General features: G+C 74.9%; 105 protein-coding genes and 1 pseudogene. 63 read left to right on the top strand and 43 right to left on the bottom strand.

What is annotated here, in order from left to right:
- Window positions 1-48: 48 nt before the first annotated feature.
- The gene (locus tag ACYVHQ_RS12385; RefSeq protein WP_460513479.1) at window positions 49-465 is read left to right on the top strand and encodes a DUF1304 domain-containing protein; all 417 of its coding nucleotides are present in this window, start codon (window positions 49-51) and stop codon (window positions 463-465) included.
- Window positions 466-557: 92 nt separating this feature from the next.
- On the opposite strand, the gene ACYVHQ_RS12380 is transcribed toward ACYVHQ_RS12385, so the two are convergent.
- Window positions 558-878, bottom strand: coding sequence for a Dabb family protein (locus ACYVHQ_RS12380; RefSeq protein WP_460513477.1), 321 nt, complete (start codon window positions 876-878; stop codon window positions 558-560).
- 256 nt (window positions 879-1,134) lie between these two features.
- Here ACYVHQ_RS12380 and nadE point away from each other — a divergent pair, with 256 nt between their 5' ends.
- Window positions 1,135-1,956 (top strand): ammonia-dependent NAD(+) synthetase, encoded by an 822-nt coding sequence (nadE, locus tag ACYVHQ_RS12375; RefSeq protein WP_460513475.1) that lies wholly within the window; start codon window positions 1,135-1,137, stop codon window positions 1,954-1,956.
- A 103-nt stretch (window positions 1,957-2,059) separates the two neighbouring features.
- On the opposite strand, the gene ACYVHQ_RS12370 is transcribed toward nadE, so the two are convergent.
- Window positions 2,060-2,608 (bottom strand): MOSC domain-containing protein, encoded by a 549-nt coding sequence (locus ACYVHQ_RS12370; RefSeq protein WP_460513473.1) that lies wholly within the window; start codon window positions 2,606-2,608, stop codon window positions 2,060-2,062.
- 78 nt (window positions 2,609-2,686) lie between these two features.
- Here ACYVHQ_RS12370 and ACYVHQ_RS12365 point away from each other — a divergent pair, with 78 nt between their 5' ends.
- Together ACYVHQ_RS12365 and ACYVHQ_RS12360 are read left to right on the top strand one after the other, a co-directional pair.
- Window positions 2,687-3,505, top strand: coding sequence for a hypothetical protein (locus ACYVHQ_RS12365; RefSeq protein WP_460513471.1), 819 nt, complete (start codon window positions 2,687-2,689; stop codon window positions 3,503-3,505).
- Window positions 3,506-3,629: 124 nt separating this feature from the next.
- On the top strand, window positions 3,630-3,776 hold the full coding sequence (locus ACYVHQ_RS12360) for a hypothetical protein (RefSeq protein WP_460513469.1): 147 nt from the start codon (window positions 3,630-3,632) through the stop codon (window positions 3,774-3,776).
- Between the two features lie 97 nt (window positions 3,777-3,873).
- Here ACYVHQ_RS12360 and ACYVHQ_RS12355 read toward each other — a convergent pair whose 3' ends face one another.
- The gene (locus ACYVHQ_RS12355; RefSeq protein ID WP_460513467.1) at window positions 3,874-4,881 is read right to left on the bottom strand and encodes a LacI family DNA-binding transcriptional regulator; all 1,008 of its coding nucleotides are present in this window, start codon (window positions 4,879-4,881) and stop codon (window positions 3,874-3,876) included.
- Window positions 4,882-5,036: 155 nt separating this feature from the next.
- Between ACYVHQ_RS12355 and ACYVHQ_RS12350 the strand changes: the two genes are divergently transcribed.
- The 5 genes from ACYVHQ_RS12350 to ACYVHQ_RS12330 all read left to right on the top strand — a co-directional run bounded on the left by ACYVHQ_RS12350 (window position 5,037) and on the right by ACYVHQ_RS12330 (window position 12,293).
- Entirely contained in the window at window positions 5,037-6,332 is a 1,296-nt protein-coding gene (locus ACYVHQ_RS12350) for an ABC transporter substrate-binding protein (RefSeq protein WP_460513466.1), read from the top strand.
- Between the two features lie 50 nt (window positions 6,333-6,382).
- Window positions 6,383-7,357, top strand: a complete 975-nt coding sequence (locus tag ACYVHQ_RS12345) for a carbohydrate ABC transporter permease (protein ID WP_460513588.1) — start codon at window positions 6,383-6,385, stop codon at window positions 7,355-7,357.
- A complete protein-coding gene (locus ACYVHQ_RS12340) occupies window positions 7,354-8,253 on the top strand; it encodes a carbohydrate ABC transporter permease (protein WP_460513464.1) in 900 nt (299 codons plus the stop codon). The genes ACYVHQ_RS12345 and ACYVHQ_RS12340 overlap by 4 nt, the downstream gene beginning before the upstream one ends.
- 67 nt (window positions 8,254-8,320) lie before the next feature.
- Window positions 8,321-10,687, top strand: coding sequence for a beta-xylosidase/alpha-l-arabinosidase (locus tag ACYVHQ_RS12335; RefSeq protein WP_460513462.1), 2,367 nt, complete (start codon window positions 8,321-8,323; stop codon window positions 10,685-10,687).
- Window positions 10,688-10,874: 187 nt separating this feature from the next.
- Window positions 10,875-12,293, top strand: coding sequence for an ice-binding family protein (locus ACYVHQ_RS12330; protein WP_460513460.1), 1,419 nt, complete (start codon window positions 10,875-10,877; stop codon window positions 12,291-12,293).
- A gap of 183 nt (window positions 12,294-12,476) precedes the next feature.
- Here ACYVHQ_RS12330 and ACYVHQ_RS12325 read toward each other — a convergent pair whose 3' ends face one another.
- Both ACYVHQ_RS12325 and ACYVHQ_RS12320 read right to left on the bottom strand, forming a co-directional pair.
- Entirely contained in the window at window positions 12,477-12,845 is a 369-nt protein-coding gene (locus ACYVHQ_RS12325) for a GntR family transcriptional regulator (protein WP_460513458.1), read from the bottom strand.
- 57 nt (window positions 12,846-12,902) lie between these two features.
- A pseudogene (locus ACYVHQ_RS12320) lies at window positions 12,903-14,165 on the bottom strand (MFS transporter); the annotation flags it as partial.
- A 322-nt stretch (window positions 14,166-14,487) separates the two neighbouring features.
- Here ACYVHQ_RS12320 and ACYVHQ_RS12315 point away from each other — a divergent pair.
- Together ACYVHQ_RS12315 and ACYVHQ_RS12310 are read left to right on the top strand one after the other, a co-directional pair.
- On the top strand, window positions 14,488-14,940 hold the full coding sequence (locus tag ACYVHQ_RS12315) for a hypothetical protein (RefSeq protein ID WP_460513456.1): 453 nt from the start codon (window positions 14,488-14,490) through the stop codon (window positions 14,938-14,940).
- Window positions 14,941-15,047: 107 nt separating this feature from the next.
- A complete protein-coding gene (locus ACYVHQ_RS12310; protein WP_460513454.1) occupies window positions 15,048-16,007 on the top strand; it encodes an AraC family transcriptional regulator in 960 nt (319 codons plus the stop codon).
- A gap of 64 nt (window positions 16,008-16,071) precedes the next feature.
- On the opposite strand, the gene ACYVHQ_RS12305 is transcribed toward ACYVHQ_RS12310, so the two are convergent.
- On the bottom strand, window positions 16,072-17,136 hold the full coding sequence (locus ACYVHQ_RS12305; protein ID WP_460513452.1) for a magnesium and cobalt transport protein CorA: 1,065 nt from the start codon (window positions 17,134-17,136) through the stop codon (window positions 16,072-16,074).
- Between the two features lie 241 nt (window positions 17,137-17,377).
- On the opposite strand from ACYVHQ_RS12305, the gene ACYVHQ_RS12300 reads away from it, so the two are divergent.
- The 9 genes from ACYVHQ_RS12300 to ACYVHQ_RS12260 all read left to right on the top strand — a co-directional run bounded on the left by ACYVHQ_RS12300 (window position 17,378) and on the right by ACYVHQ_RS12260 (window position 24,322).
- Window positions 17,378-17,827 carry an Asp23/Gls24 family envelope stress response protein gene (locus ACYVHQ_RS12300; protein ID WP_460513450.1) on the top strand — a complete coding sequence of 150 codons (450 nt, stop codon included), beginning with the start codon at window positions 17,378-17,380 and terminating at the stop codon, window positions 17,825-17,827.
- A complete protein-coding gene (locus ACYVHQ_RS12295; RefSeq protein WP_460513449.1) occupies window positions 17,824-18,012 on the top strand; it encodes a DUF2273 domain-containing protein in 189 nt (62 codons plus the stop codon). The genes ACYVHQ_RS12300 and ACYVHQ_RS12295 overlap by 4 nt, the downstream gene beginning before the upstream one ends.
- A gap of 71 nt (window positions 18,013-18,083) precedes the next feature.
- Window positions 18,084-18,359 (top strand): hypothetical protein, encoded by a 276-nt coding sequence (locus ACYVHQ_RS12290; protein ID WP_460513447.1) that lies wholly within the window; start codon window positions 18,084-18,086, stop codon window positions 18,357-18,359.
- Window positions 18,356-18,937 (top strand): DUF6286 domain-containing protein, encoded by a 582-nt coding sequence (locus ACYVHQ_RS12285; RefSeq protein ID WP_460513445.1) that lies wholly within the window; start codon window positions 18,356-18,358, stop codon window positions 18,935-18,937. The genes ACYVHQ_RS12290 and ACYVHQ_RS12285 overlap by 4 nt, the downstream gene beginning before the upstream one ends.
- The gene (locus ACYVHQ_RS12280; protein ID WP_460513444.1) at window positions 18,934-19,530 is read left to right on the top strand and encodes a hypothetical protein; all 597 of its coding nucleotides are present in this window, start codon (window positions 18,934-18,936) and stop codon (window positions 19,528-19,530) included. Before ACYVHQ_RS12285 ends, ACYVHQ_RS12280 begins: the two co-directional genes overlap by 4 nt.
- Window positions 19,531-19,647: 117 nt before the next feature.
- A complete protein-coding gene (locus tag ACYVHQ_RS12275; RefSeq protein ID WP_460513442.1) occupies window positions 19,648-20,625 on the top strand; it encodes an Asp23/Gls24 family envelope stress response protein in 978 nt (325 codons plus the stop codon).
- 163 nt (window positions 20,626-20,788) lie between these two features.
- On the top strand, window positions 20,789-22,168 hold the full coding sequence (locus ACYVHQ_RS12270) for a hemolysin family protein (RefSeq protein WP_460513440.1): 1,380 nt from the start codon (window positions 20,789-20,791) through the stop codon (window positions 22,166-22,168).
- Entirely contained in the window at window positions 22,165-23,208 is a 1,044-nt protein-coding gene (locus tag ACYVHQ_RS12265; protein WP_460513438.1) for a hemolysin family protein, read from the top strand. The genes ACYVHQ_RS12270 and ACYVHQ_RS12265 overlap by 4 nt, the downstream gene beginning before the upstream one ends.
- A 67-nt stretch (window positions 23,209-23,275) precedes the next feature.
- On the top strand, window positions 23,276-24,322 hold the full coding sequence (locus ACYVHQ_RS12260; protein WP_460513436.1) for a TerC family protein: 1,047 nt from the start codon (window positions 23,276-23,278) through the stop codon (window positions 24,320-24,322).
- An 84-nt stretch (window positions 24,323-24,406) separates the two neighbouring features.
- Here the strand turns inward: ACYVHQ_RS12260 and ACYVHQ_RS12255 are convergent, their stop codons facing one another.
- From ACYVHQ_RS12255 to ACYVHQ_RS12240, 4 genes are all read right to left on the bottom strand, one after another.
- Window positions 24,407-25,249, bottom strand: coding sequence for an alpha/beta fold hydrolase (locus ACYVHQ_RS12255; protein WP_460513586.1), 843 nt, complete (start codon window positions 25,247-25,249; stop codon window positions 24,407-24,409).
- A 145-nt stretch (window positions 25,250-25,394) separates the two neighbouring features.
- Window positions 25,395-26,882: a LamG domain-containing protein gene (locus tag ACYVHQ_RS12250; protein ID WP_460513434.1), complete on the bottom strand. Its 1,488-nt coding sequence runs from the start codon at window positions 26,880-26,882 to the stop codon at window positions 25,395-25,397.
- Window positions 26,879-27,769, bottom strand: coding sequence for a S26 family signal peptidase (locus ACYVHQ_RS12245; RefSeq protein WP_460513433.1), 891 nt, complete (start codon window positions 27,767-27,769; stop codon window positions 26,879-26,881). Before ACYVHQ_RS12245 ends, ACYVHQ_RS12250 begins: the two co-directional genes overlap by 4 nt.
- Window positions 27,770-27,794: 25 nt before the next feature.
- Window positions 27,795-28,448: a hypothetical protein gene (locus tag ACYVHQ_RS12240; protein WP_460513431.1), complete on the bottom strand. Its 654-nt coding sequence runs from the start codon at window positions 28,446-28,448 to the stop codon at window positions 27,795-27,797.
- A 619-nt stretch (window positions 28,449-29,067) separates the two neighbouring features.
- On the opposite strand from ACYVHQ_RS12240, the gene ACYVHQ_RS12235 reads away from it, so the two are divergent.
- Window positions 29,068-30,660, top strand: a complete 1,593-nt coding sequence (locus tag ACYVHQ_RS12235) for a Mur ligase family protein (RefSeq protein WP_460513429.1) — start codon at window positions 29,068-29,070, stop codon at window positions 30,658-30,660.
- Here ACYVHQ_RS12235 and ACYVHQ_RS12230 read toward each other — a convergent pair.
- From ACYVHQ_RS12230 to ACYVHQ_RS12215, 4 genes are all read right to left on the bottom strand, one after another.
- Window positions 30,576-32,798, bottom strand: coding sequence for a bifunctional lysylphosphatidylglycerol flippase/synthetase MprF (locus ACYVHQ_RS12230; protein WP_460513426.1), 2,223 nt, complete (start codon window positions 32,796-32,798; stop codon window positions 30,576-30,578). The genes ACYVHQ_RS12235 and ACYVHQ_RS12230 overlap by 85 nt on opposite strands.
- 84 nt (window positions 32,799-32,882) lie before the next feature.
- The gene (locus tag ACYVHQ_RS12225; RefSeq protein ID WP_460513425.1) at window positions 32,883-33,701 is read right to left on the bottom strand and encodes a LuxR C-terminal-related transcriptional regulator; all 819 of its coding nucleotides are present in this window, start codon (window positions 33,699-33,701) and stop codon (window positions 32,883-32,885) included.
- Window positions 33,702-33,785: 84 nt separating this feature from the next.
- Window positions 33,786-34,478 carry a potassium channel family protein gene (locus tag ACYVHQ_RS12220; RefSeq protein WP_460513423.1) on the bottom strand — a complete coding sequence of 231 codons (693 nt, stop codon included), beginning with the start codon at window positions 34,476-34,478 and terminating at the stop codon, window positions 33,786-33,788.
- Complete coding sequence (locus tag ACYVHQ_RS12215; protein WP_460513421.1) at window positions 34,471-35,823, bottom strand: TrkH family potassium uptake protein; 1,353 nt, start codon at window positions 35,821-35,823, stop codon at window positions 34,471-34,473. The genes ACYVHQ_RS12220 and ACYVHQ_RS12215 overlap by 8 nt, the downstream gene beginning before the upstream one ends.
- 182 nt (window positions 35,824-36,005) lie before the next feature.
- On the opposite strand from ACYVHQ_RS12215, the gene hxlB reads away from it, so the two are divergent.
- The 3 genes from hxlB (at window position 36,006) to ACYVHQ_RS12200 (ending at window position 37,821) form a co-directional block, all read left to right on the top strand.
- On the top strand, window positions 36,006-36,599 hold the full coding sequence (gene hxlB, locus ACYVHQ_RS12210; RefSeq protein ID WP_460513419.1) for a 6-phospho-3-hexuloisomerase: 594 nt from the start codon (window positions 36,006-36,008) through the stop codon (window positions 36,597-36,599).
- 94 nt (window positions 36,600-36,693) lie between these two features.
- A complete protein-coding gene (hxlA, locus tag ACYVHQ_RS12205) occupies window positions 36,694-37,317 on the top strand; it encodes a 3-hexulose-6-phosphate synthase (protein WP_460513417.1) in 624 nt (207 codons plus the stop codon).
- A 129-nt stretch (window positions 37,318-37,446) separates the two neighbouring features.
- Window positions 37,447-37,821: a hypothetical protein gene (locus ACYVHQ_RS12200; RefSeq protein ID WP_460513415.1), complete on the top strand. Its 375-nt coding sequence runs from the start codon at window positions 37,447-37,449 to the stop codon at window positions 37,819-37,821.
- A 149-nt stretch (window positions 37,822-37,970) separates the two neighbouring features.
- Here ACYVHQ_RS12200 and ACYVHQ_RS12195 read toward each other — a convergent pair whose 3' ends face one another.
- Window positions 37,971-39,422 carry a DHA2 family efflux MFS transporter permease subunit gene (locus ACYVHQ_RS12195; protein WP_460513413.1) on the bottom strand — a complete coding sequence of 484 codons (1,452 nt, stop codon included), beginning with the start codon at window positions 39,420-39,422 and terminating at the stop codon, window positions 37,971-37,973.
- 53 nt (window positions 39,423-39,475) lie between these two features.
- Here ACYVHQ_RS12195 and ACYVHQ_RS12190 point away from each other — a divergent pair, with 53 nt between their 5' ends.
- The gene (locus ACYVHQ_RS12190) at window positions 39,476-40,057 is read left to right on the top strand and encodes a TetR family transcriptional regulator (protein WP_460513411.1); all 582 of its coding nucleotides are present in this window, start codon (window positions 39,476-39,478) and stop codon (window positions 40,055-40,057) included.
- A gap of 162 nt (window positions 40,058-40,219) precedes the next feature.
- On the opposite strand, the gene ykgO is transcribed toward ACYVHQ_RS12190, so the two are convergent.
- The gene (gene ykgO / locus ACYVHQ_RS12185; RefSeq protein WP_460513585.1) at window positions 40,220-40,342 is read right to left on the bottom strand and encodes a type B 50S ribosomal protein L36; all 123 of its coding nucleotides are present in this window, start codon (window positions 40,340-40,342) and stop codon (window positions 40,220-40,222) included.
- Window positions 40,343-40,411: 69 nt separating this feature from the next.
- Between ykgO and ACYVHQ_RS12180 the strand changes: the two genes are divergently transcribed.
- A complete protein-coding gene (locus ACYVHQ_RS12180; protein ID WP_460513410.1) occupies window positions 40,412-41,551 on the top strand; it encodes a GTP-binding protein in 1,140 nt (379 codons plus the stop codon).
- A 100-nt stretch (window positions 41,552-41,651) separates the two neighbouring features.
- On the opposite strand, the gene ACYVHQ_RS12175 is transcribed toward ACYVHQ_RS12180, so the two are convergent.
- From ACYVHQ_RS12175 to ACYVHQ_RS12165, 3 genes are all read right to left on the bottom strand, one after another.
- Window positions 41,652-41,840 carry a hypothetical protein gene (locus ACYVHQ_RS12175; protein ID WP_460513408.1) on the bottom strand — a complete coding sequence of 63 codons (189 nt, stop codon included), beginning with the start codon at window positions 41,838-41,840 and terminating at the stop codon, window positions 41,652-41,654.
- A 314-nt stretch (window positions 41,841-42,154) separates the two neighbouring features.
- Window positions 42,155-43,912, bottom strand: a complete 1,758-nt coding sequence (locus ACYVHQ_RS12170) for an MDR family MFS transporter (protein ID WP_460513406.1) — start codon at window positions 43,910-43,912, stop codon at window positions 42,155-42,157.
- Entirely contained in the window at window positions 43,909-44,682 is a 774-nt protein-coding gene (locus tag ACYVHQ_RS12165) for a TetR/AcrR family transcriptional regulator (RefSeq protein ID WP_460513404.1), read from the bottom strand. Before ACYVHQ_RS12165 ends, ACYVHQ_RS12170 begins: the two co-directional genes overlap by 4 nt.
- Before the next feature lie 365 nt (window positions 44,683-45,047).
- Between ACYVHQ_RS12165 and ACYVHQ_RS12160 the strand changes: the two genes are divergently transcribed.
- From ACYVHQ_RS12160 to ACYVHQ_RS12145, 4 genes are read left to right on the top strand one after another with little or no spacing between them, the layout of a single operon-like run.
- The gene (locus tag ACYVHQ_RS12160) at window positions 45,048-45,929 is read left to right on the top strand and encodes a hypothetical protein (protein ID WP_460513402.1); all 882 of its coding nucleotides are present in this window, start codon (window positions 45,048-45,050) and stop codon (window positions 45,927-45,929) included.
- The gene (locus ACYVHQ_RS12155; protein ID WP_460513400.1) at window positions 45,926-46,369 is read left to right on the top strand and encodes a phage holin family protein; all 444 of its coding nucleotides are present in this window, start codon (window positions 45,926-45,928) and stop codon (window positions 46,367-46,369) included. The genes ACYVHQ_RS12160 and ACYVHQ_RS12155 overlap by 4 nt, the downstream gene beginning before the upstream one ends.
- Window positions 46,366-46,983 (top strand): DUF3618 domain-containing protein, encoded by a 618-nt coding sequence (locus ACYVHQ_RS12150; protein ID WP_460513398.1) that lies wholly within the window; start codon window positions 46,366-46,368, stop codon window positions 46,981-46,983. Before ACYVHQ_RS12155 ends, ACYVHQ_RS12150 begins: the two co-directional genes overlap by 4 nt.
- 3 nt (window positions 46,984-46,986) lie before the next feature.
- Window positions 46,987-47,868, top strand: coding sequence for a manganese catalase (locus ACYVHQ_RS12145; RefSeq protein ID WP_460513396.1), 882 nt, complete (start codon window positions 46,987-46,989; stop codon window positions 47,866-47,868).
- Window positions 47,869-47,980: 112 nt separating this feature from the next.
- Here ACYVHQ_RS12145 and ACYVHQ_RS12140 read toward each other — a convergent pair whose 3' ends face one another.
- Window positions 47,981-49,171, bottom strand: a complete 1,191-nt coding sequence (locus ACYVHQ_RS12140) for a mannosyltransferase family protein (protein WP_460513394.1) — start codon at window positions 49,169-49,171, stop codon at window positions 47,981-47,983.
- Between the two features lie 83 nt (window positions 49,172-49,254).
- Between ACYVHQ_RS12140 and ACYVHQ_RS12135 the strand changes: the two genes are divergently transcribed.
- A complete protein-coding gene (locus tag ACYVHQ_RS12135) occupies window positions 49,255-50,034 on the top strand; it encodes a glycosyltransferase family 2 protein (protein ID WP_460513393.1) in 780 nt (259 codons plus the stop codon).
- A gap of 631 nt (window positions 50,035-50,665) precedes the next feature.
- Window positions 50,666-51,595: a hypothetical protein gene (locus ACYVHQ_RS12130; RefSeq protein ID WP_460513391.1), complete on the top strand. Its 930-nt coding sequence runs from the start codon at window positions 50,666-50,668 to the stop codon at window positions 51,593-51,595.
- Between the two features lie 94 nt (window positions 51,596-51,689).
- Here ACYVHQ_RS12130 and ACYVHQ_RS12125 read toward each other — a convergent pair whose 3' ends face one another.
- On the bottom strand, window positions 51,690-52,475 hold the full coding sequence (locus tag ACYVHQ_RS12125) for a hypothetical protein (RefSeq protein ID WP_460513389.1): 786 nt from the start codon (window positions 52,473-52,475) through the stop codon (window positions 51,690-51,692).
- A 224-nt stretch (window positions 52,476-52,699) separates the two neighbouring features.
- Here ACYVHQ_RS12125 and ACYVHQ_RS12120 point away from each other — a divergent pair, with 224 nt between their 5' ends.
- Complete coding sequence (locus tag ACYVHQ_RS12120; protein WP_460513387.1) at window positions 52,700-52,969, top strand: hypothetical protein; 270 nt, start codon at window positions 52,700-52,702, stop codon at window positions 52,967-52,969.
- A gap of 187 nt (window positions 52,970-53,156) precedes the next feature.
- Here ACYVHQ_RS12120 and ACYVHQ_RS12115 read toward each other — a convergent pair whose 3' ends face one another.
- Window positions 53,157-55,667, bottom strand: a complete 2,511-nt coding sequence (locus tag ACYVHQ_RS12115) for a glycoside hydrolase family 65 protein (RefSeq protein ID WP_460513385.1) — start codon at window positions 55,665-55,667, stop codon at window positions 53,157-53,159.
- Entirely contained in the window at window positions 55,664-56,419 is a 756-nt protein-coding gene (locus tag ACYVHQ_RS12110; protein WP_460513383.1) for an HAD family hydrolase, read from the bottom strand. The genes ACYVHQ_RS12115 and ACYVHQ_RS12110 overlap by 4 nt, the downstream gene beginning before the upstream one ends.
- Window positions 56,420-56,576: 157 nt before the next feature.
- Here ACYVHQ_RS12110 and ACYVHQ_RS12105 point away from each other — a divergent pair, with 157 nt between their 5' ends.
- Window positions 56,577-57,521, top strand: coding sequence for a VOC family protein (locus ACYVHQ_RS12105; RefSeq protein WP_460513381.1), 945 nt, complete (start codon window positions 56,577-56,579; stop codon window positions 57,519-57,521).
- Window positions 57,522-57,644: 123 nt separating this feature from the next.
- On the opposite strand, the gene ACYVHQ_RS12100 is transcribed toward ACYVHQ_RS12105, so the two are convergent.
- Entirely contained in the window at window positions 57,645-58,136 is a 492-nt protein-coding gene (locus ACYVHQ_RS12100) for a glutathione peroxidase (RefSeq protein ID WP_460513379.1), read from the bottom strand.
- Window positions 58,137-58,332: 196 nt separating this feature from the next.
- Complete coding sequence (locus ACYVHQ_RS12095; RefSeq protein ID WP_460513377.1) at window positions 58,333-60,084, bottom strand: glycerol-3-phosphate dehydrogenase/oxidase; 1,752 nt, start codon at window positions 60,082-60,084, stop codon at window positions 58,333-58,335.
- A 112-nt stretch (window positions 60,085-60,196) separates the two neighbouring features.
- On the opposite strand from ACYVHQ_RS12095, the gene ACYVHQ_RS12090 reads away from it, so the two are divergent.
- The 3 genes from ACYVHQ_RS12090 to ACYVHQ_RS12080 all read left to right on the top strand — a co-directional run bounded on the left by ACYVHQ_RS12090 (window position 60,197) and on the right by ACYVHQ_RS12080 (window position 64,415).
- Window positions 60,197-61,165 (top strand): sugar-binding transcriptional regulator, encoded by a 969-nt coding sequence (locus ACYVHQ_RS12090; RefSeq protein ID WP_460513376.1) that lies wholly within the window; start codon window positions 60,197-60,199, stop codon window positions 61,163-61,165.
- A gap of 238 nt (window positions 61,166-61,403) precedes the next feature.
- A complete protein-coding gene (locus ACYVHQ_RS12085; RefSeq protein WP_460513374.1) occupies window positions 61,404-62,366 on the top strand; it encodes a hypothetical protein in 963 nt (320 codons plus the stop codon).
- A gap of 114 nt (window positions 62,367-62,480) precedes the next feature.
- Window positions 62,481-64,415, top strand: a complete 1,935-nt coding sequence (locus ACYVHQ_RS12080) for a gamma-glutamyltransferase family protein (RefSeq protein ID WP_460513372.1) — start codon at window positions 62,481-62,483, stop codon at window positions 64,413-64,415.
- Window positions 64,416-64,577: 162 nt separating this feature from the next.
- Here ACYVHQ_RS12080 and ACYVHQ_RS12075 read toward each other — a convergent pair whose 3' ends face one another.
- Window positions 64,578-65,441, bottom strand: coding sequence for an endo alpha-1,4 polygalactosaminidase (locus ACYVHQ_RS12075; RefSeq protein WP_460513370.1), 864 nt, complete (start codon window positions 65,439-65,441; stop codon window positions 64,578-64,580).
- A 208-nt stretch (window positions 65,442-65,649) separates the two neighbouring features.
- On the opposite strand from ACYVHQ_RS12075, the gene ACYVHQ_RS12070 reads away from it, so the two are divergent.
- Window positions 65,650-66,303, top strand: a complete 654-nt coding sequence (locus ACYVHQ_RS12070; protein ID WP_460513368.1) for a hypothetical protein — start codon at window positions 65,650-65,652, stop codon at window positions 66,301-66,303.
- A 48-nt stretch (window positions 66,304-66,351) separates the two neighbouring features.
- On the opposite strand, the gene ACYVHQ_RS12065 is transcribed toward ACYVHQ_RS12070, so the two are convergent.
- The gene (locus tag ACYVHQ_RS12065; protein WP_460513366.1) at window positions 66,352-67,713 is read right to left on the bottom strand and encodes a PP2C family protein-serine/threonine phosphatase; all 1,362 of its coding nucleotides are present in this window, start codon (window positions 67,711-67,713) and stop codon (window positions 66,352-66,354) included.
- Window positions 67,714-67,789: 76 nt separating this feature from the next.
- Entirely contained in the window at window positions 67,790-68,785 is a 996-nt protein-coding gene (locus ACYVHQ_RS12060) for an NAD(P)/FAD-dependent oxidoreductase (protein WP_460513364.1), read from the bottom strand.
- A 66-nt stretch (window positions 68,786-68,851) separates the two neighbouring features.
- Here ACYVHQ_RS12060 and ACYVHQ_RS12055 point away from each other — a divergent pair, with 66 nt between their 5' ends.
- Window positions 68,852-69,508, top strand: a complete 657-nt coding sequence (locus ACYVHQ_RS12055; protein WP_460513362.1) for a helix-turn-helix domain-containing protein — start codon at window positions 68,852-68,854, stop codon at window positions 69,506-69,508.
- Complete coding sequence (locus tag ACYVHQ_RS12050) at window positions 69,505-69,867, top strand: biopolymer transporter Tol (protein ID WP_460513360.1); 363 nt, start codon at window positions 69,505-69,507, stop codon at window positions 69,865-69,867. Before ACYVHQ_RS12055 ends, ACYVHQ_RS12050 begins: the two co-directional genes overlap by 4 nt.
- Window positions 69,868-69,886: 19 nt before the next feature.
- Here ACYVHQ_RS12050 and ACYVHQ_RS12045 read toward each other — a convergent pair whose 3' ends face one another.
- On the bottom strand, window positions 69,887-70,234 hold the full coding sequence (locus ACYVHQ_RS12045) for a LysR family transcriptional regulator (protein WP_460513358.1): 348 nt from the start codon (window positions 70,232-70,234) through the stop codon (window positions 69,887-69,889).
- Window positions 70,235-70,448: 214 nt separating this feature from the next.
- On the opposite strand from ACYVHQ_RS12045, the gene ald reads away from it, so the two are divergent.
- The 5 genes from ald (at window position 70,449) to ACYVHQ_RS12020 (ending at window position 76,062) form a co-directional block, all read left to right on the top strand.
- Window positions 70,449-71,567 (top strand): alanine dehydrogenase, encoded by a 1,119-nt coding sequence (gene ald / locus ACYVHQ_RS12040; protein WP_460513356.1) that lies wholly within the window; start codon window positions 70,449-70,451, stop codon window positions 71,565-71,567.
- 271 nt (window positions 71,568-71,838) lie between these two features.
- Complete coding sequence (locus tag ACYVHQ_RS12035) at window positions 71,839-73,170, top strand: aminotransferase class V-fold PLP-dependent enzyme (protein WP_460513583.1); 1,332 nt, start codon at window positions 71,839-71,841, stop codon at window positions 73,168-73,170.
- A complete protein-coding gene (sufU, locus tag ACYVHQ_RS12030; RefSeq protein WP_460513354.1) occupies window positions 73,167-73,619 on the top strand; it encodes a Fe-S cluster assembly sulfur transfer protein SufU in 453 nt (150 codons plus the stop codon). The genes ACYVHQ_RS12035 and sufU overlap by 4 nt, the downstream gene beginning before the upstream one ends.
- A 137-nt stretch (window positions 73,620-73,756) precedes the next feature.
- Window positions 73,757-75,043 (top strand): DUF4232 domain-containing protein, encoded by a 1,287-nt coding sequence (locus tag ACYVHQ_RS12025; protein WP_460513352.1) that lies wholly within the window; start codon window positions 73,757-73,759, stop codon window positions 75,041-75,043.
- 77 nt (window positions 75,044-75,120) lie between these two features.
- Complete coding sequence (locus ACYVHQ_RS12020; RefSeq protein ID WP_460513351.1) at window positions 75,121-76,062, top strand: hypothetical protein; 942 nt, start codon at window positions 75,121-75,123, stop codon at window positions 76,060-76,062.
- A 141-nt stretch (window positions 76,063-76,203) separates the two neighbouring features.
- Here the strand turns inward: ACYVHQ_RS12020 and ACYVHQ_RS12015 are convergent, their stop codons facing one another.
- The 3 genes from ACYVHQ_RS12015 to ACYVHQ_RS12005 are packed head-to-tail and all read right to left on the bottom strand — an operon-like array spanning window position 76,204 to window position 80,213.
- The gene (locus ACYVHQ_RS12015; RefSeq protein ID WP_460513349.1) at window positions 76,204-77,001 is read right to left on the bottom strand and encodes a ferritin family protein; all 798 of its coding nucleotides are present in this window, start codon (window positions 76,999-77,001) and stop codon (window positions 76,204-76,206) included.
- A 21-nt stretch (window positions 77,002-77,022) separates the two neighbouring features.
- Window positions 77,023-79,383, bottom strand: coding sequence for an SDR family oxidoreductase (locus tag ACYVHQ_RS12010; protein ID WP_460513347.1), 2,361 nt, complete (start codon window positions 79,381-79,383; stop codon window positions 77,023-77,025).
- Window positions 79,380-80,213 carry a hypothetical protein gene (locus ACYVHQ_RS12005; RefSeq protein WP_460513345.1) on the bottom strand — a complete coding sequence of 278 codons (834 nt, stop codon included), beginning with the start codon at window positions 80,211-80,213 and terminating at the stop codon, window positions 79,380-79,382. The genes ACYVHQ_RS12010 and ACYVHQ_RS12005 overlap by 4 nt, the downstream gene beginning before the upstream one ends.
- Window positions 80,214-80,329: 116 nt before the next feature.
- Here ACYVHQ_RS12005 and ACYVHQ_RS12000 point away from each other — a divergent pair, with 116 nt between their 5' ends.
- From ACYVHQ_RS12000 to ACYVHQ_RS11980, 5 genes are all read left to right on the top strand, one after another.
- Entirely contained in the window at window positions 80,330-81,094 is a 765-nt protein-coding gene (locus tag ACYVHQ_RS12000) for an SDR family NAD(P)-dependent oxidoreductase (protein ID WP_460513343.1), read from the top strand.
- Entirely contained in the window at window positions 81,091-82,050 is a 960-nt protein-coding gene (locus ACYVHQ_RS11995) for a lysophospholipid acyltransferase family protein (protein WP_460513341.1), read from the top strand. Before ACYVHQ_RS12000 ends, ACYVHQ_RS11995 begins: the two co-directional genes overlap by 4 nt.
- Window positions 82,047-83,750, top strand: coding sequence for an FAD-binding oxidoreductase (locus ACYVHQ_RS11990; protein ID WP_460513339.1), 1,704 nt, complete (start codon window positions 82,047-82,049; stop codon window positions 83,748-83,750). The genes ACYVHQ_RS11995 and ACYVHQ_RS11990 overlap by 4 nt, the downstream gene beginning before the upstream one ends.
- Before the next feature lie 96 nt (window positions 83,751-83,846).
- Complete coding sequence (locus ACYVHQ_RS11985; protein ID WP_460513337.1) at window positions 83,847-85,172, top strand: hemolysin family protein; 1,326 nt, start codon at window positions 83,847-83,849, stop codon at window positions 85,170-85,172.
- 90 nt (window positions 85,173-85,262) lie between these two features.
- Window positions 85,263-90,641, top strand: a complete 5,379-nt coding sequence (locus tag ACYVHQ_RS11980; protein WP_460513336.1) for a discoidin domain-containing protein — start codon at window positions 85,263-85,265, stop codon at window positions 90,639-90,641.
- A gap of 103 nt (window positions 90,642-90,744) precedes the next feature.
- Here ACYVHQ_RS11980 and ACYVHQ_RS11975 read toward each other — a convergent pair whose 3' ends face one another.
- Window positions 90,745-91,446 carry an ABC transporter permease gene (locus tag ACYVHQ_RS11975; RefSeq protein WP_460513334.1) on the bottom strand — a complete coding sequence of 234 codons (702 nt, stop codon included), beginning with the start codon at window positions 91,444-91,446 and terminating at the stop codon, window positions 90,745-90,747.
- Between the two features lie 88 nt (window positions 91,447-91,534).
- Complete coding sequence (locus ACYVHQ_RS11970) at window positions 91,535-92,488, bottom strand: ABC transporter ATP-binding protein (RefSeq protein WP_460513332.1); 954 nt, start codon at window positions 92,486-92,488, stop codon at window positions 91,535-91,537.
- A gap of 129 nt (window positions 92,489-92,617) precedes the next feature.
- Here ACYVHQ_RS11970 and ACYVHQ_RS11965 point away from each other — a divergent pair, with 129 nt between their 5' ends.
- From ACYVHQ_RS11965 to epsC, 5 genes are all read left to right on the top strand, one after another.
- Window positions 92,618-93,736, top strand: coding sequence for a sensor histidine kinase (locus tag ACYVHQ_RS11965; protein ID WP_460513330.1), 1,119 nt, complete (start codon window positions 92,618-92,620; stop codon window positions 93,734-93,736).
- Window positions 93,733-94,335, top strand: coding sequence for a response regulator transcription factor (locus ACYVHQ_RS11960; RefSeq protein WP_460513329.1), 603 nt, complete (start codon window positions 93,733-93,735; stop codon window positions 94,333-94,335). The genes ACYVHQ_RS11965 and ACYVHQ_RS11960 overlap by 4 nt, the downstream gene beginning before the upstream one ends.
- A 177-nt stretch (window positions 94,336-94,512) precedes the next feature.
- Window positions 94,513-94,884, top strand: coding sequence for a hypothetical protein (locus ACYVHQ_RS11955; RefSeq protein ID WP_460513327.1), 372 nt, complete (start codon window positions 94,513-94,515; stop codon window positions 94,882-94,884).
- A gap of 158 nt (window positions 94,885-95,042) precedes the next feature.
- Window positions 95,043-95,981, top strand: coding sequence for a cysteine synthase A (gene cysK / locus ACYVHQ_RS11950; protein WP_460513326.1), 939 nt, complete (start codon window positions 95,043-95,045; stop codon window positions 95,979-95,981).
- Window positions 95,978-96,544 (top strand): serine O-acetyltransferase EpsC, encoded by a 567-nt coding sequence (epsC, locus tag ACYVHQ_RS11945; RefSeq protein WP_460513324.1) that lies wholly within the window; start codon window positions 95,978-95,980, stop codon window positions 96,542-96,544. The genes cysK and epsC overlap by 4 nt, the downstream gene beginning before the upstream one ends.
- Before the next feature lie 352 nt (window positions 96,545-96,896).
- Here epsC and ACYVHQ_RS11940 read toward each other — a convergent pair whose 3' ends face one another.
- From ACYVHQ_RS11940 to ACYVHQ_RS11930, 3 genes are all read right to left on the bottom strand, one after another.
- A complete protein-coding gene (locus ACYVHQ_RS11940; protein ID WP_460513322.1) occupies window positions 96,897-97,253 on the bottom strand; it encodes an MmcQ/YjbR family DNA-binding protein in 357 nt (118 codons plus the stop codon).
- A gap of 231 nt (window positions 97,254-97,484) precedes the next feature.
- Window positions 97,485-98,306, bottom strand: coding sequence for a sulfite exporter TauE/SafE family protein (locus ACYVHQ_RS11935; RefSeq protein WP_460513321.1), 822 nt, complete (start codon window positions 98,304-98,306; stop codon window positions 97,485-97,487).
- 3 nt (window positions 98,307-98,309) lie between these two features.
- Window positions 98,310-99,557: an acyltransferase family protein gene (locus ACYVHQ_RS11930; RefSeq protein ID WP_460513319.1), complete on the bottom strand. Its 1,248-nt coding sequence runs from the start codon at window positions 99,555-99,557 to the stop codon at window positions 98,310-98,312.
- A 147-nt stretch (window positions 99,558-99,704) separates the two neighbouring features.
- Here ACYVHQ_RS11930 and ACYVHQ_RS11925 point away from each other — a divergent pair, with 147 nt between their 5' ends.
- Both ACYVHQ_RS11925 and ACYVHQ_RS11920 read left to right on the top strand, forming a co-directional pair.
- The gene (locus tag ACYVHQ_RS11925) at window positions 99,705-100,541 is read left to right on the top strand and encodes an alpha/beta fold hydrolase (protein WP_460513317.1); all 837 of its coding nucleotides are present in this window, start codon (window positions 99,705-99,707) and stop codon (window positions 100,539-100,541) included.
- On the top strand, window positions 100,534-101,103 hold the full coding sequence (locus tag ACYVHQ_RS11920) for a TetR/AcrR family transcriptional regulator (RefSeq protein WP_460513315.1): 570 nt from the start codon (window positions 100,534-100,536) through the stop codon (window positions 101,101-101,103). Before ACYVHQ_RS11925 ends, ACYVHQ_RS11920 begins: the two co-directional genes overlap by 8 nt.
- 67 nt (window positions 101,104-101,170) lie before the next feature.
- Here ACYVHQ_RS11920 and ACYVHQ_RS11915 read toward each other — a convergent pair whose 3' ends face one another.
- Entirely contained in the window at window positions 101,171-101,851 is a 681-nt protein-coding gene (locus tag ACYVHQ_RS11915; RefSeq protein WP_460513313.1) for an SDR family NAD(P)-dependent oxidoreductase, read from the bottom strand.
- A 130-nt stretch (window positions 101,852-101,981) separates the two neighbouring features.
- Between ACYVHQ_RS11915 and ACYVHQ_RS11910 the strand changes: the two genes are divergently transcribed.
- Complete coding sequence (locus ACYVHQ_RS11910; RefSeq protein WP_460513311.1) at window positions 101,982-102,191, top strand: hypothetical protein; 210 nt, start codon at window positions 101,982-101,984, stop codon at window positions 102,189-102,191.
- A gap of 19 nt (window positions 102,192-102,210) precedes the next feature.
- Here ACYVHQ_RS11910 and ACYVHQ_RS11905 read toward each other — a convergent pair whose 3' ends face one another.
- Window positions 102,211-103,743, bottom strand: coding sequence for an MFS transporter (locus tag ACYVHQ_RS11905; RefSeq protein WP_460513310.1), 1,533 nt, complete (start codon window positions 103,741-103,743; stop codon window positions 102,211-102,213).
- 255 nt (window positions 103,744-103,998) lie between these two features.
- Here ACYVHQ_RS11905 and ACYVHQ_RS11900 point away from each other — a divergent pair, with 255 nt between their 5' ends.
- From ACYVHQ_RS11900 to ACYVHQ_RS11885, 4 genes are all read left to right on the top strand, one after another.
- Window positions 103,999-104,649 carry a TetR/AcrR family transcriptional regulator gene (locus ACYVHQ_RS11900; RefSeq protein WP_460513308.1) on the top strand — a complete coding sequence of 217 codons (651 nt, stop codon included), beginning with the start codon at window positions 103,999-104,001 and terminating at the stop codon, window positions 104,647-104,649.
- A gap of 123 nt (window positions 104,650-104,772) precedes the next feature.
- Window positions 104,773-105,717, top strand: a complete 945-nt coding sequence (locus ACYVHQ_RS11895; RefSeq protein ID WP_460513307.1) for a glycosyltransferase family 2 protein — start codon at window positions 104,773-104,775, stop codon at window positions 105,715-105,717.
- Entirely contained in the window at window positions 105,714-107,360 is a 1,647-nt protein-coding gene (locus ACYVHQ_RS11890; RefSeq protein WP_460513305.1) for a DUF2142 domain-containing protein, read from the top strand. Before ACYVHQ_RS11895 ends, ACYVHQ_RS11890 begins: the two co-directional genes overlap by 4 nt.
- Window positions 107,357-108,295: an NAD-dependent epimerase/dehydratase family protein gene (locus ACYVHQ_RS11885; RefSeq protein WP_460513303.1), complete on the top strand. Its 939-nt coding sequence runs from the start codon at window positions 107,357-107,359 to the stop codon at window positions 108,293-108,295. Before ACYVHQ_RS11890 ends, ACYVHQ_RS11885 begins: the two co-directional genes overlap by 4 nt.
- A gap of 18 nt (window positions 108,296-108,313) precedes the next feature.
- Here ACYVHQ_RS11885 and ACYVHQ_RS11880 read toward each other — a convergent pair whose 3' ends face one another.
- On the bottom strand, window positions 108,314-109,492 hold the full coding sequence (locus ACYVHQ_RS11880; protein WP_460513301.1) for a glycosyltransferase: 1,179 nt from the start codon (window positions 109,490-109,492) through the stop codon (window positions 108,314-108,316).
- 165 nt (window positions 109,493-109,657) lie between these two features.
- Here ACYVHQ_RS11880 and ACYVHQ_RS11875 point away from each other — a divergent pair, with 165 nt between their 5' ends.
- Window positions 109,658-110,626 (top strand): lysylphosphatidylglycerol synthase domain-containing protein, encoded by a 969-nt coding sequence (locus tag ACYVHQ_RS11875; protein WP_460513299.1) that lies wholly within the window; start codon window positions 109,658-109,660, stop codon window positions 110,624-110,626.
- A gap of 565 nt (window positions 110,627-111,191) precedes the next feature.
- Here the strand turns inward: ACYVHQ_RS11875 and ACYVHQ_RS11870 are convergent.
- The 3 genes from ACYVHQ_RS11870 to ACYVHQ_RS11860 all read right to left on the bottom strand — a co-directional run bounded on the left by ACYVHQ_RS11870 (window position 111,192) and on the right by ACYVHQ_RS11860 (window position 113,018).
- Window positions 111,192-111,821, bottom strand: coding sequence for an MOSC domain-containing protein (locus tag ACYVHQ_RS11870; RefSeq protein WP_460513297.1), 630 nt, complete (start codon window positions 111,819-111,821; stop codon window positions 111,192-111,194).
- Between the two features lie 68 nt (window positions 111,822-111,889).
- On the bottom strand, window positions 111,890-112,642 hold the full coding sequence (locus ACYVHQ_RS11865) for a DUF2071 domain-containing protein (protein ID WP_460513295.1): 753 nt from the start codon (window positions 112,640-112,642) through the stop codon (window positions 111,890-111,892).
- A 7-nt stretch (window positions 112,643-112,649) separates the two neighbouring features.
- The gene (locus tag ACYVHQ_RS11860; protein ID WP_460513293.1) at window positions 112,650-113,018 is read right to left on the bottom strand and encodes a YrhK family protein; all 369 of its coding nucleotides are present in this window, start codon (window positions 113,016-113,018) and stop codon (window positions 112,650-112,652) included.

The following is a 113,018-nucleotide window of genomic DNA, read 5'->3' as shown; positions in this document are numbered from 1 at the left end:
CCGGGCGGTAGGGGCGGTCCGCCTTCCCCGGGGCCTAGGGTCGGGGGCATGCTCGCCGTCGCCCTCGTCGCCGCCGCCCTCGCGGCCCTCCTGCACGTGGCCATCTTCGTGATGGAGTCCGTGCTCTGGACCACGCCGCGCGTCCGCGCGACCTTCGGCATCACCGACGACGCCCAGGCCGAGCACACGAAGCCGCTGGCCTTCAACCAGGGGTTCTACAACCTGTTCCTCGCCGTCGTCACGATCGTCGGCATCGTCCTGGTCGCGGCGGGGGCAGGAGGCGCGGCCTCCGCCCACGACGCCTCCCCGGCGGGCAGCGCCCTCGTCGTCGCCGGCACGGGCTCCATGCTCGCCGCCGCGCTCGTGCTGCTGCTCTCGGACGGCACGAAGACCCGGCCCGCGCTCGTCCAGGGGGCGTTCCCCCTGGTCACGCTCGTCGCGCTGCTGGTCTGCGCCGCCTCCTGAGGGCGACTGCGGCAGCCTCCTGGAGGCCTGGCCGGGCCCAGCCCGCTGCCCGACGGAGGCCGTTCGGGCGGAGCCGGGGTGAGCCTCCTGCGCTACGCCTCGGCGTCGAAGACGACGACGCGCGCCGCGGAGGCGCCGATGTGGTCGGCGACGACCTGGTGGTCGGGGTGCGGCAGGTAGCCGTCGAGCGCGTCACGGTCGCGGAACCGCACGACGAGCATCCACTGGAACCCGCCCTCCTGGCCCTCGCCGCCGATGCTCGGCCCGCTGGTCGTCGAGAGCACGCCGTCGATGCGACCGAGGTGCTCGTCGACGAGGCGCGTCGCCTCGGTGCCCACCTCGGCGGCGGCCGTGTCGGCCCACTCCGCGAGGACGACGTGGACGATCTCGCGGGTTCCGGGTGCTGTCGTCATGGGGTTCTCCTCCGTCGGTCCGGCGGGGCACGGCGCGCCCCGGTCGGGTGGCCGAGCGTACGCGCGGGGGCTGGCGGCGCGGTCAGCCCCGGGCGAGCTCGCGCGGTCGCCCGACGGGCGGGTGCGTCGTCGCCGGGCGTGTGCGAGCGACCGCCGACGACGGACTCGCCCGTGCACCGACGGCGAGCGGCGGGCAGGCCGCCGCCGGGCCGCCGAGGGGATGCCCCACGGGCCGCGACGCGCCTAGCATCGGGGCATGAGACCGTTGCAGCAGACCGTCATCGCCGCGCTCGCCGTCCAGCCCGAGATCGACCCCGCCGCCGAGGTGGAGGCGCGCGTCGCGTTCCTCCGCGACTACCTGCGGGCCACCGGGGCGAAGGGCTTCGTCCTCGCCGTGAGCGGCGGCCAGGACAGCACCCTCGCCGGCCGCCTCTGCCAGCTCGCCGTCGAGGCCGTGCAGGCCGACGGGGGCACGGCCGAGCTGGTCACCGTCCGCATGCCGTACAAGGTGCAGGCCGACGAGGAGGACGCGCAGCTCGCCCTCCGCTTCATCGCCGCCGCCCCCGGCGTCACGATCAACGTCGAGCACGGCGTCGACGGGATCGCCCGTGACGTCCACGAGGCGACGGGCGCCCCGCTCAGCGACTTCGCCAAGGGCAACGTCAAGGCCCGCACCCGCATGGTCGCGCAGTACGCCCTCGCCGGCGAGCGCGGCCTGCTCGTCGTCGGCACCGACCACGCCGCCGAGGCGCTCACCGGGTTCTTCACGAAGTACGGCGACGGCGGCGTCGACCTCACCCCGCTCACCGGCCTCAGCAAGGGCCAGGGCGAGCAGCTGCTGCGCCACCTCGGCGCGCCGGCCCGCCTCTACGAGAAGGACCCGACCGCCGACCTGCTCGACGACGCCCCCGGTCAGACCGACGAGGCGAACCTGGGCCTCACCTACGCCGACATCGACGCGTACCTCGAGGGGCGCGACGTGTCCGACGAGGTCGCCGGCGTCATCGAGGCGCGCTACCTCGCCACCGAGCACAAGCGCCGCGTGCCCGCCTCACCCACCGACTCCTGGTGGCGCTGAACTCGATCGTCGGACACCCGCGAGCGGCTCGGACGCCCCGCCTGAGCAGGGTGTCCGAGCCGCGCGCGGGTGTCGCGCGGGCAGGAGGCACGGCGCGGGCGGGTCAGACCGGCTGCAGCGCCGCGTGCGCCCCGGTGGGCAGCTCGACGGTGAGGTCGTCGCCGGGGCGGACCGCGCCTCCTGCGCGGACGACGCCCATGACGCCCGCCCGACGGACGAGCTCGCCGTCGGCGTCGCGGCCCACGACGAGCCGCAGCAGGCCGTGGTCGAAGCCGTCGATCTGCAGGCAGGGGTTCCGCAGCCCGGTCAGTTCGACGACGGCCGTCGTGCCCAGGTGCAGGAGGGTCCCGGTCGGCAGGGCGAGCAGGTCCACCCCGCGGGTGGTCACGTTCTCGCCCAGGTCGCCCGGCCGCACCTCGTGCCCGGCGACGGCGACCTCGTCGAACAGCTCGGCGTGCACCAGGTGCACCTGTCGGAGGTTCGGCTGCGTCGGGTCGCGCCGCACCCGGGAGCGGTGCTGCACCGTCTCGCCGGAGTGGGCGTCGCCCTCGACGCCGCGTCCCTCGACGAGCACGATCTCGTCGACGGCGGGCTTGCTGAACCGGTGGGCGTCGTCACGGCTGACCGAGACCACGCGGGGCGTCGCGTCCATGCGGGCAGCCTAGGGCTCACCCGGCCCCGGGGCCAGGGCCACCCGGGGGCGTGGGCAGCGGCTCGGTAGCGTCGGGGGATGACGACGACGCCCGGCCGCCCCGACCCCGTCGACGCGGGCGACGAGGGGCACCGCGACGCCCGGCCGCCCGTGCACGAACCGCAGGCGGTGCACGAGCCGGAGGCGCGGGAGGCGCGGGGCGAGTCCGATCCGTCCTGGCAGGCCGTCGGGGAGCGCCGGCGGCCGTCGCGGATCGCGCTCACGTCCTTCGTGCCGCTCGTGGCATCGATCGTCGTGGGTCAGGTGGTCGCCCGCGTGCTGGTCCACGGGACGGACGATCCGGACTGGCCGGCGCTCGCCGCCGCCGGCGGGCTGATGGTGGCGACGGTGCTGGTCGGGTACGCGCTCGTCGCGCTCGTGCTCCGCCTCGCCTACGGTCCGGCCCGGGTGGACCTCCGGCGGGGCCTCCTGCGCGCGGGGCGGCGGACCGTCCCGCTGGGGGACGTGACGTGGGCGAAGGTCGTCCTGCGGGACCCGGCGGGCCGCACGCCCGTGGCCGTGCTCACCTTCGGGGCCGAGGGCGGGCCGCGCGTGGCGGTGCCGGTGCGCGACGTCCGGGGTGCCGTGGCGACCGAGGAGGAGCGGGCCGTCGTCGCGGCGGCGCTCGCGCGCACCTCGATCACGGTGCCGCGCTCCGCCGCCGATCCGACCGGCCGCTTCGCGCGCTACAACTTCCCGGGCCGGGTCTCCAAGGACGACGCGATCGCGCTCGTCGAGCACCCGACCGGGCGCGACGACCTCCTGCCCGAGTCCGCGACGGCCGCCCTCGAGCAGGCGCGGTACCAGGAGGCGCAGCGCCGCGAGCGGAAGGGGCGCAGGGCCCCGCACGCCTCCTGACCCCCCAGCTGCTGCCACCGTCCACCTGACCGGCTCCGCCTCCGCCTCGCGCACGACGCCGCCGTGAGCAGGTGCCCCCTCCCGCCCGACGCGGTGGGGCCCGCCCTGCCGTCACCGTGGAGGGGTGCTGAAGCTCCGCCTCATCGTCCCCCTGCTGCACGCGCTGCTCGCCGTGCTCTCCCTCGCGGTCCTCCTGCGCCTCCTGGACCTGTCGGCCGCAGCCGCCCACCGCGGTGCCGACGATCCCGAGCGCACGCCGCTCACCGGGTGACGGGTGCGCGTCGCGCCACCGCGCACCAGTCACCTGACATGGCACCAGGCAGCTGCCTGGTTCCGCACCAGGTCGCTGGTTCGCGAGGGCCTGCCCGTCACCCCCGCGGCGGCGCCGTCGTCCCGCGCACGACGAGCCGCGTCGGCAGCTGGACGGTCCCGCCGGCCGGTTCGTCGCCGCGCAGCAGCGCGAGGAGCGTCTCGGTGGCCACGACGCCGAGCCGCTGGATCGGCTGCCGCACGGTCGTGAGCGCCGGCCGTGCCCGTGCGGCCTCGGGGATGTCGTCGAAGCCGACGACGCTGAGGTCGTCGGGCACGCTGACGCCGAGCTCGTCGGCGGTGCGCAGGAGGGCGATGGCCGAGAGGTCGTTGGCGGCGAACACGGCGGTCGGCGGCCGGTCGGCGGTGAGCAGCGAGTGCGCGGCGCGTCGGGCGGTCGAGAGCTCGAAGTCGCCGGCCCGGGTGAGCGTGGGGTCGTGGGGGAGCCCCGCGTCGGCGAGGGCGCGGCGGTAGCCGGCGGCGCGGAGGCTGGCGGAGCGGAGGTCCTCGCGACCGGCGAGGAACCCGATGCGCCGGTGCCCCAGCTCGACCAGGTGCTGCACGGCGAGCAGGGCGCCGCCGTAGCTGTCGCCCTCGACGCTGGGCAGGTCGCCGCGTCCGGTGTGCGGGTCGACGGCGACGACCGGGATCGAGGTGGCGGTGGTGAGCACGGTGGGGGTGACGAGGATCGCGCCGTCGACGAGCGTGCCGCTGAGGCGGCTCAGCGAGCGGCGCTCCCACCCGTCGTGCCGGCCCTGCCGGGAGCCGCTGTAGGCGAGCAGGTCGTAGGCGTCGCCCGCCGTGCGGAGCGCCGTGGAGACGCCCTTGAGGACCTCCGAGCTGAACGGCTCGAAGTCGGCGACGAGCACGCCGATGACCCCGGTGCGTCGGGAGCGCATGCTGCTGGCGACCAGGCTGGACTCGTAGCCGAGCCGCGCGACCTCGGCCATGACGCGCTCGACGGTGGCGGGGGCGATGCCGTAGCGGCCGTTGACGGCCTTCGACACGGTCGCCACCGAGACGCCGGCGGCGGCGGCGACGTCGTGGATGGTCGGGCGGGCACTCATGGGGGCCACTCTAGGACCGAAACCGCTTTCGAAAACGTTTGACGAACCTCCTGGGCCTCTCGACACTGAGAGCACGTCGCCCCGCACCGGGCGTCCGCGCACCCCCTACCCAGGCCGTCCCGATCGGCCGCTCAACGAAGAGAACAGGTGGAACCATGCCCAGATCACGAACCTTCCTCACGGGATCGGCCGCACTCCTGGTGGGGGCGCTCGCCCTCACCGGCTGCAGCGGCGGCTCCGGCTCGTCCGGCGAGGACGGCGGGGACGTCGCCATGACGCTCTGGCAGAACTCGACGACCGGCCCCGGCCAGGACTTCTGGACCGCCACGGCCGCCGACTTCGAGGCCGCCAACCCCGGCGTGACCATCGACGTCCAGACCGTGCAGAACGAGGACTTCGACTCGAAGCTCCAGACCGCGCTCAACTCGGGCGACGCGCCCGACGTGTTCCTGCAGCGCGGCGGCGGCAAGCTCGCCGCCATGGCCGGCGCCGGCCAGCTGAAGGACCTCACCGACGGCATCTCCGACGACGCCCGCGACCAGATCAGCGAGGGCACCTTCGCCGCCGGGGCGTTCGACGGCAAGGACTACACGATGCCCGTCGCCGTCCTGCCCGGGGGCATCTGGTACAGCCAGGACCTCTTCGACGCCGCCGGCATCTCGACGCCGCCGACGACGATGGACGAGCTCGACGACGCCGTCTCGTCGCTGAAGGACTCGGGCGTGCAGCCCGTGGCCCTCGGCGGCAAGGACGCCTGGCCCGCCGCCCACTGGTACTTCTTCTTCGCCCTCCGCGAGTGCAGCAGCGACACGCTCGAGAGCGCCGCGGCCGACCGCGACTTCAGCGACGAGTGCTGGGTCGCCGCGGCCGAGGACCTCGCGGACTTCCGCGACACCGAGCCCTTCAACGAGGGCTTCCTCACCACCGCCGCCCAGCAGGGCGCCGGCAGCTCGGCCGGCCTCCTCGCCAACAAGCAGGCCGGGATGGAGCTCATGGGCGCCTGGAACCCCGGCGTCATCGCCTCGCTCACGCCCGACGCGCAGCCGCTGCCCGACCTCGGCTGGTTCCCCTTCCCCGAGATCGAGGGCGGCGAGGGCGAGGCCGGCGCGATCATGGGCGGCGTCGACGGCTACTCCTGCGCGGCCGACGCCCCCGACGAGTGCGTCGACTTCTTGAACTACCTCGCCACCCCCGAGGTGCAGACCGCCTACTACGAGGGCTTCAACGCGCCGCCGGTGAACACCGTCGCCCAGGAGGCCGTCACCGAGCCCTACCTGCAGAGCGTCATCTCGGCCTACAACGAGGCGCCCTTCGTGTCGACCTGGCTCGACACGGTCTACGGCCTCAACGTGGGCAACGCGATGAACGTCGCCGTGGTCGACCTGCTCTCGGGCGACGGCACGCCCCAGGAGTTCGTGGACGCCGTCGACGCCGCGGCCAAGAAGGCCTGACGACCGTGACCCTCCGTGAACAGGAGCTCGGCTCCCCGTCCGGAGGCGCGGTGCACGTCACCGCCGGGGGCGACGCCGTCGCGTCGCCCCCGGCGGGGTCCCGCGCCGTGCGCCGGAACGCCGGGCGCGAGCGCCTCGAGATCGCCCTGCTGGTCGGCCCCGCCCTGATCGTGTTCCTCGCGTTCGTGGTGTTCCCGATCGTCATGGCCGCCTACTACGGCTTCTTCAGCTGGCAGGGCTTCGGTGCCCCGACGGACTTCGTCGGGTTCCGCAACTACGTCACGATCTTCCAGGACCCGACGTTCCTCGACGCGCTGCGCCACAACGCGACGATCGTCGTGCTGTCGCTCGTGCTGCAGGGCCCGGTCGCGATCGGCCTGGCGCTGCTGCTCAACCGCAAGCTGCGCGGCCAGTCGCTGATCCGCGTGCTCATCTTCGTGCCCTACGTCATCAGCGAGGTCGTCGTCGGCACCGGCTGGAGCCTCATGCTCCAGGGCAACGGCGCCGTGAACGACCTGCTCGCCGACCTCGGCCTCGGCGCGGTCGCGCAGGACTGGCTCGCCGACCCCGACGTCGCCATCTGGACCCTGCTGGTCATCATCACCTGGAAGTACGTCGGCTTCGCCGTGATCCTCTTCCTCGCCGGCCTGCAGGGCGTCCCGGAGGAGCTCTCCGAGGCGGCCGCGATCGACGGCGCCACCTGGTGGCAGATCCAGCGGAGCATCACGCTCCCGCTGCTCGGCCCGACGCTGCGCATCTGGGCGTTCCTGTCGATCATCGGCTCGCTGCAGCTGTTCGACCTCGTCTACATCATCTGGGGCCAGTACATCGCGGCCACGGCCGGCACCTCGACCATGGCGACCTACATGGTCGCCAACGGCCGCACCTCCGGCAGCTACGGCTACGGCAACGCGGTCGCGGTCGTGCTCTTCGTCATCTCGCTCGTCGTCGCCCTCGTGTACCAGCGCTACGTGCTGCGCCGCGACACGGCCGGCGCCGTCACCACCGCAGGAGGGGACCGATGACCGCCGTCACCGAGCGCGCCCGTCGGGGCGCCACGCCCGTCGCACCCGCAGCGTCACCGGGGCGCAGGAGGCGCGGGATCGCCGATCCCGGCCGCGGCGTCGCGTACGTGGTCGCCGCCGTCGTCATCGTGGCGATGCTCGCGCCGGTCGCGTTCATCGTGCTCGGCGGGTTCCGCACCAACGCCCAGATCACGACGGACCCCTCGGGGTTCCCGAGCCCGTGGCAGGTCGGCAACTACCTCGACGTGCTCGCCGGCGGCACCTTCTGGCGCCAGGTCGGCAACTCGTTGATCGCGGGGCTGGCGACCACGCTCGGCGTCGTCGTGCTGGGGCTCATGGCCAGCTACGTGCTGGCCCGGTACCGCTTCGCGGGGCGCGGCGTGCTCTACGCCGTCTTCGCGGCCGGCCTGATGTTCCCGATGACCGTGGCCATCACGCCGCTCTACCTCGTGATCCGCGACCTGGGGCTGACGAACAGCCTGGCCGGCGTGATCCTGCCGCAGATCGCCTTCGCCCTGCCGACGACGATCATCATCCTGGTGCCGTTCCTCCGGGCGATCCCGGACGAGCTGGAGGAGGCCGCGTTCCTCGACGGTTGCAGCCGGCTCGGGTTCTTCTTCCGGATGGTCGTCCGGCTCGCGATGCCGGGCGTGGTGACCGTGGGGATCCTCGCCTTCATCGCCAGCTGGAACTCGTACCTCCTGCCGCTGTTCATCCTCAACGACCCCGACACGTTCACGCTGCCGCTCGGCGTGCAGGCGTTCTCGTCGCAGTACTCCGTCGACACCGCCCGGGTGCTCGCCTTCACGGCCCTGTCGATGCTGCCCGCGCTGATCTTCTTCAGCCTGTTCGAGCGCCGCATCGTCGGCGGCCTCACCGGGGCGGTCAAGGGATGACGCTCGCGCCCGTCCCGCCGCACCCGGTGCCGTCGCCCGTGCACCCGTCCCCCGAGAGAGACCGATCATGACCCTCACCGATCCCCGGCGCGACGTCGCGCCACCGGAGGCCTCCTCCGCGCCCGTGCCCCCCGGGGGCGAGCGCGCCTCCGACCGGGTGCGCGCCCTCCTCGCCGACATGACCCTCGACGAGAAGCTCGCGCAGCTCGTCGGCTACTGGGTCGACCGTGGCACCGACGACGTCGCCCCGATGCAGGGCACCATGTCGCCCTCGGGCGAGTACGACGACGCCACCCGGCACGGCCTCGGCCAGTTGACCCGCGTCTACGGCACCCGCCCGGTCGACCCCGTGGAGCGCGCCTCCTGGCTGTGGGGCGAGCAGCGCCGCCTGCAGCGCGAGACCCGCCTGGGGATCCCCGCCCTCGTGCACGAGGAGTGCCTCACCGGGCTCGCCGCGTGGCAGGCCGCGACCTTCCCGACGCCGCTCGCCTGGGGCGCCTCGTTCGACCCCGACCTCGTCGAGGAGATGGCGACGCTCGTCGGCGGCTCGATGCGCGAGCTCGGCGTGCACCAGGGGCTCGCGCCCGTGCTCGACGTGATCCGCGACGCCCGCTGGGGCCGGGTCGACGAGTGCATCGCCGAGGACCCCTACGTCGTCGGCACGCTCGGCACCGCCTACGTCCGCGGGCTGCAGGCGGCCGGCGTGCACGCCACGCTCAAGCACTTCGTCGGGTACTCGGCGTCGAACGCGGGGCGCAACCACGCGCCGGCCGCGATCGGTCCGCGCCTGCTCGACGACGTCCTCCTGCCGCCCTTCGAGATGGCCGTCCTCGACGGCGGCGTGCGCAGCGTCATGAACTCGTACGCCGAGGTCGACGGCGTGCCGATCGCGGGCACGCCCGAGTACCTCACCGACCTGCTGCGCGGCCGCTGGGGCTTCGACGGCACCGTCGTCTCGGACTACTTCTCGGTGGCGTTCCTCGAGGTCATGCACGGCGTCGCCGCCGACCGGGGCGAGGCCGCGGCGCTGGCCCTCGAGGCCGGGGTCGACGTCGAGCTGCCCACGGGCGACGCCTACCTGGCGCCGCTGCGCGAGCGGATCGAGGCGGGCGACGCGGACGTCGCCACCGTCGACCGCGCGGTGCTGCGCGTGCTGCAGCAGAAGGAGGACCTCGGCCTGCTCGACGCGACCTTCGACGCACCGCCCACCGAGATCGACCTCGACTCGCCCGCGCACCGCGACGTGGCGCTCCGGCTGGCCGAGGAGGGCGTCGTGCTCCTCACGAACGACGGCGTGCTGCCGCTCGCCGGTGGCGCAGGAGGCCCGGGTCGCGTCGCGGTCCTCGGTCCGAACGCCGACAGCGCCGAGGGCCTGCTCGGCTGCTACTCCTTCGTGAACCACGTCCTCGCGCACCACCCCGGCGTGCCGCACGGCCTCACGCTGACGACCGTGCACGAGGCGCTCGGCGCCGAGCTGCCCGACGCGGAGCGCGTGCTCGTGGCCGGTTGCTCGGTCGAGGGCGAGGACCCGGAGGCCGACGCCGCCGGCATCGCCGACGCGGTCGCCGCGGCCCGTGACGCCGACGTGGCCGTGGTCGTCGTGGGCGACCGGGCCGGCCTGTTCGGCCGGGGCACGGTCGGCGAGGGCAACGACGCCGAGAGCCTGGAGCTGCCCGGGCGTCAGCGCGAGCTCGTCGAGGCCGTCGTCGCGACCGGCACGCCGGTCGTGCTCGTGCTGCTCACCGGTCGCCCGTACGCGATCGACTGGGCCGTGCGCGGGGCGTCGGCACCGGCCGCCGTCCTGCAGGCGTTCTTCCCGGGGGAGGAGGGCGGGACCGCGGTCGCGCGCGTCCTCAGCGGCCGCACCGCGCCCTCCGGTCGCCTGCCCGTGTCGATGCCGAGGTCGGCGGGCGCCCAGCCGTACTCGTACCTGCACCCGACGCTCGGCGGACCCAGCGACGTGACGAGCGCCGACAGCACCCCTGTGCTGCCCTTCGGGCACGGCCTCACCTACACGACCTTCCGGCGCGACCAGCTGACGGTCGCGGCGCCCACGATGGCGGCCGACGACGACCTCGTGGTCACCGTGCGCGTGTCGAACGAGGGCGAGCGCGAGGGCACCGACGTCGTGCAGCTCTACGGTCGCGACGTCGCCGCGACGGTCACCCGGCCGGTCGCGCAGCTGCTCGGCTACCGCCGCGTCACGCTGCGACCGGGCGAGCGCGCGACGGTGCGCTTCGCCGTCCCGAGCGGCCGGCTCGCGCTCACCGACCGGAAGCACCGTCGCATCGTCGAGCCGGGCCGGTTCGACCTCTGGGTCGGTGGTTCGGTGGCCGAGCAGGAGGCGACGGCGAGCATCGAGGTCACGGGGCCGGAGCACGTGGTCACCCCCGCCGACGCCCGCGTCGTCGCCACCGAGGTGCGCCCCGCCTAGGTGCGCGATCCCGCCCTCCCCGGGCCCGGACGCCCCCACTTCGGGGGCCTTCGGGCCCGTCCTGGCTGTGAAACGACCGGTCTTCCTCGACGGGTGCCTCGGCGGCACGTAGAACGAGGGGAACGGAGATCACCAGAGGTGTCCACACCTCTGTTCGAGTGCCTCTCCTCGACAGTCAGGTGCCGCCATGGCCCGAACCACGCCCGTCCCCCTCCTCCTCCGCTCCGGCCTCGCCCTCGGCGTCGTCGCAGCCCTCTCCCTCGGCGGCGCGAGCGCTGCCTCCGCCGCCAGCGTCGACGGCCCGGTCGACCTCGGCACGGCCGCGCCCTACGGCGTGCTCGCCGGCTCGACCGTCACGAACACCGGCGCGAGCGTCGTCGACGGCGACGTGGGCCTCGCCCCGGGCTCGGCCGTCACCGGCTTCGACGGCGGCCCCGGCGTCGTGAACGGCGTCGTCGACGTCGCGAACCCCCGTGCCGTCCAGGCGAAGGCCGACCTGGTCACCGCCTCCGGCGTCGCCGCGGGACTCACCCCGCAAGAGACGGGCCTCGTCGAGCTGGACGGCCGCTCCCTGTCGCCCGGCGTCTACTCCGGCGGTGCGGTGCAGCTCGCCGACACGGGTGCCCTGACCTTCGCCGGCTCGGCCGACTCGGTCTGGGTGATCCAGGCCGCCAGCACGCTCACCATCGGCGGGGCGACCACCATGGTCTTCACCGGCGGCGCGAGCGCCTGCAACGTCTTCTGGCAGGTGGGCAGCTCGGCCACCATCGGCAGCGGTGCGGCCTTCTCCGGCACGGTCCTCGCCGACCAGTCCATCTCCACGACCGCCGGAGCGACCGTCGTCGGACGCCTGCTCGCGCAGACGGGCGCGGTCACCCTCGACACGACGACCATCACGGTGCCCGAGGCCTGCCCGACCGTCGGGGTCGTCGCCGAGTCGCCGACCATCACCTCCGGCACGCCGGACGACGCGACCGTCGGCACCCCGTACGAGTTCACCGTCGTCGCGACCGGCACGCCGGCCCCGACCTTCAGTGTGACCGACGGCGACCTGCCGGCCGGGCTCGAGCTCGACGCCGCCACGGGCGTCGTCTCGGGCACGCCCACGACCCCCGGCGACGCCACCTTCACGGTGACCGCCGACAACGGTGAGGCCCCCGCCGACAGCGCGACCTACACGGTGACCGTCGCCGCCGAGGCCGTCGTGCCGCCGGTCGTGCCCCCGGTGACGCCCGTGCCGCCGGTCGTGCCCGTGCCGCCGGTCGTGCCCCCGGTCACGCCCGCACCGCCGGTCGCGCCCCCGGTCGTGCCGGTGCCGCCGGTCGACTCGACGCCGCCCGGCAGCGAGACGCCCCCTGGCTCCGTGACGCCTCCCGGGTCCGTGACGCCTCCTGGGTCCGTGACGCCTCCCGGCGACGTGCTCACCCCCACGCCGGTCACCGTCCTGGACCGCTCGGGCCGCCTCGTCGCCTCCGACCTGGCGTACACCGGGCAGGAGGCGGTACTGCCGACCGCGATCGGCGTCACGGTGCTGCTGGCCGGCCTGGGTCTCGTCACGGCCGCTGCGCTGGGGCGACGTCGCACGGCCGTGCGCGCCGACAGCTGACCGCCGCGCGGAGCGTCCCGACGCCCGCTCCGTCCGTGCACCGCACGGACGGGGCGGGCGTCGTCGTGGGCGGGCGCGGTGCGACTCGGGCTCGACCCGGGCACGACCCGTCGGTCGGTGCCCGGAGGGCCGCCGGGATCCTCTCCGGATGGACCGGGATCCTCTCCGGGATGATCCGCTCTCTCATAGCTGATCTTCCCCGAGCTCCGTCAGGACCAGGTCGCGCACCTGCGCGTCGTCGAGGCCGAGCTCCTTCACGGTCGCGACGAACGCCCGGGCCGCCGCCCGGGCGTGCTGCTCCGTCATGTCGGCCTGGGGGCGCACGAACGAGCCGGCTCGTCCTCGCGTCTCGATCGCGCCTCCTGCCTCGAGCTCGCGGTAGGCGCGGGCCACGGTGCCCGCCGCGAGGCCGAGGTCGTCCGCGAGCCGGCGCACCGGCGGGAGGCGGTCGCCGACCGCGAGCGCGCCGGAGCGGACGGCCTCGACGACTCCGGCACGCAGCTGCTCGTACGGGGGCACGGGGGAGGCGGGGTCGATCGAGACGAGGTCCACGCGGCGACCGTAGCAGCGGTCGCCCCGCGGCGGAGCGCCCCGGGGCGGCCGCCCGCGTCAGCGCTCGGACGGCTCCCGGTCGAGGAACGGCAGGCTGCCGAGGTCGAGGCGCGGGTCGGCGTCCTGCGAGGCGACGAGCTCCCGGGCCTCCTCCTCGGTGGCGACGCTGGGCATGGAGCCGGGGAGCGGGCGCTGCGCCGACTCCGGCATGAAGAAGACGGCGACGGCGCCGACGAGCGACGTGGCCATGAGGAAGTACGCCGGGACGAGCTCGTCGCCCGTGGCCTGCAGCAGGCCCTGGACGACGAGGGGCGTCGTGCCGCCGAACACCGCGATGGCGATGTCGTACGAGATGCCCATGCCGCCGTAGCGGCTCGCGGTCGGGAACAGCGCCGGCAGCGACGAGGCCTGGCTCGAGACCCAGAGGGCCACGCACACCGCGAGCAGCGACAGCCCGGCGAGCGTGGTCGCGACGCTGCCCACGCCGATGAGCAGGAACGCCGGCAGGCCGAGCAGCAGCACCGCGACGGCTCCGGCCCACATCACGGGACGGCGCCCGACGCGGTCCGAGAGCTTGCCGGCGAGGGGCAGCAGGAGGGCGAGCAGCACGAGCACGGGGATCGTCAGGAGGGTCCCGTGCAGGGGGTCGTAGCCGAGGGAGTCCGTGAGGTAGGTCGGCATGTAGCTCGTCAGCGCGTAGCCGACGGTGTTCGGCGCGGCCACGAGGCCCACGGCCACGAGCATGGGGCGCCAGTGCCGACGGACCAGCTCGAACGTGGTGCGGGGTCGCCCCTCGGCCTCCGCGATCTCGTCGGTCGCCTGCTCCTGGGCGTCCTGCACGGCCTGGAAGGCCGGCGACTCCTCGATCTTGAGCCGGAAGTAGATCGCGACCGTCCCGATGACGCCGGCGAGGAGGAACGGCAGGCGCCACGCCCAGTCGAGCATCTGCTGCTCGGTGGTGAGCAGCTGCACGACCGACACGACGGCCGCGCCGAGCGCGAAGCCCAGGTAGCTGCCGAGGTCGAGGATGCTCGCGAAGAACCCGCGACGCGCGTCCGGGGCGTACTCGCTGACGAAGGTGGTGGCGCCCGCGTACTCGCCGCCGGTCGAGAAGCCCTGCAGGAGCTTCAGCAGGACGAGCAGCACGGGGGCCGCGGCCCCGATGGTGCCGTAGTCGGGCGTGACGCCGATGAGGAACGTGGCAGCGGCCATGAGGACGAGCGTCGTGGCGAGGACCTTCTGGCGGCCGACGCGGTCGCCCAGGCGGCCGAAGACGATGCCGCCCAGGGGGCGCGCGACGTACGTCGACGCGATCTGTCCGGCGGCGCGCGTCGGTCCGACACGGCCGCCTCGGTGGTGGGGCGGGCGGCCTGGTGCGGCCTACCGGGGGATGCCCGGTCTGGGACGGTCGACGACGTCAGCGACCGGTCGGGCGCAGAACGGTCAGGGGATGCACAGCACGTCGTCCGATGGCCGTGCCGGCGGGGAGGAGTCCTGTCCTCCGTGCGAACACGACGCTCGCTCGGCTCGACGTCGAGGGCGAAAGGAGGTTTGCTAGACGGTGTAACGAGACCGTCTAGGGAGATCGGCCCGTTGCGACACGACATCGACGACAGCTGGGGTGAGGACGGAGGCACGGGGCATGAGCGACAGCTGGACCGACGACCTGGCCGGGGGGCCGACGGACCCCACCACGGGTCACCGACTGGGCCGCAGCGAGGCGGCGAAGATCACGCACCTCGGGGTGCGGCGGTTCGGCACGCCCCGTCTCGACGCCGCCCTCGTCTCCTTCGACGACCGACCCGCGCCCGACCTCGGCCTCGAGTTCGAGTGCTCCGTCGACGAGGGTGACCGCCGCGGCTGGATCGCCGTGCGGGACGGTGCCCTGACCGTGGGCACGGAGCCCGGGACCACAGGTCGGACCTTCCCGACGGGCGTGCGTGCCTGGTGGCTGGCCGACGCCTCCACGGACGGCAGCGAGGTCGAGCTCGTGGTCGACGGACCCCCGCTGTCGCGGACGCCCGTCGCCCGGATCGCCCGCCCGGGCCTGCGCCTGGCGCTCGTCAAGGCCCTGGGTCCGCCCCGTACGGCCTGATCGGACCAGGGCGCGCGTCCGCCGTTCCCCTGCCCGACCCCTCGCCGGATGTCCACTGAGCGCACGGATGACAGCCGACTGTCGGTCGTCGCTGACAGGCTCTCGGGGTGACCAACGACCTGCGCTCCGTCGCGCGCTCCGAAGTCGTCGGCAGGGACGTCGACGAGGCCCGAGCGCTCTACGAGGACGCCTACAACGGTCGCGACTTCCGCATCGAGCCCACCGACGGGCCCTTCGCCTATCGCTATACGACCTCCGGTGACGGCGAGGTCACCCTGCACGGCAACCTGTTCCTGGGCAGGGTCCGGGGTGAGATCCGCACGGAGGGCGAGTACGTCGTCACCTGGCTCACCTCGGGGCGGGGCACGCTCGACCTCGGCGGCGACGAGGTCGCGCTCGAGCGCGGGGTGCCCGCGATCTTCCCGACCGGCAAGGCCCAGCGCTTCGACGTGCAGGACCACAAGCAGAACCTCCTGCACGTGGACGCCGCCTTCCTCGAGCGCGTCGCCGCCGAGGAGGAGGGCGTCACGGGGCGGCTGCACTTCCACCACGGTGCCGGCCCGCGCCCCGAGGCCCTGCCCGGCTGGACCGCCGCGGTGGGCCAGGCGGCGCGGGCGATCCTCGCGCCTCCTGCTCCCGGTGACGAGCTCGCGCGCGCCGAGGCCGTCCGCGGCGTCGCGGTCGCGCTGCTGCGGACCTTCCCGCACGAGGCGTTCGACCTGCCCGAGGCCGTGCTCGCCCCGCGCAACGCACGCCTGCGCCAGGCGATCGAGCACATGCACGCGTCCGCGCACCTGCCCCTCGACACGACCGCGGTGGCGCAGGAGGTCGGGCTCACCGTCAGGGGCCTGCAGCAGGCGTTCACGCGCCACGTCGGCGTCACCCCCAGCGAGTACCTGCGCCGGTTGCGCCTCGACCGGGCCCGCGTCGAGCTGCTCCGCCTCGACCCATCGACGGCGACCGTCGCCGACGTGGCCCGCCGGTGGGGGTTCGGGCACCTGGGGCGCTTCGCCGGCTCGTACGCCGAGCGCTTCGGCGAGTACCCCAGCGAGACCCTCGCCCGCTGACCGCGCCCTCGCGGGGGCCGCGGCCCGGTCTCCCCCCCCCGGTCGGCCGGGGGCCGCGCCGCCGCTACAGCCAGTGCTTCTTCTTGAACACGACGAAGAGCACGAGCGCCAGCAGGAGCATCATGCCGATGGCCATCGGGTAACCGAAGGTCCAGTGCAGCTCGGGCATGTGGTCGAAGTTCATGCCGTAGATCGACGCGATGAGCGTCGGCGCGAAGAGGATCGCCGCCCACGACGAGATCGCCTTGACCTGCTCGCCCTGCTCGATCGAGGCACGGGCGAGCCGGCGGCTCTCCTCGCCCTGGGCGAGGCTCGCGCTCGTCATGCGGCGCATGGCGTCGTTCTGCTCCTGCGTCACCAGCGTGGAGTGCAGCGTCAGGGCGTTCTCGAGCAGCACCCGGAACGTATCGGCACGCTCCGTCACGCGCAGGGCGTGGTCGAGGACGTTGCGCAGCGAGTTCTGCACGTCGTCGTGCGCGCCGTACTTGCCCGCACCGCGCAGCAGCGCCTGCAGCATGTCGGGCAGGGGGCCGATGGCGCGCTGGAACCCGATGACCTCGCTGAGCAGCTGGTAGATGCGACGCGAGGAGGCGGGGTCGACCTGGCCGTCGAAGAGGTCGTCCTCGATCTCGTCGATGTCGTGCTGCAGCCCGGCGACGACGGGGGCGTACCCGTCGACGACCTCGTCGAGCACGGCGGCGAGCACCGCGTGCGGCCCCTGGGCGAGGTCGTCCGGGTCCGCCTCGAGGCCCCGGCGCAGGACGGCCAGGTCCGGGCGGGAGGCGTGCCGCACGGTGACGACGAAGTCGGGTCCCGTGAAGACGTGCAGCTCGCCGAACTCGACGCGCTCGTAGGCGTCGAGGTAGCGAGCGGGCCGCAGCACGACGAAGAGCGTGTCGCCGTAGCGCTCGAGCTTGGCGCGCTGGTGGCCCTTGCGGGCGTCCTCGACGGCGAGCTCGTGCAGGTCGAACGCCGAGGCGAGCGAGTCGAGCTCGGCCGCGGTGGGCTGGGCGAGGCCGATCCAGGCGAAGCCGCCCTGGGCGCGGAGGGCCTCCTGGGTCTCCTCGACGTCCGTCGGCGAGGCCGCACGGTGCCCGTCGCGGTAGATGCCGATGTCGATGAGAGCCATGTGTCGCCGCCTTCCTGGCCGTCGGAGAGCGTACACCGGCGGCTGCTCCGACAGGCCCGTGCTCGGGGGGAGGAGGAGGGCAAAGATGTCCCCTCCGCGAAGCCCGACGATCGCAACCTGGCAGCTCGCTGAACGACCGTGACCCAGGGCGTCCCCGTCGCGTCTTGATGATGTGACCCGCTCGTACGGGCACCGCGGCGGCCGATCGGACGCCGCCGAGACCACAGACCAAGGAGCAGCCATGACGAACGTCACCCCCGCCACCAGCAGCAGCAAGGACCTCGCGAACACCGACTCGTCGAGCAACGGCAAGAACACCATCGCCGAGGGCGTCGTCCAGAAGGTCGCCGGCATCGCCGCCCGCGAGGTCCGTGGCGTGCACGACCTCGGCAACGGCGCGGCCCGTGCCCTCGGCGCGATCCGCAACGCCGTCAACCAGCAGGACCGCGGCCAGGGCGTCAGCGTCGAGGTCGGCGAGAAGCAGGTCGCCGCCGACATCGTCATCGTCGCCGAGTACCCCGTCGAGCTGCAGCGCGTCGCCGACGACGTCCGCAAGAGCGTCACCGACGCCATCTCGCAGGTCGTGGGCATGGAGGTCACCGAGGTCAACGTGACGGTCTCCGACGTGCACATCCCCTCCGACGACGCCGACAAGGGCGACGCCGACAAGAACGAGGCGCGCGTCCAGTGACCGCCTCGCAGCAGGGCATGCTCATCGGCGCGGTCCTCGCGCTGACCGGTCTCGCCTTCGGCTTCTGGGGCCTCGTCCTCGTCGCCGTCGCGATCGCGATCGGCTGGGCCGTCGGCCGCGTCTCGAGCGGCCAGCTCGATCTCCGTGGCGTCGCCGACGCCCTGCGCGGGCGGCGGTCGTCGTGACCGCCCCGGTGGCGGCCGACCCGCACCTCCCGGGGCGGACGAAGATCACGGCTCGCGCGGTGCGTCGAGTGGTGACGGCCGTCACCGCCGACGCGATGGAGGTCCCGACCTCCTCCGTGTCCGTCGAGCTCGAGGACCTCGGTGGGGCCCTGAGCATCGTCGCGAAGTCGCCGGTGCGGCTCACGCCCCTCGGCCGTTCGACGGGCGGCAGCTCGCTCGTCGAGCGCCTGTCGTCGGCGCAGTCCACCATCAGCGAGCGCGTCCTCACCCTCACGGGGTCGGACGTGCGACGCGTCGACCTCCGCATCACGGGTGCGGAGCTCCAGCAGAGGAGGCGGGTCTCGTGACCGACACCACCAGCGTCTACCGGCGCATCGTCCGGCGCGAGACCCACTCGTCGCGCTCGGTCCTCGCGGTCGTCGTGGCGGTCCTCCTGATGCTCGCGCTCGCCTGGCTCGGCACGGAGGCGGTCCTGGCCGCCCTCGGGCAGCCCGCCCTCCTCGTGGCCCCGACCGACGCGGTCACGGCCGTGCTCGGCGCGGCAGGAGGCGCGACCGGCGCCGTCACGGCGATCGCCGTGGTCGTCGCACTGGTCGGGCTCGTGCTCGTGGTCCTCGCCGTCGCGCCGGGCCGCAAGGGCCGTCGCGGCAGCACCTCCGGGCGTTCCGCGGTGATCGTGGACGACCGGGTCATCGCCCGGCACCTGGCCCGCACGGCCGGCTACGCCGGCGAGGTCGACCCCGACGCCGTCCGCGTCACGGTCGGTGCCCGTCGCGCCGACGTCGAGGTGCAGACCGCCGCGGGCCGTCCCACGGACGCCCGTGCCATCGAGGCGGCGCTCCGCGACGAGCTGCAGGGCTACGACCTCCAGCCGCCTTTGACCGCGAAGGTCCGCCTGTCGAAGAAGGGGAAGGTCGGCGCATGAACGACACCAACCGTGCTCTGAACCGCGCGTTCGTCCTCGTCGTGGGCCTCGTGCTGCTCCTCGGCGGAGCGGTCGTCGCCGTCGGCGCCCTGCTGCCCGAGGTGCAGCGCCCCGTGGCCGACGCCGCGGAGTCCGTCACCGGGCCCACCACCGACGCGCTCGAGGCGCAGCCGTGGATCCTCTGGGTGGCCGCCGCCGTGGCTCTCGTCCTCGTGCTCCTGCTGCTCTGGTTCGTGCTCCACCGCGGTGGCGGGCGCACCGGCGAGCTGCTCGTCGTGCCCGTCGAGGGCGAGCGTCGCGGCTCCGGCAGCGTGGTCGTCTCGACCAAGGTCGCTGCCCAGGCCGTCGAGGAGGCCCTCTCCGAGGAGGAGTCCCTCGTCGCGGTCGACGTCGTCGCCTACGACGTGCAGGGCACCACGGTGCTCCGCGTCAAGGCCGACGCGCGGCGGGGATCCTCGCCGACCGACGTGCGGCGCACCGTCGAGTCCGTCGTCGAGCGGTGGGACGAGGCCCTCGGGCAGCAGACCCCGGTCGTCGTCGAGATCGCCGGGGGCCTGCGCACCAGCATGGCCTCGTCCACGCGACTGGCCTGACGCCCCTGGCACGAGGGGCGGACGCCGGAGGCCGGCGTCCGCCCCTCGTGCCGCACCGCGCCCGCACCGGGCGCCCCACCGCCGTACCCCGCACCCCGGACGAGATCGAGGACCACGATGAGCGACACCACCACCGGCACCCCCGCCGACCACCGCCCCGCCCCGCGCCGCGTCGACCTGTCGTCGGTCGTCGGCGACCGGACCGCCGACGGCTCCCCGGAGCCCGACGCCGCCTCCGTGGCGGGCGTCACCGCCCTCGGCGTCTCCGGGGTCCACTCCCTGGGCACGCCCGCGGGTCGCGCCGCGTCGGCCGCCGGTCGCGTCCTGCTGCGCGACTCCGGCGTGGCGGGCGTCCGCGTCGACGACAACGACCCGCAGCGCCTCGTCGTCGAGGTGACCGTCGTGGTCGAGTACCCCTCGCCCGTCCGCCGCGTCGCCGACCAGGTGCGCGAGCAGGTCCGCGACGCCCTCGCCCAGCTCGGTGGTGCCGCCGTGGCCGTCGACGTCGTCGTCGCCGACGTGCACACCCCCGCCGACGACGAGCCGTCGCCGGCCGCCGAGGCGGCGGGCCGGGTCGCCGACCGTGCGAAGGACGCCGCGGGCCGGGTCTCCGACACCGCCTCCGGTGCCGTCGACGCGGCGTCGGAGCGCGGCCGCGACCTCGCCGACCGGGCCCGCGACGCGGCCGGCACCGCCACCGAGCAGGTCCGCGACGCCTCCGAGCGCGTCCGCGACGCGGCCGGCGACGCGTCCGAGAAGGCCCAGGAGGCCCTGGACGCGGCCTCGCAGGACGCTTCCGAGAAGGCCTCCGACGCCGGGACGCGGGCGCGGGGCGCGCTTGCCGAGGCCTCCGACCGCCTCCGGGCCGCCGCCGACGCCGCCCGTGCGGGCGCCGACCGCGCCGAGGACGCCGGCGCCCCGGAGGAGCCGACGTCGCAGGCCGGCGAGGACGCGACCCCCGGGGACGCGGCCGACGAGGGCGCGACCGACGAGGACGCGCGCCGGGCGGACGCCCCCGTCGACGACCCGGACGTCGTGGTCGTCGTCGTGGAGGAGGCCTCGCAGCCCTCGGGCGAGCGCCGCACCGAGGGGTGAAGGCTGCGCGGTCTGCACGATGCAGGCGGTCCTTCAGCTTCCTGGAGGAACACGTCCAGGCTGCTCCCATATCTTCGTGCCTCATGGACGACCCCCCTTCTCACAGGCCTCCGCCCCGTGACCTCTCGACCGCACCGATCGACCGTGTCAGGGGGCGGACCTCGTGACCGACGTGCTCCTCCTGGGCGTCGGCCTCCTGCTGACCGTCGGCACCGGCGTCTTCGTGGCCAGCGAGTTCGCGCTCGTCAACCTCGACCGCAACGACCTCGAGGGTCGTCAGGCCCGCGGTGAGCGACGCCTGGGCCCGACCATCAAGGCCCTGCGCATCACGTCGACGCACCTGTCGAGCGCGCAGCTCGGCATCACGCTCACGACGCTCCTCACGGGCTACACCTTCGAGCCCGCGGTCAGCCGCCTGCTCGCCGGTCCGCTCGGCGACCTCGGGCTGCCCGCGGGCGCGGTGCCGGTCGTGGGCACGATCGTCGGCGTGGTGCTGGCGACCCTGTTCTCCATGATCATCGGCGAGCTCGTGCCCAAGAACTTCGCGCTCGCGCTGCCCCGGCAGACGGCGAAGCTGGTCGTGCCGCTGCAGGCGCTCTTCACGACGGTGTTCAAGCCCGTCGTCCTGCTGCTCAACGGCACCGCCAACCGCATCATCCGCTCGTTCGGCATCGAGCCGAAGGAGGAGCTCTCCGGGTCGCGCAGCGCCGAGGAGCTCTCGTACCTCATCAAGCACTCGGCCACGGCCGGGCTGCTCGAGGCCGACGACGCCACGCTCCTCACGCGCACCCTGCGGTTCGCCGAGCGCGACGCCGCGGGCGTCATGACGCCCCGCGTGCGGATGACGTCGGTCTCGGTCGACGACACCGCCGAGCAGATCGTCGCCGCCGCGCTCGCGACCGGCTTCTCGCGGTTCCCGGTCGTGGACGGCACCCCCGACGCCGTGACGGGCTTCGTGCACGTCAAGAGCGCCTTCCGGCTGCCCGTGGCCGAGCGCGGCGGGGTCACGGCCGTCGAGCTGCAGACCCCGGCACGCCACGTCCCGGAGTCGATGGACGCCGGCGACCTCCTCACGCTGCTCCGGGCGGAGCGGCACCAGATCGCCGTCGTCTCCGACGAGCACGGCGGCACCGCCGGCCTCGTCACCCTCGAGGACCTCGTGGAGGAGATCGTCGGCGAGCTGGAGGACGAGCACGACCGGCACCGCACGGGCATGCTCCGTCGCGGCCGGTCGGTCACCTTCGACGCCTCCTGGCGCCCCGACGAGCTGGCCGACCGCGCCGGCGTCGAGATCGACGACGACGGCGAGCACGACACCGTCGGCGGCGTGGTGACCGGCCTGCTCGGCCGGCTGCCCGAGCTCGGCGACGAGGTCCCGGTCGAGGCCGGCCGCCTCCGCGTCGAGCGCGTGGACGGCGCCCGGATCGTGCGCCTCCGCTACCTGCCCGACGACCCCGACACCGACCCCGCCACGCGCTCCGTCGCCCGCGCCGCCACGGCGCACGACGAGGCCGTGCTCGACCTCAGGGAGGCCGCACGATGAGCGAGTACCTGCCGGGCATCGCCTGGCTCGTCGTCCTGCTGATCGGCAACGCGTTCTTCGTGGGCGCCGAGTTCGCCGTCATCTCCGCCCGCCGCTCGCAGATCGAGCCCCGGGCCGCCGAGGGCAGCCGCGCCGCGAGGACCACCCTGTGGGCCATGGAGCACGCGACGCTCATGCTGGCGACCAGCCAGCTCGGCATCACCGTGTGCTCGCTGCTGATCCTCAACGTGTCCGAGCCCGCGATCCACCACCTGCTCGAGATCCCGCTGGGGCTCACGGCCCTGTCGCCCGCGGCGATCAGCGCGATCGCGTTCGCCGTGGCGCTCGTCCTCGTCACGTTCCTCCACGTGGTGTTCGGCGAGATGGTGCCCAAGAACCTCTCGTTCTCGGTGCCCGACCGGGCCGCCCTGCTGCTCGCGCCGCCGCTCGTGCTCGTCTCGAAGGTGTTCGCCCCCGTCATCTGGTCGCTCAACGGCATCGCGAACGGCGTGCTGCGGCTGTTCAAGGTCGAGCCGAAGGACGAGGCGAACAGCACGTACACGCTCGACGAGGTGGCCGGCATCGTCGAGCAGTCGCGCCGCGAGGGCGTCCTCGAGGACGCCTCCGGCGCCCTCGCCGGGGCGTTCGAGTTCACGGAGAAGCACGTGGCCGACGTCGACGTCCCGCTCGACGAGATGGTGCTCCTCCCCGAGCGGGCCACGCCCGCCGACGTGCACGCCGCCGTCTCCGAGCACGGCTTCTCGCGCTACGTCCTCGCCGACCCCGACGGGGAGCCGACGGCGTACGTCCACATGAAGGACGTCCTCGACCTCACCGACCCCGACGGGTTCCTCGCGCCGATCCCCGCGAAGCGCCTCAGGAGGCTCGAGGGCGTCCCGAGGGACGCCGACCTGGAGGACGCCCTCGCCGTGCTCCGCCGCCGCGGCGCGCACGTGGCGAAGTCGCTCGACGCCGAGGGCCGCACCGTCGGCCTGCTCTACCTCGAGGACGTCATCGAGATCCTGGTCGGCGAGATCGACGCCACCGTGCAGTCGACGTGACCTCCCGGCGCCCGCACCGCTGGCCCCCCTCAGCCCCCACCCCCTCTTCCCCTTCCCTGGAGCACCTGTGAACGTCAGCACCACCACCTGGTTGATCACGATCGGCGTGACGATCGCCTTCTTCGTGTACGAGTTCTTCGTCCACGTGCGCAAGCCGCACGAACCCACCATCGGCGAGTCGGCCCGCTGGTCCGCCTTCTACATCGGCCTCGCGCTGCTGTTCGGCGTCGGCATCGGCTTCGTCAGCGGCTGGGGCTACGGCGGCGAGTACTTCGCCGGCTACCTCACCGAGAAGGCGCTGTCGATCGACAACCTCTTCGTGTTCCTGCTGATCATGACCGCGTTCGCCGTGCCGCGGATGTACCAGCAGAAGGTCCTCATGATCGGCATCGTCATCGCCCTGGTCATGCGCGGCATCTTCATCGCCGTGGGCGCGGCCCTCATCGAGAACTTCTCGTGGGTCTTCTACATCTTCGGTGCGCTGCTGTTCGTGCTGGCCTACCAGCAGCTCAAGGGCAGCCACGGCGGCGACGCCGGCGACAACCTCGTCGTGAGGATCGCCCGGCGCGTCCTGCCCGTGCACGACGAGTTCGACGGCGACCGCTTCACGACGAAGATCGACGGCAAGCGCTTCGTCACGCCGCTGCTGCTCTGCGTCGTCGCGATCGGCTTCGTCGACCTCGTCTTCGCGCTCGACTCGATCCCGGCGATCTACGGCCTCACGAACGAGGCCTACATCGTGTTCACCGCGAACGCGTTCGCGCTGATGGGCCTGCGCCAGCTCTACTTCCTCATCGGCGGCCTGCTCGAGCGCCTCGTGTACCTCTCGCAGGGCCTCGCGGTGATCCTGGCCTTCATCGGCGTCAAGCTCGTCTTCCACGCCCTGCACGTCAACGAGCTGCCCTTCGTCAACGGTGGCGAGCCGCTGCTCTGGGTCCCCGAGATCCCGATCTGGTTCTCGCTGCTGTTCATCGGGGCGACGATCACCGTCGCGACGGTGCTCAGCCTGCTCAAGACCCGCGGCGACGCGGCGAAGGGCGACCGGGCCACGGTCGACCACGAGCCCGTCACGCGTGCGGTGGACGACCGCGACGAGCCCGGCGGCCGCCACTAGGTCGCACGGCCCCCGGCACCACGACGGCCGGCGTCCCCTCGGGGGCGCCGGCCGTCGTGGTGCTGTCAGGAGGTGCGGAGCCGCCTACTTGGCGAGGAACGCCAGCACGTGGCGGTTCCACTCCTCCTTGTGCGAAACGGTGACGCCGTGCGGTGCTCCCTCGATGAGGACGAGCTCGCTGCCGGCGATCGCCTCGTGGGTGCGCTTGCCGCTCACCTCGAAGGGCACGATCGCGTCGCTGTCGCCGTGGATCACCAGCGTCGGGACGGTGATCTTCGTGAGGTCGTCGCGGAAGTCCGTCGTCGCGAAGGCCACGGTGCAGTCGAGCGTGCCCTTCGGCGACGCCATCTCGGCGATCGAGAGCGCGTAGGCCTGCTGCGCGTCGCTGACCTTCGGCTTGTTGAGCAGCGAGGGCTTGCCCGCCGTGAAGAACATCGTGACGAACTCCTCGAGGAACGCCGGCCGGTCGCCGACGATGCCGTCGTGGAACCACGCGGCGAGGTCGTCGTCGACGCCTCCGTCGGGGTTGTCGTCGCTCTTGTAGAGGTACGGCGGCACGGCGCTCGCGAAGACGAGCTTCGCGATGCGGTCCTGGCCGTAGGTCGAGACGTAGCGCGCGAGCTCGCCGCCGCCCATCGAGAAGCCGATGAGGGTGACGTCGCGCAGGTCGAGCGTCTCGATCAGGGTGTTCAGGTCGGCCGCGAAGGTGTCGTAGTCGTAGCCGTCCCACGGCTGCGACGACTGGCCGAAGCCGCGGCGGTCGTACGTGATGACGCGGTGGCCGGCCTCCACGAGCGCGGGGACCTGGCCCTCCCACGAGCGGCCGCTGAGGGGCCAGCCGTGGACCAGGACGACGGGCTTGCCGGCGCCGGCGTCGGTGTAGTGCAGGGCGACGGGGGCCTCCGCCGTGGCGGGGACGGTGATCATGGGCACGAGGATCTCCTTCGTGGGCTGTCGGGGTGGTCTCTCGACCGTGCTCGCCGAGGCTGGGCGTGCCCTGGGACGGGCGCCGTCCGGCGGCCGTCGCTGCGCCCAGCGGACGACGACCACGGCCCGGGTCGCCCGGCGGGCCTCAGCGCCCGGACTCCCAGTGCCGTCGCACCTGCTCGTCGGTGAGCACGACCGAGTAGGCGCTCGCCCAGCGGACCTGTCCGGCGAGGGCCGAGCCGGCGACGCCGGGCCACCCGCCCGACCCGAGGTCGTCGTAGCCGACGCGCCAGTAGCCCGAGTAGGACCGCGCGGAGGTGACGCCGGGGTCGCTCGCCACCCGCACGCCGTCGACGTGCAGTCGCAGGCCCGTGCTGCGCGAGAACGTGCCGACGACGTGGTGCCACCGGTCGTCGTCGATCCGGCCCGGGCTCGTCACCGTCCGCACGTCCACCGAGCGCACGCCGAGGACGAGCCGCCCCGCCGCGTCGACGTAGAGGTGACGGTCGGTCGTCGTCGAGGGGCCGGAGGCCCGGTCGCCGAAGCCGATGAGGCGCCCGCTGTCGGCGGCGGTCCGGACCCACAGCTCGATGCTGAAGGTCTGCGGGTCCGACTGCTGGGTGGGCCACACGACGGCGCTCCCTGCGCCGTCGAGGACCGTCGCCCCGCCGCCGTCGCGCGGGCAGCCGCCACCGGTCACGGGCGGGCCGAGCACGTGCGAGCCGAGCCGCTGGCCGGTCGCCGAACGCCCCGAGACGTCGCGGGCACCGGCGTTCGAGGCGATCTGCTGCACGCCGAAGTCGTCGAGCAGCATGCCCTGGGTCGTCGAGACGTCGTAGGCACCGCGGGCGGGGTCGCCCATGGAGATGCCGACCCGTCCCGGACCGCCGATGCGGGAGTCGCTGAGCACGACCGCCTCGACGCCGTCGACGAGCAGCCGGAGGCGCGTCCCGGCCAGGTCGAGCGACAGGCGGGCGGTCCCGCCGTCGACGAGCCTGCCGGGTGCCGTGCCGAGGACGGTCCGGGTGCCGTCCACGACCGCGGCGAGGGCCCAGCGCCGCTCCGCCTGCTCGTAGCGGGCCGAGTAGTAGGTGCCCGAGGGCGACGACTCGTCCAGTCGGGCGACGATCCCGATGGTCTCGGCGGCCTGGGCGGTCTGCTGGTGCACGACGGCCGTCACCGTGTAGTCGGCCGACGGCGGCACGAGCGAGGAGCGGTACAGGGCCGTGTTGCCCTGGCTCGACGTGCCGCCCTTGCGCACGCGCCCGTCGCCGGACAGCGCGGCCTGCGTGAGGCCCGTCCCCGTCGGCAGCTTCGCCCAGGTCGTGCCCGTGTCGCCCGTGTGGTCCTCGAGCTTGCGGCTCGTCGGCCCCGTGAAGGAGTCGGCGGCCCGGCGGGCCTGCTCGGCGTCGTCGAGCGGCCACGTGAAGAGCGCCCCCGAGCGGTCCGCGCCCGTCGAGCCCGCGCAGCGGAAGGACTGCGCCGTGCCCGTCGTGCCGGACGGGTCGTCCACGGACGCCGTGAACCCGGCCCGGGTCGTCGGGGGACCGCCGCCGCCCGTGACGGCGACGGTGCCCGCGAGCAGCACGGCGGCCGCGACGAGCGCGACGCGACGGACGAGGCGGGCGGTCACCGCGCCTCCTGCGGGGCACGACCGGGCAGGCCGACGACGAGGACCCAGAGCAGTGGCAGCGCGCACACGAGCGCGAGCAGCACCGTCCCGGGGCCGTCGAGGTGCAGCGAGGTGACGAGCTCCGTGCGGGCGCCCGAGGGGGGCAGGGCGAGGGTGCCGACGGCGCCGCTGACGAGGTCGACCACATCGCCGTCGGGGGCCTGCACGGCCACGCGCACGGGCGCGAGGCCGGTGCCGACGACGACCGACGTGGGCGTGCCGTCGACCATGGTCGTCGAGAGCACCTCGGCTCCGACGAGCGGGCGGAGCGCGGCGACGGTCGCGGTGACGAGCACGGTGGCGCCCAGGAGGCGCAGGGACGCCCGGCGCGCACGGTCGCGCACGCGCGTGCCCAGGCCCCAGAGCGCGAGCCCGCCGAGCGCCAGCGCGGGCACCGCGCGCAGCAGCCAGCCGAGGCCCGGCGCCAGGACGACGGCGCGGCCGAGCAGGTCGGCGTCGGTGACGGCCCACGGGTCGACGGCGCCGGTCGAGTCGCCGCTGGTCCGCAGGCCGTCGGCCCCGACCGCCGTGACGCGGTGCGTGTAGACCGCGCCCGGCTCGAGCGCGGGGCGGAACGACACGACGTCGCCCGGTGCCGTGGTCGCGACGGTCGTGGGACGGGTCACGACGAGCGTGCCGACGGGGGCCGCCCGCCCCATGGAGGCGGTCTCGACGACGAACCACCGGCCCCCCGAGGCGTGCCAGGCGCCGGCTGCGATCGCGAGGCCGACGACGACGGCGAGCACGGCGAGGGCCGCGCCCGTCGACCACGGGTCGGCGCGGCGGCGTCGGGGAGCAGCGACCCCGCCCGCGGGAGGGTCGGCGACGGTCGTGGTGGAGGCGTCCACGGGGGCGGCCGGTCGGCGACGCCGGTCAGCTCGTGAAGCGCCAGGTGACCGGCATGGCCACCTGCAGGCCCTGGACGTCGTCCCCCGCGCCGCCGTCGATCCGCACGACGACCTCGATGCGCACGGACCCGCCCGGTCCGGGCGGGGGCGCCACGGGCAGCCCCGCGAGGTTCTGCACGTCGGTGAGCCTGCCCTCGAAGACGGCGCGCCCGCCCGTCGACACGGCGACGAGGACGTGGTCGCAGAGCTCGCCCGTCGACGTCGACGTCGCGCGGCCCGGCTGGGGGGTCGTGACGCAGTCGCCGAGGTCGACCGTGAAGCTGCCGGCGGGCGTGGTGCCGGTGTTGACGATGTCGATCGCCACGGTGGACGAGGGGCCGCCCGGCGTCATGCCGAGGTCGCCGCCGAGCAGGTCCACGCTGGTGCAGGCCGCGGACGACCCCGAGGTGCAGGTGGCCCCCACGGTCCCCGCGGTGCTGCGGTCCGACGACACGAGCCGCTGCTCCATGGCCAGCGTGCCCGTGCCCGCCGTGCCGGGGTCGTTCGTGATGCTGGCGGTGAAGCCGGAGAGCGTGCCGGTCAGGCTCAGCGCCAGCAGCGTGCTGCCGACGAGGCCCGTCGTGAGGGCGAGCGGGGTGGTGCGGGAGCGGCGCGGTCGCGCGGAGGCGTGGCTGGGCATGGCGGTCTCTCCTCGTCCTTGGGGCGAGCGCCCGTGCTCGGGTGCACGGGGGCGCCGGACCGTCGTGGTCCTCACCGGCGGTCGGGTCCGCTCGGCTGGTCCCGAAGGTAGACGGGGGACGCCCGCCGTGGGCAGGAAGGGGGACCCCCAGTCCGGGGGCGCCGCCTCAGCGCGCGGTCGGCGGCAGCGTCGCGGGGCGGCGGGTCACGCCGAGCGCCGCCTGCACGTGGCGGACGAGCAGCTCGTGCTGCAGGGTCGTGAGGTCCTCGACCGTCACGCGGCGTCCTGTGCGGCGATGAGGGCGAGCACGTCGAGCGGCTCGGTGAGGGTCGACGTGTACTCGAGGGTCGGGTTCTTCGGGGGCATGGTGGGCTCCAGGGGGAGGCGTCGCAGGCCTCGTCTCGACCGGTCGGGGCGCCTCCGCAGGACCACCGCGAGCGGGTGGCGGATCAAGGGGGAGGACGCCGGCGAGAAGGACCGGTAGGCCCGACACTACGGTCAGGAGGGTCGTGCACCGGGGTCCGGGGCACACGACAGCGCATTCTGGACGACCGTCCCGCCCGTCGCGGGTTGACTCGTCGGTGGCGCCCGCCCGACGGCGCCGTCAGGAGGGGCACGGATGCCGGAGTTCACGCTGCTGCGACCACGTCACGGGGCGGGTGCGACGCTGGCCGACCTCGCCGCGGTCGCGGGCCTCCTGCCCCCGACGGGCGACCCGTCAGGAGGCCCGCGAGTGACGAGCGTCTCGGTGGTCGACCGCGAGGTGGTCCCCGGGGCGCTCTTCGCGGCCGTGCCCGGGCGCCACGGGCACGGTGCCGACCACGTCGTCGCAGCGCGCGAGGCCGGGGCCGTGGCCGTGCTCACCGACCCCGACGGGGCGGACCGGGCCCGTGCCTCCTGCCTGCCCGTGCTCGTCGTCGACGACGTCCGCGCGGTGCTCGGACCCGTCGCCGCGCGCGTGCACGGCACCGACCGGGTGCGCCCCCTCACCTACGGCGTCACCGGCACGAACGGCAAGACCACCACCGTGCACGTGCTCGACGCCCTGCTGGGGCGGCTCGGGGTGCCGAGCGGCTACAGCTCCACCGCCGACCGCAGCAGCGGCGGCGTCGTCGTGCGCAGCCGGCTCACCTCGCCCGAGGCGCCCGAGCTGCACGCGCTGCTGGCGCGGATGGTCGAGGACGGCGTCCGCGAGGCGGCGCTCGAGGTCAGCGCCCAGGCGCTCTCCCGCCACCGCGTCGACGGCCTCGTGGTCGACGTCGCGGGCTTCACCAACCTCAGCCACGACCACCTCGACGAGTACGCCGACCTCGACGAGTACCTCGCCGCCAAGCTGCGGCTGTTCACGCCGGAGCACGCCCGGCGCGGCGTCGTGCTGCTCGACTCGCCCGCCGGTCGGCTCGTCGCCGCGCGCGCCACGGTGCCCGTCACCACGGTCATCTCGCGCGACGCCTCCGACGTGGTCGCCGCCGACCGGACCGCGGCCGACCGGACCGACGCCGACCACACCGACGCCGACTGGACCGTGGTCGTCGACGAGCTCAGCCCCGACGGCACCGCCCTCACCCTCACGGCCCGCGACGGCCGGAGCCTCTCCACGCGCGTGCCGCTCGTCGGACGGCACCTCGCGGCCGACGTCGCCCTCGCGATGGTGATGCTCCTCGAGGGCGGGCACGCGTCCGACGACCTCGCCCGGGCGATCGACGGCGGGTTCCCCGTGACGGTGCCCGGTCGCTCCCTGCTCGTCTCGGACGGGGCCGGGCCCCGCGTCTACACCGACTTCTCGCACACGCCCGACTCGGTCGCGAAGACCGTCGCCGCGCTCCGCGCCGTCACGCCGGGCCGCGTCATCGTCGTCCTCGGGGCCGACGGCGACCGCGACCCCTCGAAGCGCCCGCTCATGGGGCGGGCCGCCGCCGACGGGGCCGACCTCGTCGTCGTCACCGACCACCACCCGCGGTTCGAGGACCCGGCCCGGATCCGCCGCGGGCTGCTCGCCGGGGCCCGTGCCAGTGCCTCCGGCGGCACCGTGCTCGAGGTCGCCGACCCCGCCACGGCGGTGCGGCACGCCGTCGCCGCCGCCCGCGAGGGCGACACGATCCTCTGGGTCGGGCCGGGCGACACCGACTACCGCGTCGTGCGCGGCGTCGACGTGCCGTACTCGCCGCGGCGCGACGCCCGCGCGGCGCTCGACGCGGCGGGCTGGGCCTGAGCGCCCGCCGCCGGCCCGTCGCCGCCGCCCGCCGCCGGCTGGCCGTCCGTGGGCGTGGCGCTCGCCCGCGCCCGGCGGGCGGCGCGCTGCTCCTGCCCGGCCCGGCGCGCGAGGGCGGCCAGGGCCAGCACCTGCCGGAACCGCAGCGTCGGCGCGTAGGCCCGCACGAGGGCGCGGCCCACGACGGGCAGGTCGACGGGGGAGGGGCAGGCCATGAGCAGGGGGCGGTGCTCGGGCTGGAACTTGGACTTGAACCGGGCCAGCGACGTGAACCCGTAGGCGGGCTCGAGGGTGCGCCCGAGGGCGCCGCAGCCGCGGTCGACGAGGCGCCGGAGGCCCGTGGCCGGCGCCGGGCACGCACCCGTCGACCGCGCGAGCGGCGTCCCCGAGAGGCTCAGCAGCTCGAGGCCCTCGTCCGCCGCGTCGAGGCAGGCCCGGGTGATGAGGAACTCCATGACGCCGGGCATGGGGCGGCCGCCGCCCCGGCGCAGCACGTCCAGGGTGAGCCCGACGAGCTGGCCGTCCCGGTGCACGGGCAGCCAGCTGGTCACGCCGTGCAGGCGGCCGTCGCCGTCGACGGCGAGCAGGAGGCGCACGGCCGGGTCGTCCATCTCCGGCAGCCCGCCGAGCGTGAAGCCCATCTCGGGGAGCTCCTTCCGGGCCGCCCAGTCCCGCGAGAGGTCGACGAGCTGCGCGCGGAGCTCCGGGTCGAGCTCCGCGAACCGGGCCCAGGTCGCCGAGACGCCGTCGCGGGCGGCGCGGTTCACGGCCGTCCTGAGGTCGCCGCGCCGCCTGCCCGACAGGGTGAAGCCGTCGAGGGGCAGCACGGCCTCCTCCGCGATCTGGGCGACGGTCCAGCCGAGCCGCTCGAACGTGGGCCGGTGGTGCTCGTGCACGCTGTAGAACACGGGCGTCAGCGCCCGGCGCGAGCACTCGCGCGCGAAGCCGAGGATCGTCGCGGCGGCGTCCTCCGGGGCGCAGGCGGGGTCGGAGACGGTGAGGGCGGTGCCGTGGCACGCCCGGTAGGCGACGACGCCCTGGCCGTCGGGCGTGGACCACGTGCTCGTGCCCTCCCAGGTGCCCATCCAGCCCAGGGTGCCGGCGTCGCCGCGCTCGATGGCGGCGACGAGGCGGTCCTGCTCGCAGCGGGGGGCAGGGGCCGCGCCCGAGCCGACGAACGCTCGACGCTGCCGCACGAGCGCGACGAGGACCCCGAGGGGCACGAGCCAGAGCAGCAGGAGGCCGAGCCGCCACCCGAGGTGGTCGTGGGGCACGTCCGACCAGGTGATCCAGCCGTCGTGCACCGGTTCGACGGACAGCCGCCAGGCCGCGACGGCCGTGAGGCCCGCGAGCACGACGACCGCCAGGCCGAGGCCCGAGCGCCGCCCGCGCAGCACCCCTCCCGTCGCGACGACGAGGAGCGTCACCGCGACCGGCGTGCCGAGGGGAGCCACCGCCCGGGCGACCGGGGCGAGCACGCCGACCGCGGTGTCGGGGGCCCCCAGCACGAGGCCGAGGGCGAGCGCACCGAGCAGGGCCGCCCCGGTCGTCCTGGCCCGCTCGGCCTCGAGGTCCTGCCACCGGGGTCGCGGCGGTCGCGGCGCGACGACGGGTCCGAGCACGGCGGCCGTGCCCACCGCGACGAGGCCCAGCACGTCGCTCATCTGCCCGCGGAAGAGCACGGCGGCGGAGAGGGACGTGACGACGACCAGCGGGAGGGCGCGGTCCCAGGGCGGGGCGAGCCTCCTGCCCGCGACGGAGAGCGCCGCCACGGGTCCGGCGAGGGGCGCCCACAGCGAGTCCGCAGCCGCGGACGACGCGAGGACCTCCCCGTGCCCGGGCAGCAGGAGCAGCCCCTGCAGCGCGGGGGCGACGACGGCGGCCGCCGCGCCGGCGGAGAGGACCGCGAGGACGGCCGTGCGGAGGGGGCCGATCAGGGGGACGGCGGTCGCGACGACGGCGACGGCCAGCAGCACGCGCACGATCTCGTGCAGCAGGGCGACCCCGTGCCAGGCCTCGTGCCGAGCCACGCCGACCGCCGCGAGGCCGAGGAGGAGCGACGTGACGAGCACCGTGGCGGCGAGGGGAGGGGTCGAGGCGCCCGGGGGAGCGGCGACCGGGCAGGTGGAATGTCGCACATCACCAGTCTCGGGTGCGGACGGCCCGGGGCGAGCCGCTCCCGGGCTGCCGGCCCGAACGCACAGGAGGCTCCCAGGGGCGCCTCATCCGCCCGTGGCGGCGGCCAGTGCGGCGAGCTCGGACCGCGTGCGCGCCCCCAGCTTGCGCAGCAGGTTCGAGACGTGGAACTTCACGGTGTGCTCGCTGATCCCCAGATCCGCGGCGACGTCGCGGTTGCGCGCCCCCGAGGCGACGAGCCGGAGCACCTCGCGCTCGCGCTCGCTGAGCGACGCGGTCTCGGCCCACCCCTCGGGCACGGGCGGCGGGTCGAGCGGCAGCGTGATCGTCACGTCCGAGCCCCAGCCCGGCGTCGACGAGGCGCCCAGCGTGCCGTGCAGGGCCGACACGTGCTCGGCGATCGGGCGCAGGGCGTCGTCGTGCACGGTGACCTCGCCCCGACCGTCGTCACGGATGCCGATGAGCAGGTTGCGGCCGTCGCAGTCCCACTGGATCCGCACGCGACGGGCGTCGCCCGCGTCCACGATGCCGAGCACGGCGTTCCGCACCACGGCCCGGGCGGCGTGCGCGACCTCGCCGGGCAGGGCGCGACCCGTCGCGGGCGGCTCGACGAACTGCACGTCGAGGTCGCCGAAGCGCACGAGCGGTCGCAGGTCGCTGCGGAGCCGCGCGAAGGCCCCGACCACGGGCTCGAGGAGCTCGTCGCGCCTCCTGTCGGTGCGCGTGCGGAGCTCGACGAGCGCCGACGCCGCCACGTCGATCGCCTCGGCACGCGCCCCGCGGTCGTCGAGCCGGCCGGAGCGCAGCACGGCCAGCAGCGACTCGAGCGTCACCGCGTGGCGGTCGAGGAGGTCGGCGACGTCGCGCGCGTGCTCCACGGCGAGGGAGCGGGTCGGGTCGGGCACCCGGTCACCCTAACCGCGCCCCCTGCGGGGCGGGCGGGGCAGGAGGCGCGGGCCGGGCCCGGCGGGCGGCCCGCGCCGGGCGGGTCAGCGGGCCGCGCAGAACTCCTCGGTGCGGCGGACAGGGCCCATGACGATCACGGTGTCGCCCGCCCGGGGCACGGTGTCGGCCCCGGCCGGGACCCAGGCGCCGTCCTGCGACTTGATCTTCACGACCGTCACGCCGAAGCGACGCCGCGGCGCCGTGTCCTCGAGGCGCTTGCCGACGAACTCCGCCGGCACGATCGTCTTCGCGACGACCAGGTCGTCGTCGAACTCGACGTAGTCGAGCATCGAGCCGCGCACGAGGTGCGCGACGCGGCGCCCCATGTCGGCCTCCGGGTACACGACGTGGTCGATGCCGAGCTGCTCGAGGATCAGCCCGTGCTGCGGGTTGATCGCCTTCGCCCAGATCGAGGGCACGCCCATCCGCCGCAGCAGCGACGCGGTGAGGATGCTCGCCTGGATGTCGGTGCCGATCCCGATGACGACGCGGTCGAAGTCGCTGATGCCGAGCTGGTCGAGCGCCTCCTGCCGGGTGCTGTCGGCGCGCACGACGTGGGTGAGCACGCCGTTGAAGGTCTGCACGATGTCCTCGTCGGCGTCGACGCCGAGGACCTCGGTGCCCGAGCGGGCGAGCTCGGCCGCGAGCGAGCCGCCGAAGCGGCCCAGGCCGACGACGACGACCGAGCGGGCGTCGCCGCCGGAGCGGTGGCGCTGGGAGAACGGGTTGCTAACCAATGATCGGACGCTCCTTCGGGAGTTCGTAGTGCCGGGACGGTCGGGTCAGCGCCAGCGTCGACCCCAGGGCCACCGGGCCCAGCCGCCCGATGAACATCAGCGCCACCAGGATGCCCTGCGCGGCGGGCGGCAACGACGCCGTGATCCCCGTCGAGAGCCCCACCGTGGCGAACGCGCTGATCACCTCGAAGAGGACCCGGTCGAGGCCGAGCCCGGTCATGAGCATGATCGCCAGGCTCGAGCCGACGACGAGGGCGACCGACAGCAGGGCCACCGTGAGGGCCTCGCGGTGCGTCGAGCGCGGCAGGCGACGACGGAACATGTTGACCGCCGTGTCGCCGCGCAGCTCGGCGACGACGATGAAGAACAGCACCGCGAAGGTCGTGACCTTGAGCCCGCCCGCGGTGCCCGCCGGACCGCCGCCGATGAACATGAGGACGTCGGTCACCAGCCACGACGCCGGGTGCATGCCGCCGATGTCGATGTTGTTGAACCCTGCCGTGCGCGGCATGACCGCGGCCGTGAACCCGGCCAGGAGGCGGTCGCGCGGGGCGAGGGCGCCGAGCGTCGCCGGGTTCGACCACTCGAGCACGGTGAGCACGACGGTGCCGACGACGAGCAGCACGAGCGTCGCCACGACCACCGTGACGGTGTTGAGGGTCCACGACCGCGGCCAGCGGACGCGTCGGCGGAGCTCCATGATCACGGGGAACCCCAGCCCGCCCAGGATGATCGCACCGCAGATCGGCAGGCAGATCCAGGGGTCGGTGGCGTACGAGACGAGGCTGTCGCTGAACAGGGCGAAGCCGGCGTTGTTGAAGGCGGAGACGGCGTGGAAGACGCCGAGCCAGACGCCGCGGCCGAGGCCGACGTCGTAGGCGAGGACCCACCGGGCCGCGAGCAGCACGGCCACGACGGCCTGCACGACGAGCGTGATGAGCGCGACGCCCCGCAGCACGCGACGCACGTCGCCCACCGCGACCGTGTGCGACTCGCTCACGGCGGTCAACCGGGTGCGCAGGCCCAGGCGCCGGGCGACGAGCAGGCCGAGCAGGGTCGCCGCCGACATGACCCCGAAGCCGCCGACCTGGATGAGCAGGAGGATCACCACCTGCCCGAACGGCGACCAGAAGGTCGGGGTGTCGACGATGACGTGCCCCGTGACGCAGAGCGCGCTCGTCGCCGTGAAGAGGGCCTCCATCAGCGACGCGCGCTGCCCGGTGGCCGTGGCGAACGGCAGCGACAGCAGGGCCGTCCCGACGAGCACGCCGATCGCGAACGCGGTGGCGACGACCTGGGCGGGCCTCGCGAACGCGGCGACCCGGGCACGCAGTCCTCCGCGCACGGCCCCTCGCTCTCGTCGCTCTCGTCGTGACGGGCCGGTGCCGACGGCACGGGTCCCCGGACGCGATCCTACGACCACCGACCGCCTGCCCTCCGACCACCCCGCCACCTGCCCGAACGGGCAGGTGCGACCGGTCGCACGGGCGGCGACCCGCCCAGGCGCGCAGGAGCAGGCTGGGGAGCATGACGACACCTGACACGGCCCGGCCCGACGCGTCGCCCGTCGACTCCCTCACCGCCGTCGCGGCGGAGCTCGCCGGCGTCGTCGAGCGCGTCGCCGACGACCAGGGCGACGCGCTCGACGCGCTCGCCGCCGCCGTCGGGGGAGCGCCCCGCGTCTTCGTGCACGGCACCGGCCGCAGCGGGCTCGCCCTCCAGATGACCGCCATGCGGCTCATGCACCTCGGCTTCACCGTCCACGTCGTCGGCGAGGTCACGAGCCCCGCGCTCGCCGAGGGCGACCTGCTGCTCACCGCGAGCGGCTCCGGCACCACGGGCGGCATCGTCCGCGCCGCCGAGACCGCCCGCGACGTCGGCGCGCGCGTCGCCGCGCTCACCACCGACGCCGGGTCGCCGCTCGCCGACCTGGCCGAGGTCGTCGTCGTCGTGCCCGCCGCCGGCAAGCAGGACCGCTCCGGCCAGGCCAGCGCCCAGTACGCGGGCAGCCTGTTCGAGCAGGCCGTGGTCCTGCTCGGCGACGCCCTGTTCGACGCGCTCTGGCACCGCTCCGGGGCCACCGCCGACGAGCTGTGGCCGCGCCACGCCAACGTCGAGTGACCCGCCGGGGCGCCACCCGACCCCCTCGTCCCCGCGGGACGGCCGACCGGCCGGTCCGCGACTCCTGACCCACCCACCGACAGAAGGAACCCTCATGCAGCTGCAGTTCGCCATGGACACCCTGACCACCGACGCCGCCCTCGAGCTGGCCGCCGCCGCGGCGCCCAGCGTCGACATCATCGAGCTCGGCACCCCGCTCATCAAGGCCGAGGGCTTCCGCGCGATCACCGCGATCAAGCAGGCCCACCCCGACAAGATCGTCTTCGCCGACCTCAAGACCATGGACGCCGGCGAGCTCGAGGCGGGCGAGGCCTTCAAGGCCGGTGCCGACCTCGTCACCGTGCTCGGCGTCGCCGGCGACAGCACCATCGCGGGCGCCGTCAAGGCCGCGAAGGAGCAGGGCAAGGGCATCGTCGTCGACCTCATCGGCTCGCCCGACAAGGCCGCCCGCGCGGCCGAGGTCGTCGCGCTCGGCGCCGAGTTCGTCGAGATGCACGCGGGCCTCGACGAGCAGGCCGAGGAGGGCTTCACGTTCTCCACGCTCCTCGACGAGGGCACGAAGTCCGGCGTGGCCTTCTCCGTCGCCGGCGGCGTGAAGGTCGACACCATCGCCTCGGTGCAGGAGGCCGGTGCCCGCGTCGCCGTCGCCGGTGCCGCGATCTACGGTGCCGACGACGTCGCGGCCGCCGCCGCCGAGCTGCGCGCCGCCATCAAGTAGCGCCCCCGCACCACCACGACGACGCCCGGTCGGTCCGCTCGGACCGGCCGGGCGTCGTCGCGCGCGGGTCGGGGCGCCGGGAGTACCGTCGTGGCCCTGGCCCTCCGGGCCGTACCGACAGGAGACCCCGTGACCGACCCCCGACCCGATCCCCTCGCCCAGGCGGCGAAGAGGGTCCGCGACGCCATCGACCGTGCCGACGGGATCCCCGCCGAGGGCAAGGGCCTGCTGCGCGACCTGACCGACCGGGCCGAGACCGCCGTCCACGCCGTCGCCGACCGGGCCGAGACGGTCGTCCACGTCGCCGCCGACCGTGCCGAGGACGTCGTCCACGCGGCCGCCGACACCGGTCGCGACCTCGCCGAGACCGCGGGCATCGCGGCCCTCGAGGCCTCCGACCAGCTCAGGAGGCAGGCCGAGCGTCGCACCCGCACCGTCGCCCTCGTCGGTGGCGGCCTCGTCGCCGTGCTCACCGTGCTGCTCGTCGCCTCGCGCCGCCGCTGAGGTCGGACCGGGCCGGGGCGCGGCCCGGGTGCGCCGCACGACGGGGCGGGTCGCGCCTCCTGCCCTCCCGGTGCCACCGCCGCACGCACCGACGCCCGGTGCCGATCGTCGGATCTGCCCCGGGCGTCGTGCGTGGGGAGGCGTGCCGGTCAGCCGAGGTGGACGGCGGGACCGGAGGGCAGGAGGTCCTCCTTGCGCCCCCGGATCATCAGCGCGCTGATCGGTGCGGCCAGCAGCACGGCCACCCCCGCGCCGATGAACGCCGCCGAGTAGCCGTCGACGAGCGCGCCGAGGCCCGCCGCGCTGCTGGACGCCTCGGCCGAGGCGTAGAGGTTGGTGAAGACCGCGAGCCCGACCGAGCCGCCGATCTGCATCATCGCCTGCGAGGTCGCGCTCGCCGCCCCCGACTCGTGCGGCGCGACGCCCGCGAGGGCGAGGTTCTGGACGGGCACGAAGATGCCGGCGAGGCCGAGGCCGAGCACGATCAGCGGGGGCAGCACCTCGACGGCGTAGGCACCGTCGGGCGTGATCGCCGAGAGCCAGAACAGGCCGATCGCGGCGACGACGGGCCCGGCGATCATGAGCGGGCGCGGGCCGATCGCGGGCAGCGCCTTCGTGAGCAACGGGGCGGCGACCATGATGACGGCGGTCATCGGCAGCGACGCGAGGCCGGCCTCGAGCGGCCCGAAGCCGAGCACGATCTGCAGGTGGAAGGTCAGGTAGAGCAGGGCGCCGATCATGACGCTGCCCACGAGCAGCTGCACGAGGAACGCCCCTCCGCGGACGCGGTGCGCGAGCACGCTCAGCGGCAGCAGCGGGTGGTCGCTGCGGTGCTCGACGAGCACGAAGAGGGCCAGCAGGCCCGCGCCGAGGGCGATGAAGCCGAGGACGACGGGGTCGCCCCAGCCCTCCTCCGCCTGGGTGAAGCCGTAGACGAGCGAGGCGAGGCCGAGCGCGACGACGACGGTGCCGACGAGGTCGAGGCGCGTGTCGCCCTCGGCCTTGCTCTCCTTCACGACGAACCAGGCGGCGACGATCGCCACGAGCACGATCGGCACGTTGACGAGCAGGCACCAGCGCCACGAGGCGAACTCGGTGAGCACGCCGCCGAGGACGAGGCCGACCGCGGCGCCCGCGCCCGAGACGGCGCCGAAGACGGCGAACGCGGTGTTGCGCTCGCGGCCGTGCGTGAAGGTCGTCGTGAGGACCGCGAGGGCGGCCGGGGCGAGCAGGGCCGCGAAGGCGCCCTGCAGGGCGCGCGCGACGACGAGCAGCTCGCCCGTGGCGACGAGGCCGCCGAAGGCCGAGGCGGCGCCGAAGCCGATCATGCCGACGATGAAGGTGCGCTTGCGGCCCCAGAAGTCGGCGATGCGACCGCCGAGCAGCAGGAGGGCGCCGAAGGCGAGCGCGTAGGCCGTGACGACCCACTGGCGGCCCCCGTCGGAGAGGCCGAGCTCCTCCTGCGCCTGGGGCAGGGCGATGTTGACGATGGTGCCGTCGAGGACGACGACGAGCTGCGCGAGGGCGACGATGAGGAGCGTCCACCAGCGGCGGGAGGACGCCGTGGTGGAGGCGGGGGCGGAGGAGAGCGTTGAGGTCACCGGTGCACTCTACCAACCAACCGGTTGGTAGTCGAGTGCGCTATCGTCGGCGCATGGTCCACGACGCAGGGGCGACCCGCCGGCACATCCTCGACGCAGCGACCGGCGAGTTCTCCCGCCACGGCCTCGCCGGAGCCCGCGTCGACCGCATCGCCGCCGCCGCCGGCTGCAGCAAGGAGCGGCTCTACGCCCACGTCGGCGACAAGACGGCGCTCTTCGGGGCCGTGCTCGACGCCTCCTTCGCGTCCCTCGGCGAGGCCGCCGCGTCCGTGCGCGCCGACACCGCGGAGGACTTCGCCGTCGCACTGTTCGACCACTTCGTCGAGCACCCCGAGAACCAGCGCCTGCTCGACTGGGCCCGCCTCGAGGAGCAGTACGACTGGGCGGCCTCGGCGCCCGTCCTGGGCGACACGCGTCGCGCGGTCCTGCAGCGCCTCGACGAGCTCGGCGCCGCCCCGGCAGGAGGCGCGTGGAACGTCGACGACGTCTTCGCCCTCGTCCTCGCCCTGGCCACCGCGTGGGCGCACCTGCCCGGTGGCGGGGAGGGGGCGGACGGTGGTGCCGGGCCCGTGCTGCCGCCCGTCGCGCACCGGCGGGAGCTCGTGCGCGAGGCCGTGCGCCGCCTCACCCGCTGACGCGACCGCCCGGGTCGCCCGGCCGCCCAGCCGCCCAGCCCGCCCAGCCGCCCGGCCGAGTTGCCCGCATCGGGGCAACGGGGCTGCCGAGTCGCCCCCATCGGGGCAACGGGGCTGCCGAGTGGCCCGATCGGGGCGGCACAGCGCTCGGCCGCGGCGAGCTCAGCCCTGGCGGGCCTTGAAGCGCGGGTCGCGCTTGTTGATGACGAACGTGCGGCCCCGACGGCGCACGATCTGGGCGCCCGGGATCTTCTTCAGGGCCTTGAGCGAGTTGCGGACCTTCACGGTGCCTCCTGTCGTGCCGCCGGCCGTTCCGACGTGCACATGAGAACCATTATCACTTAGAGTCGGGGCATGTCCTCGTCGTCCCCCGCCCCGATGTCCCTCCCGCAGGCCGACGGCGTCGCCGTCACGCTCGTCGCCGGTGCGCACGCCGTCGACGTCTCCGCCGTGGCGGCCGCCGTCCGCGGGCCTCGCGCCGACCTCCTGCACTCCGGCCAGCTCGAGCTCGTCGAGGGCGGCGAGGCCGTGGTCGACGCCCGTCGCCTCGACCCGCGCCGTCGCGCCCGGGTCGACGCCCACCTCGTCGCCGACGCCGTGGCCGAGCACGTCGCGTCCCTCCTCGACGAGGGCAGGAGGCGCGGGGTCGTCGTCGAGGTCCCGGTCACCGCCGACGCGCGCAGCGTGGCCCTGCTCACCGGGCGCCTGCTCGAGGACGTCGTCGCCGAGCACGATCCCGGGCGCGCCGTCGAGCACGCGACCCAGCGCACGGCGGGCCTCCGGCACGTCGTCTCGGTCGTGCGCGCGGCGGAGCTCGCCGACCTGGTGCTCGGGCGTCGCGACGACTCGTTCCTCGAGGCCGAGCGCGTCGCGGACCTCGTCGAGCACGCGACGGTCGTCGTGCTGACGGGCCTCGCCGGGCTGCCCTCCGACGAGCGCGACCTGGTCGTCGAGCTCGTGCACCGGCTCGCCCCGTGCGCGCTCGTCCTCGACGCGGGCGTCGTGCTCAGCGGGGCGTCCCTGCCCGAGCGGGGCGACGTGCCGGGGCTCGCCTCGGCGGCCGGGTGGATGCGCGAGCTCTCCGGCGCCGGGGGCCTGCCGCTCGTCGGGGCGACGGTGCGGACGTGGACCTTCCGCGACCCGCGCCCGTTCCACACCGAGCGGCTGGCCCTGGCGGTCGACGTCGACCTGGTGCCCGAGCGGGTCGGTCGGGTCCTGCGCTCGAAGGGCTTCGTGCACCTCGCGACGCGGCCCGACCGCATCGGCGGCTGGTCGAGCGTGGGGGCGCTGCTCAGCCTCGACCCGAGCGTGCTGCGCGCGTTCGAGGCCGATGCTCCCCTCGGGCAGGAGCTCGTGTTCTACGGCACCGACCTCCGCGTCGACGTGCTCGAGGAGGTGCTCGCCTCCTGCCTGCTCACCCCCGCCGAACTGCTCGCGGGGCCCGAGGCGTGGCGCACGGGCGCCGACCCCTTCCCGCGCTGGCCCGGCGAGTGACCCCGCTGGGCCGGTCCCCAGCCGGGCGCCCCCGAGCCTCCTGCCCGCGAACGAAGTGACCCGAACTGCTGCTCCCGGGTGCAGGAGGCCGCAGTTCGGGTCACCTCGATGGTCGCTCGCGCTCGCGCTCGTGCTCGCGCTCGTGCTCGTACTCGTGCTCGTGCTCGTGCTCGTGCTCGTGCTCGTGCGGCCCGGCCCGGCCCGGCTCGACCCGGCCCGGGCCTCCTGTCGGCGAACGAGGTGACCCGAACTGCTGCTCCCGGGTGCAGGAGGCCGCAGTTCGGGTCACCTCGATGGTCGCTCGTGCTCGTGCTCGTGCTCGTGCTCGCGCGGCGCGGCCCGGCCCGGCTCGGCTCGACGCGGCCCCGCTCAGCCAGGGCCTCCTACTGACGAACGATGTGACCCGAACTGCTGCTCCCGGGTCTGGGAGGCCGCAGTTCGGGTCACATCGTGACGTCACGGAGCGCGCGCCCGGGCGCAGCAGCCCGGGCGCAGCAGCCCGGGCGCAGCAGCCCGGGCGCAGCAGCCCGAGCGCAGCAGCCCGAGGGCAAGAGCCCGAGCGCAGCAGCCCGGCCCAGGAGGCCCGGGCGCAGGAGGCTCGGGTCAGGCCCGGTGGTCCCCGTCTGCGTCCGCCTCCGTGTCCCCGTCGGCGGCGTCGGTCCCGGCCAGCGGGGCCACGGGCGCGCCGGTGGCGACGGCGCCCGCGGTGGCGGCCTCCGCCTCCGGCCGGGCTCCGCGTCGTGCGGTGCGGGCACCGCGCTGCTCGCGCTCGAGCGCCTCGGCCTCGTCGCCCGACAGGGCCTCGCCGCGCTGCACCATGCCGGCGGTGTCGCTCAGCGTGATCTGCGGCAGGAACAGCGAGAGCACGAACGCGACCGCGATGAACGGCACGAGGTACCAGAACACGGGCGCGAGGGCGTCGGCGTAGGCGGTGACGATGAGGTCGCGCACGGCGTCGGGCAGCTGGGCCAGCGTCGACGGGTCGAGGGTCGACGTGGCGGCGTCGGCGTCGGCGGGGCTCGCACCGGACTGCGTGAACGCGCTCCGCAGGTTCTCGCTGAGGCGGCTCGTGAAGAGGGCCCCGAAGACGGCGACGCCGATCGCGGCCCCGACCTCGCGGAAGTAGTTGTTCGTGCTGGTCGCCGTGCCGACGTTCTCGGCGGGGACCGCGTTCTGCGCGACGAGCACCACGACCTGCATGATGAGGCCGAGCCCCGCGCCGAAGACGAACAGGTAGGCGCAGATGAGCCAGAGCGGGGTGTCGGCGGCGAGGGTCGTCATGCAGAGCATGGCGACGCCGACGAGCAGCGTGCCGACGATCGGGAACGCGCGGTACCGGCCCGTCCTGGTGATGAGCAGGCCCGACAGGACCGACGAGCCGATCAGCCCGACCATCATGGGCAGCAGCAGGAGGCCCGACACGGCCGCCGAGGTCCCGCTCGCCATCTGCAGGAACGTGGGCACGAACGCGATCGCGGCGAACATGCCGACGCCGAGCACGAAGCCGATCCCGGTGGCGGTGAGGAACACGCGGTTGCGGAAGAGCGACAGCGGGATGATCGGGTCGTCGGCGCGCGATTCCGCCAGCACGAAGGCGGAGGCCGCGACGAGCAGCCCGGCACCCCACGCCCAGGTCTCGGGGGCGCTCCAGCCGTGGTCGGCGTTGCCGCCGAACTCGGTGAAGAACACGAGGCAGGTCGTGGCGATCGAGAGCGTGAGCACGCCCAGCACGTCGATCCGCTTCGTGGCGCGCTTGCTCGGGAGGGTGAGGGCGAGCCAGGCGATCGCGAAGGCGGCGATGCCGACGGGGATGTTGATGTAGAAGGCCCAGCGCCAGGTGAGGTGGTCCACGAAGAAGCCGCCGAGCAGGGGGCCGCCGATGGCCGAGAGGCCGAACACGGCACCGAGGGGACCGAGGTACTTGCCGCGCTCGCTGGCCGGCACGATGTCGGCGATGATCGCCTGCGACAGGATCATGAGCCCGCCGCCGCCGAGGCCCTGCAGCGCGCGGAAGACGACGAACGCCCAGAAGTCGCCCGCGAAGGCGCACCCGACGCTGGCGAGGGTGAAGATCGCGATCGCGACGAGGAACAGGCTGCGGCGGCCGAGCACGTCGCCGAACTTGCCGTAGACGGGCATGACGAGGGTCGTCGCGAGGATGTACGCGGTCGTGATCCAGGCCTGGTGCTCGACGCCGCCGAGGTCGCCGACGATCGTCGGCATGGCGGTCGAGACGATGGTCTGGTCGAGGCTCGACAGGAGCATGCCCGCGATGAGCGCGGAGAAGATGATCCAGATGCGCCGCTGGGTGAGGAGGAAGGGCGTGCCGTCCTTCGTGGCGGGTGTGGTGGCGGTGCTCATGGCTGCTGGTCGGCGCCTTCCGGTCGGTCCGTGCGGGGTGCGGGGGAGGAGAGCTGGGGGACCACGGCGAGGTGCCGGGCGAGGATCGCGGCGAAGGTCGGGTCGGGAGCGCCGGAGGCCCGGGTCGGGTCCGCGGCGCCGGTCGCCCGGGTCGGGTCGGTCGCGCCGGCGGGGTCGCCCGTGTCGGCGGGGTCGCTCGCGTCGGTGGGCGGCGGCTCGTCGGCGAGGAACTGCTCGACGGCGCGCGTGATGAGCGCGGCGCCGAGCGTCACGACGGTGTCGAGGCGGGGATCGGCGGGGTCGAGGCCCTCACGGCGGGCCAGGGCGACGACGAAGCGGTGCCGCTGCGCCTCGCCGGCGCGCATGACCTCGCCGAGCAGGCGGGGCTCGCGGTCGAGCGCGGCCCGGAAGTCGACGGCCTGCGAGCGCGTGAGGCCGATCTGGGCCAGGTGGTCCACCGCCAGGTCGGCGAGGTCCTGCAGCGCCGTCGACAGGGGAGGTGCCCCGGCGGGCGGTCGTGCGGCGGCCCAGGCGTCGAGCACCGCGTCGTCGTCGTCGACGGCGCGGCCGACGACGACGTCGTCCTTCGTGGCGAAGTGGTTGAAGAACGTGCGGCGCGAGACGCCGACGGCCGTGCAGAGCTCGTCGATCGTGAAGCCCGAGAGGCCGACCTCGGCGGTGCGACGTCGCGCCTCGGCGGTGAGGTCGTGGCGCAGCCGGACGGTGCGCAGCCGCACCGCGCCGAGCGGTGGTCGCGGGGTCTCGGTCATGGTCCTCCGGTCGGTCGTCGCGGTCGGCGACGTCGCCGGGGGCCGGGTGGCCCACGGAGCATGATTGCACCCTGGGGCTCAGAGTGCAAGAAGTGGCGCGATGCTGCAGACGGGCGGGTCCGTCGACGACGGGCGTTCCCGCACGCCCGTCGACGACGCACCCGCCCGCTTCTCAGCTCCAGTCCGGCCCGGTCCTGCCCTGCGGGGGTGCATAGCCCGTCGGGGCCGCGCGTGTCAAGGGTCCCGCCTCCTGTACCCCTCCGGCCCTTGTCTGTGAGGCCGACGCTCGCGCAGGGGACAGCGTGGGTGATCCGCACGAACAGCGCACGGATCCCCTCGTGCGCACCGTCTCGAGAGGAACGCCCATGACCGACACCACGCCGAACGCACCGCGGACGCCGCTGTACGACACCACCGGTGGCGACCCGCTGGCCGGCCGCCCCGTGCACGCCGGTGGCACCGACGAGCCCCTGATCACCGAGAGCTACGTGCCCGTGCCCCCGACCGGAGGCACGACGGGCTCCGGTTCGACCGCCAGCGGCTCCGGCTCGTCCGGCTCCGGCAAGGCCGACGCCGCCAAGGGCAAGGCCGACGCCGCCAAGGGCGAGGCCAAGGCCGTCGCCGGCGATGCCGCCCAGGCCGCGGGCGAGACCGTCGGCTCCGCCGCGGAGCAGGCCAAGGCCGTCGCCGGCGAGGCGACCGGACAGGCCAAGCAGCTCTTCGGTCAGGCGACCGGCGAGCTCCGCGACCAGGCCGGTCAGCAGCAGCAGCGCGTCGCCGAGGGCCTCCGCACCGTCGGTGGCGAGCTCAGCGACATGGCCGAGAAGAGCGACTCCTCCGGTCTCGCCGGCGAGGTCGTCCGCAACCTCTCCGGTCGCGCCCACTCGGTGGCCGGCTGGCTCGAGGGCCGCGACCCGGGCTCGCTGCTCGACGACGTCAAGCAGTACGCCGCCCGCAAGCCCGGCACGTTCATCGCCATCGCCGCGGTCTCCGGCCTCTTCGCCGGCCGCGTCGTGAAGTCGCTCACCGCCGAGGCCAAGGCCCAGCACGAGTCGACCACCGGCACCGGCACCACCGGGGCGTCCGCGTCGACCGGCACCAGCGCCTCCGGCACGCACGTCCAGGGCACGACCGCCGGGGGCAGTGCCGCCGGCGTCGGCCCCGTGGCCGGCGAGTACGACGTCGTCGAGACGGGCACCGTCCCCGGCTCCGACGACCGCTCGACGCGGGGAGGTGCTGCACTGTGACCGACCCCCTCACGCCGCGGTCCGCCCCGGGCGGGCCCACCCCTGACGAGCGTGCCGCCACGACGTCGCTCGGCGACCTCCTCAGCGAGGTCACCGGCGACATCTCGACCCTGTTCCGGCAGGAGGTCGAGCTCGCGAAGGCCGAGATCAGCACGTCCGCCAAGAAGGCCGGCAAGGGCGCGGGCATGTTCGGCGGGGCGGGCCTCACCGGCCTCTTCGCCCTGCTGTTCCTGAGCCTCGCCGCGATGTGGGGCCTCGGAGCCCTCATCGGCCTCGGCTGGTCGTCGCTCATCATCGCGGTCGTCTACGCCGTCGTCGCGCTCGTGCTGTTCCTCCGGGGACGCAAGGAGCTGAAGGACATCAAGGGTGCGCCCAAGACCGCCGAGACCCTCAAGAAGATCCCCGAGACCGTCAAGCCGCACACAGGAGGACGAGCATGAGCACCACCGACACCACCGCCCACGGCGCAGCCGACGACCGGGACCGCACCCCGGAGCAGATCCGCGCCGACATCGAGCGCACCCGCGCCGGGCTCGGCCAGGACGTCGACGCCCTCGCCGACAAGGTCAGCCCCGCCAGCATCGCCCACCGCCAGACCGAGAAGGTCAAGGGCCGCTTCGCCAACGTCAAGGAGTCCGTCATGGGCGCAGCTCACCACGGGACCTCGTCGGTCTCCGACCACGCCTCGGGTGCCACCGACGCCGTCAAGGGCGCGCCCGGCCAGGCCGTGCAGAAGGCCAAGGGCAACCCCCTCGCCGTGGGCCTCATCGCCTTCGGCGCCGGCTGGCTCGTGTCGTCGCTGATCCCCGCTTCCGACAAGGAGCAGGAGCTCGTGTCGCAGGCCAAGGACAAGGCGGCGCCGCTCGTCGACGAGGCCAAGCACGCCGCGCAGGACGTCGCCCAGAACCTCAAGGAGCCCGCGCAGGAGGCCTTCGACAAGGTCAAGGGCACCGCTCAGGACGCCGCCGGCACCGTCAAGGACCAGGCTCAGTCCAGCGCGTCCGACGTGCGCGAGAGCGCCCAGGGCTCGGCCGACTCGGTCAAGGGGGCCTGACGCATGTTCTTCCACAAGCAGGAGCTCCAGCACTCCGCGACGCCGGACGCCCCCGACGCCGTCTACGCCCGCAAGCTGCAGGAGGTGCTCGGCGGCCAGTACGGCGAGATCACCATCGCCATGCAGTACGGCTTCCAGGCCTGGAACACGCACATCCCCGGCAAGTACCGCGACCTGCTGTTCGGCATCGCGGCCGAGGAGTTCGGCCACGTCGAGATGCTCGCCATCATGATCTCGCAGCTGCTCGAGAAGGCCCCGATCGGCCTGACCGACGAGGCCGTGCAGAACGACCCGGTCATGGCGGCGGTCATCGGCGGCACCGACGTGCAGCAGGCCATCGTGGCCGGTGCGGGCGCCCGCCCGGTCGACAGCATGGGCAACCCCTGGCAGGGCTCGTTCATCACGTCGAGCGGCAACCTGCTCGCCGACTTCACCTCGAACGCCAACGGCGAGATGCAGGGCCGCCTCCAAGCCGCGCGTCTGTACCACATGACCGACGACAAGGGCGTGAAGGACCTCCTGAGCTTCCTCATCGCCCGCGACACCATGCACCAGAACCAGTGGATGGCCGCCATCCAGGAGCTGCAGGAGGACGGCATCGAGTCGCTGCCCGTCCCCAGCACGTTCCCGCAGTCGAAGGAGGACCAGGAGGTCAACTACCAGTACCTCAACTTCTCCGACGGCGCCGCCGCCAAGGAGGGCTCGTGGGCCTCCGGCCCCAGCCCCGACGGCAAGGGCGAGTTCACGTACCACGACGGCCCGACGACGACGGCCCCCCTGCCGGCACCGACGACGCCCGACGAGCGCTTCCACGGCACCACCGGCAAGCCGCCGCTGCTGGAGAAGACCAAGGGCGCCGTCAAGGACGCCCTGCACAAGGGCTAGGCAGCCCGAGCGCGACCAGGAGGCGCGTCGTCCCGACCAGGGGCGGCGCGCCTCCCGTGCGTCCCGGCCCGGGCGGGCGTCGTGCCTCCTGCCGTCGCGCCCGCACCCCGCGTCAGGGCGGCCAGACCACCCAGAGCAGCAGCACCACGACCGGCTGCAGGGCCAGGCAGGTGCCGAGCACGACGAGCGCACGGCGTCGCGACGCGGAGAGCCAGGGCTGGCCGAACAGCGGCGACAGCGGCAGCAGCATGCGGAAGGTGCTGTGCTGCGGCAGGAACACCGCGACGAGGTAGCCGACGTGCGCGCCCGTCCAGAGCAGGAGCGTCTCGCCCATCTTCCGGGTGCGGAACAGCACCGCCCACGCCATCGCTCCGAGGCCGACGACGACCAGCACGGGCCCCACCGGGCCCAGCCACTGCGACGCCATGACGAACCACGGCGTGAACGGGACGAAGGCGCCCTCGTGGTCGACGTAGGAGCGCCACCACGCGGTCTCGGTGAGCAGGTAGGCACCGGAGGTCCCGGTCACGAGGTCCGCCACGACCGGCCAGGCGAGCCCCGCGGCGGTCGTCACGACCACCGTCGACCAGATCGCCAGGTGCTCGCGGAGCGGCGGCCGCTCGCCCCGCACCAGGCGCAGCACCGTCGACACCACGAGCACGGCCGAGAGCGCCAGCGCCCCCGGACGCGTCGCCGCCGCCAGGACGGTCAGCACCGTGAACGCGGCCAGGCGGCGCCGGTCGAGCGCGAGCAGCGCCCCGAACGTGAACAGCAGCGCCAGGCTCTCGGCGTAGGTGGCCTGCAGCACCACCGAGAACGGGTTCGCGCAGAAGAAGACCGTGCCCCAGGCGGCCGCGCGCGGGCCGACCCGACGCACCAGCAGGCGGTGCAGGACCACCGCGGCCGCGCCTCCTGCGACGACCGAGACGGCGACGCCGGCCACCTCGAACGACAGCCCCGTGAGGCCCGTGAGCGCACGCACCACGCCGGGGTAGAGCGCCAGGAACGCCCACGCGTTCTTGACGACGCGGCCCTCGTCGTCGGTCGGCAGCTCGGTCGGGTAGCCCTGCGTCGCGATCTCGCGGAACCACAGGCCGTCCCACGACGACAGCAGCCCGAGCACGCCCGTGCCGCCGTCGGCCTCGCGGGCGGACCAGCCGCGGGTGCTCACCTCGACGACCGCGACGACGAGGGTCGTGACGATCCGCGAGGCGACCCAGAGCAGCAGCACGGCCAGCCAGGGGCGGGTGCGCAGCGCGGACAGGGAACGCGGGGCCGGAGGGGCGTCGACGGTGTCCGGCACCGGCCCATCCTGCCCGACCCTCCTGGGGCGACACCTGTACCCCCGCGCAGGTTCCCCGCCCTGGCGTCGGGCAGTCTGGGCACATGCCCCCCGCGCCCGCCGACGCCCCCACCGCTCGGCGCACCCGGCCCACGATCTCCGTGGTCGTGCCCTGCAAGGACGACGCGGCGTTCCTCCGGGTCTGCCTCGCCGCGCTCGCCGCCCAGACGCGACCCGCCGACGAGGTCGTCGTAGTCGACAACGGGTCCACCGACGACAGCGCGGCCGTGGCCCGCGCCGGCGGTGCGCGCGTCGTGCAGGAGGCGCGTCCCGGCATCCCCGCGGCCTCCGCGGCCGGGTACGACGCCGCCACCGGCGACCTCCTCGCCCGCATCGACGCCGACTGCGTGCCCGCCCCCGACTGGCTCGAGCGCGTCGAGGCCCGCTTCGTCGCCGACCCCCGGCTCGACGCCCTCACCGGAGGCGGGGTCTTCACCGACGGCCACCCCCGCTGGCGCGTGCCCGGGGCACGGCTCTACCTCGGCGCCTACGTGGCGACCGTGTGGCTCGCGCTCGGCCACGTGCCGCTCTTCGGCTCGAACTGCGCCCTCCGCCGGGCCGCGTGGCTCGACGTGCGCGACGAGGTCCACCGCTGGGACCCCCTCGTGCACGACGACATGGACCTCTCCTTCCACCTCGGCCCGGGGCGCCGGATCCGCTGGGACCGCACCCTGCGCATGGGCATCTCCGCGCGTCCGTTCCGCCGCGGCGCCGGGCTCGGGCTGCGCGTGCGGCGCGGCTTCCGCTCGATCTGGGTGCACTGGCCGCACGACCTGCCCTGGCTGCGCTACGTGCGCCGGGTGCGCGCCGCCCTGCCCCGCTGACGCGCCCGCCCGCGCCTCCTGCGCCCGCGTGCGCGGTGCGCCCGCGCGCGCCCGTGCGCCGGTGCGCCTGTGCGCCCCCGCCCGCGCCTCGTACCTCTAGGGCGGTGGCTTTCTCGCATCGCGGGGCGAAGTTCTGCACCGTCGTGCGAGAAGTCCACCGCGTTGCGGAGCTGGGGGCCGGCCCGGCCCGCCGCCGGGCACCCGCACCTCCTGCCCCTCGGCCCGTGCGCCTGCCCGTGAGTGCCTGCCCCCGCGTCCCGCGCGGGCCTGCCCCGCGTCCCGCGCCTCCTGCCCCTGCCCGCGCCCGCTGCCCCTAGCGCGGTGGCTTTCTCGCACCGCGGCGCGAACTTCTGCGCCGTCGTGCGAGAAGTCCACCGCGTTGCGGAGACGGCGGGCCGGCCCGCGCCCGGGCACCCGCACCTCCTGCCCCGCGTCCCGCGCCCGCTGCCCCTAGCGCGGTGGCTTTCTCGTACCGCGGTGCGAACTTCTGCGCCGTCGTGCGAGAAGTCCACCGCGTCGAGCGAGCGGCGGGCGGCTGGGCGGGAGTGCCTCGTGCGGCGGGCAGGGCTGCGCGGGCTCAGGCTGTGGAGAACGCGAGGCACGCCGGACCAGGATCGGGCACAGTGCTCGGGTGCACGACGAGACGCTGCCCGCCCTGATCGAGATCGCCGCCTTCGGCGCGGATCCCCGTGGCGCCGCGGGCATCCGGCGTCGTGCGGCCGCCGGCGAGCTGCTCCGCGTGCACCCGGGCACGTTCGTCGTGGCCGACGAGCTGCGGGCCTTGTCCCCGCGACGGCAGCACGTGGTCCGAGCGACCGCCGCCCTGGGACGCGCCGACCACCGGTTCGTGGCCAGCCACGGGACCGCGGCGGCGGTGCACGCCCTCCCGCGCCTCGGCGACTGGCCGGACCGGGTCCACGTCACCGACCCGGAGGCGCGCGTGGCGACCGTGGACGTGCACGTCACGAAGCACGCGGGCCCGCTCGACCGCGCCCACGTCACGGAGGTGCGGGGGCTGCGGGTCACGACCCCATTGCGGACGGCGCTCGACCTGGCCTGCTCGGAGGAGCACCGCGAGGCCGTCGTCGCGCTCGACGACCTGCTGCACCGCGGGCTCGTCCGCAGGGACGAGCTCCTCGTCGGGCTCGAGCGCCACCACCGCCGTCGCGGTCGAGCGGCGGCCGCCTCGGCGATCCACGCCGCGGACGCCCTCGCCGAGTCGCCCGGCGAGACCCTGTGCCGCCTCGTGCTCGCGCAGCTGGGCGCGCCGGCGCCCGTGCTGCAGCAGGGGTTCGTCGTCGAGGGGCGCAGGGTCCGCGTCGACTTCTGGTTCCCGGAGCAGGGCGTCGTGCTCGAGTTCGACGGTCACGAGAAGTACGCGGGGCAGCGGCTGCTGCGGGGCCGCGCCCCCGCGGACGTCGTGGTCGACGAGAAGCGCCGCGAGGACGGGCTGCGCCGACTGCCCGAGGTGCGCGGCTTCGCGCGCTGCCGCTGGTGGCACCTCGTGGACCCGCGACGCCTGCGCACGCTGCTGGTCGAGGCGGGGGTGCCCTGCCGCTGACCGCGAGGGCCGAAGCGCCGGGACGCGGGGCGCAGGAGGCGCGGGGCGAGCAGGAGGCGCGGGGCGCGGCGGGCGCGGGGCGCGCCTCCTGCGCTCAGTCGGTGCCGTCGATGCCGCCGAGGCGCTCGAGAACCCCGGTGAGGATCGTGCCGGCCGCGTCGGGCAGCACGTGGTGGTTGAGGTAGATGCCCTCGAGCCAGCCGAGGACCTCGTCGGCGGGGAGGCCGACGGCCTGCCAGTCGACGTCGGCCAGGGCCGCGGTGACGGGTTCGTCGGTCGCAGGATCGAGCCAGGCGTGAGCGATCGGGCGGTCGGGGGTGCCCGAGCCGGCGTTCCAGAGCAGCACGATGGGGTGGTCGTCGACGTGCTCGCCCGTCTCGAGGTGCTCGTGCTCGACGGCACCGGAGCCCAGCCACGGCAGGGTCAGCAGCTCGCCCTCGATGTCGACCTCGACGAGGTCGAGCGCCGTCGGCTCGTCGACCTCGCAGACCCAGAGGTCGTACCCGGCGTCGTACCAGGCGGCGGCGTCGTCGACGTCGTCGAAGAGGTCGGGCATGCGCTGGTGCACGTCGGCGAGGAGCGCCCTCGACCAGGCCAGCAGGACGCCGGTGTCGTCGCCCGGCCAGGGGCTGCGCGTGGTGTCGCTGCCGTCGACGTCGTGGAAGTGGTGCTCGACGCCGGTGGACGTCGTCTCGAGGTGGACCTGGCCGGTCTCGTAACCGACGTAGAGCACGCTCTGCGAGGTCTCGTCGTCCCACTCGGCGAACAGGTTCGGCTTGCCCAGCGCTGTCGGCAGGGGCAGGGTCGCGGCCGGTCGGGGTCCCAGCGCGAAGACGCCGCGGAACCGTCGCGTGGGCAGTCGCAGGCTCATGTCCGTCACGTCGTGGTGCTCCTTCGGGTCCGGCTCCCAGGCTAGACGACGGGCCGCCCGCCGAGGACCTGTCCGCTTTGCGCACACCGATCCGGGCTGGCTAGAAGTTCTAGGCATGTGTCGCCCAAGATGGTGCCACCACCGGTCCACGCCGGTGGAGCACCGGTTCACGGCGGTGCGAACAGCACGCAGGTCCACCTTCGAGGCACGCAGGGGCCAGGAACGAGAAGACCATGAACACCAGGACGCCGCTCTCCGCGCGACAGTTGCAGCACCTCTCCCACGAGCAGCTCGTGGGCCACCTCCGCTCGACCCTCGGCGACGCCACGGGCCTGTCGCGCCGCGAGGTCTCCAGCTTCTACGTCCGCGACGAGCGCGTGCCGGTGGTGCGCATCGGAGCGTACCCGAAGCGTCGCCCCACCGGCCGGCTCGTGGTGCGCCCGGTCGAGCCCACCTACGAGGACTTCCTCCGCGAGCCGGCCGCGTACGCGGTGTCCGCGTAGTCCGACTTGGCCGCGGACGGCCGAAGGGGCCGACGCCCACCACTTGGTGGGCGTCGGCCCCTTCGTCGTCCGCCGGTGCGGCACGCGAGCTGACCGCGTGCCACCGCCGGGCACGGGAGGCGCGGAACGTGCTGGAGGCGCCCTACCGAGCTCCCCGCGTGCTGCCGCGGGCAGGAGGCGCGGCCCCCTACGAGGCCGCCTCGCCCTGGCCCTCGATGCGGTCCACCGAGATCGTCGGGATCGACGCCGTGATGACCGAGCCGTCGGCGCGGAGGGTGCCGCGGAGGTCGCTCGTGGTCGGCGCGGCGGAGCGGAGCCGCACGCCCTGGTGCTCGAGCGGGACCGTGACGGGCCGTCCGGGGGCGACGACGACGTGCTCGTCGCGCACCTGGACCTCGAGCTCGTCGCCGGCCTCGATCTCGAGCGAGATGCTCTCGGGGCGGACCTCGACGCGCATCCTGCTGCCCCGCACGGTGACGGGGAACGCGAGGCGCGGCCAGTCGTCGGGCAGGCGCGGGTCGAACGTGATGCGTCCCTCGTGGTCGCGCAGGCCCGCGAAGCCGTGCACGAGGGCGCTCCAGATGCCGCCCGTGGAGGCCACGTGCACGCCGTCCGCGGTGTTGCGGTGCAGGTCGGCGAGGTCGACGTACAGCGACGACAGGAAGTACGCCAGCGCGAGGTCGTGGTGGCCGACCTCGGCCGCGATGATCGACTGCACGACGCCCGACAGGGTCGAGTCGCCCGTCGTGAGCGCGTCGTAGTACTCGAAGTCGCGCCGCTTCTCGGCGGCGGTGAACTCGTGCCCCTGGAGGAACAGCGCGAGCACGACGTCGGCCTGCTTGAGCACCTGGAACCGGTAGATCACCAGCGGGTGGTAGTGCAGCAGCAGGGGGCGCTTGCTCTCGGGCGTCTTCTCGAGGTCCCAGAGCTCCTTGTCGAGGAACTGCGCGTCCTGCGGGTGGATGCCGCGGTGCGCGTCGAACGGGATCTCCATGGCGTCGGCCGCGCGCTGCCACTCGAGCAGCTCGTGCTCCTCGAGGCCGGTGCGGGCGACCATGCGCGCGTAGGCGGCGGGGTCGCGCACGGCGAGCTCCTCGCAGGCCCGAGCCGCGTCGCGGAGGTTCGCCCGCGCCATGACGTTCGTGTAGAGGTTGTCGTCGACGACCGTCGTGTACTCGTCGGGCCCGGTGACCCCGTCGATGTGGAACTTCTTGTCGCCGTTGGAGCGCCAGAAGCCCAGGTCGGCCCACAGTCGGGCGGTCTCGACGAGGATGTCGATCGCGCCGAGGGCCAGGAACTGCTGGTCGCCGGTGGTCGCGACGTACTGCGTGAGCGCGTGCGCGATGTCGGCGTCGATGTGGTACTGCGCCGTGCCGGCCGCGTAGTAGGCGCTCGACTCGAGCCCGTTGATCGTCCGCCAGGGGAACAGGGCGCCCCGCTGGTTGAGCTCGCGGGCCCGGTCGCGCGCGGCGTCGAGCATGCCGTGGCGGAACCGCAGCGCGTTGCGCGCGACGTTCGGCGCCGTGTACGTGAGGAACGGCAGGACGTAGATCTCGGTGTCCCAGAAGTAGTGCCCGCCGTAGCCGGAGCCGCTGACGCCCTTGGCGGCGACGCCCTGGCCGTCGGTGCGGGCGGTCGCCTGCGCGAGCTGGAAGAGGTTCCAGCGGGTGGCCTGCTGCACCTCGGGGTGCCCGTCGACGGCGATGTCCGACCGTCGCCAGTAGTCGTCGAGCCACTCGCGCTGCGCCTCGAAGACGTCGTCGACCGGCGTCTCGCGGGCGCGGTCGAGGGTGCGGTCGCAGCGGTCGCCGAGCTCGCGCGGGGGCACGCCGCGCGAGGTGTGGTACGTCACGAGCTTCGTGAGCCGGATCGGCTGCCCAGCCCTCGCGCGCACGCGGTAGACGTGCTTGGCGAGGTCGTCGTCGATCTGCGAGCTCTCCTGGTACTCGTTCTCCGTCTCGACGTGGTGCTCGACGCCGACCGCGATGGTCATGCCGGAGTTCGTCGTCTGGTAGCCGAGCACGGACCGCGGCCCCTGGGTCCGCTTGAGCAGCGGCTGCAGCACGCGCTCCGTGAGCGTCTCGCCCCGGCGCGGGTCGAAGGCCGCGGCGGCGGCGCGCATGCCCGAGTGGTACTCGTCGTGGATGTCCTGGCGGTTGAGCACCTGGCTGGAGAGCAGGACGGACGCGTCGGCGTCGAGGAGGGTCACCTCGTAGTCGAGCACGGCGAGGTGGCGGTCGGTGAGCGACACGAGGCGGCGCGAACGCACGCGGACGAGCTTGCCCGAGGGGGTGCGGAACTCGAGCTCGCGCACGAGGACCCCGTCACGGAAGTCGAGGCGGCGGGAGTACTTCAGCACGTCGGCCTCGGAGAGCACGAAGGGCTCGTCGTCGACGTAGAGGCGGATCACCTTGGCGTCGGGGACGTTGACGATCGTCTGGCCGACCTGGGCGAAGCCGAAGGCCTCCTCCGCGTGGCGGATGCGCCAGGTCTCGTGGAACCCGTTGACGTAGGTGCCGTAGGTCTCGCCGCCCCGGCCCTCGTCGAGGTTGCCGCGCATGCCCAGGTAGCCGTTGCCGACCGCGAAGATCGTCTCGGCGTGGCCCTGCCCGCGCGGGGCGAACTCGGTCTCGACGAGCGCCCACTCGTCGACGGGGAACCGGTGGCGGTCGAGCGGGTCCTCGACGATGCGCTTCACGCGGCACCGCCCAGCGACGCGGTGAGCTCGGCGAGGTCGTCGACGACGACGTCGGCCCCGGCGGCGAGCAGGGCGTCGTGCCCGACGCCGCGGTCGACGCCGACGACGAGCCCGAAGGGTCCGGCGGCGCCGGCGGCGACGCCGGAGGTGGCGTCCTCGACGACGGCGCAGGAGGCCGGGTCCAGCCCGAGCAGGCGGGCCCCGTCGAGGTACGTGTCGGGCGCGGGCTTGCCGGCCAGGCGGTCGCGCGCGGCGACGACGCCGTCGACGACGACCTCGAAGCGGTCGCGGAGCCCGGCGGCCTCGAGCACCGAGGTCGCGTTCGCGGAGCTCGAGACGACGGCGACGGCGTAGCCGGCGTCGATCGCGGCGTCGAGGAACGCCACGGACCCCGGGTAGGGCGAGACGCCGCTCTCGGCGAGCTCGGCCGAGAACGCCGCGTTCTTGCGGTTGCCGAGCCCGCACACCGTCTCGGCGTCGGGGGAGTCGTCGGGCGTGCCCTGGGGCAGGTCGAGGCCTCGGGCGGCGAGCAGGTCGCGCACGCCGTCGTAGCGGGGCTTGCCGTCGACGTGCTCGAAGTAGTCGGCCTCGGTGTACGGGGCGACGCCGGCCTGCGCGAGGTAGGGGGTGAACAGGCGCGACCAGGCGCGCATGTGCACCTCGGCGGTCGGCGTGAGCACGCCGTCGAGGTCGAACAGGAGGCCGCGGAGGCCGCCGAGCGCGTCGAGGGTGCGGGTGGGGGTGGGTGTCACGAGGCGGGGGCCCTCCGTCGGGGAGCGGACATGTTCCGTGGGTCGTCGTCGCTCCACGTGCGACAGCGAGCGTACCGCCGCACTCCCCGGTGGGGAATGCGCGTCCCGGTTGACCTGTTGATGCGGTGACACGTCACCGACTTGTGGAGGACCACTCATGACCGACGCGCCCCGTCCGCCCCGCCCCGACGACCTGCTCGCCCCCGGGACGAGCATGGGCGCGGTGACCCTGCGCGTCGCCGACCTCGACGCCATGACGGCGTTCTACCGGGACGCCGTGACCCTCACCGTGCTCGAGGCGACGCCGCACGACGGGACCGCCCGCGCCTCCGGTGCCCCGGGCCTCGACGGCGCCGTCGGCGGGGCCCGCGCCGTCCTGGGGCGAGGGGCGACGCCCGTCGTCGTGCTCGAGCACGCCCCCGAGCTGCGGCACGCGGCACCGCGCGCGGCCGGGCTGTTCCACACGGCGATCCTGTTCGAGTCCGAGGCGGACCTCGCCACCGCCGTCTGGAGCGTCGCCTCCCGCCACCCCGGCAGCTTCACGGGCAGCGCCGACCACCTCGTCTCGAAGGCCTTCTACTTCACCGACCCCGAGGGCAACGGCATCGAGCTCTACTGGGACCGCGACCGCACCCTGTGGTCGTGGACCCACGGGCAGATCGACATGGCGACCCTCGCGCTCGACCCGAACCGGTTCTTGCAGGAGCACCTCGACGAACGGGCCGTCGCCGCCGCTGCGAGCCGCCCCGCCGGGGTCGGCCACGTGCACCTGAGCGTCGGCGACGTCGACGGCGCCCACCGCTTCTACGTCGAGCAGCTGGGCTTCGAGGCCACCACCCGCTTCGGGGCGCAGGCCCTCTTCGTGAGCGCCGGCGGCTACCACCACCACATGGCCATGAACACGTGGAACAGTGCCGGAGCGGGCCGCCGACAGCTCGCCCTCGGCCTCGGCCTCGTGCGCATCGAGGTGCCCGCCGCCGACGACCTCGGCGCCCTCGGCGAGCGCCTCGCGCACCACGGTGTCGCCACGCGCGACGACGGCCGCGTGCTCGCGTTCGACGACCCGTGGCTCAACCGCATCGAGGTCACGACCAGCGCCTGACCCGGCGCAGGAGGCGCACCTGGCCCGCAGGAGGCTGGTCCGGCCCCAGGAGGCGCACCCGGCCCGCAGGAGGCTGGTCCGGCCCCAGGAGGCGCACCCGGCCCGCAGGAGGCCCGCCCCGGCTCAGCGCGGGAGCTCGGCCTCGATCAGCGCCACGATCGCCGGGTCGTCGGGCGGCGTGGTCGGACGGAACCGGTGCACCGCGCCCGAGGGCGTGACCACGAACTTCTCGAAGTTCCAGCGCACCTTGCCCGCCTTGCCCTCGGCGTCGGGCGCCTTCTTGAGCTCGGTGTAGAGCGCGTGCTCCCGGCCGCCGTTGACGCGGGTCTTCTCCATCATCGGGAACGAGACGCCCCAGGTCGTCGAGCAGTACTCGTCGATCGCCTCGGCGGAGCCGAGCTCCTGCAAGAACTGGTTGCTCGGGAACCCCAGCACCGTGAAGCCGCGGTCGCCGTAGGTCTTCTGCAGCTGCTCGAGCTGCTCGTACTGCGGGGCGAGGCCGCAGCGCGACGCCACGTTCACCACGAGCACGACGCCGTCGGACCACTCGCCGAAGGTCGTGCCGCGGCCCTGCAGCGTCGTGAGGGCGATGTCGTCGAGCGTGGGGTTCGTCATGCCGTGACGCTACGACCGACGGCTGACAGTCGCCCGCTCGCCATCCGGGCGGCTCCGTCGTCCACGGGCCACCGCGAACGCCCGCCGACGACGGACCGGACCGCCCTCGCGCCCGCCCCGCCCCGTGCCTCCTGCCCCGGGCGCGACGGAGGCCCGCCACCCTGACGGGTGACGGGCCTCCTGTGCTGCGGGGCGATCAGCTCGCGGCGACGGCCTCGCCGGCGGCGGGGACGTGCTGGGAGCCGACCTCGACGCCGTGCGACGTGCGCAGGATCTCGAGGGTGTGCTCGATCTCGTCGTCGCGCTGCTCGTCCGACCAGCCGAGGGTCGCCGCGAGGACGTCCGCGATCTCGGTGAGGACCTCGATCGTCACGCCGCCGACGAACGCGAGGTTCGTGCGGCGGAGCACCACGTCGGCCAGGTGGACGGCGTCCTCGTGGGTCGCGAAGTACGCGATCTCGGCCGTGCTCAGCTGCGGGTCGCTCGCGAGGGGCTGGGACGACTGCTCGGTGAGCACGTCGATGACGCTCGCGGCGCGGGTGCCGTAGCGGGTCAGCAGGCGGTCGACCTGGTCGCGGTCGAGCTCGTCGGCGTGGCGGGCCACCCAGGTCGTGCGCGCCGCGTCGGTCTTCGGGAAGTCCTTGCCGCCACCGATGGGCATGCCCGTCGTGTCGACCGAGCGCTCCACGCCGAGGCGCGTCGTGGCCTCGGTCGAGAGGTGCGCCGACAGGGCGCGGAAGGTGGTCCACTTGCCGCCGACCAGGCTCAGCACCTTCGTGCGGGCCAGGCCGGGGATCTCGGTCTCGACGATGCGGTAGTCGCGTGACACGAAGCCGGGCGCCGTGTCCTCGTGGCGGGGCAGCGGGCGGATGCCCGAGTACCGGTACACGATGTGGTCGCGGTTCAGCTCGATCTGCGGGTACACGTGGCGGACGAGGTCGAAGAAGTAGTCGACCTCCTCCTCGGTGCAGACGGCGGGCTGCGTCGGGTCGGCGTCGATGTCGGTCGTGCCGATGAGCACGCGGCCCTTGAGCGGGTAGATCAGCACGATGCGGCCGTCGTTGTTCTCGAAGAAGATCTCGCGGCCGTTCGTGGCCTCGAGCAGCTCGGGCGCGTCGACGACGATGTGCGAGCCCTTGGTGCCGCCCATGAAGGTGGTCTCGCCGCCCATGGCCTGGTTCGTGAGGTCGGTCCAGGGGCCCGACGCGTTGACGACGACGTCGGCCGTCACCGTGAACTCGCGGCCCGTCTCGACGTCGCGCAGCAGCACGCCGCCGTCGCTCACCCCCACGGCCTCGACGTAGTTCGCGCTGCGGGCGTTGTCGCCCGCCGCGAGGCCGTCCTTGAGCACGTCGAGCGCGAGGCGCTCGGGCTCGTGGACCGAGGCGTCGTAGTAGGTGCCGGTGTACTTGACGCCCTTGTTGAGCGCGGGCATGTCCTTGAGGGCCGCCTTGCCGACGCGGAACGTGTGGCGCGGCACCGAGCCGCCGTCGCGCGAGAACGAGTCGTACAGCGTCATGCCGACCTTGATGAGGAGCGCGCCGCGCTCCTTGGTGGAGCGCTGCTTGTGAGTCAGCATGCGCAGCGGGGCGTTCAGGATGCCCGAGAAGGTGGAGAAGATCGGCATCGTCGTCTGCAGCGGCTTGACGTAGTGGGGTGCGATCTTGAGCAGGCCGTTGCGCTCCTCGACGCTCTCGCGGACGAGGCGGAACTCGCCGTTCTCGAGGTAGCGGATGCCGCCGTGGATCATGTGCGACGAGGCCGCGGACGCACCCGAGCCGTAGTCGGCGCGCTCGACGAGGACGACGTCGACGCCCTGCAGCGCGAGGTCGCGGAACGTCGCGATGCCGTTGATGCCGCCGCCGACGACGAGGACCTGGGCGGTGGGGCGGTCGTGGATGCGGGCCACGTTGGGTCGCATCTGTTCGGTCTTCTTCGACGGGGTCACGAGGAGCTTCTTTCGACGGGTCCGGGAACGAGGGTGTCTCCCTGTACGCACCATCGTGCTCCCTCTGCACCATGTCATCAACACAGGTGCACAGATGTGCAAGCATGGCAGGATGACCGACGCCGTCAGCCACGCCACGCACGATCGCACGCAGGACGCCCTCCGCGCGGCGCACCTCTACTACATGCAGGACCTCACGATGGAGGCGATCGCCCGGGAGCTGCGCACGAGCCGCTCGTCGATCTCGCGCCTCCTGAGCTTCGCCCGCGACACCGGGCTCGTCGACATCCAGATCAAGTCGCCGCTCGACCAGGCGACGGTGCTCGGCGAGCAGCTGCACCGCCGCTACGGCGTCGTCGCGCACGTCGTCCCCGTGCCCGACCAGACCAGCGACGTCGACCGGCTCGACCGCGTGGCCCTGTCGGCTGCACGGACGCTCACCCAGTACGTCGACTCCAACATGGTCGTCGGCGTGGCCTGGGGCTCGACCGTCAGCGCCGTGAGCCGCTACCTCGTGCCCAAGCCCACGAACAACACGCAGGTGGTGCAGCTCAACGGCGCCGGCAACGTGCGCACCACCGGCATCATGTACGCGAGCGAGATCCTGCGCCGCTTCGGCCAGGCCTACGGCGCCACCGTGCAGCAGTTCCCCGTGCCCGCCTTCTTCGACGACCCCGCCACCAAGCGCGCCCTCTGGCGCGAGCGCAGCACGCGGCGCGTGCTCGAGCTGCAGGAGCGCATGGACATGGTCCTCTTCGGCGTGGGGTCGCCCTCGGCCGTCGTGCCCAGCCACGTCTACTCGGGCGGGTACCTGGAGCGCAGCGACCAGCAGGAGCTCGACCGCGACGGCGTCGTCGGCGACGTCTCCACCGTGTTCTTCCGCGAGGACGGCTCGTCGGAGGACATCCAGATCAACGCCCGCGCCTCCGGCCCCGACCTCGCCACCATCCGCCGCTCGCCCCGGCGGGTCTGCGTCGTCGCAGGAGCCACGAAGGTCCGGAGCGTGCGGGGCGCCCTGGCCGCGGGGCTGGTCACCGACATCGTGCTCGACGAGGGCGTCGCGCGGGCCCTGCTCGCGTAGCGCTGCTGCTGCTGCACCGCCGCTGCCCGCCCCCCGCTCCCCGCTCCCCGCCGCCGCTCCCCGCCGCCGCTCGAACCACATTCCTGCTCTCGAACCGGGCATCTGTCTGGTTCGACGTCAGATCGCTGGTTCGCGTTCTCGTGGCACTCGTCCTCCACACCCCCGAAAAGGCGCAGCGTCGTGCACAGGAGGGGCGGAGAGCGCGCAGGCGTCCACGGTGGGGCAGCAGCGTGGGGGCATGGACGACCGAGGACTCGCACTGCCACCCCTGACGCGCGTCGCCGAGCACGGCGACCAGAGCCCGGAGGCGCGGGTCGTCAGGCGGCGGGCAGCGGCCGGCGAGCTCGTGCGCTGCGCACCGGGCACGTTCGTCGAGGCCTCTGCGTGGGCGCGCCTCGACGGTCGGGAGCGTCACGTGGTCCGCGCGCTGGCCCGGGTGCCCCGGCTCCGCGGAGGAGTCGTCGTCAGCCACGACACGGCGGCGGCTCTCCACCACATCCCGAGGTCGGGGCCCTGGCCCGACCGCGTGCACGTCCTCGACCCGCGGCGCTCCACGGCGCAGACCACGGCGCTCGTGGTGCGGCACGCCGCCGCAGTCCCTGACGGCGACGTGCACTCGGTGCTCGGCCTCTCCTGCACCTCGCCCCTCCGCAGCCTCGTCGACTGCCTGTGCCGCCAACCGCTCGTGGACGCCGTCACGGGCCTCGACAGTTCCCTCCGTCGAGGCCTCGTGCTCTCGTCGGACGTGGCCGCAGCGCTCGCCGACCGATCGGCCCGCGGGGCCCCCGGAGCCGTCCGGGCGCTGCGAGCCCTGGAGTTCGCTCGCGCTGAGGCGGAGTCCCCCGGCGAGTCGTTCACCCGCGTGCAGTTGCACAGGGTCGGCGCGCCACCCCCCGTGCTGCAGCAGGTGTTCCCCCTCGACGGGCGGGACGCGCGCGTCGACTTCTGGTTCCCCGACCAGGGCGTCGTGCTGGAGTTCGACGGCCGCGTCAAGTACGGCGATCCGGAGATGCTCGCCGGTCGCACGCCCGCCGACGTCGTCATCGCGGAACGTGCCCGCGAGCGAGCGATCCTCCGCTCCCACAGGGACCGGGTGCGCCTCGTCGAGCGCCTCGTCTGGGCCGAGGTGGCCTCGCTCCCGGTCCTGCGGCGCATCCTGCTCCAAGCGGGCATCCCCGTGGGGCCGCCCCGTGCCCTCTGAACCACTGTCCTGCTCGGGAACCGTGCGACTGACTGGTTCCGTGCCAGGGAAGTGGTTCGCCGGCGGTGCGGCCGCGGCGGGGGGCGACCGGGGGACGGGGCCTAGCGTGGGGGCGTGACGTACACCGCGCCTCCTGCCACCACGACCCGCCCCGACCTGCGGGGGACCTTCGGCATGACGGCCTCGACGCACTGGCTGGCGACGGCCAGCGCCCAGTCGGTCCTCGAGCGCGGCGGCAACGCCTTCGACGCGGCCGTCGCGGGCGCGTTCGTGCTGCACGTGGTCGAGCCGCACCTCAACGGTCCCGGCGGCGACCTCACGGCGGTCTACGCCACGGCGGAGGCTCCCGACCGGCCGACCGTGCTCGTGGGGCAGGGCCCGGCCCCGGCGGCCGCGACGCCCGAGCACCTCGCCGCCGAGGGCCTCGACCTCGTGCCGGGCTCGGGGGCGCTCGCGGCGGCGGTGCCCGGAGCGGTCGACGCGTGGCTGCACCTGCTGGCCGAGCACGGCTCGTGGGAGCTGGCCGACGTGCTCGCGTACGCCGTCGGCTACGCCCGCGACGGTCACCCGCTCACGGGCCGCGTCGCCCAGACGATCGCGTCGGTCGCCGACCTCTTCACGGAGCACTGGCCGACCTCCGCCGATCGCTGGCTGCCGGGCGGCGTGCCCCCCGCGGCGGGCGACGTCGTGACGAACGAGGCGTACGCGGCGGTGCTCGACGCGCTCGTGGCGGCAGGAGGTGCGGGGTCGTCCCGCGAGGACCGCATCGAGGCGGCCCGGCGCGAGTGGGCCACGGGCGTCGTCGCGCAGGCCGTCGACCGCTTCGTCCGCACCCCGCACCGCCACGCGTCCGGGACCGACCACGCGGGCGTCATCAGGGCCGACGACCTGGCGGCGTTCCGGGCGACGACCGAGCCGGCGACGACCGCGACGTTCCGCGGGCACGTCGTCGCCAAGACGGGCGCGTGGGGGCAGGGTCCGGCCCTGCTGCAGGTGCTGCGCCTGCTCGAGCCGCTGCCCGACGAGCTGCTCGACCCGTCCACGGCGGACGGCGTCCACACGATCGTCGAGGCCGTGAAGCTCGCGCTGGCCGACCGCGAGGCCTGGTACGGCGACGGCGAGGTGCCGCTCGACGACCTCCTCTCGGACGAGTACACCGACGAGCGTCGCCGACTGCTGCTCGCGACGACGACCGCGTCGCACGAGCTGCGGCCGGGAGCGCCGGGCGGCCGCGCCCCGGGGCCGATGCCTCCGGTGCGCGAGTCGTACGCGCCTCCTGCGGGGACGGCCGCGTCGGCGGGCGTGGGCGAGCCCACCGTGCCGGGGGCCCGCGAGGGGGCAGGAGGCGCCGTGGCGCCCCGCGAGGACGGCCGAGCCACCGACCCGCGCGACGACCCCGACGCCCCCGACGCCCGCGACGACCCCGACGCCCCGGCTGCGCCCGACCACGACGGCTCCACGCGGGGCGACACCTGTCACCTCGACGTCGTCGACCGGTGGGGCAACGTGGTGAGCGCGACCCCGTCGGGCGGGTGGCTGCAGTCGTCGCCGACGATCCCCGAGCTGGGCTTCTGCCTGGGCACCCGCCTGCAGATGACGTGGCTCGAGCCGGGGACGGCCTCGACGCTCGCGCCCGGGCGCCGGCCCCGCACCACCCTGACGCCCACGCTCGTGCTGCGCGACGGGAGCCCCGTGGCCGCCCTCGGTTCTCCCGGCGGCGACCAGCAGGACCAGTGGCAGCTGCTGTGGCTGCTCCGGACGATCGTCGGCGGCTGGACCTCGCAGCAGGCCATCGACGCGCCCGCGTTCCACACGACGTCGTTCCCGGGGTCGTTCTGGCCGCGCACCTGGGAGCCGGGCGTGGTCGTCGTCGAGGACCGTCTCGGCGACGTCGTCGTCGCGGACCTCGAGGCCCGTGGCCACGTCGTGCGCCGGGCGGGCGACTGGTCGCTCGGGCGCCTGTCGAGCGTCGAGCGCGACCCCGCGACGGGCGTGCTCTCGGCGGCGGCGAACCCTCGGGGGGCCCAGGCCTACGCCGCGGGGCGCTGAGCGCAGGAGGCGCGGGAGCGGCCCCGGCGGTCGGGCACGGCCGGGCGGCCGTGCCCGGCCCGCCGTGCCCGGCCCGCCGTGCCCGGCCCGCCGTGCCCGGCCCGCCGTGCCCGGCCCGCCGCGCCCGGACCCCGCGCCCGGACCCCGCGGCCGCGCGTCGCCTCAGCAGCGCTCGGCGACGTGCCCCTCGACCCCGGGCGGCAGCACGTCGCGGTCGCGCAGCTGCACGGACACGCGGTCGCCCCGCGCGGCGCACGCCTCGACGAAGGGGTCCTCGGCGTACTCGACCTCGATCACGGCGTCGCCGTAGGCGTCGGTGTAGACGTCGCACTCGTCGTAGGCCTGGCACTCCTCGGTGACGGCGAAGTCGAAGCCGATCTCGGTGGCGCCCCGCTGGGCGAGCTCGGCGGCGTTCTTCTGGCCGATGGCGAGCCCGGCGGCGTGGGCGCGCTCGACGAGCAGTTGCGCGTAGGCGACGCCGTCGGCCTCGGTGAGCAGGCCGCGCGAGCGGGTCCACGAGTCGAGGTTGTCGGGCTCGACGGCGCGGTACCCGTCGGCGGCGCAGCCGTCGAACCAGGCGCCGACGACCTCGGCGACCCGCTCTCGGCGGTCGTCGGTCGAGAGGTCGAGCAGCTGCTCGTCGGGCCAGTCGGGGTCGAGCACGGGCGCGCCGGCGTCGTCGACGAGCAGGAGGTCGTCGTCGAAGGCGGCCTCGCCGGGCTGCGTCTGGAACGCGTTGACGTAGCAGATGCCGTAGCGGCCCTCGGGCGCGGGGTCGGTGCGGTCGCGGGTGACGATCTCGACCTCGGGGTCGGGCTCGGAGGCGCCGCCCAGCTGGTAGTCGAAGGCGGCCCCGGCAGGAGGCCCGACCACGCCCGCCTCGGGCGTCGCCCCCGCCCCGGCCCGCTCCGTCGAGCCGGCGACGTCGGCGCCCCCGTCGCCGGGGGCCGAGCACGAGGTCGTGGCGGCGAGGAGGACGGCGGCGAGGGCCACGGTCGGGAGGCGTCGGAGGAGGGGGGAGGGCACGGGTCGAGCGTACGGTGCGGTGCCGACGTCGCCGACGTCCCGGGAGCCGCCGCCGTCGCCCCCGCGGCCCGCCGGGCCGGACCCGGGCCGGACCCGTGCCGGTGCGACCCGGGAGCGGCACCCACCTCGTGACGGTACGGTCGGAGGTCAGGCCCGCGCGCCCGCCCCCGGGCGCGGCGGCGCACGGACCGGGGATCGGAGGCACCGCATGTTCGGCAGGTCGCGACGCGTCGAGCCGGCTCCCGAGCCGGGCCCCGTCGACCCCGAGGCCCTCGAGCGGGCCACGAGCGAGGGCCTGCTCATCGCGCGGGCCGCAGCCGTGGTGGCCCTGGCGAACAGGATCATCGTAGAGGCGCTGCACGAGGGGCGCCCGTTCGAGCACGACCGCACCGCCCAGGAGGCCCGCACCACCCTGCGGGCACTGGCCGACGAGCAGCTGGACCAACGGGAGCGCATCGCCGCTGCGAGGGCGAAGGCCCTGCGCGCCAAGGGGCGTTCCCGGCACCAGCACGACTACCGGCCGAGGGACGACGCCGCCCTGTGGTTCCGCGAGCAGGCCTACGTGGCGGTCGCCGAGCGGCTGCGGCTCCTCGCGGACGACGACGACCACGTCGACGGGCTGGTGGCCGACGCCGTGGACCGGGCCTGGGGCGACGTGGGCAGCGCCGTCGTGCTGCGGGCGCGCACCCACGCCGTCGCCGACGCGCGCTACGAGGAGGGGCGCGAGGAGCGCGTCCGGCTGCTCCTCGACGACGACCTCGCGGCGCTGCGCCACGCGCACGTGGAGCGCGAGCGCTCCGAGGGGCGTGGGCGCGCCGAGCGACGCGGGCGCCCCGAGGCCCGGGGGCCCGGCGAGCGCTGAGGCGACCGTCCGGTCCTCGACCTCGGCTGCCCGCGGCTCCCGGCCGGCTCAGACCGCCGTCGTGGCTCCGGCTCCGGCTCCCGCCCCGGCCTGCACGTCGGGTCCCTCGACGAACGCGGGGACGGGCTCCCGGCGGAGGGCGATGACGGTGACGTCGTCGTCGTGCTCCTGCGCCCTGGCGAGGGTCGCGAGCGCGTCGACGACGGCGCCGGGGCGCATGTCCTCGCGGGCGAGGGCGGCGATGCGGTCGAAGGTGTCGAGGCCCCCGCCGAAGAGGTCGAGGACGCCGTCGCTGAAGGTGACGACCAGGTCGCCCTCCCCGAGGGGCGTGGTCCGCGTCTCCCAGGCGTCCCCGATGCCGAGCCCGACGGGCACGTCGTTCGTGACGAGCCGCTCGGTCGTGCCGTCCTCGCGCACGAGGAGCGTCAGGCCGTGCCCGGCGTCGGCCCAGTGCAGCACGTCGCCGCGCAGGCGGGCGTGGAAGAGCGTGGTGAAGACGACGGACCCGGCGCCCTCCACGAGGTCGGTGGAGAGCCCCTCGGAGGCCCGCAGGATCGCGGCGCCGGGGTCGGGGTCGCGGCGCGAGCTGCGGACGACCGCCCGGACGGCCGCGGCGATGAGCCCCGCCCCGACGCCCTTGCCCATGACGTCGCCGAGGGTCATCGCGATCCCGTCGTCGGTGCGGTACCAGTCGAAGAAGTCGCCGCCCACGGCGGTCGACGGCAGGCAGGTGCCCGCCATCGACCAGCCGGGGGTGCGGAAGAGCGTGCCGGGCAGGAGGGAGCGCTGCACGTCGGCGGCGCGTTCGATCTCGGTGCGCACGAGCTCCTCCCGTTCGTGCGCGCGCCGCAGCTGGGCGGCGTACTGCCGGCTCAGCTCGTTCACCACCAGGGCGAGGGTCGTGTACACGAGGAGCACGACCAGCAGCCGGGCGAGCTCGGTCGCCTGGTCGCCCGCGCTGATGCCGGCGACGAACGGGGTGAGGATCACCAGGGCGGAGCCGAGCGCGGCGTAGAGGACGAAGCGACGGGCCTCCTGCGCCGCGAGCCACACGAGGGGCAGCACGATGAGCGCCGTGAAGATCGAGGCGGAGGAGCCCGTGGCCCAGCGCAGGATCCCGAGCGCGACGAAGTCGACCACGGGCACGAGGTTCGCCCACGGCGCGAGCGAGGGCCGCGCGGTGACGACGCCCGCCCCGAGCGTGGCGACGGCGGTGAGGGCGAGGGTGACGAACAGTCCGCGCTCGCTCGTGACCTCCAGCTGCGGCACGAGGTACGAGAGGGCCACGGCGAGCAGTACGAGCAAGGCCGACGGGGCCTGCTTGACGAGGGGCGTGACGCCGTAGCGCTGCAAGGACGCGTCCAGGGCGGACGCGTCGGTCGGACGTGGCCTGCCCTGGTCGCTGATCATCACGTTGAACGATAGGTGTCGTTTGCGTCGGCTGCCTACCCCCTGCTCGGGGTCTGCCGTTCCGATCGCGACCCTGTCAGCCCGCCCGGCGACCGGCGCCGCGGGCACGCCGCAGCTCGACCGCCCGCTGCGTCTCCTCCGCGAGCAGCGCCCCGACGACCGCGGCTCCCGCCCGCAGTCCGGAGGCGGCGGCCGGCAGCACCTGCGCCATCGGGTCCGCGAGGTTGCCCGCGACCCAGACGCCCGGTGCCGCGAGCCCGGTGGCGTCGGCCTCGACGACCGTCGCGATGCCCGACGGGTGCGGTACGGCCGTGAGCCCGAGCCCGGCGAGCGGCCCGTCGGCGGCGCGGAGGGTGCTGCTCGTGGCGAGGGCGTCGACGGGCCGCACCGCGCCTCCTGCGAGCGCGACGCCGGTGAGCGCGTCGTCCTCGACGCGGAGCCCGGTCACCCGCCCCGTGACGACCTCGACGTCGCGGGCCGCGAGGCGCTCCCACTCGTCGTCGGTGGGCTCGGGGGCCTCGTGCAGGAAGAGCGTCACGCGGTCCGTCCACCCGCGGAACAGCAGCGCCTGGTGCACCGCGAACGCGTTGGTGCCCAGCACGCCGACGCGGCGGTCGCGGAGCTCCCAGCCGTGGCAGAAGGGGCAGTGCACGACGTCGCGGCCCCACCGCTCCGCCAGTCCCGGCACGTCGGCCAGCTCGTCGACGAGCCCGGTGGCGACGACGAGCGCGCGCGCCTCGACCCGCTCGCCGTCGTCGAGGAGGACCGTGAAGCCCGTGCCGCCCTCGCAGTCGCCGGTGCGGTGCACGGAGGTGGCGCGCGCCGTCCGCACCACGCCGCCGTGCGCGGCGACCTCGGCGCGACCGAGGCGGGTCAGCTCGAGCGGCGGCGTGCCCTCGCGGCCGAGGTAGCCGTGCACGCCGGCGGCCGGGGCGTTGCGGGGCTCGCCCGCGTCGACCACGAGGACGCGCCGGGTGGCGCGGGCGAGGGTGAGCGCGGCCGAGAGGCCGGCGGCGCCGCCGCCGAGCACGACGGCGTCCCAGCGGACGGGGGAGGAGGAGTCATCGGTCATGCCCCCACGGTGCAGCCCGCCGTGCGCTCCTGGCAAGTATCCTTGCTGATGTGGCAAGCTGCCGGCATGACCTCCGACCAGCGGGCCCCCGACCGACCGGCCACGAGGGCAGGAGGCGCGCCCGGCCCCGACGGGACCTCGGACGTCCTCGCCGGGGTGGGCCCGCGCCTCCGGCAGCTGCGCACCCGCCGCGGCACGACCCTCGCCGAGCTGTCGGCCGAGACCGGCGTCTCGGTGAGCACCCTCTCGCGGCTGGAGTCCGGCCAGCGCCGCCCGGCGCTCGAGCTGCTGCTGCCCCTGGCCCGCGCGTACGGGGTGCCGCTCGACGACCTCGTGGGGGCACCGCCGACCGGTGACCCGCGCATCCACCTCAAGCCCGTGACGGCCCACGGCCAGACGATCGTGCCGCTCTCGCGCGGCGGCGGGGGAGTGCAGGCCTTCAAGCACGTGCTCCCGCCGCCGCGCGGACCGGTGCGCCCGGAGCCCCGCACGCACGAGGGGTACGAGTGGCTCTACGTGCTGCGCGGACGGCTGCGGTTGGTGCTCGGCGACCGCGAGCACGTGCTCACGGCGGGCGAGGTGGTCGAGTTCGACACGCGCACCCCGCACTGGTTCGGCAGCGCGGGCGAGGTCGTGGAGTTCCTCAGCCTCTTCGGGCGGCAGGGCGAGCGGATGCACGTGCACGGCGGCACCGGCGCGGTCGCTGTGGAGGAGGGCTCGTGAGCGGGGACGACCGCCGCCCCCTGGCCACCCCCGACGGCCGTTACCTCGTCGTGCGCGGCCGCCTCTGGCGCCGCACCGACCCCGCGCTCCCCGAGGAGCGCCGCGACGAGCTCGTGCACGAGCTCATGGACGCCCGTCGCGCCAAGAAGGCCGCCTTCGCGGCGGGCGACCACGACGCGGTCGAGGCGGCCAGGAGCCGCGTGGACGCCGCGAAGACCGCCCTCGGCGAGCGCGGTCCGGTCTGGTGGAGCGACGACGCCCCCGACGAGACGCGCCGCCTGGCCCGCACGACGCGCTACGCCGAGTGGTTCGCGGAGGCCACGGCCGAGGCCGACGGCGGGGACCCGCCCGCCGGCTGAGCGGTCGGGCCGGGCCGGGCTAGCGGCCCTGGCGCTTCTTGAACGGCTTGGGCTGGCCCTTGACCGCGGGGGCGCGGCCGACCCCCTTCGAGGCCTTGGCCTTGCCGCCGGCCGGGGGCCGCGGCGGCTCGGGCGGGGTGGAGGGCTTCGCGAGCTCCTCCACGGCGTCGGCGAGGGCGGCCTGGCCGACCTTGGTGAGCCGCGGGGGCGTGGCGGTCCGGTCGAAGAGGGGAGCGCCCCAGTGCGCCTCGACGGCCGCGAGCGACGAGGCGAGCTTCTGGCGCGAGATGCCCAGGCGGTCGGCGGTCCGCGGGAAGTGCAGGTCGTCGGCCGCCGCGACGAAGTGGCGCAGGTGGCTCGTCTTCACGCGCGCCAGGCTACCGTGCGGCCCGGCGCCGGTCACGGCCGCCGACAGCGCGGTGCCCCGCCCGGGGGCGCAGGAGGCCGGGGCGCGGCGGGCGGGAGGGGCGCGGCGGGCCGGACCGGGGCCTCCTGCGCTCGGGCCTTGCCACGGCGGTCCGAGGGGGAGCAGGGTGGGACCGCCCCGACACCGCTGTCGGGTCCCCTTCGAAGGAGCGAGCGTGCGCGTCGGCGTCCCCACCGAGATCAAGAACAACGAGGCCCGCGTGGCCCTGACCCCGGCGGGCGCGGACGCCCTCGTGCGCCGCGGCCACGACGTGCTCGTGCAGGGCGGCGCGGGCCTCGGCTCGGGCATCGCCGACGACGACTACCGTGCCGCGGGGGCGACGCTCGTCGCCGAGGCCGACGAGGTGTGGCAGCGCGCCGACCTGCTGCTCAAGGTGAAGGAGCCGGTGGGGCCCGAGCACGACCGCCTCCGCCGGGACCAGGTGCTCTTCACCTACCTGCACCTCGCCGCCGACCGGCCGCTCACCGAGGCGCTGCTCGCCTCCGGCACCACGGCCGTCGCCTACGAGTCGGTGCAGCTGCCCGACCGGACCCTGCCCCTGCTGTCGCCCATGAGCGAGGTCGCCGGTCGCCTCTCGGTCGTGGTCGGGTCGTACCACCTGCTGCGCGCCTCCGGGGGGCGCGGCACCCTGCTCGGCGGGGTCGCGGGGACGCCCAAGGCGAAGGTCGTCGTCATCGGCGGCGGCGTCGCGGGCGAGCACGCCGCGACCGCCGCGCTCGGCCTGGGGGCGGACGTGACCGTCGTCGACCTGTCGCTGCCCCGGCTGCGCCAGTTGGAGGTGAGCTCAGGAGGCCGGCTGCAGACCCGGCACTCGTCGCCCTGGGAGATCGCGCAGCAGGTCCGCGACGCCGACCTCGTCGTCGGCTCGGTGCTCGTGCCGGGCGCCGCCGCGCCCAAGCTCGTCACCGACGAGATGGTGGCCGGCATGCGGCGGGGCGCCGTGCTCGTCGACATCGCGATCGACCAGGGCGGCTGCTTCGAGGGGTCGCGGCCGACCACCCACGACGACCCCGTCTTCGCCGTGCACGACGCGCTCTACTACTGCGTCGCGAACATGCCCGGCGCCGTGCCCGAGACGTCGACCCGCGCCCTCACGGCCGCGACGCTGCCGTACGTGCTCGCCCTCGCCGACCAGGGCTGGGAGCGGGCGGCGGCCGCCGACCCGGCGCTCGCCGCCGGGCTCGCCGTGCGCGACGGCGGGCTGCACTCGCCCGGCGTCGCCGCCGCGCACGGGCTGCCGCTGGCCGGCGGGGCGGGCGCGGGCGTCCGCTGACCGCCCCGCCGCCCGCACTGCCGCAGGGTGTCCCTGATCGGCGGGTGCCCCGGGCTCGGACCGACCGGACGTGGGGACCCTCCCGGCACGGGCGTGCTCCTCGGACGCCGCGGGGAACACCGGCCCGTAGCCTGGCGTTGCACCCTGCAGCACCCGCCCGCGAGAGGACACCGTGACGAGCACGACCGACGCCCCCGCCGAGTCCGGCGCCCCGGACGGCACCCCCACCGCGACCACCGCGACCCCCGCGTCGCCCGCAGGAGGCGCGACCCTGTCCGCCGCGGACGTCGTGCGCCTGCGCGCCGACTTCCCGATCCTCGACCAGGAGGTCTCGGGCGAGCCCCTGGCGTACCTCGACTGGGCGGCGACGGCCCAGCGTCCCCGGCAGGTGCTGGACGCCGAGCGGAGGTTCCTCGAGGAGTCGAACGCCGCCGTGCACCGTGGCGCCCACACCCTGGCCGCGCTGGCGACCGAGGCCTACGAGGACGCCCGCGAGACCGTCGCCCGCTTCGTGCACGCCCCGGCGGACGAGATCGTCTGGACGGCGAACGCCACCGACGCGCTCAACCTGGTGGCGCACGGCTTCGTGGCCGCCACGCTGGGTCGGGGCGGCGAGGCGGCCGCGCCGTTCCGCCTCCTGCCCGGTGACGAGATCGTCGTGACCGAGGCGGAGCACCACGCCGACCTGGTGCCGTGGCAGGAGCTGGCCGCCCTCACCGGCGCGGTGCTGCGCTGGGTGCCCGTCGACGACGACGGCTGCTGGACCGCCGACGACGCGGCCGCCGTGATCGGGGAGCGGACGCGCGTCGTGGCGTTCGCGCACGTGTCGAACGTGACCGGGATGATCGCCCCCGTCGACGAGGTCGTCGCGCTGGCCCACGCGGTGGGCGCGCTCGTGGTGCTCGACGCCTGCCAGTCGGCCCCGCACCGTCCGCTCGACCTGCCGGCGACGGGCGTCGACCTCGCGGCGTTCTCGGGCCACAAGATGCTCGGCCCGACGGGCATCGGCGTGCTCTGGGGTCGTCGGGAGCTGCTCGACGCGATGCCGCCGTTCCGCACGGGCGGCTCGATGATCAGCACCGTCACGATGGAGGGCAGCGACTACCTGCCCGCCCCGCAGCGCTTCGAGGCCGGCACGCAGCCGGTGTCGCAGGCGGTCGCGCTCGCCGAGGCGGTCCGCTACCTCGAGGCGGTCGGCATGGACCGGGTCCGGGCGCACGAGGAGGCGCTCGCCGAGCGCCTGGTGCGCGGGCTCGACGCGATCGACGGGGTCCGCGTGGTCGGGCCTCCTGCCGGGGTGCCCCGCTCGGGGCTCGCGGCGTTCGTCGTCGAGGGCGTGCACGCGCACGACGTCGGCCAGTACCTCGACGCGCTCGGCGTCGCGGCGCGGGTGGGGCACCACTGCGCGCAGCCGCTGCACCGTCGGCTGGGCGTGACCGCGACCACCCGGGCGAGCACGTACCTCACGACGACCGACGACGAGGTGGACCGGCTGCTCGCGGGCGTGGCGGGCGTGCGGGACTACTTCGGCGTCGTCGACGCGACGGCAGGAGGCGCGGACGGCCCCGCCGCCGGCCTCGCCCTGGACGGGTCGGTCGCGTGAGCGCGCTCGACGGCCTGTACCAGCAGGTGATCCTCGACCACGCGAGGGCGAAGCACGGTGAGGGCCCGCTGCCGGACGCCGACGCGGAGCACTTCGAGCGCAACCCCACCTGCGGCGACGAGATCACGGTGCGCCTGGCGCTGGAGCCCGGCACCGACCGGGTGCGCGACCTGCGCTGGGAGGGCAGCGGCTGCAGCATCTCGATGGGCGCCGCGTCGGTCCTCGGCGAGCTCGCGGTCGGTCGCACCCTGCCCGAGCTGCAGGAGCTCGTCGATGCCTACCGGACGATGCTGCGCTCGCGCGGCGCCTCCGCCGTCGAGCCCGACGAGGAGCTGCTCGGCGACGCCGTCGCGTTCCAGGGCGTCTCGAAGTTCGTGATGCGCGTCAAGTGCGGCATGCTCGCCTGGGTCGCGACCGAGGCCTGCGCGAAGGAGCTCGCGGCCGCCTGAGCGGGGACGCCGCCGGGCGTCCGCCGAGGCCCGGTGCCGGTCGCGCGCTGCCGCCTGCCGGGTGCCGGTCGCGCGGTGCCGGTGCTCGCGGGTCACGGTGCCCGTGCGAGGATCGTCGGCGACCGGAGGGGCGGCTGATGGACGCAGGCGACACGACGGGTGACGGACGCGGCGACGACGCACGCGCCGGCGCGGGCGCGGGCGCGGGCACGGGCGACGCGGCGAGCGTGCGCGCGGGCTCGGCCGCGACGGCCGCGGGCACGCCACGGCCGGCCCTGGTCGCGGTCGCCGCCGCGCTGCTGTGGCTCGTGAGCGGTGCCGTCGCGGTCGCCGTCACGTGGACCAGTGCGCTGCCGGGCAGCGCCGGTGCCGTGCTGCCCGCGACGCTGCCCTTCTGGCCCGGCGTGCGCCCCTGGGCCTGGGGCGTCGCGACGACCCTGCTCGCGGCGGGCGTGGTCGCCCTCGTCGTGCGGCTCGTGGTCCCACTGGCCGACCGGACCGCCGACCGGACCCTGCGGTTCGCGGTCGCCTGGTTCGCCATCGTCCTCGCAGGAGGCGCGGCCGGCCTCGCCCTCGACCTCGCGACGATCGTCGGGGCGCTCCCGGCACCGCGCCTCCGGATGCTGCTCGACGGCCTCGGCACCGACGCGACCGTCGGCGCCTGGTGGGGCGTGGTGCAGGGCTGGCTGCCAGCACTGCTCGTCGCGCGCCGAGCCCCGGCCGGCACCCGCCAGGAGCCCGCCACGCAGCGAGCCGACGCGCGACGGCGCGCCCGACCGCGCCGGCGCCTCGTCCTCGCGACGGCCGCCGTCCTGGCCGTGACCGCCGTCGTCGGCACGGGCGCCCTGGGCGAGCGGGCGGCGCGGGTCGCGTCCGCGCAGGAGGCCGCGCTCGCCGAGGGCGCCGACCCCGCTCTCGGTGCCCTGCCCGACCCCTACGCCGAGGGCACGCCCGTGCCCACCCTCGACCCCGATCGCGACCCCGACCGGGACCCCTCCTGGTGCACGAGGGACCAGGCGGTGCTGCTGCTCGGCGAGCCAGGGGCCGCGACGGGCCACCGCAGCCTGACGCTGCGCCTGACGAACCACACCGACGCCCCCTGCGTCGTCGAGGGCTACCCCGACGTCGCGTTCGCGGACCAGAACGGGAACGAGCTCGCGGTGACCGTCGAGCAGGGCGGCTCGTTCCTCGCGGAGGACCCCGGGTACGCGCAGTTCGAGCTGCCGGCCGGGGAGTCCGCCGTCACGGTCCTCGGCTGGGACGCCGGGGCGACCGCCGGGGCACTGGCCGCCCGAGCGCTGTACGCCGCACCGTTCGCGACCGACGAGCGCGGTTCGTGGCCGGTCGAGCTCGACGTCGTCGAGGGATCGGTCGTGCACGTGACCGCCTGGGCCCTCGAGTCGGGCGGCCCCGCCAAGCCGTAGGCGGGCCGCGTGCGCGGTCTCGGTGACGCGCCGTCGGCGGCCCGGTCCGCACCTCCTGCCGCTCGTAGGGTGACGGCATGGACACGCCCTGGATCGTCGCGCTCGCCCTCGGTCTCGTCGTCGTCGCCCTCGTGGTGGTGCTCGTCGTCCGGCACCGCGAGGCGCGCACCGAGCTCGCCGCTCGCACCGCGCAGCACGAGGCCGACGCCCGGGCGGTGCGTGCCGAGCACGAGTCCGCGGCCGAACGGGCCGCCCGCGAGGCCACCGCCCGGCTCGCCGCCGTGGAGGCCGAGCGCGAGGCGGCCCGCGAGCAGGAGCGCGCGGTGCGCCGGTACGCCTCGCGCGACATCGGCTGGGACCTCGCCTCGCGCGAGGCGATCTCGCAGATCTGTCGCGACCTCCGCGTCGACGGCGTCCTCGCCACGAACCTCATGTTCTTCGCCCGCGACGCGTCGTCGGACCAGCCGTTCGTCACCCAGCTGGACCACGTCCTCCTGCTCGATGACCTCGCCATGGTGATCGAGAACAAGGGGTGGGCGGGCGTCGTCTGCGACGGCCTGCAGCCGCGCGACGTGCACCCCGTGCTCGCCGCCCTCTACCCGGCCGAGATCACCGAGCGCTCCTTCGCGGTGCGCTTCGGCGTCGACGACGACGGTCGCCCGGAGGTGTTCTCCAAGACCGGCTCCGCGTCGCCCGCGTCGCAGGTGCGCGGCCAGGCGGCCCGCCTGCGGACCCTCGTCGAACGCGTCACGCCGCGCCAGGACTGGTTCGACACGTGCGTCTTCTACTCGAACGGGTCCGCCGTCGTGCACCGTCGGCCGGTCGACGTGACCGAACGCGGAGCGCGCACGCACGTGGTCGCCGGCGTCGACGAGCTGCGGGCGACGATCGAGGGCGTCCGCCGCGGGCGACGCACCGAGCGCAGCGTGCCCGTGCGGGCGATCGCGAGCGTGCTCGCCGAGAACGGCGCCTCGCTGCGCGGCTTCGGCGCCTACGAGGACCTCACCACCCCCGCCTGACCCGCGGGCCCGCCGACCCCGCCGGCCCGCCGGCCCCGCGCCTGCCCCCGCCCGACGAACGATGTGACCCGTCGTGCGGCTTCCAGGGGCAGGAGGCCGCAGGACGGGTCACATCGATGGACGCGCGAGCGAGGGCACGCGTCAGGCGGCGGCGACCCCGAGCCCGTCGAGGGCCTTCTGGAAGATCTGCAGCCCCTGCATGCCGGGCAGCTTGGCGATGTTCTGGTCGAGCTGCTTGGTGGCCTTGCGGCCGTCCTCGCCGCGCATGAGGTGGTCGAAGACGAACTTCACGTCGTCGCGGTCCATGATGCTCGAGCCGACCGGGGCCCAGACCTTCGAGAGGAGGAACCTCGTCAGGGCCTGCGCCTTCTTGCTGGCCTGCAGCCGCTCGCGCGCCTGCGACACGTAGAACGCGACGTGGCGGGTCTCCTGCTTGGCGATGCGGAGCAGGAGCTCGGCGAGGACCGGGTCCTTCTCGAGGGCGGCCATGCGCTTGTAGGCCGTGACGGCCGAGTACTCGTTGGCGGCGCCCCAGGACATGTGCACGGCGACGAAGTCGGTCCCGACGACCTTGCCGAGCAGGCCCTGCTTGACCGGGTCGAGCTTGTCGCGCCAGCCCAGCTTGAGCCGGTTCGCGCGCAGCTGGTCGTAGTCGACCGTGATGCCGTGCACCTCGAGGATCGCGGCGAGCGCCTCGCCGTGCCAGAACTCCTCGCGGTTCCACATGGTCATGAACGTGGTCATCTCGCTCTCCTTGTGGGAGGGCGTGGTGAGCAGGTCGCGGGTGTAGCAGACCGTGTGGTACTCGACGTCGGCCATGTACCGCAGGGTGCGGAGCGACGTGTCGCTGAGGGGGTGCTCACGGAAGTGGTCGAGGTCGAGGTCGTCCCAGGTGAGGCGTTCCGACGTGGCGGCGTACTTGTCGATGTCGAAGGCCATGTGCGTTCGGGGGGCCGGCCGTCAGGCGCGGTCTCCCTCTCCTTTCCCTGGGTCCGCCGGGCGGGGGCCGGGCGCGACGGTGCTTCTGTCGTGGGGGCCGCGACTCCAGTCGCGGATCCTCCACCTTCTTCGGAGCGCCTCCCGGGCCAGATTGGCGTCGGGGTTGACGGCGGCGGGCGTGCCGAGCAGCTCCAGCCAGACGAGGTCGGCGTAGGAGTCACCGTACCCGTACGACGCCGAGAGATCGTAACCCCCGTCGTGGGCGTAATGGCGCAGCCAGGCGGCCCGCGCCTCGTCGACGAGCGGCGGCTGGTCGAGGTAGCCGGTGAGGACGCCGTCGCGCTGGTGCATGCTGCTCGCGACGACCTCGTCGAAGAGGTGCGCGATGGGCCCGGCGAGCGTGCCGATCGAGCCGGTGACGAGCACGGTGCGGTGCCCGGCGGCGCGGTGCTCGGCGAGGCGCTCGAGGGCCGCGGGCAGCGTCTGGCGGCGCAGCATGTCGGCGTAGGCGGGCTTGCGCACGAGGTCGGTGAGGCGCGTCACGGGCATGCCCTCGTAGCGTCGCAGGAACGCGCGGATGAACTCGCCCCGGTCGCGCCCCTCGGCCGCGAGGTACGCGGGCAGCGACGTCAGGAGGCTCGCGACCTCGCCCGGCCACGCCGCCCTGCGCAGGCCTCCCGACCGCACCCACAGGTACTGCTGCACGATGTTCGAGTCGACGACGGTGCCCTCGAGGTCGAAGACCGCGAGCACGTCGGAGCGCTCCGCGAGCGGCTTCTCGGCCGCCGGGGCCGAGGCCTGCGAGCGCACGGAGAACGCGCGCGTCATGGTCGTGATGGCGGGGAAGTGCACGGTCTGGAAGTAGGCCTCCCAGTCGATGTCGGCCACGTCGAAGCCGATGTCGGCGGGGGACCCCTCGGGCAGGCCCGCGTGCAGGGCACGGGTGCGGCGGTCGTCGAAGATGATCTCGGACTGCACGTAGTGGCGGTAGAGGTCGGTGAGGCTCTGCAGCGACTCGAGGTCGCCGCGGCGGGCCTGCACCGCGGCGAGGGCCGTGCGCGTGCGCTGGTTGGACGGCAGGCGGGTGAGGACGGTCTCGCGCAGGTCGTTGGCGCGCTGCTGCAGGCGGACGGCCCGCTCGACCTTGCGCACGCCCGGGAACCGCCAGTGCGACGGCGCGATGGTCGCGTCGGCCCCGTCGGGGAGCGGGTTCGCGGTGAAGAACGCCTGCAGGTTCTCGAACATCCGCAGGATCGTGAACGGGTTGCCGTTGCCCGAGCTGGCGTGGAACCACTGCGGCTCGCCCGCCTCGGCCGGGTTCGCGGCGACGGCGAGGACGACGTTGACGACGTAGTCGACGGGGACCACGTCGAGCACGCTGTCGGGCACGCCCGGGAACTCGGGGAGCAGGCCGCGGGCGTACGCCATGATCAGCGGGTCGGCGACCTTGAAGCCGTCGATCCAGCCGGGGAACGGGTGGCGCAGCGCGCTCTCGACGATGGCCGGTCGCACGAACGACAGCCGGTGGCCGCGGTCGGCCCAGAGCTCCTCCGCGGCGCGCTCGGCGAAGGCCTTGGTGAGCGTGTAGACGTCGGTCCAGCCGAGCGTCTCGGCGCGGGTGCGGCCGTAGTCGACGAGACGGGCGGCGACCCAGGCGCGGCGGGCCTCCTCGGCGGCCGCGGCGACGGCCTGCGGGCCGGTCTTGCCCACCCGGGCACGGCCTCCTGCCAGGAACTCGCGCAGCTGCTCGGGCTGGCGCGAGGCCGCCTCGACGCGCACGCGGGCGTCGGTGGCGGCCGCGTGCTCGGCGCGCCAGTCGGCGTCGTGCTCGAGCCGGGCCTCGGGGAAGACCCCCTTGCGGATGCCGCCGACGTAGGCGGTCGAGACGTGCACGACGTGGGGCGAGCCGCCCGCCGCGGCGAGGGCCTCGTAGAGCCCGACCGCACCGCCGACGTTCGTGTCGAAGGCCTGGTCGATGGGCGGGTCGAACGACACGGTCGAGGCGCTGTGCAGCACGAGGTCGAGGTCGCCGGGCAGGGCCGGCACGTCGCCGAGGGAGCCCTCGACGACGCGCAGCCGCTCGGTGACGGTGCGCTCGACCTCGTCGGGGCCGACGCGCTCGCGCCAGGCCGCGAAGACGGGCTTGCGCAGCAGGTGGCGCAGGCGCTGCTCGGCGGGCGTGGACGCCTTCGGGCGGATGAGCAGCGTCACGGTCGTGCGGGGGTGGGTCGACAGGAGGCGCTCGAGGATCGCCTGGCCGACGAAGCCGGTGCCGCCGGTGAGGAGCACGTGGGCGTCGCCGAGGTCGGTGGCGGTGCTCCCGGGCACGGCGGGGGCCGGGTGCAGCGGCGGCGTGGCGGGGGAGGGGACGGCGTCGCTCATGCGGAGAGCCTCCTGGTCGTGGCACGGCCGACGGAGTCGTCCATGCCGGGCAGGGCGGCGACGCGCTCGCCGATCGCGGTCGCCCGCTCCCGGCCCTCGGCGTCGCCCCAGACGGTGGCGTCGAAGAAGGCGCGCTCGGCGTCGGCGCGGTCGACGGCGCCGATGGGCCAGACGGCCCCGGCGAGGTGGTCGCGGGTCTGCTGGACGGCCTTGGCCGACTCGCGGAGGCGCCGCAGCGTCTCGTCGGCGAAGAAGTCCTCGTGGCGCTGCTTGATCGACAGGAGCAGCTCGACCTGCGCGTGCAGCGCGGGGTGGCCGGCACGGTCGTCGAGGCGCTCGTAGGCGGTGCGCATCACCCACTCGTCGACGAGGCCGGAGGTGGTGTGCACGGCCACGATGGGCACGCCCAGACCCATGGCGCGGATCGCGCGCCGGATCGGTCCGCGTCGCTCGGCCCGTTCGTCCAGCGACCTGCGCGGTGCGCCCTCCGGCTCGTCCCGGAGGCGCGGCTCGCCGTGGGCCTGCAGGATCGCGTCGAGCGCGTCGGCGATCCAGAACTTCTCGTAGGCCCAGGTGACGAGGAACGCGGTGACGCGGGCGTCCTTGTGCGTCGCCGTGACGAGCAGGTTGCGCAGGTGCTCCATCGTGGCGGCCTCGAGGTGGCCGAGGTGGCGCACGAGGCGGAGGTCCGCGGCCGCCAGTGGCCGTGCGGCGTACGCGTCGAGGTCGAGCTGCGGGCGGAGGTTCCCCTGCGCCGACAGCGTGAAGGCCTTGATGTCGAACCCGTGGCCGTCGTGGTCGGCCGGGTCGGCGTGCTCTCCGAGCGTCATGCTGCTGTTCCTCCGGGGGCGTGCGAGCGAGGGGGAGTGCGCTCGAGGCTGCTGTGGCCTGCTCCTCGCCGCAGGGGCTGCACGCACGGACCAGTCAGCACCGTATCGTAAGCGGCATGGCAACAGCGCTCGTGACCGGTGGCACCTCCGGCATCGGAGCCGAGTTCGCGAGACAGCTCGCCGAGCGCGGCTGGGACCTCGTCCTCGTGGCGCGCGACGTCGCGCGCCTCGAGAGCACCGCCGCCGACCTGCGCGGCCGCGGGGTCGACGTCGAGCTGCTGCCGGCGGACCTCGCCGACCGCGCGGCCGTCGACGAGGTGGCGGCCCGCCTCGAGGACCGCTCCCGCCCCGTCGACCTGCTGGTCAACAACGCCGGCTTCGGCGTGCACCACGACCTCACCGACCCGGACGTGAGCGTCCACGACGTCGCGTTCGACGTCATGTGCCGCGCGACGCTCGTGCTGTCGGGAGCGGCGGCGCGGGGCATGCGCGAGCGGGGCCGCGGCCACGTGCTCAACGTGTCGAGCACCGCGGGCTACCTCACGATGGGCAGCTACTCGACGATCAAGGCCTGGGTCACCTCGTACAGCCAGGGGCTCGCGGTCGAGCTGCGCGGCACGGGCGTGGGCGTGACGGCGCTGCTGCCGGGCTGGGTGCGGACCGAGTTCCATCAGCGGGCCGGCATCCGGTCGTCGAGCATCCCCAACGGGTTGTGGCTCAGCTCCGAAGACCTGGTCGCCGCGGCGCTCCGCGACATGGACGCGGGAAAGGTCATCTCCATGCCGACACTTCGGTACAAGCTGCTCCTCGGCTTGCTCCGGCACGCCCCCCTGTGCACGGTCCGCCGCGTGTCGGGTGCCATCCGCTCGAGCAGGTCGTGACGGTGACCGGGACGGACGCCCCCCGCGACGACGCGGAGCGCGAGCAGGAGCACGGGTCCGAGCACAGGAGGCTCGAGGCCGTGGCGCAGGCCGCCACCGACGTGCGCGACCGGTTCAGCTCGAGGACGCACGCCGCGGCGCGCTGGGTCGCGCAGCGGCTCGTGCTGAAGCCGACGATCTGGTCGATCACCGACGTCACGGTCGTCGACCGGGACCGCCTCGACGGCGTGCGCGGGGGCTTCGTCGTCGTGGCGAACCACTCCAGCCACCTCGACGCGCCCCTCGTGCTCGGCGCCCTGCCGGGCCGCCTCGCCCGCTACCTCGCGACCGGCGCCGCGGCCGACTACTTCTTCGACGTGCGCTGGCGCCGTCAGCTCACGGAGCTGTTCTTCAACGCGTTCCCCGTGCAGCGCGCCCGGACGACGCAGGCCGGCACGGCGTCGGTGGTGAGCGGACCCGCGGCGGCGACCGGCGGCCCGGGTGCCACCAGCACGACCGTCGGCGCGGCGTCCGCGGCGGGCGCCACCACGCCCGCGCGCAAGCGCGCGGCGGCGGCGACCGCCGCCCGGAAGCGCCGGGGGCAGCCCACGGTCAGCGCCCGCTCGCTGCTCGAGCGCGGCTACCCCGTGCTCGTGTTCCCGGAGGGCACGCGGTCCAAGACCGGCGAGGTGGGGCCCTTCAAGCCCGGTGCGGCCGCGCTCGCCGTGACCGTCGGGGTGCCCGTGGTCCCGCTCGCCCTCATCGGCGCCCATCTCGCGCACCCCCGGGGTTCGCGCTGGCCCCGGCCCGGGCGGCTGCCCGTGGGCGTCGCCTTCGGCGATCCCATGCGGCCGCTCGAGGGCGAGACCGCCTCCGCCTTCTCCGAGCGCGTCCGCGCCGAGATCCTGCGTCTCAAGGACGCCAACACGGCCCGTATCCTGGGCCCGCAGAACCCGTCCGAAGGAGCACGACCGTGACCGACGTCGAGACCACCCCCGCGCAGACCGTCGACCACGGCGTCGCCCACATGAAGTGGTGGGGGTGGGGCGTCGAGGGCGTCGCCTTCCACCACGACGACAAGCCCGGCTTCGCGCCGTTCGTGAAGCAGATCGTCGGCGTCGAGCTCTCCCAGGGCCAGCACGGCACGGGCCTCGACTTCGACGCGCTCGAGGTCCCCGCGACCCGTGCGCCCGACGCCGTCCTCGCCGCGCTGCGCGGCGCCGTCGGCGACGACGCGGTCGACGTGTCCGACCACGACCGCGTCGTGCACACCTACGGCAAGAGCATCCGCGACCTCATCCGCATCCGGGCGGGGATCCTCCGCCGCGTGCCGGACGCCGTCGTCTACCCGGCCGACGAGGCCGCGGTGCAGGCCGTCGTCGCCCTCGCGGCCGAGCACGACCTCGTGCTCATCCCCTTCGGCGGCGGCAGCAACATCGTCGGCAGCCTCGAGCCGCAGCCCGAGGAGGAGCGCCCCGTGGTGTCGCTCGACATGGGCAGGCTGCGCCGCGTGCTCGAGGTCGACGAGGACTCGGGCCTGGCCCGCATCGAGGCCGGCGGCCAGGGCCCCGACCTCGAGGAGCAGCTCAACGCCCGCGGCTGGACCCTCGGGCACTTCCCCGACAGCTTCACGCACTCGACGCTGGGCGGCTGGGTCGCGACCCGTTCCTCCGGCATGCAGAGCGACAAGTACGGCGACATCGCGGACATCACGAAGGGCCTGCGCGTGGTCCGCCCCGACGGCGTGCTCGCGATCCGCGGGGTGCCGAGCGCGTCGACCGGGCCGTCGCTGCGCGAGATGATCATCGGCTCGGAGGGGCGCCTGGGCGTCATCACCGAGGTCACGGTGCAGGTGCACCGCCTGCCCGAGGAGCGCGTGATCCTCGCCTACCTGTTCCCGTCGTGGCACGACGGCCTCGCGGCGATGCAGGCCATCGCCGAGAGCGACGCGTCGCCGTCGGTGACGCGCGTGAGCGACCCCCACGAGACCCGGTTCTCGTTCGCCACCTCGAAGGCGTCGAAGGGCCTCTCGAAGGTCGTCGCCGACGCGCTGCCGAAGCTGCTCAAGGCGAAGGGCTGGGACACCGACGCGATGTGCCTGTCGTTCATCGGGTACGAGGGCTCTCCCGCGCACGTGGCCTACACGCAGAAGATCGTCGCGGGCATCGTCAAGGCCAACGGCGGCATGGGCGTCGGCAAGGGCCCCGGCAAGCTCTACGACCAGAAGAAGTTCGACACCCCGTACCTCCGCGACTTCTTCATGGACCACGGCGGCGCCGCCGACGTCAGCGAGACCGCCGCACCGTGGTCGAAGCTGCGCCTCGTGTCGTCGCGCGTCTACGCGGCCGCGAACCAGGCGTTCGACGCCATCGGCAAGCAGGGCTGGATCATGGGCCACCTGTCGCACTCGTACCACTCGGGCGCCTGCCTCTACTTCACCTTCGCGTTCGAGCACGGCGACGACGCCGAGGGCGAGTACGACGTCGTGAAGCACGCGATCCAGCAGGCCTTCATCGACAGCGGCGCGACGGTGTCGCACCACCACGGCGTCGGCATCGAGCACACCCCGTGGCTCGAGCAGGACGTCTCGACCGAGGGCGTCGCCGTGATGCAGGGCCTGTTCGACTCGGCCGACCCGGACCGCCGCTTCAACCCGGGCAAGGTCACGGGCGTCTAGGGGCACAGGAGGCGCGAGGGGCGCAGGAGGCGCGGGCCGGTCCGGCGGGCCGGGCCCCGCCGCCGTCCTCGCAGGAGCGCTCGGTACGCTCCGGCCATGAACGGCGACCTCGTCCTCAACATCGTCCTCGTCGTGGTCTTCGTCCTCGTCGGAGGCGTCTTCGCCGCGACCGAGATGGCGCTCGTCACCCTGCGCGAGAGCCAGGTCAACGCCATCGCCGCACGCGGCAAGCGGGGCGAGAAGGTCGCGGGCCTGGCGCGCGACCCGAACATGTTCCTCGCGGCCGTGCAGATCGGCGTCACCGTGGCGGGCTTCGCGTCCGCCGCCTACGGTGCCTCGTCGATCGCGCCGTCGGTCACGCCGCTGCTCGTGGGCCTCGGCCTGGGCGAGCAGCTCGCGGCGACCGTGGCCACGATCGTGCTCACCCTGCTGATCGCGTACCTGTCGCTCGTGCTCGGCGAGCTGGCCCCGAAGCGCCTCGCGATCCAGCGGAACGCGTCCTTCGCCTACGCCGTCGCGCCCGTGCTCGCGGTCTTCGCGGTCCTCATGCGTCCGGTCATCTGGCTCCTGTCGATCTCGACGAACCTCGTCGTCCGGCTGCTCGGCGGCGACCCGCACAAGACGGGCGAGGAGATGACGGAGGAGGAGCTGCGCGACATCGTGTCGAGCCACGAGGGCCTGCCCGAGGACGAGCGCCGGATCCTCGACGACGTGCTCTCGCTGCGGCACCGTCAGCTCAGCCAGGTGATGCGCCCGCGCCCCGAGGTCACCGCCGTGGACGGCGCCGGCACGGTGGCGGACGCCGCCGCCGAGGTGCACGACCAGCCGTACTCGCGGTACCCGGTCGTCGACCGGGGCATCGACGACATCGTCGGCTTCGTGCACGTGCGCGACCTCTTCGAGGCGATCTCGCGCGACCGGACGACGCCCGTGCGCGACATCGTCCGGACCATCTCGTACCTGCCCGCCACGGCCCGGGTGCTGCCGACGTTGACGGCCATGCGCGCGGACGGGCACCACATCGCGGTGATCGTCGACGAGTACGGCGGCACCGACGGCATCGTCACCCTGGAGGACCTCGTCGAGGAGGTCGTGGGCGAGATCTTCGACGAGTACGACACCGAGACCGCCGCGGGCGACCTCGGCGAGGCCGGCGGCGTCGTCGACGGCCGCCTGAACTTCCAGGACTTCGAGGAGGCCACGGGCCTGCACCTGCCGGACAGCACGTCGGACACCGTCGCGGGCTTCGTCATCGAGACCCTCGGGCGGCTCGCCCGCGTGGGCGACGTCGTCGAGATCGACGGGGCGCGCCTGCAGGTGACGGCGGTCGACCGCCGACGGGTCTCCGAGCTGCTGGTCGTGCCCGACGAGCACGAGGGCGGGGCTGGCAGAGACGACGGCGAGGAGCACCGGGCCCGGTAGCCCCCACTCTGGGGTGACCCGGACGGCTGCGTACCGACCGGTACGCGCCCCCTGGACGCTAGCGTCGTGCTCGACCCCTGGAGGAGCCCGATGCCGTCCCGCACCCGTCCCGTCCCGCCCCCGCTGCTCCGGGCCCTCGTGGGGATCACCGCCGCCGCGGTCGTCGCCACGGGCGTCGTGCCCGCCGCAGCCGCCGCGCCCGGCGACCCCGCGACTCCTGCGCCCGTCGCGGCCGCGCCGTCCGCCGATGGCGTCGCACTCGGTGCCGGCTCGTACGCCCCGACGCCCCCGTCGACGATCGCCAGCTACGCCGACGTGCGGGCGACGCTCGACAAGCCGCTGTTCATCGACCCCTCCCGCGCGGGCGAGCCCGTGCCGACGAACCAGTGGTGGACCGACCTCGTGGTGAGCCGCTTCTCGGGCGACCTCTGGGCGAACCCGTTCGTGGCGTCGAACAGCGCCGCAGGCACGGAGCTCAGCTACCCGAAGGACTGGAACGCCGAGGGCACGGCCATGCGGCTCACGCAGTCGCTCACCGTCAGCGGCCAGGTCACCCCCGCGCCCGCCCCGGGCAGCACCGTGCTCGCCGACTTCGAGGACGGCCTGCCCGACGGCTGGACCGCGACCGGCACGGCCTTCGCCACCACCGCCTCCGGCACCGCGCGGGGCCAGAGCGCCGTCTCCGGCTGGCTCGGCGACGGCTTCGCCAACTCGTTCACCGACGACGCCGGCGACGGCGCCACGGGCACGCTGACCTCGCCCGCGTTCACCGTCGACACGGCGGCGATCGCCGCCCTCGTCGGCGGCGGGGCGCACCCCGGTCAGGAGGCGCTGGAGCTGCTGGTCGACGGCGAGGTCGTCCGCAGCGCCACGGGCGAGAACAGCGAGCAGCTGCGGTGGGTGACCTGGGACGTCGCCGAGCTGGCGGGCCGGACGGCCCAGCTGCGCGTCGTCGACCAGCTCACGGCCGGCTGGGCCCACGTGCTCGTCGACCAGGTCGTGGCCACGGACGACGCGACCGACCTCGCGGCGCAGTGGACCACCGACTTCCGGGCCGACCGGGCCGACGCGCTCCGCTGGGGCGACTGGAACGTCAGCTGGCGCATGCCGCAGGTGGGCGCGGGCGGTCAGCACATGGACGTGACGCTCGCGCAGGGCCAGCCCTACACGTGGTTCGAGTTCGACGGCATGGCGCCGCGGCTCACCCTGGCCCCAGGAGCCGTCGTCACCGACGCCGCGGGCGACCGGCTCGCGTTCCCCGTCACGACGGACCGGTTCCGCGTCGACCAGGGCGGCCACGTCTTCGGCGTGCACGCCCCGGCCGGCACGACCTTCACCCGGTCGGGCGACGTGCTGCAGGCCGCCGAGGGCACGCCGCACCTCGTCGTGAGCGCGGTCCCCGACGCCGGGCTCACGCTCGACGAGCTGCACCGCACCGCCTTCGCCGTGCCGCGCGGCACGCGCATGGACCACCGGTGGGACCAGGAGGCCGGCACCGTCGTGCAGGACTGGTCGGTCGACGCCGAGCCGCTGGAGGGCACGGGCCGCGACACCGTGCAGGGCTGGCTGAAGCACCAGTACGGGCAGGCGACGCGGGCGGACCTCGACCTCGGCGAGGCCACCTACGAGACGCCCCGGGGCACGATGCGCACCTCCGTCGGCCACGACGGCTGGCGGCTCGAGTACGACTTCGCCGGGTTCGCCCCGATCGGGGGCGCCCCCGGTGCGGACGTCCTCGACGACGAGCAGCGGGCGATCGTGCAGCGCTACGTCCGCGAGTACGCGGCCCGGACGACCTACGGCGGCGACACCTACTGGGGCGGCAAGGACCTCCAGCAGCTCGCGCAGTACCTGCTCGTCGCCCGGCAGATCGGCGACGAGGCGAGCCGTGCGACGCTGACGGAGTCGCTCACCGCGGCCCTCACCGACTGGTACACGTACACGGAGGGCGAGCGCGAGCACTTCTTCGCGATGTACCCGACGTGGGGCGCGCTCGTCGGCTTCGGCGACTCGTACGGGTCGGCCCAGTTCAACGACGCGCACTTCCATCACGGCTACTTCGCGGTCGCGACCGCGGTCCTCGGCGCGGAGGACCCTGAGTGGCTCGCCCGCTACGGCGACGTCGCGACGCTGGTGAACAAGCAGTACGCGAACGCCGACCGCGACGACGACCGGTTCCCGTACCTCCGGACCTCCAGCGTCTGGGAGGGGCACTCGAACGCCGGCGGCTTCTCGTCGCCGGGCGGCAACAACCAGGAGTCGTCCTCCGAGGCGATCCAGGCCGCGGCCGGGTCGTTCCTCCTGGGCACCGTCCTCGGCGACGAGCGCATGCAGGCCGCCGGGGCGATGCAGTACGTCACCGAGCGCGCGGCCGTCCTCGAGTACTACCAGGACGCCTCCGGCAACCCCGCCTCGGCCAGCTACGACGGCGACGGGGCCTTCCCCGAGGCCTACGGGCACGCGCAGGCCGGGATCCTCTACGACTCGGGCCAGGCGTACGCCACCTACTTCTCGGGCGACCCCGCCTGGATCTACGGCATCCAGTGGATGCCCACCGCGCCCTGGTTCTCGTACTTCGGGCGCGACCCCGGCCTCTCGCGGGCGATCATGGCGCAGATGATGGCCGAACGACCCGAGGTCGTGGGGCAGGAGGGCACCGCGGGCGCGAACGTCGGACGCGTCCAGATGGTCACCAAGCGCTGGTACGGCGTCGGCAGCTACGGGGACGTGCAGATCACCCAGGACGAGCCCGCCGCGATCCGGGAGATCCAGGAGGCCGTCCGTGCCGTCGAGCGGCACCACCCCGGCTACGTGACGCAGCGGACCGCGGCGAACCCGTTCTGGGACGCCGCGACCGACACGCTCTACGTCTCGGTCGACGACCGCGGCGGCGTCGTCTTCGACGACCGGTGGTGGACGCCCGAGACGCTGCCGGCCTCGCTCGTGCCCGCCCGCCTCACCGGCGCCGAGGCGGACCGGCTGCCGCAGGACTGGCCCGTGCCCTCGCCGCTGCTGGGGTTCCTCTCGACGGACTACCGGGCCGACCCGGAGGCCATCGCCGAGCTGTACGGCGTCGACCTCACCGACTACGAACCGGGCCGCGACACGGCGCACGCCGCGCGCGTGTTCAGCGAGATGGGCGACGCCCTCGGCAACGTCGTGCTCGGGTTCCTGGCCCAGTACGACCCCGAGGTCTACGCCGACGTCCACGCTGCGCTGTGGGCGGCGCAGGACCCGACCGTCACCGGGACCTCCATGGCCGGGCTCGTGCACTGGCAGGCCCTGTCGAACCGCGGCCTCGGCCCCGTCGTCGACGACCGCCGCGTGGTGGCCCCGTTCAGCCAGGTGCACCGCGACGCCGACGGCCGATGGTCGTACGTGGTGGCCAACCCGAGCGACGAGCAGCGCAGCTTCGAGGTGCGCGAGGGCGACCGGGTCGTCGGCTCGATCGCCGTCCCGGCACGCACGCAGATCACCTCGCACCTCGACGCCGAGCTCACCCGCGTCGACGTCACGGCCGAGGGCTCGCCCACGACGCTCGCACCGGGCTCGACCACGACCTTCACCGCCGTCGGACACGACCAGTACGGCGCCACGGTGCCGCTGGACGGGCTGCGCTGGGGGACGACGACCGGCACGATCGACGCCGACGGCCGCCTCACGACGACCGCGCGGACCCCGACGGCGACGGTGACCGCGACGCTCGGCGGGGTGTCGGCGAGCTACGACTTCCGCGTCGCACCGGCCCCCGTGCTCACGGGCCTCGCCGTCGAGCCGGGCTCGGCGCAGCTCGTCGTCGACGAGCCGCGCACCTACGCCGCCGCCGGTCGGGACCAGTACGGCGACCCGATCGCGCTCGCCGACGCCGTCGCCTGGTCCTACACCGGCCCCGGCACGATCTCGGCCGACGGCGTCCTCGTGACGACCGGCCCGGGCGCCGGCCACGTCGTCGCCACGAGCGCGGGCGTCGAGGGCAGCGCCGTCGCGTCGAGCGTCGGCGAGCTGCCCGACGCGGCCCTGCGCGCCACCGTCACCGCGACCAGCGGCCAGGGCTCCGCGGCGCGCGCCGTCGACGGCGACCCCACCACGCGCTGGGAGAGCGAGCACGGCGTCGACGAGGTCGACCTCACCGTCGACCTCGGCCGGGCCACCGACGTCGCCTCCGTCGGCGTCCGCTGGGAGGCGGCCGCGGCCCGACGCTGGCAGCTCCAGGTGGCCGACCGTGCCGAGGGCCCGTGGCGCACCGTCCGCACGGTCGAGAAGGCCGACGCGAGCGCCGACCGGGTCGCCGTCGGCGAGACCGCCCGCCTCGTCCGGGTGCACGCCACCGACCGCCTCACGCAGTACGGCCACTCGATCTGGGACCTCACGGTCTCCGGCACCCCGGCCGCGACGGCGATCACGCCGAGCACGGTGCTCGTCGGCCCCCGGGCCGCGGCCGTCACCACGGGCGGCACGGTGCGCCTGGCCGCGCACGCGTACGACGGCGACGGGCACGGCGGGGCCGCCCGCGCCTCCTGGTCCCTCGAGGGCGACGGGCGGATCGCCGACGACGGCACCTACACCGCGCCGGCCGTGCCGGGCACCGCGACCGTCACCGCGACGGTGGGCGACGTCACGGGCACGTCGACGATCACGGTGCTCGCCGACGGCACGACCGAGGTCGAGCCCGTCGGCGGACTGCGCGACGTGGCCCGGGGCAAGCGGGTCACGACGTCGTCGCAGGAGCGCGGCGACCTCGGCGGCGGGCAGGCCGTCGACGGCGACCGCGGCACCCGCTGGGCGAGCGCCAGGAGCGACGACGAGTGGATCGCCGTCGACCTGGGCTCGGTGCTGCCCCTCGACGCGGTCGAGCTCGACTGGGAGGGCGCCTACGCCGACGCGTACCGGGTGCAGGTTCGCGACGCCGCCACCGACCCGTGGCGCACCGTCGCCACCGAGACCGCGGGCCGCGGCGGCGTCGAACGCCACGAGCTCTCCGACGTCGCGGGCCGGTACGTCAGGATGCTCGGCACCGCCCGCCACACCGGCTGGGGGTACTCGCTCCACGAGCTGCGCGTGCTCTCGCGCGAGGGCGCGCCCACGCCCGACCTCGCGCGCACGGCGGCGGTGACCGCGTCGTCCGAGGAGTCCGGCACCTTCGCGCCGACGCGTGCGACCGACGGCGACCCCGGCACCCGCTGGGCGAGCCGCCGCGGCAGCGACGACGAGTGGCTGCAGCTCGACCTGGGCCGGCCGACGGCCGTGCAGGAGGCGACGCTGACCTGGGAGGGCGCGCACGCCCGCTCGTACCGGATCGAGGCGCGCAACGATGCCGACGACCCCTGGACCACGCTCGCCGCCCGGACCGCCGCGACGGGCGGCACCGAGGTGCTGCCCGTGGCCGGCGAGTGGCGGTACGTGAGGTTCCGTGGGGTCGAGCGCGCCACGCCGTGGGGCTACTCCTTGTACGGGGTCGAGCTGCGCTGAGGCGGGCGACGACGACGGCGGTCGCCCCGAGGGGCGGCCGCCGTCGTCGTGGCGGGGCGGGGCGTGGCGGGTCGGTGCCGGCCGGGTCGGTGCCGCGGCGGGGTCAGCGCCGCGGCTCCCAGCGGAAGGCGCGGAGGCCCACCGCCGCACCGACGACCGCCCAGGCCAGGCTGATCGCGACGAGCGCGGGCGCCGCCGAGAGGTCGCCGTCGCTCCAGGCCGCGATCACGAGCTCGGCCGTCGCGCCGCCGGGGAGGGCGCGCTTGACGGCGGTCCACTCGTCGACGCCCGTGAGCTGGAGCCAGACGACCACGCCGACGGCGGCGAGGAAGACGGGCAGGGTCGTGTACTGGGCGTGCTCGGCGCTCGTCGTCACGGCGCTCGTCGCGAGCGCCAGGCCCAGGAACATCGCCTCGGCGGCGAGCAGGGCGACCGCCACGAGCACGGGGTGCACGGGCACGTCGCGGGCGGCGAGGACGCCGACGACGACGACCAGCTGGGCGATCGTCACCGCCGCCACGGGCCCGACGAGACCGGCCAGGAGCGCCCGGTCGCCGACGATCCCGCCCCGGAGCCTCTTGAGGTAGAGGGCCTGGCGCCGGGACGCGAGCGTGGTCGTGGCGGTGACGTAGGTGCCCATCCCCATGATCGTGATCGCGACGACCGCCGCGAGGGCGCCCGTGCTGCCGTAGGCGTCGAGGCCGATGAAGAGCGCGGCGAACGCGAGGGGGACGACGACCGCGCAGAGGGCGACGGTGCGGTTGCGGAACATCATGCGGAACTCGGCCGCGGCGATGGCGTTCACGAGGGGTCCTTCCAGGATCGGGGCGGGGAGGGTGCGAGGGGTGCGGGGCCCGGGGGCGGGTGCGGTGGTCGTCGAGGGCCGGCCGGCGTCACCGCGTGGCCGTGCCGTGCGAGAGGTCGCGGAAGACGTCGTCGAGGCCGCGGGTGCGCGTGGCGAAGCGCTCGAGCACGAGACCGCGCTCCCCGGCCCAGCGCAGGAGCAGGCCCGCGTCGCCCTGCAGGTCGTCGGACTCGACGACCACGAGGTCGTTCTCGGTGCGCGCGACCGGCAGGGGCAGCTCGTCGAGGGGCACGGGCGGCACGAAGGCGATCGAGGCGCCCTGCCCGCCCGACAGCTCGGCGACGGTGCCCTCGCGACGGATCGAGCCGTCGTGCATGAGGGCGAGGCGGTCGGCGTGCTGCTCGGCCTCCTCCAGGTAGTGCGTCGTGAGCAGGAACGTCACGCCGTCGGCGCGCAGTGCGGCGACGGCCGCCCAGAGGTCGTCGCGCGCGCTCGGGTCGAGCCCCGTCGTCGGCTCGTCGAGGAACACCAGCTCGGGCGTGCCCCACACGGCCATCGCGAAGTCCACGCGACGACGCTCACCGCCCGAGAGCTGCGCGACCCGGGTGCGCGAGCGGGCCGCGAGCCCCACGAGCCCCACGAGGCGGTCGGCGTCGTCCGTGCGCCCCGACAGGGCACCAGCGAGGCGGACGCTCTCGCGCACCGTGAGCTCGGGGGCCAGCCCCGAGTCCTGCAGCATGATGCCCACCCGGGACCGCACCGCCCGACGGTCGGTCGGGTCCCCGCCGAGCACGCGGACCGTGCCGCGCGTCGCCCGGCGGTGCCCCTCGAGCACCTCGAGCGTCGTCGTCTTGCCGGCGCCGTTCGTGCCCAGCAGGGCGAACAGCTCGCCCCGCCGGACGGTGAGGTCGAGACCCCGCACGGCCTCGTGCCCGGCGTACGAGACGCCGAGGCCGCGGGCCTCGACGACGACGTCGTCGGGCAGGGGGGAGGAGGGGCAGGAGGTCGAGGGGACCGGGTCGAGCGGGCTGCGGTTCGTCATGGCCCCCACGCTCGTCGCTCGCGGCGGCCGCGCCCAGTGCCGTCGCGCACCGGTCGACGTGACGAACGTCACGGGTGCGCGTGACGCGACCCGCGCCTCCTGCCCCCGGTGCCTCGATAGCGTGGACCCGTGACCACGACCACCAGCGGGACCGCGGCGACGCCCGTCGTCGACGACGCCGCCGTGCGGGCCCTCGGGCGCATGCGCGGCTACACGACCTGGTCGTTCGTGGCGATCCTCGTCGTCTACGTCGCCGCCAGCGCCCTGCAGGCGAGCACGCCCGGGATCGTCGCGGGCACCCTCGTCGCGGGGGCGCTCGCCGCCTGGCAGGCGTTCTCCTGGGAGGGCGGCGCACCGTGGCCGCTCACCCTCGCGACCGTCCTCGTCGGCACCGCCGTCTGGGTCGTCGGGCTCACGACCGGCGACCTCCTCGCCACCGTCGTGCCGCTCGCCTTCAGCCTCGGCCTCGCGACCACCGCGCCGCCGCTCCTGGCCTGGCCGTGGACCCTCGCGGCCGTCGGCGTCGTCGTCGGGCCGGCCCTCGTCGTCGAGGCGTCCGGAGCCGGCACGGGGCCCGTCGGGCCGGTCGTGGGCCTCGCGGCGGTCGGCGCCTCGATCGGCCTCTTCCGCCTCAACCGGTACGCCTTCGGGCTCTACCTCGCGATCGACCGGCTGCGCGAGACGAGCGCCGAGCTCGCCGTCGTGCAGGAGAGGTACCGCTTCGCCGCCGACCTGCACGACATCCAGGGGCAGGCCCTGCACGTCAGCCGCTTGCAGCTGCAGCTCGCCGACCGGCTGCTCGACGCCGACCCGCAGGAGGCGCGGGCCCGGCTCCGCGAGGCCACCGGGCTCATCGACCGCGCCATCGCCGACACCCGCACCCTCGCGCACGGCCGGCGCAGCACCACGCTCGCGGGCGAGCTCGCGAACTCGCTGGAGCTGCTCCGCGCGGCCGGCATCGAGGTCGCCGTCACCGGTGCCCCCGCCGCCGACGGACCGCACGACCAGCTGCTCGGCCTCGTGGTCCGCGAGACGACCACGAACCTCCTGCGCCACGCCCAGGCGACGCGCGTCACCGTGTCGCTCGGCCCCGGCAGCGTGCGCCTCGAGAACGACGGCGTCGACGAGGCCCCGCGGCGACTCAGCGGCCTGGCCCGCCTGGGGGACCGGTTCGCCGCCGTCGGCGGCGTGCTGCGCACCGAGGCCCGCGACGGCAGCTTCGTCACCGAGGCGAGGACGACCCCGTGATCCGCGTGCTGCTCGCCGACGACGAGACCCTGCTGCGGCGCAGCCTCGCCGCGCTGCTCGAGCTCGACGGCGGGGTCGTCGTCGTCGCCCAGGCCGCCGACGGCACCGAGGCCGTCGCCCTCACGGCGCGGCACCGGCCCGACGTCGTGCTGCTCGACCTCGAGATGCCCGGCCTCGACGGCGTGGAGGCCGCCGGGGCGATCCTCGCCGAGCGGCCCGAGCAGGCCGTCGTGCTGCTCACCCGGCACGGACGGCCCGGCGTGCTCAGGCGTGCGCTCGCCGCGGGCGTGCGGGGGTTCCTGCCGAAGTCGATCGACCCCGACGAGCTCGTCCGGGTGGTCGGGCACGTCCACTCCGGCCGCCGCTGGATCGACCCCGAGATCTCCGCCGCCGCCATGATGGACGACTGCCCGCTCACCGACCGCGAGCTCGAGGCGCTCCGGCTCACCGCCGAGGGCCTGTCGGTCCGCGAGATGAGCGCCCGGCTGCACCTCGCCCAGGGCACGCTGCGCAACTACCTGTCGTCGGCGATGTCGAAGACCGGCAGCGGGTCCAGGCACGCGGCGGCACGGGTCGCGCGGGAGCGCAGCTGGCTCTGAGGCGCCCGGTGCGGACGGCGTAGCACGCTCGACGGCCGGCGTCGAGCCACCCCGTCGATGTGCGCCGGGGGCCCAGGAGGGTGCAGGCTGGACCAGGAAGCGACGAGGGTTCCTCCCGACGGGCGCCCCGCGGCGCTGCCGACGGGACCGTGCCCGCCCTCCACACCATCGGATCCCGTGAACCACCACATCGAGTTCGTCAGCCGCGACCACAGCGGCATCACCACCGTCGTCACCTCGGACGGCGTGCTCGCCGCCTCCGCCGTCGTCGCCGACATCCAGTCCGGTCGGGCGACGTACGTCGCCGGGCCCACCAGCTGGGACCTCGTGCCCGTCACCGCCTGGGACGCCTTCGGCGGCGCCTACCTCTACGCCAACTGGGACGGCACCCGCCGCAACAACCTGCACGACCTCGCCGCCGCCGGCACCGGGGAGCGGCAGGCCCGTCGCTCGGCGCGGGTCCGCTCCCCCTGGGGGCGCCTCGTCCAGCTGGTCGCCGCCCCCTCGGCGGGACGCGACCGACCGGCACAGGGCGGCGTCCGCGCCTAGGCGCCCGGCCCTCGACGCGCGGCGTCCCGGCCGCGTCGCGGGGCGTCCCGCGGGCGTCGACGCCGAGGTGGCGTGGACCCGCCAGCGCTAGGATCGCGTCCACCCCGACCACCGCCTCCTGACGCCCTCGGGCGCCGCGACCGACGAAAGAGCACCGCATGCCCGGCATCCACGGCGACATCACCTCCGCGTTCGGCGACACCCCGCTCGTGCGCCTCAACCGGCTCGGTGCCGAGGGCGGCGCCGAGGTGGTCGTCAAGCTCGAGTTCTACAACCCGGGTGCGAGCGTCAAGGACCGCCTGGGCGTCGGCATCGTCGACGCCGCCGAGCAGTCCGGCGAGCTGCGCCCCGGCGGCACCCTCGTCGAGGGCACGAGCGGCAACACCGGCATCGCGCTCGCGCTCATCGGCGCCGCGCGCGGCTATCGCGTCGTGCTCACCATGCCCGAGACCATGAGCGTCGAGCGCCGGGCCGTCGCCCGCGCCTACGGCGCCGAGATCGTGCTCACCCCCGGCAGCGAGGGCATGCGCGGCGCCGTCGAGCGCGCGAAGCAGATCGTCGACGAGACCGAGGGCGCCGTCTGGGCGCAGCAGTTCGAGGCCGCCGCCAACGCCGAGATCCACCGCCGCACGACCGCGCCCGAGATCCTCCGCGACACCGACGGCCAGGTCGACGTCTTCGTCGCCGGCGTCGGCACCGGCGGCACCATCACGGGCGTCGGCCACGTGCTCAAGGAGCAGGTGCCCGGCGTGCGGATCGTCGCCGTCGAGCCCGCCGACTCGCCCCTGCTCAGCGAGGGCAAGGCCGGGCCGCACAAGATCCAGGGCATCGGCGCCAACTTCGTGCCCGAGGTCCTCGACCGTGACGTCATCGACGAGGTGTTCCCCGTGCAGCTCGACGACGCCCTCCGCGTCGCCCGCGACCTCGCCACGCAGGAGGGCATCCTGTCAGGCATCTCGTCGGGCGCCATCGTGCACGCCGCGCTCGAGATCGCGGCCCGCCCCGAGAACGCGGGCAAGCGCATCGTCGCGATCGTCTGCGACACGGGCGAGCGCTACCTGTCGACCGTGCTCTTCGAGGGCCTCACGGGGGCGTGACCGGACCGCACCTCGTCGCGCGCCTGCGCGAGGACCTCGCCACCGTGCGCCGCCGCGACCCCGCCGCGCGCGGCGCCGTCGAGACCGCGCTCGTCTACAACGGGCTGCACGCCGTGTGGGTGCACCGCCTCACCAGCCGGCTGTGGCGTGCTCCCGGGGTGCCGCGCCTCCTGGGGGCACGGACCCTCGCCCGCGTGCTCGCGCAGCTCGCCCGCACCGCCACCGGCGTCGAGATCCACCCCGGGGCCGTGCTCGGGCGACGCGTGTTCATCGACCACGGCACGGGCGTCGTCATCGGCGAGACCGCCGTCGTCGGCGACGACTGCACGCTGTACCACGGGGTCACGCTCGGCGGGCGGGGCGTGCCCGGCGTGCGGGGGCGTCGCCACCCGCAGCTCCGCGACGGCGTCACCGTCGGCGCGGGTGCCGCGGTGCTCGGCGGGGTCGTCGTCGGGGCCGGCGCCACGATCGGCGCCAACGCCGTCGTGACGAAGGACGTCCCGGAGGGCGTGGTCGCCGTGGGCGTGCCCGCTGTCGTCCGCCCGCACCGCGTCCGCGGCTGACCTCGCCCGCGGTCGCCCGCCCGCCTCGCCCGCCCCCTGCCCGCCCGCCCGTCGTCGAGGGATCGAGGTGACGCGAACTGTCGTCCGCGGTGGCTGCAGGCAGCAGTCCGGGTCACTTCGACGTTCCGGTGCGGGCACGTGCGCCAGGTGCCCGGGGACTCGGGGTGCTCGACCTGTGCGCGACGAGGTGACGCGAACTGTCGTCCGCGGTGGCTGCAGGCAGCAGTTCGGGTCACTTCGATGGCTGGTGACGTGCCAGGCCACCAGGCCACCAGGCCACCAGCTCGCGTGGCGTCGGCTCGCACGGCAGGCGGGCAGGCGGGCAGGCGGGTAGGCGTGGGGCGGGCGGGCGTCAGGCCAGGGGGCGGCGGGCGCGGGGGAGGCCCGCCACGACCTGGTCCCACGAGTTCGCGACGAGGTCCTCGACGGCGACGCGGTCGAGCGCGCCGTCGAGGCGCACCGTGATCCAGTGCCGCTTGTCCATGTGCCAGCCCGGCGTGACCTCCGGGTGCGCGCGCCGCAGGGCCTCCCCGTGCTCGGGCGCGGCCTTGAGGGTCACCGAGAGCACCGCCCGGTCCAGCGGCACGATCGCGAAGACCTTGCCGCGCACCTTCGCGACGGCCAGCTCGGGCCCGAAGGGGTGCGAGAGCTCGGCCGCGGGCAGGCTCGCGCACACCGCGAGCAGTCCGTCGAGGTCGAGGTCGGTCACGGGCCCATCGTGCCAGGCGGACAGGAGGCGCCACTCCTGCCCGCCTGGAAGCCCGCCCAGTAGATCGATGTGACCCGAACTGCCGGGTGCAAGGGCAGGAGGCCGCACGTCGGGTCACATCGGCGCGGGGCGCGGGGCGCGGGGCGCGGGGCGCGGGGCGCGGGGCGCGGGGCGCGGGGCGCGGGGCGCGGGGCGCGGAGCCCGCGCGTGAGCGGGCGCGGCCCGGCGGCGTCAGCGGGCGCGGCGGGCGGCGCGCACGGCCTGCTGGACCGCGACGAGCAGCAGGAGCACCGCGAACGACACGGTCGACACCCGGGCGGGCATGACGAACGCGAGCGCGACGCCGCCGAACGAGGTCGCGGTGGCCGCCAGCCCGAGCAGCAGGGCGGGGCCCACGCGCACGAGTCCGCGTCGCGCGTTGCCGACCGTGCCGATGGCGGCCGTCGGCACCATGACGACGAGCGACGTGCCCTTGGCGACGAGGTCGCCGAGCCCGAAGAGGGTGACGAGCCCGGGCACGGCGACGAGCCCGCCGCCGATGCCGAACAGGCCCGAGGCGACGCCCATGAGCAGGCCGAGCGCGACGAGGCCGAGCCAGGTGGCCGGGCCCTCCGGGAGCAGCGCGGCGGACGTGGCCGCGCCTCCTGCGCGCTCGGGCTCCGTGAGCAGGAGGCGCACGGCCGCCACGACGATCATCCCCACGAACAGCCACTGCAGCACCCGCACGCGCACCCGCGGCAGCAGCCATCCGCCCGCGAGGGCCCCGACGATGCTGCCCAGTGCGACGAAGAGGGCGGCGTCGACGTCGACCTCGCCCTGGGCGGCGTAGGTGACGGCGGCGACGATCGAGGCCGGCAGGATCGCCGCGAGGGACGCCGCGGACGCCCGTCGCTGGTCCAGCCCGGCGAAGGCGGTGAGCAGCGGCACCATGACGATGCCGCCCCCGATGCCGAACGCGCCCGAGAGCAGGCCGCCGACGGCTCCGACGACGAGGAGCCGCCAGACCCGCGGGTCGACGTCGGTGGCGTCCGGGGCCGGGGTGCTGCGCGCCACGCGTCAGGCCCTGGTGAGGGCCGCGCGACGAGCCTCGTCGCGCGAGCGCTCGAAGTCGGCCGTGGCGTCCGCGCCGGCGGGGGCGGGCGGACCGGCCGAGGCGCCGGAGCCGCGCCCCACGGCGACCGCGTCGGCACGGCTGCCCCGGGCCCGCGGCTCGAGGCGGTCCTTGAGGCGCAGGGCGGGCTGCTCCACGAACCGGTGCGACAGGGCGGAGACGGCGACCGTCGCGACGATCACCGTCACGATGCCGAGCGGCCCGGTGAGGACGGGGCTGACCAGCGCGATGACGAGCACGTGCCAGAGGTAGATCGGGTACGACAGGGCACGGCCGGTCCAGGCGACGGGGCCGAGCGACAACGCCCTCGCGACGAGCGTCGGCCGGCCGGCGAGGCCGCCGACGAGCAGCGCCGAGGCGACGGCCACGGCCGGCAGGGCGAGGCCGAAGGTCAGGGGGGTCTCCTGCCAGCCGCTGCGGATCACGACGAGCGAGCCGAGCACGCCGGCCAGGCCGACCCAGGTCGCGACGCTCCCGCCGGGCCCCGCGAACAGCGCCCGCCCGCGCTCCGAGTCGAGCACGAACGAGAGCAGGCAGCCGAGCAGCAGCGGGCCGACGTTGAGCACCGGGCTGAAGTAGACGGCCGGCGTCGAGCCCGAGGTCGGCACCTCGTGCAGCAGGCCCGCGGCGACGCTCGACGCGACGACGAGCACCGCCAGGGTGCCGACGAGGAGCGCTCGGGCGTGCCGGCGCCCCGCCACGAGCGCGAGGCCGAGCAGGAGGAGCGGGGGCCAGACGAGGTAGAACTGCTCCTCCATCGAGAGGCTCCACATCGGCGCGAAGACGCCCTGCGCCTCACCGAAGAACGCGCGGGCCAGGTTGCCCGTGTAGGTGACGGCGACGAGGGCGGCGCCGCCGGCGGTCATGGTGCTGCCCTGGTAGGTGCCGACGACGCCCCAGAGCGCGACGCCGACCACGACGACCGCGAGCAGGGTGGGGTAGAGGCGCAGGACGCGGCGCACCCAGAAGCGGCCCAGCCGGATGCGGCCCGTGCGTGCGTGCTCGCGCAGCAGCAGGGTGGTGATGAGGTACCCCGAGAGCACGAAGAAGACGTTGACGCCCACGAAGCCGCTGCCGAAGCCCGGCACGTGCAGGTGGTAGAGGACGACCAGCGCGATGGCGAGGGTCCTCAGCCCGTCGAGCGGGAGGACCCGGTCGCGACGGGCGGAGAGCGTCGGATCGGCGGTGGGCATCGTCCCAGTCTGCTCGCCCCTGCTCGGAGCCGACCGGGAACGGTCGTCGCTCTGGGCGTCAGTTGTCGTCTCCGCGGGCGGGACGGGCAAGGGTCGGCGCGACTCCTGGCACTTGACGCTAGCCATTGGGCTAACTAGGTTAGCCACATGACCTCGACCTCCGCCCCCGTTCCCGCCCTCGTGCAGCACCTCGTCCGGCCCGGCGAGGGTCGCATCGCCTACGACGTGCAGGGTTCGGGCCCGCTCGTCGTGCTCGTGCCCGGCATGGGCGACCTCCGCTCGGCGTACCGCGCCGTCGTCCCCGTGCTCGTCGCGGCGGGCCGCACCGTCGTCACCACCGACCTCCGGGGCCACGGCGACAGCGACGCGGACTTCTCGCGCTACGGCGACCAGGCGACGGCTGACGACCTCGCGGCCCTGCTCGACGAGCTGGGCGCCCCCGCCGTCGTCGTCGGCAGCTCCATGGCCGCCGGGTCGGCCGTGCTCGTCGCCGCAGCCCGGCCCGAGCTGGTGTCGGGCCTCGTGCTCGTCGGACCGTTCGTCCGCGACCCCGCCGCGAGCGGCCTCCAGCGGCTGCTCATCCGCGTGCTGATGGCACGGCCCTGGGCGGCGGCCGCGTGGCGCGCCTACCTGCCGACGCTGCACGCGGGGCGCCGCGCCCCGGACTTCGCCGAGCAGCGCGACGCGATCACGGCGTCGCTGCGCCGCCCCGGTCGGGCCCGGGCGTTCAGCCTCACCACGCGCACGACCCACGCGGCCGCTGCCGCGGCCCTGCCCTCGGTGACGGCGCCGACGCTGGTCGTCATGGGCGAGCGCGACCCGGACTTCCGCGACCCGGAGGCCGAGGCGACCTGGATCGCCCACGCCCTGCACGGCGAGGCCGTCGTGGTGCCCGAGGCGGGCCACTACCCGCACGCGCAGCAGCCCGGGGCGACCACGGACGCGGTGCTGGCGTTCCTCGACCGCCTGGACGACCGTGCCTAGGGCGGGCCTCGATCGGGCGACGGTCGTCGCCCGCGCCGCGGAGATGCTCGACGAGGGTGGTCAGGAGGCGCTCGGCCTCGGTGCCGTCGCCGCCAGCCTCGGCGTGAAGACGCCCTCGCTCTACAAGCACGTGGACGGCCTGCCGGGCCTGCTGCGCGGGGTCCTGCTCGAGGCGAAGGCCTCCCTCGGCCGGGAGGTGGGGCGGGCGGCGATCGGCCGGTCGCGGGAGGACGCCGTGCGCGCGATGTCCGTCGCCTACCGGCGCTGGGCGCTGCAGCACCCCGGGCAGTACCCGCTCACCGTGCGAGCGCCCGTCGAGGGCGACGACGAGGACGACGAGGCGTCCGGGGCCATCGCGGGGGTCGTCTACGCCGTGCTCGGGGGCTACGACCTCGCGGGTGACGACCTCGTCGACGCCACGCGCGCCTTCCGCGCCGCGCTGCACGGCTTCGTCTCGCTCGAGACCGGGGCCGCCTTCGGGCTGCCCGTCGACGTCGAGCGCAGCTTCGACCGGCTCGTGGAGAGCGTCGTCACGGCACTCGCGGGGTGGTCGCGGGGCTGAGGCCGGCTCTCGACGTGCACGCCCTCCCGCAGCTGCGGGCGGGGCCGCCCCCGCGCCTCCTGCCCGGTCAGTACTCGATCCGCCCCCGGCGGTCGTGGAACTCGCCCGTCGCGCCGTCGGGCCCGACGAGCGCCAGCGCGACCGTCGCGTCGGTGCCCTCGGTGACCGTCTGGTGCCCGCCGTGCCCGTTGAAGTCGGTGGCGGTGTACCCGGGGTCGCTGGCGTCGACCCGGAACGTCGGCAGGTTCTTGGCGTACTGCACGGTCATGGTGACCAGGGCGGCCTTCGACGCGGCGTAGGGGATCATCGGCACGGGGAACTCGTCGTGGCCGGGCGTGCTCAGCCAGCGCGGCCAGCCCACGCCCGAGGCGACGTTGACGATCACGGGGTGCTCGGAGCGGTGCAGCAGGGGGAGCGCGGCCCGGGTGACCCGGACCACGCCCAGCACGTTGACGTCGAGCACGTCCTGCATCGTCGCGGGCGTGAGGTCGTCGATCCCGTACGAGGTGCCGGGCACGCCGGCGTTGTTGACGAGCACGTCCAGCTCGGGCAGCGACGCCAGCGCGGCGTCGACGCTGGCCTGGTCGGTGACGTCGAGCTGCACGGCGTGCGCGCCGAGCGCCCGGGCGGCGTCGCCGGCGGCGAGGTCGCGCATCCCGGCGAAGACGGTGTGCCCCTGCTCGACGAGGCGGCGGGCGGTCTCGAGGCCGAGGCCCTTGTCGGCCCCGGTGATCAGCGTGGTGGTCATGCGCCCATCGTCCGCCCCGCACCGGTGGGCACCCAGGCCCCGCACGACAGGGGGACCGCCGGTACCACCGTCCCCCCTCCGCCAGGGGCGAGGATGGGGCCATGAGCGAGTTCGCCAGCGTGCTCCGGTCGTGGCGCTCCGGCTCACCGACGACGAGCGCGACCACCTCCACCGGGTCGCGGGAGCCGCGCCCCCGTCCGCCGGGACCGTCCCGCGGCACGTGGGCCCCGGCGTGCAGCGCATCGTCGTCTACACGGTGGCGCCCGGCTCGGACGACGAGGCCCGGTTGGCCCTGCTGCGCGTGACCGGGTCGCAAGCCCTCACCGCCGCCCCCGCCTGACGCCGGGGCGGCCTGCCGGTCACGCCTCGGGCGTGGCGGTCCCCGTGGTCGCCGCCGGGCGGGGCGCGCCTCCTGCCTGCGGCACCTGGCGGGGCAGGGCGAAGACGAGCAGGAACGCCGCGAGGGCGAACGCGGCGCTGACGCCCATGGCGGCCGCCGCCGCGTCGGTGAAGCCCGTGGCGCGACCGGCCGCGGTGGCGAGCTCGCGCCCGCCGGGCAGGGAGCCGAAGAGCACGCTGCCGATGATCGCGATGCCGACGGCCGAGCCGATGCGCTGGATCGCCGAGATCACCGCGCTCGCCGAGCCGGCGTCGCGACGGTCGACGGTGGCGACGATGAACTGCACGTTGGGGGCGATGAAGAAGCCGTTGCCGAGGCCCGCGACGAGCAGCGGGGCGAGCAGCAGCCAGTTGGTGAGGTCGGCGGCGTCGGTGACGAGCAGCACGATCCACGACCAGCCGAGGCCGATCGTCACGAGGGCGGTGCCGAGCACCAGCACGGTGCGTCCGAGGCGCTGGGCGAGGCGGTTGCTCTGCGACGAGCTGATGATGCTGCCGACGGCGAAGGGGATGGCGACGGCGCCCGAGGCGAGCGCCGTGTGGCCGAGCCCGGACTGCCAGAGCAGCGAGATGGTGAAGAAGATGCTCGTGAACGCCGCGAAGTAGACGAGGGCGAGCACGACGCCGCCCGTGAACGACGGGTGCGCGAAGAGGGCAGGAGGCACGAGGGGCGTGCGCCCGCGGCGAGCGACCGAGACCTCCCAGGCCCCGAAGGCCGCGAGCAGCACGACGCCGCCGGCGAGCGAGAGCCAGGTCCACAGCGGCCAGCCCTCCTCCTGGCCCTGGATGAGCGGCACGAGCAGCGCGACGAACGCGGCCGAGACGAGCACGAGGCCGACGCCGTCGAGCCCGCGGTCGGGGCGGGCGACCGAGGGGTCGCGCCCCGGCAGCAGCACGGCCGCGGCGATCACCGTGATGACGCCGAAGGGCAGGTTGACGAAGAAGACGAGGCGCCAGCCGGCCTCCTCGCCCGCGGCGGCGATGATGAGGCCGCCGATGATCGGGCCCAGCGCCGACGAGACGCCGATGACGGCGCCCATGATCGCGAAGGCGGTCCCGCGCGCGCGGCCGGGGAACAGCAGCTGGATGAACGCGGTGACGGCGGGCACGAAGATGCCGCCCGCGAGCCCCTGCACGACGCGGAACACGACGAGCTGCAGGTCGGACTGCGCCACGCCGCAAGCGAGGCTGGCGAGCGTGAAGAGCGCCACGCCCGTCACGTAGACCCACTTGTGGCCGATGCGGTCGCCGATGCGGCCCGCGGGGATGAGCGTGAGGCCGAAGGCCAGCGCGTACCCGGAGATGATCCACGACAGGGTCGACTCGCCGGCGTCGAGCGAGGTGCGGATCGTGGGCAGGGCGACGTTGACGATGGTCGTGTCGAGCAGGGCGACGAACATGCCGAGCAGCAGCGCCGTGAGGGCGAGCCAGGAGGCTCGGGGGATCGCGGGCGCCGCGGGCGGACCGGGGCGGGCGGCGGTGGCGTCGGACATGACGGGCCTCTCTGCGCCGGGTGACGGCGGGGACGGTGAGCGGGGCGGGAGGGGGCGGCGGGCGCGCCCCGTGGGCCTCGACGGCAGGAGGGGCGGCGCGCGACGTCGGGCGGGTCGTGCGGGCGGGGCCCGGATGCGGGGACGAGCCGGGCGCACCGTCGCCCAGCGTGGCACAGATCCGTGCAGAGCGTGCAAGGAACGGGGTCACCCGTACGGGGACTCGCCGCCGCAGCCGACCTCTGATGGGGTGGGACGATGCACGACCGCACCACGAGCCCGCCCGTCGCCCACCCGCCCGTCGACCTGGGCACGGAGCAGCGCATCCGGATCGTGGACGCCGTCATCGCCGCCTTCCGCGTGCGCGCCTTCCACGAGACCGACGTCGCCGTGGTCGCGGAGCTCGCCGGGCTGCCCAGCGAGACCGTGACGGGTCACTTCCCCTCGTGGGACGGCCTCGTCATGGCCGCGGTCGACCGCTGGAACGCGGAGCGCATGCGCGACGTGGTGCCGCTGCTCGCGAGCCACGGCGCCGCCAGGTTCTTGCGGGGCATCGTCGAGGAGAACGTCCGCGACGCCAGCCTGATGCGCCTCCTGACCTCGCTGCTCAACGTCGCCGCGACGCCTGGGCACCCGATGGCGGCGACGATGCAGCACGAGTGGAGCAAGTTCCACCGGGTCGTGCGCGACGGACTGGCCTTCGACATCGAGGTGGGCCGCGAGCCGGCGACCATGGACCCGACGCGCGGCGCCGAGCAGCTCATCGCCCTGTACGAGGGACTGCAGATGCAGTCGATGGTGCGCCCCCACATGGACCTGCTGGCCTCGTACGACCGGGCCGTGGCACGCCTCCGGGCCGGCTGGTCGCACCGCTACGAGGAGCAGGTCTGGAGCCTCGACGGCGCCTGAGCCGGCCCCGGGCCCTCGCCCGCCCGTCGCCCGCGCTCCCGTAGACTCTCGTGCGTCGCGGGTGACGCGCGTCTCCGAGCGCCCGACGACGACCTCTCCCGACCGCGACCCGAGGGCCCCTCCGTGAAACTGTTCGTCCAGATCCCGTGCCTGAACGAAGAAGCGACCCTTCCCGACGTGCTCTCCACGATCCCCACGCGGATCGACGGCATCGACGAGATCCACATCGTCGTGATCGACGACGGCTCGACCGACCGCACCGTCGAGGTGGCGCGCGCGCACGGGGTCCAGCACGTCGTGAGCCACGCGCGGACGATGGGCCTGGCCAGGTCGTTCCGCGACGGCGTCGACTACGCCCTCCTGCACGGCGCCGACATCGTCGTGAACACCGACGGCGACAACCAGTACCCGCAGGCGGCGATCGGCGACCTCGTGCAGCCGATCCTCCGCGGCGAGGCCGAGATCGTCGTCGGCGACCGGCAGACGAAGACGATCGAGCACTTCTCGGGCTTCAAGCGGGCGATGCAGCAGTTCGGGAGCTGGACGGTGAGCCGCGCCGCGGGCGTCGACCTGCCCGACGCCGCGTCGGGGTTCCGCGCCTACTCGAAGTACTCGCTCATCCGCCTCAACATCGTCACCCACTTCAGCTACTGCATGGAGACCATCGTGCAGGCCGGCTACAAGCGCCTCGCCATCACGAGCATCCCGATCCGCACCAACCCGAAGACCCGCGAGTCGCGGCTGTTCTCGAACATCTGGCAGCACATGTTCCAGTCGGGCAGCGCGATCGTCCGGGCCTACCTCATGTACCGGCCGATCGCCCTCTTCGCGTGGATCAGCGCGGTCCTCCTGGTGCTCGGGCTCGTGCCGTTCGTGCGCTACCTCGTCCTGCTCGGCCTCGGCGAGGCCGGGCAGAACCTGCAGTCCCTGCTGCTGGGCGTGCTCCTCGTGGTGACGGCCCTGTTGTCCCTGGTGATGGGCGTCCTCGCCGACCTGACCCGCATCAACCGGACGCTCGCCGAGGAGTCGCTCGATCTGCAGAAGCTCCAGCGCTACGGGGAGCGATGAAGGGTCTCCGCGGGTCCCGCGCCGACGACCGCACGTCCCGTCGCCCCGACGTCGACGTCGATGCCGACGCCGACGCGGTCCCCGCGCGACCCGGCAGGGGCGAGCTGACCACGGTCGCGCTGCTGACGACGGCCTTCGCCCTGCTCCTCGCGGTGTGGGCCGTCCTCACGCCCGTGTTCGACGCCCCGGACGAGACCGCCCACGTCAACTCCGCCCTGCGCACCGCGCTCGGCGACGAGTGGGTCCCCGCCGGGCAGGGGCTCCTCTACGACTCGGTGGAGACGATGCTCGCGACGGGCGAGTCCGTCCCCGCGGCCGACCGGCCGACCGTGGGCGAACTGCTCGAGGAGGACCCCGGCCTCAGCGAGGTCCGTGACCAGATGACGCAGCACCCCCCGACCTGGTACCTCGTCGGTGGGACGGTCCTGCAGCTCGTGGACTTCGAGGAGCAGCGCTGGGACCGCGCCACGATCCTCCTGCGCCTCCTCGACGTCGTCACCGTCGCACCGCTGCCCCTGCTGGCGTGGGCGACGGTGCGCCGGGTCACGCGGTCGCCCCGGGCGGGCCTCGTCGCCGGGCTCTCGATCTTCTTCGTGCCCCAGCTCGCGAGCATCGGCGCGTCGTTCACGAACGACGCGCCGGTCATCCTCTGCGGTGCGGTCGTCGTCTGGCTCGGGGCGCGCTACCTCACGGGCGACGTCCGGTGGCGCGTCGTCCTCGGGCTGGCGCTCGCCACGTCCGCCGCCGCCCTGTCCAAGGGCACCGCCCTCCCGCTCGTCCCGTTCGTCGCGGTCGTCCTCCTGCTCGGCGGGGCGCCGACGTTGTCCCTGCTGGCGCGGGTGGTGCGCCTCGCCGTGGTCGGGGGCGCCACGCTGGCCCTGTCCGGTTGGTGGTGGGTGGGCAACGTCCTGCGCTACGGAGCCCTGCAGCCGAACGGCATGGTCGGGCAGCGCCCCGTCGTGCCGTGGCCCGAGGGGGAGACCGTCGACCTCGGGCTGTTTGTCAACTCGTTCTGGAGCGGCCTCGGCTCGACGTTCTGGGGCAACTTCGGCTCGCTCGACTTCCCGATGTCGCCGATCCTCACGGACGTCCTCACGGTCTCGGCGGTCGTGCCCGTGGTGGCGTTCGCGTACCGCCGTCGGGACCGGCTCGGCCTCAGCCTCGCCATGAGCCTGCCGCCCCTCGCCCTGCTGGGATCGCTGGCCCTGACGAGCTTCAACAGCTACCGGGACACCCAGGGCATCTACGCGATCCAGGGCCGGTACCTCTTCCCGGGCCTGGTCGCCGCGATCCTCCTGGTGGCCGTCGCGTGGCGCCGGTTCCTGCCCCTCGCCCCGATGCGCGAGGGCTTCGGGCGCGTGCTGGTCGTCGGTGCACCGCTGGTCGCGGCCTACGCCCTCACGGTCGCCTACCGCGGCTTCTACGAGGGCCAGGACCTCGAGATCACCGGTGACGGGCTGGCACTGGCCGCGCTCTTCCTCCCCGTGCCGGCGTGGTTCCTCCTCGGTCTGCTCCTCGCGGCCGCAGCGGTGGGCGTCGTCGCCGTCGTCCGGTGCTGGCGCGCGGTGTCCGTGGACCCCGAGGCAGACCCTGCGGCAGGGCTCCCGGCCTCGACCGTCTCCCCGTCGGGGCCCGTCGCGTGAGCCGCCCCGCGCACGCCGTCACGCTCGTCGTCGGTGCCGGTGGCCTGCTCGGCTCGGCCGTCGCACGGGCCGCGCGGGCCCAGGGCGACGAGGTCGTGCCCCTGTCCGTGCCGTGGTCCGATCCGGCTGCCGCCCGCCGGGTCCTGGTCGACGGCGTGCGCGACCTCTGGGACCGTGCGGGCGACCGACCCTGGCGCTGGTACTGGTGCGCCGGGACGGGCGTCGTCTCGACGCCGACCGACGTCGTCGAGCAGGAGGCCGAGCTGGTCGAGGCCGTGCTCCGCGACCTCGACGCGGGCGGGCACCCGGCTCGCGCCCGGGGGACGACCTTCTTCGCCTCGTCGGCGGGTGCTCTCTACGCGGGCAACGACGCCCCGCCCTACGACGAGTCCTCGCCCCTGCTGCCGCTCTCGGCCTACGGCCGGGTCAAGCTCCGCATCGAGGAGGCCTTCTCCGCGTGGGCCGCCCGCAGCGACGACCGGCTGCTCGTGGGCCGCATCTCGACGCTCTACGGGCCCGCCCAGGACATCGCGAAGCCGCAGGGGCTCATCTCGCACCTGGTCGACGCGCGCCTGGCCGACCGTCGTTCGACCCTCTACGTGCCGCTGTCGACCGAGCGGGACTTCCTCTGGGCGGACGACGCGGGGGCCATGGTGGTCGGCGCGGTGGCGGCCCTCGAGGCGTCGGGGCAGCGGGAGGCCGTCAAGATCGTCGCCTCCTGCGAGGGCGTCACCCTGGCCGAGGTCGTGGCCGCCGTCGAGGAGGCCGTCGGCCTCCCGCTCCTGCTGGACCTCGTCGAGACCGACGACACCACCGTGCAGTCGCACCCGCTGCGCTTCGCCACGCGGGTGCTCCCCGAGGCGCCCGGGGCGAGGACGTCCCTGCTGAAGGGCATCCGGGGCGTCGTCGAGGCGCGCCGGGCCGCAGGCGCCTGAACCGGACGGGACCGGGCGTCAGCCCGCGGCGGTCTCGCGCAGGAGGTCGCGGTACGTCGCCGAGATCGCCTCGACGCTGTAGGCCTCGGCGGTGCGGCGGGCGGCCTGGCCGAGCCGGGTCCGCAGCGCCTCGTCCTCGAGCAGCGACCGGATCGCCTCCCGGAGGGCGGCGGCGTCGCCCGGGGGCACGAGGATCCCGTTGACGCCGTCCTCGACGACGTCGACGATGCCGGGCACCCGCGAGGCGACGATCGCGCAGCCGGACGACATGGCCTCGAGCAGGGCGACGGGCAGGCCGTCGCGGTCGCCGCTCGCCGCGGGCACCGAGGGGTGCACCGCGATCGCGGCGCGCGCGTACTGCGCGGCGAGGTCCTCGCGGCCGAGCGCACCGACGAACGACACCGTCGGCGGCGCCGCGGCCTCGAGCGCGCTCCCGAGCGGCCCCGAGCCGACGACGACGCAGTCCGCCGCGGGGAGCTCGCGGACGGCGTCGAGGAACACCGCCGCGCCCTTCTTCTCGACGAGGCGACCGACGAAGAGCACGCGGTCGGGGCGGCGGTCCTCGCGCTCGCCGGCCCGTCGGAGGGGATCGACGTCGACGCCCATGGGGACGACGCGGACGCGGTCGGGGTCGGCGCCGAGGCGGGCGAGCTCGTCGGCCATGTCGCCGCTCATGCAGGTGACGTAGCGCGCCCCGGCGACGACGCGGGACTTGAGCCGCTGCAGGACGGGGTGGCGGAGGGCGTAGAGGTCGCCGCCCAGGGTCGTGATGACGCGCGGGACGGAGCCGAGCACGAGGGCGCCGACGAGACCCTGCGGGATGATCCAGTGCAGGTGCGCCACCTGGGGGCGGTGCTGCAGGCGCGCCCGGAGCAGGGCCCCGGCGAGCGCTCCGAAGAAGAAGGGCACCTGCAGCCAGCGGGTGCGGTCGGCCCGGAGGTTGTCGACGATGGCCCCCTCGGCGAGGTCCTGCCAGCGGCGGGGGAAGTAGCGGTAGCGGCGGACCTCGACGTCGCCGATCCACTCGTGCCGTGCGGCACCGTCGACCATCGGGGCGACGACCAGGACGCGGAACTCGGAGGAGACCGCCTCGGCCAGGTCCAGCACGAAGCCGGGGGTGCCGTCGCCCCGTCGGGAGGGGAACGTGCTCGCGGCGACGAGGAGGCGGGGTCGGTCGGGGGTGCTCTGCTGATCCATGTCGTCCCGCACGGCGACGGCCGCCGCGGGCCTCCTTCTCGGGTCGAGTCGGGCGGCTGCCCTAGGCTGGCGGGGCGCCGATCCACCGAGCCTAGCGGCCCCCGGGTCGCCCCCCGTCGTCGAGCGGGAGGTCCGTCGCGCACCGTCACCACGCCCCGAGGACCCATGGCCGATCCCCTGCCCGAGCCCGTCGCCCCCGCGGCGCCCTCCCGTCGAGCGCGCGTCCTCACGGTCGTGAAGATCGTCGTGGGCGTGGCCGCCGTCGCCCTGCTCGTCGCCGGCGTCGCCTCGCAGTGGGACGAGGTGACCGCCGCCCTGGCCCGCCTGGACGCCCCGACGACCGCCGTCGCCGTGGTCGCGACCCTCGTGGCGCTCGTCGCCAACATGTTCTCCTGGCGCGCCGTCATGCAGGCGCTCGGGCTGCACACCACCCGCCGCGCCGCCGCGTCGATCTTCTTCGTGGGGCAGCTCGGCAAGTACCTGCCCGGCGGCGTGTGGTCGATCGCGGCCCAGGCCGAACTCGGTCGTGCGCACGGGCTGGCCCGTGGCCCCAGCGCGGTCGCCGCGCTCACGTCGATGGTGATCGGCATCGTCGGCGCCGCGGTCGTCGGCGTGCTCGGCCTCGTGCTGTCGTCCCCCGACGGGCTCCGGCAGTACTGGTGGCTCGCCGTCCTCGCACTGGTCGGGCTCGTGAGCCTGGCGCCGCCCGTGCTGGGCCGTCTCGTCGGAGTGGCCTGGCGCCTCCTGCGCCGCCCGACGGTCGAGGTGCGCCCGACCTGGGCCGGGATCGGCCGGTCGCTGGCCTGGTCCGTGGGCATGTGGGCGGCCTACGGCGTGCAGGCGACGGTGGTGCTCCAGGCCTTCGGTGCGGCCTCGGGCCTGCTCTGGGTGACCGCGACCGCCGCCTACGCGACGGCCTGGCTGGTGGGGTTCCTCGTCCTCGTGGCCCCGGCGGGGCTGGGCGCGCGCGAGGGCGTGCTGGTCGTGCTCCTGGCCGGGGTGACGACCACGGGCGGCGCGCTCGGCCTGGCCGTGCTGAGCCGCGCCCTCATGACGCTGGGCGACGTGCTGCTGGCCGGGCTGGGCCTGGCGCTCGAGGCGCGTCGGCGTCGTCGCGCCGCGCAGCGGGCCTGAGCGACGTCAGGCGGGCCCGGCGCCCGGGTCGCGTCCCGGCACGGTCACGGGCAGGAGGGTCGCGCGCTCGGGCAGGCGCCCGTCACCGGAGGAGCGCCCCGCGATCCGGCGGCCGGTCCAGGGCAGCACGTGCTCGCGCCAGTGCGCTCCCCGGGAGGGGAGGGCCGGACCGGACCCCGCGGCCTCCGCGGTCGCCGCGGGCCTCGATGAGGTGGCCGAGCGGCAGGTGCCGGGTCATGTCGGCCACCGTCACGACGACGAGCGTCCGCCGGGAGGGGTTCAGGGGTCCTCCCGGCGGTGGACGGGGCGGCGGCGACGGGTCCGGGGCCGTCGGGCCGCGCACCGTCGCGCTCGTTCCTGCGACGCCGGCGCAGGTGGGGGACCTGGCTCGGGCGGCGTCGCGACCCCCGCTCGGCGAGGGGGTCGACGACCGGGGGAGCAGGCGGGGGACCGCTCGACGACGTCGACCTCGGAGGACACTACGGGTCCTCCTTGTGGGGGACCTGAGAGTTCATGCATTCGCATCGAGTGGGCCTGCCCCGCTCGCCGGCACCCGACGACGGGGTCAGCCGCGGGCGACGGTGGCCCGCGCCACCTTCGTCACGGGCGCGCCCAGGCGCACGGGGGAGTCGAGCAGCGCCTGCGCCTGCTCGGCCGAGAGCCCCGCGAAGCACGCGCCGATCGTCACGCCGTGCGCGGGGCGCTCGAGCACGGCGATCTCGTCGCCCGCCGCGATCGCCCCCGGGGCGACGACCCGCAGGTACGCGCCGGGACGCCCCTCCTGCTGGAACCTCGCCACCCAGCGCGGCTCGCGCAGGCGCCGCTGGAACGTCGCGCAGGGCGTCCGGGGCATGGTCACCTCGAGCACGAGGGCCTCGCCGACGCGCCAGCGCTCGCCGAGGACGGCGCCCGTCACGTCGAGCCCCGACGTGCGCAGGTTCTCGCCGAACAGGCCCGGCGTCACGGGGTAGCCGAGCAGCTCGCCGAAGTGGGCGGCGTCCTCGTCGGCGAAGGCGTACACGGCCTTGTCCGGGCCGCCGTGGTGCGCGCGGTTCGCCTGCACGTCGCCGTGCACCCCGAGCTTCCGCACCGTCAGGGGCCCCTCGGCGGGCCGCTTGTCTATGGCGGTCACCCCGACCGAGCCCGCATCGGGCTGCAGGCGGTCGACGCGACAGAGGGCGGTGAGGATCGGCACCCGCCCATGCTGCCGCCCCTCGGGCGCGGTGTCCACGCCCGGCGGGAGGGGCAGGGCAGGAGGCCCGCTCAGCCGGGCGAGTACCGGCAGTCGCGTCCGGGGGAGGAGAGCAGCACGTCGGGTGCCCGCTCGGCGAGCCCCGGGAACCCCGCCAGCGCGAGCAGGTCGTCGTCGAGCTCGACGAGTTCCGCCGGGTGCAGGGGCAGCGGCTCGTTCGCGGTCCGCCACCACGTGGTGCGCCCGAGGTGCCGCACGTGCACGCCCCAGCGCGAGACGAGCTCGACCGCCAGGGCGTCGGGGGCGACCGCCTCGGGGCCGGGGCGGACGGCGAGGCGGGACCGGGGCCTCCTGCCCGCGAGGGGGAGGCGGCGCTCGACGCGGTGCGCGACGACGCCGTCGACCGTGCGCGTGGCGGCCCGGGACCAGACGTAGCCGAGGCCGATGCCGAGCCGTCCGGCGGGGACGGCCCCCGCGTGCTGCGTGTCGATCGAGTGGTAGAAGACGCCGTGGCGGCCCGAGCCGTCGACGGTGGGCACGCGCACGGCCACCTCGTGGAGGTCGCCGAGGCGCCCGAGGGGCGGCAGCGGCGGCACGGTCGTCGCGCCGAAGGTCCACGCGCCGAGGCAGGCCCAGGCGCTGCCGTCGACGAGGTCGGGCCGCACGCCGTCGGGCAGGCCGCGGGCGGCGGTGGCCTCGTCGACCCGCCAGTGGGCGAGCACGACGTCGCGCCAGCGGTGGAACGTCACGGGGTGGTGCGGCAGGGGCGGGGCCGTGCGCGTGGCGAGGACCGGTCCGGGGGCACGGGTGCGGCGGGCGGTCACGGTCGCCTCAGTACTCGTCGTCGCCGTCGCCCGGGCCCGCGGGGCCCCGCGATCCCGTCCCCGACCCCTGCTCCCGCTGGCCGAGCCGCCGCAGGTGCACCCGACGCCCGAGGCGGATGACCGGGCGGATCAGCAGCTGCACGCTGCCGAGGAGGAAGGCCCAGGTGCCCGCGACGGTCGTGTCCTCCGAGAAGAACAGGACGCTGCCGACGATGAACCACACCGCGATGAGGATGTCGTTGACGATGCTCAGGGCCTCGTAGCGTCCGCGGACGACGACCTCGTCGCCGCCGCCCACGTGCAGGGTGAGGGCGTCGGGGTCCTGGTCGGGCGTGGGGCGTCCGCGATCGCGCGACGGGTGTCGGTCGGGGGCCAT

Source organism: Frigoribacterium salinisoli (genome assembly GCF_054781095.1).
This window is presented reverse-complemented; position numbering and strand designations above follow the sequence as displayed.

Coding starts and splice junctions, on each gene's coding strand:
- ACYVHQ_RS12385 (WP_460513479.1), top strand. CDS start 49: ATGCTCGCCGTCGCCCTCGTCGCCGCCGCCCTCGCGGCCCTCCTGCAC.
- ACYVHQ_RS12380 (WP_460513477.1), bottom strand. CDS start 878: ATGACGACAGCACCCGGAACCCGCGAGATCGTCCACGTCGTCCTCGCG.
- nadE (WP_460513475.1), top strand. CDS start 1,135: ATGAGACCGTTGCAGCAGACCGTCATCGCCGCGCTCGCCGTCCAGCCC.
- ACYVHQ_RS12370 (WP_460513473.1), bottom strand. CDS start 2,608: ATGGACGCGACGCCCCGCGTGGTCTCGGTCAGCCGTGACGACGCCCAC.
- ACYVHQ_RS12365 (WP_460513471.1), top strand. CDS start 2,687: ATGACGACGACGCCCGGCCGCCCCGACCCCGTCGACGCGGGCGACGAG.
- ACYVHQ_RS12355 (WP_460513467.1), bottom strand. CDS start 4,881: ATGAGTGCCCGCCCGACCATCCACGACGTCGCCGCCGCCGCCGGCGTC.
- ACYVHQ_RS12350 (WP_460513466.1), top strand. CDS start 5,037: ATGCCCAGATCACGAACCTTCCTCACGGGATCGGCCGCACTCCTGGTG.
- ACYVHQ_RS12340 (WP_460513464.1), top strand. CDS start 7,354: ATGACCGCCGTCACCGAGCGCGCCCGTCGGGGCGCCACGCCCGTCGCA.
- ACYVHQ_RS12335 (WP_460513462.1), top strand. CDS start 8,321: ATGACCCTCACCGATCCCCGGCGCGACGTCGCGCCACCGGAGGCCTCC.
- ACYVHQ_RS12330 (WP_460513460.1), top strand. CDS start 10,875: ATGGCCCGAACCACGCCCGTCCCCCTCCTCCTCCGCTCCGGCCTCGCC.
- ACYVHQ_RS12315 (WP_460513456.1), top strand. CDS start 14,488: ATGAGCGACAGCTGGACCGACGACCTGGCCGGGGGGCCGACGGACCCC.
- ACYVHQ_RS12305 (WP_460513452.1), bottom strand. CDS start 17,136: ATGGCTCTCATCGACATCGGCATCTACCGCGACGGGCACCGTGCGGCC.
- ACYVHQ_RS12300 (WP_460513450.1), top strand. CDS start 17,378: ATGACGAACGTCACCCCCGCCACCAGCAGCAGCAAGGACCTCGCGAAC.
- ACYVHQ_RS12280 (WP_460513444.1), top strand. CDS start 18,934: ATGAACGACACCAACCGTGCTCTGAACCGCGCGTTCGTCCTCGTCGTG.
- ACYVHQ_RS12275 (WP_460513442.1), top strand. CDS start 19,648: ATGAGCGACACCACCACCGGCACCCCCGCCGACCACCGCCCCGCCCCG.
- ACYVHQ_RS12265 (WP_460513438.1), top strand. CDS start 22,165: ATGAGCGAGTACCTGCCGGGCATCGCCTGGCTCGTCGTCCTGCTGATC.
- ACYVHQ_RS12255 (WP_460513586.1), bottom strand. CDS start 25,249: ATGATCACCGTCCCCGCCACGGCGGAGGCCCCCGTCGCCCTGCACTAC.
- ACYVHQ_RS12240 (WP_460513431.1), bottom strand. CDS start 28,448: ATGCCCAGCCACGCCTCCGCGCGACCGCGCCGCTCCCGCACCACCCCG.
- ACYVHQ_RS12235 (WP_460513429.1), top strand. CDS start 29,068: ATGCCGGAGTTCACGCTGCTGCGACCACGTCACGGGGCGGGTGCGACG.
- hxlB (WP_460513419.1), top strand. CDS start 36,006: ATGACGACACCTGACACGGCCCGGCCCGACGCGTCGCCCGTCGACTCC.
- hxlA (WP_460513417.1), top strand. CDS start 36,694: ATGCAGCTGCAGTTCGCCATGGACACCCTGACCACCGACGCCGCCCTC.
- ACYVHQ_RS12190 (WP_460513411.1), top strand. CDS start 39,476: ATGGTCCACGACGCAGGGGCGACCCGCCGGCACATCCTCGACGCAGCG.
- ACYVHQ_RS12180 (WP_460513410.1), top strand. CDS start 40,412: ATGTCCTCGTCGTCCCCCGCCCCGATGTCCCTCCCGCAGGCCGACGGC.
- ACYVHQ_RS12170 (WP_460513406.1), bottom strand. CDS start 43,912: ATGAGCACCGCCACCACACCCGCCACGAAGGACGGCACGCCCTTCCTC.
- ACYVHQ_RS12165 (WP_460513404.1), bottom strand. CDS start 44,682: ATGACCGAGACCCCGCGACCACCGCTCGGCGCGGTGCGGCTGCGCACC.
- ACYVHQ_RS12160 (WP_460513402.1), top strand. CDS start 45,048: ATGACCGACACCACGCCGAACGCACCGCGGACGCCGCTGTACGACACC.
- ACYVHQ_RS12150 (WP_460513398.1), top strand. CDS start 46,366: ATGAGCACCACCGACACCACCGCCCACGGCGCAGCCGACGACCGGGAC.
- ACYVHQ_RS12145 (WP_460513396.1), top strand. CDS start 46,987: ATGTTCTTCCACAAGCAGGAGCTCCAGCACTCCGCGACGCCGGACGCC.
- ACYVHQ_RS12135 (WP_460513393.1), top strand. CDS start 49,255: ATGCCCCCCGCGCCCGCCGACGCCCCCACCGCTCGGCGCACCCGGCCC.
- ACYVHQ_RS12120 (WP_460513387.1), top strand. CDS start 52,700: ATGAACACCAGGACGCCGCTCTCCGCGCGACAGTTGCAGCACCTCTCC.
- ACYVHQ_RS12105 (WP_460513381.1), top strand. CDS start 56,577: ATGACCGACGCGCCCCGTCCGCCCCGCCCCGACGACCTGCTCGCCCCC.
- ACYVHQ_RS12100 (WP_460513379.1), bottom strand. CDS start 58,136: ATGACGAACCCCACGCTCGACGACATCGCCCTCACGACGCTGCAGGGC.
- ACYVHQ_RS12090 (WP_460513376.1), top strand. CDS start 60,197: ATGACCGACGCCGTCAGCCACGCCACGCACGATCGCACGCAGGACGCC.
- ACYVHQ_RS12085 (WP_460513374.1), top strand. CDS start 61,404: ATGGACGACCGAGGACTCGCACTGCCACCCCTGACGCGCGTCGCCGAG.
- ACYVHQ_RS12070 (WP_460513368.1), top strand. CDS start 65,650: ATGTTCGGCAGGTCGCGACGCGTCGAGCCGGCTCCCGAGCCGGGCCCC.
- ACYVHQ_RS12065 (WP_460513366.1), bottom strand. CDS start 67,713: ATGATCAGCGACCAGGGCAGGCCACGTCCGACCGACGCGTCCGCCCTG.
- ACYVHQ_RS12060 (WP_460513364.1), bottom strand. CDS start 68,785: ATGACCGATGACTCCTCCTCCCCCGTCCGCTGGGACGCCGTCGTGCTC.
- ACYVHQ_RS12055 (WP_460513362.1), top strand. CDS start 68,852: ATGACCTCCGACCAGCGGGCCCCCGACCGACCGGCCACGAGGGCAGGA.
- ACYVHQ_RS12025 (WP_460513352.1), top strand. CDS start 73,757: ATGGACGCAGGCGACACGACGGGTGACGGACGCGGCGACGACGCACGC.
- ACYVHQ_RS12020 (WP_460513351.1), top strand. CDS start 75,121: ATGGACACGCCCTGGATCGTCGCGCTCGCCCTCGGTCTCGTCGTCGTC.
- ACYVHQ_RS12015 (WP_460513349.1), bottom strand. CDS start 77,001: ATGGCCTTCGACATCGACAAGTACGCCGCCACGTCGGAACGCCTCACC.
- ACYVHQ_RS12010 (WP_460513347.1), bottom strand. CDS start 79,383: ATGAGCGACGCCGTCCCCTCCCCCGCCACGCCGCCGCTGCACCCGGCC.
- ACYVHQ_RS12005 (WP_460513345.1), bottom strand. CDS start 80,213: ATGACGCTCGGAGAGCACGCCGACCCGGCCGACCACGACGGCCACGGG.
- ACYVHQ_RS12000 (WP_460513343.1), top strand. CDS start 80,330: ATGGCAACAGCGCTCGTGACCGGTGGCACCTCCGGCATCGGAGCCGAG.
- ACYVHQ_RS11985 (WP_460513337.1), top strand. CDS start 83,847: ATGAACGGCGACCTCGTCCTCAACATCGTCCTCGTCGTGGTCTTCGTC.
- ACYVHQ_RS11980 (WP_460513336.1), top strand. CDS start 85,263: ATGCCGTCCCGCACCCGTCCCGTCCCGCCCCCGCTGCTCCGGGCCCTC.
- ACYVHQ_RS11970 (WP_460513332.1), bottom strand. CDS start 92,488: ATGACGAACCGCAGCCCGCTCGACCCGGTCCCCTCGACCTCCTGCCCC.
- cysK (WP_460513326.1), top strand. CDS start 95,043: ATGCCCGGCATCCACGGCGACATCACCTCCGCGTTCGGCGACACCCCG.
- ACYVHQ_RS11930 (WP_460513319.1), bottom strand. CDS start 99,557: ATGCCCACCGCCGATCCGACGCTCTCCGCCCGTCGCGACCGGGTCCTC.
- ACYVHQ_RS11925 (WP_460513317.1), top strand. CDS start 99,705: ATGACCTCGACCTCCGCCCCCGTTCCCGCCCTCGTGCAGCACCTCGTC.
- ACYVHQ_RS11915 (WP_460513313.1), bottom strand. CDS start 101,851: ATGACCACCACGCTGATCACCGGGGCCGACAAGGGCCTCGGCCTCGAG.
- ACYVHQ_RS11905 (WP_460513310.1), bottom strand. CDS start 103,743: ATGTCCGACGCCACCGCCGCCCGCCCCGGTCCGCCCGCGGCGCCCGCG.
- ACYVHQ_RS11900 (WP_460513308.1), top strand. CDS start 103,999: ATGCACGACCGCACCACGAGCCCGCCCGTCGCCCACCCGCCCGTCGAC.
- ACYVHQ_RS11890 (WP_460513305.1), top strand. CDS start 105,714: ATGAAGGGTCTCCGCGGGTCCCGCGCCGACGACCGCACGTCCCGTCGC.
- ACYVHQ_RS11880 (WP_460513301.1), bottom strand. CDS start 109,492: ATGGATCAGCAGAGCACCCCCGACCGACCCCGCCTCCTCGTCGCCGCG.
- ACYVHQ_RS11875 (WP_460513299.1), top strand. CDS start 109,658: ATGGCCGATCCCCTGCCCGAGCCCGTCGCCCCCGCGGCGCCCTCCCGT.
- ACYVHQ_RS11860 (WP_460513293.1), bottom strand. CDS start 113,018: ATGGCCCCCGACCGACACCCGTCGCGCGATCGCGGACGCCCCACGCCC.